The organism is Paraburkholderia heleia NBRC 101817, assembly GCF_000739775.1.
GTDB classification, from domain to species: domain Bacteria; phylum Pseudomonadota; class Gammaproteobacteria; order Burkholderiales; family Burkholderiaceae; genus Paraburkholderia; species Paraburkholderia heleia.
In genome coordinates this window covers 113012-211639 of sequence record NZ_BBJH01000015.1, presented here as the reverse complement: position 1 = coordinate 211639, position 98628 = coordinate 113012, and the positions used below count along the sequence as shown (strand labels likewise).

The following is a 98628-nucleotide window of genomic DNA, read 5'->3' as shown; positions in this document are numbered from 1 at the left end:
GAGCACGAGCGCGTCGCCCGCCTGTACGCGCCCGGCGAATACGGTGCCCGTCACCACCGTCCCCTGGCCCGTCAGCGTAAATACGCGATCCACTGCCAGCCGAAAGAGTCCGTCGTCTCTTCGCGCCCGCCATGTACTCGCGCGCTCGCGCAACCACGCGCCGAGGCGCGCCACGCCTTCGTCATGCGGCTGCGTGGCATGGGTCTCGAATACAGGTGCATCCGCAAGCACCGTGTTGACAAGCCAGGCAGCGATTTCGGCGCGCACGGCGGCAAGCCGCGCCGCCTCCACGCGATCGCACTTGGTCAAGGCGATGGCGCCTTGCTGCACGCCCAGCAGTTGGAGAATGGCAAGATGCTCGCGCGTTTGCGGCATCACGCCGTCGTCGGCAGCAATCACGAGCAATGCGAAGTCGATGCCGCACGCACCCGCCGCCATCGTATGGACGAGCTTTTCGTGGCCGGGCACGTCAATGAAGCCAAGTACGTCGCCGTTGGCGAGCGGCAGGTACGCGTAACCCAGTTCGATCGAAATGCCGCGCGCCTTCTCTTCTTTCAGGCGGTCGGTGTCCACGCCGGTCAACGCGCGGACCAGCGTGGTCTTGCCGTGGTCGATGTGCCCCGCCGTGCCGACGATCACAGACGCAGCTCCGCGAGTTGCGCCGCGAACGCCGCCTCGTCCGCGGGTTCGAGGCAGCGCAGGTCCAGACGCAGCGCGTCGTCGGCAATGCGGCCGATCACGGGCCGCGGCAGTTCGCGCAAGGCCCGTTCGAGCTTGAGCAGCGCGCGGCCGCTGCCGCCCTTGCCCGTATGGCGCACGACCAGCCCGCTGCTCGGCAACACGTCCACGGGCAGCGCGCCGCTGCCGATCTGGCTGAACATCGGCTCGACGCTCGCAGCATACGCTTCGCCTATGGCGCGCTGGAACGCGGGCAGCGCGCGCTCGGCAGCCTCCTGCATCTGCAAGGCCGGCCGTGTGAGAAGGCGCAGCGTAGTGAGCCGCTCCCGCAAGAATTCGGGCGCCTGATAGAGCCGCAACACCGGCTCGAGCGCAGCAAGCGTGAGCTTGCCGACTCGCAACGCGCGTTTGAGCGGGTGCTTCTTGATCTTCGCGATGAATGCCTTGCGCCCGACGATCAGTCCCGCCTGCGGGCCGCCGAGCAGCTTGTCGCCGCTGAAGGTCACGAGGTCCGCGCCCGCTTCCACGGTCGCACGCACCGTGGGCTCGGCCGGCAAGCCCCACTGCGCGAGATCGACGAGCGTCCCGCTGCCCAGATCGACCGCTACGGGCAGACCGTGCTGACGCGCCAGCGGCGCGAGTTCATCGAGTTCGACAGTCTTTGTAAAGCCGCTGATCGCGTAGTTGCTGCAGTGCACTTTCATCAGGAGCGCGGTGCGCGCGTTGATCGCGGCTTCGTAGTCCTTGAGATGCGTCCGGTTCGTCGTGCCGATCTCGCGCAAGCGTGCGCCCGCCCGGCTCATGATGTCGGGAATGCGAAACGCGCCGCCGATCTCGACCAGCTCGCCGCGCGAAACGACGACCTCCTTGCGATTGGCGAGTGCGCTCAACAGCAACAGCACGGCGGCCGCGTTGTTATTCACGACGGTCGCGGCTTCGGCACCCGTCAGTTCGCAGATCAGCGAGTCGATCAGGTCGTCGCGGTCCCCGCGCTTGCCGCTCGCGAGATCGAATTCGAGATTTGCGGGTTGCGTGAGCGCCTGCGCCACGGCTTTGACGGCTTCGTCGGGCAGCAGCGCGCGGCCGAGATTCGTATGCAGCACGGTCCCGGTGAGATTGAAGACCGGACGCAGGCGGTTCTGCGCACGCTCGGACAACCGTTGCGTGGTCGCGGCGATCACGTGCTCGATAGAAAATGGCTCGGCATCCTTCTTTTCATGCGCAAGCGCGCCAGTTAGCACGTCGCGGCGCCAGCCGTCCTGCGTGGCGCGTATCGCGCCGAGCACCTGGGTGCGTCCGTACTGCGCTATCAGCGGCTGCGCTTGCTCCGAGGCAATCACACGCTCGACCGCCGGCATTTTCGCGAGCAGCGCATGAAGGGCGTGCGCGTCGCGCCCCGCTGCTTGACCCACGGTCTCACTCATGGCGTGCGCGGCTCCTTACTGGTCGCCAGGCACTTCGGGCCAGAGCAACGGATTCGGGCTTGCGCGACGGTAGCCCGCATCGCTCATCAGCAGATCGAGCGTGAGGCTCGCGAGGTCGTCGGCCAGCGGCTCGAAATCGAGTTCCTTCTCCTGATAGCCGATCTTGCGGTACGTATGGCATTCGTCGCACGATTCGGCCTTGAGTGCGGCATTGCCTCCTTCGATGCCGTGATACGCAATGCCCTTGGTCGAACTGCAGTTCGTGCACTTCACGCGCACCACGTGCGCCTCGGTACCGCACAGGCCGCATTGTGCAAACCGATAGCCCTGATACACGCCGCCAATGCGCACGATGCTGGCGACGGGCGGCGACCCGCACACGGGGCATATGCCCGGTGCGTCGACATAGGGCACGTCGCGCACGTCGACACGGCTCGCGAGGTCGGTCCACACCACCTGCAGCGCGGCCATGATGAACGGCGCGATGGCGGGCGCGACTTCTGTGTAGCGCTGTGCGAGGAGCGCATCGGCCTGGGCTTCCAGCTGCCCTTCGGTCATGGCGCGCAACTCGCCCAACACTTTGGCGAGCGCAGGCGCGACCGTTCCTGCCGCCTCGACCCGATCGGCGAGGCGCAACAGCACGGCGCGCCATTGCGGATCACGCTCGCCTGATAGCGCGGGCAGTATCGGCATGGCGTGATGCTGCGCGTTCGCAATGGCTTCGCGCGAAGGCATGGACGCGCTGCAATGTTCGAGCGCTTCCTGCTGCGCATCGACGAGCGCCGCCATGAGCCGCACGTAGCCGCCAATGGGATTGTGATCCGCGAGATGCCGCAGGCGCACAGCGCGCGTGCTGAAAAAGGCGACGCGCTCGGGCAGACGAATGCGCGGAATGGCCGAAGGATCGAGCGATTCGATTTGCTGCGGGTCGAGAATGCGTTGCGTCACGACGGGTCTGCTCCAGAACGGCTTCACAAAGGAAAAAACCGCCGTGCCCTCGCGGGCGCCGGCGGTTTGCCGCTCGCGCCGCCACTGCCCTGGCCACACGGCGCGGCAGGCGGCGCGCAGCCTGTGCGTTACTTGATGCTCTCGCGGAACCAGCGCGGATGATGCTTTCTCGCCCAGCCCCAGGTGACGTAACCGCGCGTCATCGCGCCAATCGACCCCTTCACCCATATGGCTGCATAAATATGAATGATGATGCCGCAGATCAGCACGAATGCCGCTATCGCATGCACCAACGAAGCGAGCCGGATAATTTCGATTGGAAAGTAGATCGAAAAATATCGCCGCCAGATCACGACGCCGCTCAAGAGCAACAGCACGAGGCAAACCACCATCACAAAGAATAACAGCTTCTGGCCCGCATTGTAGCGGCCGATCTCGGGCAGTCTGTCTTCGCGGTTGTTGAGCACGTCGCCCATCTGTTTCATCCACTGGATGTCGTCTTTGTCCAGATAGTTGTGATGCCAGAAGCGCAGCGCAAGGATCAGGAACGAGACGAACATCACCACGCCGATGAACGGGTGGAGAATGCGCGTCCACTGGCCGCCGCCGAGCACCGCGTACAAAAATGCCATGGCCGGATGAAACATCGCGAGGCCCGATAGCGCGAGCAGGATGAAGCAGATTGCCGTGATCCAGTGGTTGCTGCGCTCGTTGGGCGTGTAGCGCTCGATCCATTGCGGTTCATCGTCTTTCATCGCCGCGCTCCTCGGGTGGTTCGCCACGCATGCGCCGCACCTCATCGCGCGCCGCGGCTTCGTCTTCAGCCGTCACTTCGTTCGGGCCAACCCGCGTGTAATGGAAGAAGCCGGCCAGTGCGGTGAGCGCCATGATGGCGAGCCCAATCGGCTTGGCCACGCCCTTCCAGAGCCGCACCATCGTACTGATGTGCGGATCCTGGGGCAGTCCGGCATAGAGCTGCGGCCGGTCCGCGTGATGCAGCACGTACATCACGTGTGTGCCGCTCACGCCCGGCGGGTCATAAAGCCCGGCGTTCTCGAAGCCGCGCTCCTTGAGGTCCACGATGCGCTCGGCCGCATGCTGCTTCATGTCTTCCTTGGTACCGAAGACGATCGCACCGGTCGGACAGGTCTTCACGCACGCGGGTTCCTGCCCCACGGCCACGCGGTCAGAGCAGAGCGTGCACTTGTATACGCGGCGCTCGCTCGACATGCGAGGAATATTGAACGGACAGCCGGTAATGCAATTGCCGCAGCCGATGCAGTTTTCCTGGTGGAAGTCGACGATGCCGTTCGTATACTGCACGATCGCGCCCGGCGCGGGACACGCCTTCAGACAGCCCGGGTCTTCGCAATGCATGCAGCCGTCCTTGCGGATCAGCCATTCGAGGTTGCCCTGTTCGTTCTCGTATTCCGTGAAGCGCATCACGGTCCACGAGTGCTCGGTGAGATCGGGCGGATTGTCGTAGACGCCCGTGTTGACACCGATTTCGTCACGCAGATCGTTCCACTCCATGCACGCGGTCTGACACGCCTTGCAGCCGATGCATTTAGACACGTCGATGAGCTTCGCGACCGTGCCCGTAACCGGCTCGCGCACGCCGGGCGGTTCCGAGGTGGTCGCGGAGAGGCGTTTGACGTCAAGTGATTGCCATGCCATGTCGTCGCCCCCCTATGCCTTTTCGACTTTCACGAGGAACGACTTGAACTCGGGCGTCTGCGAATTGCCGTCGCCCACGGGCGGCGTGAGCGTGTTCGTCAGATAGCCCAGGTGCGTGAGTCCCTTGAAGCCCCAGTGCAGTGGAACGCCAACCTGATGCACGGTCTTGCCTTCGATGGTCAGCGGCTTGATGCGCCTGGTGACCACCGCCACCGCCACCAGGTAGCCACGATTGCTCGACACCTTCACGCGCTCGCCCGCCACCACACCCACCTCCTTCGCGAGCGCCTCGCCAATCTCGACGAACTGCTGCGGCTGAATGATCGCGTTCAGCCGGGCATGTTTCGTCCAGAAGTGGAAGTGCTCGGTGAGCCGGTACGTGGTCGCCACATGCGGAAACTGCTGGGCGGTTCCAAACGTCTTGCGGTCGTCGGGGAACACGCGCGCCGCCGGATTGCTCGTGGCGAGCGGGTTGTTCGGATGGAACGGGTTATAGCCGAGCGGATTCTCGAACGGTTCGTAATGCTCAGGGAACGGACCTTCGTTCATGCCGTCGCGGGCGAAGAAACGCGCCACGCCCTCGGGGTTCATGATGAACGGCCCCATGCCCTGATCGGGCGCTTCATCGACCTTGTAGTCGGGTATGTCCGCGCCCGTCCATGCGCTGCCGTTCCATGCAATCAGCTTGCGGGTGGGATCGAAGGGCTTGCCCGCCACGTCGCACGAGGCGCGGTTGTACAGCACGCGCCGGTTCGCGGGCCACGCCCAGGCCCAGTTGAGCGTCTGCCCGATGCCCGTGGGGTCGTCGTTGTCGCGCCGGCCCATCTGGTTGCCCGACTGGGTCCACGCGCCGCAGAAGATCCAGCAGCCGCTCGCGGTCGTGCCATCGTCCTTCAGTTGCGCAAAGCCCGCAAGCTGCTCGCCCTTTTTCACGAGCACCTTGCCGGGATCCCTGGCATCGGTTTGATCGGCGAGCGCCTTTCCGTTGTACTCCCTCGCCAGTTCTTCCGGCGTGGGGCTCGCGGGATCCGAATACGGCCAGTCGAGCTTGACGATCGGATCGGGCAGCTTGCCGCCGTCCTTCTGGTACGCGGCGCGGATGCGCATGAACAGGCCCGACATGATCTCGAGGTCGCTCTTTGCCTCGCCCGGCGGCTCCGCGCCCTTCCAGTGCCACTGCAGCACACGGCTCGAACTCACGAGCGAGCCGTTTTCTTCCGCAAAGCACGTGGTGGGCAAACGGAACACTTCGGTTTGAATCGAAGTCGGATCGACGTCGTTATAGTCGCCATACTTCTTCCAGAACTCGGCAGTCTCGATGGCGAGCGGGTCCATGATCACGAGCCACTTGAGCTTGCTGAGCGCCGAGACGGTCTTGGCCTTGTTCGGGGAGGACGCCATGACGTTGAAGCCCTGGCAGATATAGCCGTTGACCTTGCCCTGATTCATCAGCTCGATGGTCTGCAGCAGGTCGTACGGCTTGTCGAGCTTGGGCAGCCAGTCATAGCCCCAGTTGTTGTCCCTGGTGGCCGCGTCGCCCCACCACGACTTCATGAAGCTCACGAAGAACGCGCCGTAATGCTGCCAGTAGCTGAGCTGGTTCGGCCGCATGGGCTGCGAGGCGCGCTTCTTGATGTATTCGTCGTAGTCCTGCTCCGCCTCGAACGGCAGCGTCATGTAGCCCGTGAGCAGGTTCGACATGAGCCCGAGGTCGGTCAGCCCCTGGATGTTCGAGTGGCCGCGCAGCGCGTTCATGCCGCCGCCCGCAATGCCGATGTTGCCGAGCAGGAGCTGCACCATCGCGCCGGTGCGGATATTCTGCGAACCGATCGAGTGATGGGTCCAGCCGAGCGCATACAGGATCGTGGCCGCGCGGCCCGGCACGGCCGTGCTCGCAAGCATTTCGCACACCTTGAGGAATTTGTCCTTCGGCGTGCCGCATACTTTCTCGACCATCTCGGGCGTGTAGCGCGAGTAATGCTGCTTGAGCAACTGGTACACGCAGCGCGGATTCTGCAACGTGTCGTCGGTCTTCACGAAGCCGTCGTCGCCAAGCTCGTAGTTCCACGACGATTTGTCCGGATACGAATGCTTTTGCGGATCGTAGCCCGAAAAAATGCCGTCGTTGAATGCGAAGTCTTCGCGCACGATGAACGAGAAGTCCGTGTAGTTCTTCACGTACTCGTGCTGGATCTTGTCGTGGGTGAGCAAATAGTTGATCACCGCGCCGAGGAAGGCGATGTCCGTGCCGGTGCGGATCGGCGCGTAGAAGTCCGCGACCGATGCCGTGCGCGTGAAGCGCGGGTCCACCACGATGAGCCGTGCACCACGGTGCGCCTTCGCCTCCGTGACCCACTTGAAGCCGCATGGGTGCGCCTCGGCTGCATTGCCGCCCATCACCAGAATCACGTCCGCATTGCGAATGTCGACCCAATGGTTCGTCATCGCTCCACGGCCAAACGTCGGGGCAAGACCTGCCACCGTCGGGCCGTGTCAGACACGCGCCTGGTTGTCGAATGCGAGCAGGCCCATGCTGCGGGCCACTTTGTGCGTGAGATAGCCGACTTCGTTGCTGCTAGCCGATGCAGCCAGCATGCCCGTGGTCAGCCAGCGGTTCACGGTCTTGCCGTCGGCGGTTTTCTCGACGAAGTTCGCGTCGCGATCTTCCTTCATCAGCTTCGCGATACGGTCGAGCGCCTCATCCCACGACATGCGTTTCCACTCGTTCGAGCCGGCCGCCCGGTACTCGGGGTACTTGAGGCGGCTCTCGCTATGAATGAAGTCGATCAGGCTCGCGCCCTTCGGGCACAGCGTGCCGCGATTGACGGGATGATCGGGATCGCCCTCGATATGGATGATGCTCGTCGTCGCATTCTTCGCGCCATCGCCGAGACCGTACATGAGGATCCCGCAACCAACCGAGCAGTACGGGCAGGTATTGCGGGTTTCAGTGGTGCGCGCCAGTTTGTATTGTCGGACCTCGGCAAGTGCGTTGTCGGGCGCGAAACCCATCAACGCGAGGCTGGATCCCGCCAGCGACGTTGCCGTGATCTTGAGGAACTGACGCCGGGACATCTGCAGCATGATTCGTCCTCGGCCTGGTTGCGGGTTTTTTCAGTATAAGACGTTTTGGGAGACGGATCGCGCTGAATGTTCGCGAGCACAACGCGCGTGCAGCGCGAGGCCGCCCGGGAACCACGCTTGCTAATATTGAATGGCGAATGAGCCATCTGTGTGACGAAAACAAACCACTGAAGCACCACTCCCGCGGGGCACGCCATCATGTCAACGCTTTCCACCGAACGACTGCAGTCCGCCGCGCGCAAGGAAGCTTCGTGGGTGGTGGGCGCGTTGCGCCAGTTCATCGCCAATCGCTGCCCGTCGCTCGCGGCGAGCATCGCGTTCTACTCGGCGTTTTCGCTCGCGCCCACCCTCGTGATGGTGATTGCCGTGGCCGGCTGGTTCTTCGGCGACGATGCCGCGCGCGGCGAGCTCTTCCGCCAGGTCCACAACGTGCTCGGCGACGACGCGGCCGCGGGCATCACCACCATCGTGCAAAACGCGCACCGGGCGGGCGGCAAGGGCGGCGTCGCGGCGATCATCTCGCTCGCCCTGCTCGTAATCGGCGCGTCCGCAACCTTCTCCTCGCTCAATTCCGCGCTGAACATCGTCTGGCCGCCAGACGGGCAGCGTCCCTCCAGTGTGATGGCGCTCGTCCGCGTGCGCCTCATTTCGTTCAGCCTCGTGCTCGGGGTCGCGTTCCTGCTGATCGTCTCGCTCGTGCTCGACACGGCCATTACGTTCGTCGGCCAGTGGCTCTGGGGCAATTCTCCTTATGTGATCATCGGCAACCTGATGCAGCTTGGCGTGGGGCTTGTGGTACTGGCCGTCGCGTTCGGCGCCCTGCTGCGCTTCCTGCCCGACGCCAATGTGCGCTGGCGCGACGCGATGGTGGGCGGCATCGTCGCGGCGGTGCTGTTCTCGGCGGGCAAAAAGCTGTTCGCGCTCTATCTTGCGCACGCAGGTATGGCAACGGCCTTCGGCGCGGCCGGCTCGCTCGCCGTGCTGCTCATGTGGCTCTATTTTTCGGCGGCGGTGCTCCTGCTCGGCGCGGAGTTCTCGGCCGCGCGCGGGCGCATGCACGACCCGCGCGGCGCGTGGGGTTTCCTTGAGGAAACGCCGCCCGGCAGCCGCGCCAAGCTGGCCTCGGTGCTCGCCGCCTCCACCATCGTCGGGCGGCACGACATGAAGCGTGCGGAACGTCCCGCCGCGGCCCTGGCGCCATCGGCCGTGCCGATCGGAAACGGCGGCGCAGCCGCCACAGCAATGCCTGCGGCCCTGGCGGCAGCCGTTGCGGCAGACAGATCGACACTATCGGAAACTCCGCTCGGCGCGATTGGGCGCGCAAGCGCGCATGGCGGCGCGTTCGGGAGGCTGAAATCGGGGTTGCAGATCCGCCGTTCGGTTGTGCGGGTGGAGGACAGCGCCACCTACGCGGCCGCGCTCACTCTGGTCCAAGCGGGCCGCACGGTCGCCGCCGCCGACCGCTATGTGAAGCGCCATCCCTGGCGTTCGGTGCTATTCGTCGCAAGCGCGGCGCTCGCCGTGACGGCCGTCGGCAGGCGTCGTCACCCCAACGCCGCCGCGCCCATTGAAGCTGCTGCCGAAGGTCGCAGCAAGGCGAAGAAATAACGGCTATTTACGGAACTTTTATCAAAAACAACAATAATGCTCGATCAACAATCCAATATTTCCTAAAACGGCATAATGGACGGAGGCCCCGTCTGACAACGGATTCTGGCCGGTGTCAGGTTTTCGCGACAATCTTTATTTTTTCATTTCAGGTCGCCTGGCCTGCTGCGTTATTCTCCAACGCGCAACAACTACACAATCTTTGCGTGGAGAAAACAGAATGAAACGAGTCGCTCTCTCGACCCTCTCGCTGGCCCTGCTGGCCGCAGCCGGCACCGCGCACGCTCAAAGCAGCGTGACCCTCTATGGTGTGATCGACGAATCGATCCAGTGGGCCCATAACACGATGGACGCCAGCGGCAAGAACTCGAATCTGGTCGGCCTCGCCGGCGGCAACCTGTCGGGCAACCGCTGGGGCTTGAAGGGTACGGAAGACCTGGGCGGCGGCCTGAAGGCGATTTTCCAATTGGAAAACGGCTTTAACATCAACAACGGCAAGATGGGCAACTACAACGGCAACACGGCGATCTTCGGCCGTCAAGCATTCGTTGGGCTGACGCACGACCAGTTTGGTACGGTCACGCTCGGCCGCCAGTACGACCCGCTGGTCGATATGGTCCAGCCGCTGACCGCCGACAACTATTTCGGCAGCACGTTTGCGACGCCGGGTGACGTCGACAACAACGACAACAGCTCGCGTACGAACAGCGCCATCAAGTACGTCTCGCCGGTGCTGGAAGGTTTCCAGTTCGAAGGCATGTATGCACTCGGTGGTGTTGCGGGGGCAACCGGCTCGGGTCAGAGCTGGGGTGCGGCCGCCACGTACGGCATCGGCTCGTTCAACGTTGCCGGCGGCTACTTCCGTATGGACAACGCATCGTCGCCGACAGCCCGCGCTGCCAACGGTGGCTGGGCTTCGGGCGCAACGTCGGATGCCATGTTCCAGGACGGCAGCCAGATCAACACCCCGTACGCTTCGGCCAAGTCGGTTGGCATCGCGTCGATTGCTGCGCAATACGTCGCAGGCCCGTTCACGTTCAGCGGCCGCTACAGCAACGTTCAGATGCGTCCGGACGGTTACTCGTCGTTTGCTTCGACGCAGCGTTATAACGTCGCTGCGGGCTTCCTCGGCTATCAGTTGAACCCGGCCCTGCTGCTCGGCCTCGGCTACACCTGGACGCACGGCGCTGGCGACACGTCGAACACCTACAACCAGGTTTCGATCGGCGCGGACTACAACCTGTCGAAGCGCACCGACCTGTATGGCGTCGCAGCATGGCAGCACGCCAACGGCCAGCAACCTGGCGCACCGGCAGGCACGGCAGCCGGCGCATCGATCGGCTCGTACGGCTTCAACTCGGCTTCGAGCTCGCAGACCCTGGTCAGCCTGGGCATCCGCCACAAGTTCTAAGCAACGCTTGACTCCGGGCTTCGGCCCTGCGCCGGAACCGGCTGACGAGCCGTTCCGGCGCAGCGAGCGAGACCACGCAGCTAAAAACTACACGCTGCATAAACCAGCCTCGGGCGCCTGCCCTGGCTGGTTTTTTTTGCCCGTTGGGTTTTAGAAGCAATCCTCCACTGCTGTTCACGCAAGGCCGTGTATGCACACGGCCTTGCGCCTTTACAGGCCTTCTCCACGCGTGAAAAGCTCAGCGCAGCCGCGCCAGTGCGGCTGTTGCATGCCATACGAACGCGTCGCTCAATGCCGTCACCGTGCGCTGCGTGCTGCGCACCACATGGAGCGCGCTCGACAGCGCGGGTGTAAAGCGCTTCACGCTCACCCGCGCGCTCGCGTGCTGGGCGGTCAACGCGTCGACGAGCGCGATGCCCATTCCCGCTTCCACCATCGCCACGACGGATTGCGCGAGCGTCGTTTCGACGCCAGGCTCGCGCGCCACCCCGCATTCGGCAAAGAGCCGGTCGATGGAAAGGCGCATCTCGCTCGCCGGTGCAAACGAAATGAAGCGTTCGCCCCCGCAGTCTTGCGCATGGATCACCCGCTTGCGCGCGAGCCGGTGTCCGCGCGGCACGATGCAACGCAGCGGCCACTCACCCAGATACTCGAGACGCACGCCAGGATGCGCGACGGCCTGCGCCACGAAACCAAGATCGCAGCCTTGTGCCGCCACGCGCCCGGCAATCCCGGCGGCTTCGCCAGTCAGCAGTTCGAAATCGACGCCTTCGTGCTCGCTAGCAAACGCGGCGGCCGCGCGCGGCAGAAAGTCGGCGCAAAGATCCGCTGAAGCAGCGACACGCACGACACCGCGCCGTTGCGCGCGAATCTGCGCGGCCGCCTGAGCCACGCGCTCGAAACCGAAGAACGCGCGCTCGACTTCGTCTTGCAGCGTATGAGCCTCGACAGTGGGCAGCAAACGCCCCTGGCGCCGCTCGAAAAGCGCGAACCCCACCTTCGCTTCGAAATCGGCAAGCAAGCGGCTCACTGCGGGCTGCGAAATGCCGAGCACCTGTGCCGCGCGCGTGGCCGTGCGCCACTGCATCAACGCGCGAAACGCCTCCACCTGGCGCAAACTGAGATCGGCTACCTGCATAACACTTTGCTATGAATATGTGAATTTTTTGGTCTATATCATCCTACATCACGATAATCATTCCGTCTTCTCGCGGGTATCACACTGAATATTACCCATAACATCAGGATATAGCTGAGCAATGCCATAGCGTATTGCTTGCGCCAAATGAAAAATCCCCGAGGGCTCGACGCCAACGGGGATTTTTTGGTACTGACGGATAGCCGCAATCCAAAGGTCGCGGCTTGAAGCACAATCCACGCAATCAGGCTGCTGCTGCGTCCTTCAGCTTCTTCAGCGCGCGCGCCTTGATGCGGACCGATGCGGGCTTCGCCGGGAACCAGCGCTCTTCGCCCGTGAACGGATCCTTGCCGAAGCGCTTCTTCTTCGCCGGCACGGCCTGGACGACGATCTTCAGAAGGCCCGACAGCGTGAATTCGCCAGCGCCCTTCTTGTGGACCGAACCGAGGATCGTGTCTTCCAGCGCGGCGAGCACGGCCTTGGCAGCCTTCGGCTCGACGCCTGCACGCTCAGCGACGTGGGTAGCCAGCGAGGCCTTCGTGAAGGTGTCCTTGATCGGCGTCGGTGCGCCGGACGCCTTCACGGCGACCTTCTTAGCTGCGGCCGTCTTGGTGGCGGGCGCTTTCTTTGCGGCAACCTTCTTGGCCGGGGCAGCTGCCTTTTTTGCGGCCACTTTCTTTGCGGAAGTCGGCATGTTTCTCCTACCAGTGTTGGTCAGTGAATCGAAGAAGCACTGCGGAATGCACGTGCTTCAACGGCGGATTCTACATACGCGCAAGCGTTTTGCGTGAAGCTTTTGCATTGTCGTTACGATTTTGTTGCGCGGCGCTGACTCTCCATCACATTTTGACGCCTGTTTACAGGGGTAAACATGCACCTGACGCGCCCGGATCGATGATGCACGGAGCGCTTCGGCCGTCGCGGCGCACCGGCGCGTTCGTCAGGAAAAACGCCATACGTATGGCGTTTTTGCGTGATTTCGGCTGCCATGCCGGTGCCGCCGCGACGGCAACATGCAGTCAAAGCGTGCGCAGCAGCGTGGCGAGCGACGTCAGCGCGGCGTCGATACGCTCGGCGTCTACCCCGCCGTAACCGAATAGAAAACCGCTCTGCACAGGCGTTTCGAGATGAAACGGCGCGAGCGGATGCAGTCCGATCGACGCACGGCGCGCGGCCTGCGCCACGGCTGCGGCATCGAGCGGCGCGACGAGCCGCGCCGCCAGGTGCAACCCCGCCGTGTTGGGCGTGACAGGTTCGAGCCACGGCGCAAGCGGCCCGCACAGATGCGCGAGCAGGACGTCGCGGCGCTGCGCGTAGGTCTGATGCATGCGCCGCAAATGGCGTGCGAAATGGCCGTTGAGCATGAAGTCGGCGAGCGCCGTCTGCGTGAGCACGCAGCCGTGCGCGTCGCCAATCTGCCGCGCGCGGGCGAGCGGCGCGGCCAGCGCGGCAGGCGGCACCATGTAGCCCACGCGCAGTTCGGGGAACATGGTCTTCGAAAACGTGCCGACATAGGCCACGAGGCCGGCGTTGTCGAGGCTTTTGAGCGGCTCCATCGAGCGGCCCTCGAAGCGGTATTCGCAGTCGTAGTCGTCTTCGATCACGAGCGCGCCGCACGCCTGCGCCCATTCGAGCAGCGCGACGCGCCGCTCGAGACTCAGCGGCATGCCGAGCGGAAACTGGTGCGAGGGCGTCACGTAGACGAGCCGCGCCGCCTTGGGCAGCCGCGCGACGACGAGCCCGTCGCGATCCACCGGTACCGGCACGACCTTCGCGCCCAGCGCGGCAAAGATATCGCGCGCGGGCGGATAGCCCGGGTCCTCCACGACGACGACGTCGCCCAGGGTGAGCGTCACGCGCGCGAGGAGATCGAGCGCCTGCTGTGCGCCCTGCGTGACGATCACGTCCTGCCAGTTGCCCTGCACCGCGCGGTTGAAAGCGAGATAGCGCGACACCGCAAGGCGCAGCTTCTCCTCGCCCGCCGGATCGCGATACATGCCGTAACCGCGCGCCTGCACGCGCAGCGCGTCGTTGATGCAGCGCCGCCAGACGTCGAATGGAAAACGCGACTTGTCGGTGACGCCGCCCGCGAAGTCGCAGGCGAGCCGCGTGTCGAGGCGCGGCAGCGAACCGTGCAGCGCCCCGGCTTGCGCCTGCCACCACGGCGTGGCCCGAGCCGCGCGCGGCGCCTTGCCGGCACGCGCGACGGCGGCGGTAGCCGCGCGTATCTGCGGATTCGGATGACCATGCTCGCGAGCGGGCAGGCGTTCGAGCGTTTCGGCCACGAATGTGCCCGAGCCGCGCCGCGAGTTCAGATAGCCTTCGGCGAGCAGCCGCTCGAATACGTCGAGCGTGGTCTTGCGCGAAACGCCGAGCTGCAGGGCGAGGTCGCGCGTGGACGGCAGGCGGGTGCCGCCGGCCAGGCGGCCATCGACGATGCGGTCGCGCAACTGGCGATAGATCTGGCCCGCGAGGTCGCGACGGCCCGACACGGTGACATGGAGTTCCATGATGACGCTGCAGGTAGCGCTCGACGGGGGTGAAAGTGGTCACCCGAAATATTGCCAGAATGGCTATGTGAACGCGCAGGCGCAACGCCTAAAGTGCCCCTGTGGTTACGCAATTCGCAAGTCCAACGCATCGTTGTCAACCTCGCTGTCGACGACAGCGCCACGAAACTCAACTCGACAGGTGAACGCTCATGCAGGCACGTCTGGATTTCTACAAGGCCAGCCCGGAAGGCACGAAGGCCATGATTGCGCTCGAAGAGCGCGCGAGCAGGAGCTCGATCGAAAAGCCACTCGCGGAACTGGTGCGTCTGCGTGCTTCGCAGATCAATGGCTGCGCCTATTGCGTGGACATGCACACCACGGATGCTCGCAAAGGCGGCGAAACCGATCGCCGGCTCGCCACCGTATCGGTGTGGCGCGAGACGCCGTTCTTCACCGAGCGCGAGCGCGCGGCGCTCGAATGGACCGAATCGGTCACGCTGCTCGCGCAAACGCACGTGCCCGACGAAGTTTGGGAACGCGTGAAGCCGCATTTCAGCGATCAGGAAATCGCGGACCTCACGTTGCTGATCATCGCGATCAACGGCTGGAACCGCATCGCGGTCACGTTCCGCAAGCTGCCGGCCTGAGTTTGAAGCAGCCCATCTGAAGCGGCAAGCGCACGGCTTCAGCTGCCGGAAATTAAGCGGCGGCTGAACGCGGCGCGTGTCCTGATCCACGCATGCTTTCCGATTGCGGCTCGCACATGCGCCGCTGGCAGTTTTTGCGCGGTTTTTGGCATGGTTGCGGACCTCGGCGGGAATACAGTGATTTCCGGATCGTCGGCACACCGTCGGCCCTTTTCGACAGTCCAACCTTGACCGGGAACACCCCATGGCACTGCAGATCGGATTTCTCTCATTTCCCAACGTTCAACAGCTCGACCTGACGGGTCCGTACGACGTACTCGCCTCGATGCCGGACACCCGGGCGCGGCTCATCTGGAAGACGCTCGATCCGGTGCGCTCGAGCACCGGCCTCATGCTCACGCCCGACACGACCTTCGACGACTGCCCGCCGCTCGACGTGATCTGCGTGCCCGGCGGCAGCGGCGTCTCGCAGCTGATTCCCGACGACGAGACGCTCGCATTCCTGCGCCGCCAGGCGAGCACGGCGCGCTACGTCACCTCGGTTTGCACGGGTGCGCTCGTGCTCGGCGCGGCCGGGCTGCTGCGCGGACGCCGCGCGACCACGCACTGGGCCTTCCACGAACTGCTGGAACCGCTCGGCGCGCTGCCTGTGAAAGCGCGCGTGGTGCGCGATGGTAACGTGCTGACCGGCGGCGGCATCACCGCGGGTATCGATTTCGCATTGACGCTCGCCGCCGAGCTGATCGGCGACGAAGCCGCCCAGGCGCTCCAGCTCCAGCTCGAGTACGCACCCGCGCCGCCGTTCGATGCGGGTGACCCCGCCAGCGCGCCGCGTGCGATCGTGGAAAGGTTGCGCGCGCAGACAGCCGCGTCGCTCGCCGAACGCGCGCGGGTAGTGGCGGCGGCGGCCGCGAAGCTCGGCGCCTGAACGCCCGGTGACGCAGCCGGGGTAGCCGCCGCGGTTTCCCGGCAAGCCAGGGTCAGCGCTTGCTACCGTCCTGGGTGGGGATCGATTACATTGAGTGACGGGCGCGCCGCAGCCGTGCGCGCCCGTCCTCCCAGCCCTGGGTAAGTCGGTCAAACCAATCTTTAGGGGAATCAATGCGCTCCACCACCAGCAAGCTGACTCTCGCCGCAGCGTGCGCCGCATTCCTGCTCGGCGTCGCCGCGCCGGCGTTCGCACAAACGGAAGCCAGCGCACCCGCCGCGGCCATGGCCTCGCAGCCGCTCACCAAGGAACAGAAGGCGCAAGCCAAGGCTCAGGCCAAGGCGCAGCGCAAGGCCGAACGCAAGCAGGCCCGCGCGAAGAACAACGCCGAGCTGAAGAAGCTGGAAGACGCGGGCTACAAGCCGGCGTTGAACGACCCGAACTATCCGCAGAGCCTGCAGGACGCACAGAAGAAAGCTAACGCTGCTGCTGGCGCCAGCCAGTAACTCGCGTCAGTGGCTGTTTTAACCGGCTGTCCTGCCGGTTAAAACGCCTCCACCATCAACTTCCCGCGCTGCATGCTGCAGCGCTGCCCTTCCCCCGCCTGCGCGCTCGCCCGCTCCCGCCGCACACACTAAACGCTTCATCAGTCGAATGGCAGTACCATGCGCGAAGCGAATGCGCTGACTCGTTCGCAAGCCGCCACACCGCCGCTTTTCGACGCAGCATGCTGCTCTGCCAGAAGCGTTCGCGAGCCATGCCGCTTGCATGCCCAACATGGAGTCACCGCCATGAACGCACCCCAGCCAGCCGCCAACGCGAGCGCCGCGCCGCAGAAAAAGGGCATCCCTGTGGGCCTGATCGCGGGCGTGATCGCACTCGTCGTCGTGCTGCTTTTGCCCCTGCCCGACAGCCTGCCGCCCGCCGGCCAGCGCATGCTCGCGATTCTCGCGTTCGCCGTGGTCGTGTGGCTCACCGAAGCGGTTTCGTACGAAGCGAGCGCCATCATCATCACCTCGCTCATGGCGTTTCTCGTGGGCACCGCGCCCACCGTCGAAAACCCCGCTGTCGATTACGGCACCAACAAGGCCATCAGCATGGCGCTCGCGGGCTTCTCCAATTCCGCGCTCGCGCTCGTGGCCGGCGCCCTCTTTATCTCCGCGGCGATGACCGTCACCGGGCTCGACCGGCGCATCGCGCTCGTCACGCTCTCGCTGATCGGCACCACCACGCGGCGCATCCTGATCGGCGCGGTCGCCGTGACCATCGTGCTCTCGCTCGTGGTGCCGAGCGCCACCGCGCGCAGTGCCTGCGTCGTGCCGATCATGGTGGGCGTGATCTCGGCGTTCGGCGTGGACAAGCGCTCGAACATCGCGGCAGGCATCATGATCGTGGTCGCGCAAGCCACGAGCATCTGGAACGTCGGCATCCAGACCGCCGCCGCGCAGAATCTGCTGACCGTGGGCTTCATGGACAAGATGCTCGGCGCACGCGTCACGTGGCTCGACTGGCTCATCGCGGGCGCGCCCTGGGCGATCGTGATGTCGGCGGCGCTGCTGTTCATCGTCTTGAAGATGCTGCCGCCGGAGGCCGACGCCATCGCGGGCGGCAAGGAAGCCGTCGAAGCCTCGCTGCGCGAGCTCGGCCCCATGACAGGCCCGCAAAAGCGGCTGCTCGGGGTTTCCATCGGCCTGCTGCTCTTCTGGGCGACCGAAGGCAAGCTGCACCCGTTCGACACCACCTCGGTCACCTACGTCGGGCTCGTGCTGCTGCTGTTGCCGCGCTTCGGCGTGATGGACTGGAAGACCGTGCAAAACCGCATTCCGTGGGGCACGGTGATCGTGTTCGGCGTGGGCATCAGCCTCGGCACGGCGCTGCTCACGACGAAGGCGGGGCAATGGCTCGGCGACCTCGTCGCCCATCACACGGGGCTCGACACCGCCACGCCGTTCATGGCCTTCGCGATTCTCTCGGCGTTCCTCATCCTCATCCACCTCGGTTTTGCGAGCGCAACGGCGCTCACTTCCGCGATGCTGCCGATTCTCGTGTCAGTGCTGCAGTCCATGCAGGGCGACTTCAACCGGCTCGGCCTCACCATGCTGCTCGGCTACGTCGTGAGCTTCGGCTTCATCCTGCCGATCAACGCGCCGCAAAACATGGTGTGCCTCGCCACCGAAACGTTCACGGCGAAGCAGTTCGCACGCGTGGGCATCGTGCTGACCGTCGTCGGCTATGTGTTGTTGCTGCTGTTCGCCGCGACGTGGTGGCGCTGGCTGGGCTGGATCTGAACATTGCACCCGAACGCCGCACGTCCAGCAAGGAGCCGCTCATGGAAGTCAAAATCGACGATGCACGGCGCTTCGCCACGGCCGTGCTCACGAACGTCTCGGTGCCCGAAGACATCGCCGCGGACGTGGCCGACCATCTGATCGAATCCGATCGCGTGGGCTATGCGAGCCACGGACTTTCGATCCTGCCGAACTACAAGCGCGTGCTGGCCGCGGGTTTCGTCGCCGCCGACGGCCGCGCCGAGCGCATCGTGGACCGTGGCAGCCTGATCGGCTACGACGGCCACAGCGGCTTCGGCCAGCACGTCGGCAAGGCCGTGATGGAAGACGCGATCGCTCGCGCGCGCGACCATGGCCAGTGCATCGTGACGCTGCGCCACAGCCATCACCTGGGGCGCATGGGCCACTACGGCGAAATGGTCGCGGCGCAGGGCTACGTCCTGCTCGCGTTCACCAACGTGGTGAACCGCGCGCCGACCGTCGCGCCGTTCGGCGGACGCGAGCCTCGGCTCACGACCAACCCGCTGTGCTTCGCGGGCCCGCTGCCGGGCGGGCGATCGCCCTTCGTCGTGGATATCGCCACGAGCGCCATTGCCGTGAACAAGGCGCGCGTGCTCGCCGAAAACGGCCTGCCGGCGCCCGACGCTTCCGTGATCGACGCGAACGGCCAGCCGACCACCGACCCCAACGTGCTGTTCGCCGATCCGCCAGGCGCGCTGCTGCCGTTCGGCCTGCACAAGGGCTACGCACTGGGGCTCGTGGCGGAACTGCTCGCAGGCGTGCTCTCGGGCGGCGGCACGATCCATCCGGACAACCCGCGCAACGGCGTCGCCACCAACAATCTGTTCGCGCTGGTGCTCGATCCGCAGGTGGATTTCAACACGACGTGGCGCTCGCAGGAGGTCGAATCCTTCCTCGACTATCTGCTCAGCTGCCCGCCGCAGGATCCGGCTCAACCGGTGCAATACCCTGGCCAGTACGAGGCGGAAAATCGCGCGCGGCACATGCAGACGATCACGCTGCCCGACTCCGTGAGAAAACCTTTCGCCGATATCGCAAACGAACTAGGCATCGCGCCGCTCGCGGCAATTTGAAGCTGTCCAACGCGACGCCGTAAACGCACAAAGCCGCGCGAACCCTTCGGAGCCCGCGCGGCCGTTTCGTGCGTTGCGCTTACCTCACACGGCAACTGCGCCCACGTAGTTCTCGGCCATCGCCGTTGCGGCGGCGCGCGACGTGGTGACGTGCTCCAGCTCGGCAACCTGCAGGCGCTGCTCGAACGGCGTGGCGTCGTCGAGGCGGTGCATCATGCGCGTCATCCAGTACGAAAAGTGTTCGGCTCGCCAGATGCGGCGCAGCGCCGTTTCGCTATATCCGTCGAGCAGATCAGTGCGGCCTTCCTTGTAGAACGCCACGAGCGCCGCGGTCAGCACGCGCACGTCCGCCACCGCGAGATTGAGGCCCTTCGCGCCGGTAGGCGGCACGATATGCGCCGCGTCGCCCGCGAGGAAGAGGCGGCCATGCTGCATCGTGGTCGTGACGAAGCTGCGCATGCCCACGATGTTCTTCTGGAAGATCTTGCCTTCCACCACCTGGTGACCTTCGCGCGAATCGACGCGCGCGTGCAACTCGGCCCAGATACGGTCGTCGGACCAGTTATCGACGCTGTCATTCGGATCGCACTGGAAATACATGCGCTGCACGTTCGGCGAGCGCGTGCTGACGAGCGCGAAGCCGCGATCGTGGCGCGCGTAGATCAACTCGTCGGACGTGGGCGGCGCCTCGACAAGAATGCCGAACCAGCCGAACGGGAATACGCGCTCGTAGTCCTCGCGCAGCGCCGCCGGAATCGAGGCGCGCGACACGCCGTGGAAACCGTCGCAGCCGATCACGTAGTCGCAATGCAGCTCGTGCTCCTCGCCTTCGTGCGTGAAGCGGATCGACGGCGTGCTGGTCTCGACGCCGTGGATCGACGTGTTCGAGACGTTGAAGAAGAGCTTGCCGTCCGCAGCCACGCGCGCGGCCACGAGGTCCTTGAGCACTTCGTGCTGCGCGTAGACGGTGATGGCTTTGCCCGTGAGGCCGGTGAGATCGATGCGGCGGCGCTTGCCTTCGAACGCGAGTTCGAAGCCGTGATGCAACGCGCCTTCGGCCTTCATGCGAGCGCCGACTCCCGCTTCGGTGAGCACGTCCATCGTGCCCTGCTCGAGCACGCCGGCGCGAATGGTCGATTCGATCTGCTCGCGGCCGCGCAGCTCCAGCACGACCGAGTCGACGCCACGCAGATGCAGAAGATGGGAAAGAAGCAGGCCCGCTGGCCCGGCGCCGATGATGCCAACCTGAGTGCGCATGAGATGTCTCCTGATGCGGCGTTGCTTGAATTGATTTAGCGCAAGTTTCACCGCTGCACCCGTTATCGCGCAACGCGATATCGAGAATATGGACTATCCCGATTTCGAATAGCGGCGCAGCTGCCACCCGTCTCGCCGGCCCACCGTGCGGAACGGAAATTGCTGGTCGACGCGCTTCGTCTGCGCCCAGGCTGGCGCGCCGGCGCGCTCCTCGCCCATCAAAAACGTCAAGGTCATGTCTTTCCCGTTCCGCTCTCGCACGCCTGCATCCGCCGCCACATCCCGCCCCGTCCCGTTTGCTGCCGCGTTTGCTGCCACGTTTGCCGCCACGCTCGCCGCTGCGTTGTGCCTCGCCTCGCCGCTCGCGCAAAGCGCCCAGGCCGCCGGTGCCGCAGCCTCCGCAAGCGCGCCCGCCAACGCGCAGGAATTACAAACGCCCGCGCCATCGGCAAAGCCGGTTCGCTCTCCAGCGCCGCATGAGGCGGCCAAAGAGAGCCAGCCCGCCACGCCCGCCGATCTCTACGGCCGCCTCTATCACGACGTGCAGCTCGCGCAGATCTTCCCCGACAGCAAGACGTTCGCCGACATGCTGCCCAACGAGCGCCCCAGCCGGATCACGGCGGCCTACGAGCGCTGGCGCCAACGGCACGCAGGGGATCACGACAAGGCCGCGCTCACGCAGTTCGTGAACCAGTACTTCACGGCCCCGGCGCAAACCGAAGACCACTATGTTTCCGATCCGAACCAGGATGTCGTCGGCCACATCGACACGCTGTGGAACGTGCTGAGCCGCCGCCCCGACGCGAAGCCGAATCAGTATTCGTCGCTGCTGCCGCTGCCCTCTGCGTACGTCGTGCCGGGCGGGCGCTTCAACGAGATCTACTACTGGGATTCGTACTTCATCATGCTCGGCCTGGAAGCCAGCGGCCGCCACGAACTCGCGCTCGACGAACTGAACAACTTCGCCGCGCTGATCGACCGCTACGGGCACATCGCGAACGGCAATCGCACCTATTACCTGAGCCGCTCGCAGCCGCCGTTTTTCGCGCAGATGGTGAGCCTCGTCGCGGAAAAAGACGGCGACGCCGTGTACGTCCATTACCTGCCGCAACTGCGCAAGGAGTACGACTACTGGATGGCCGGCGCGCAGACGCTCAAGCCCGGCCACGCCGCGCGCCACCTCGTGCGCCTGCCCGACGGCACGCTGCTCAACCGCTACTGGGACGCGCGCAACCGCCCGCGCGACGAGTCGTACCGCGAAGACATCCTCACCGCGCGGGCCACGCCGCAACGCGACGCCTCGGACCTCTGGCGCAACCTGCGCGCGGGCGCGGAAACGGGCTGGGACTACAGCTCGCGCTGGCTCGCCGACGGCCACACGCTCTCGAGTATCGACGTGACCTCGCTCGTGCCGGTGGACCTCAATTCGCTGATGGCGATGCTCGAACGCACGCTTGCGAAGGCCTACGGCCTGAAGGGCGACGCACGCGAGGCCGACCTGATGACGAGGCGCGCCCGACAACGCGCCGACGCCATCGACCGCGTGCTCTGGGACCCGCAACTGCATGCGTACAGCGACTACGATTTCGTGCACCGCACGCACACGCACCGGCTCACGGCGGCGACTGTCTATCCGCTCTATGCGGGCGTCGCGACGAAAGCCGAGGCGCAGGAAGTGGCCGCCGCGGTGCGCGCCGGCCTGCTGCGCCCCGGCGGCCTCGCCACCACCGAGGTCGCGACCGGCCAGCAATGGGACGAGCCGAACGGCTGGGCACCGCTGCAATATCTCGCAGTCATGGGGCTGCGCCGCTATGGCGAGCAGGACCTGGCGCAGGAAATCGCCGCGCGCTGGATCGCCACGAATCTCGCCTACTACACGCGCACGCACAAGCTCGTCGAGAAGTACGACGTGAGCGCGTCGGCCACGCAGGCATCGTCGGCGGGCGGCGGCGAATATCCGCTGCAGGACGGCTTTGGATGGACCAACGGCGTACTGCGCGCGCTGCTCCAGATGTATCCGCAGACGGGCGCCGTGCAAGGCGCGCCGGCGGCGTCCGGCGCGGCCGCGGCCAGCGCGCCCTGAGGCGACGCCGCACGCCGCGGCGCACGCTAGCGGCGGCCGGCGTACACTTTTCGCGCTACCGCCGCGTAATCATCATGTTGCAGGAGGCGCCACCCATGCGCAACGAAACGGCCTTTTTGTTCGACCTCGACGGCACGCTCGTCGACAGCGTGTATCAGCATGTCCTCGCATGGAAGGAAGCGCTCGACGCGGACGGCATCGAACTTTCGGTGTGGCGCATTCACCGGCGTATCGGCATGAGCGGCGGGCTCTTCATGAACCAGTTGCTGCGCGAGACCCACGAGGCCATCTCGCCCGAGCGCATCGCGCGCCTGCAAAAACTACACGCCGACGCCTACCGCCGCCACGCCGACCAGGTGCGCCCGCTGCCCGGCGCCCGCGCGCTGCTCGACGCCCTCAGCGCCGCGCAGGTGCCCTGGGCGATCGCCACGAGCGGGCGGCTCGCCACGGCGTCCGTGAACTTGCAGGCGCTCGGCGTGGACCCGTCCGTCACGACCGTCATCACGCGCGACGAAGTGCGCCACGCGAAGCCCGACCCGGATCTTTTCGTCGCCGCGGCGCTGCGGCTGAACGTGCCGATCGAGCGCTGCCTCGTGGTCGGCGACAGCGTCTGGGACATGCTCGCGGCCCAGCGCTGCCGCGCGCTCGGCATCGGCCTGCAGTCGGGCGGCTACGGCACCGGGGAGCTGGAGCGCGCGGGCGCGCTGCGCGTGTACGAAGATCCCGCCGATCTGCTCGGTCATCTCGACGAAGTCTGCGCTCGCGATTGAACGGCTGATTGAACGGCTGATTGGTCGGCTGATTGGTCGGCTGATTGGTCGGCTGATTGCGCTGCGGACCGGCCTGATCGCACACGCTGCCGCACGCGGCGCGAAAATTGCGCAGCTCCCGGCTGTGCAGTGCAGCACCGCCGCTGCGCCGCCACGCCGCTGGCGCACGTCATGTACTGCATGTCGCGCGCCATCGGCGTATGCTGACATAGGTCAATTCGACAACTCACCGGCCGGCTCCCGCCGCCTGCTGCGATGAACGACTCCGCCCCTGCCCCCGGAACTCCCAGCGCGCCGCGCGTCACGGTGGTCGTCCTCACGCGCAATCACGTGCGTCAAACCATCGATACCGTCGCGCGCCTCACCGCCCTTCCCGAACACCCCGACGTCATCGTGGCCGACAACGGCTCCACCGATTCCACCGTCTCCCTGCTGGCGTCGCTCTTTCCGCAAGTGCGCATCGTCCAGTCGCTGGGCGACCGCGGCATGGCCGGTTTCAATCGCGCCGTGCTGCTCGCGCGCACCGATTATGTCGCGTGCTGCGACGACAGCACCTGGTTCGCGCCCGGCGCGCTCGCGCGCGCCGCGCAGCGGCTCGACGCCCACACGCAGGTGGCCGTGCTCAACGCGCGCGTGGTGAGCGGCGACGAGCGCGAAATTCACCCTGCCTGCCTGATGCTCGCCGCCACGTCGCCGGGCGCGGAAGGCGAGGCCGGCCCGGCGCTCGCGAACTTCATGGCCGGCGCGTGCGTTTTCCGCGCGGCCGTGTTCCGCGCGCTCGGCGGCTACGAGGAGCGGCTTTCACACGGCGGCGCCGAGGAGCTTGCAGCGCTCGACATGCTGTCGGCCGGCCATCAGATTGTTTATTGCGAGCAGGCGCTCGCGCATCGCGAACCGCTCTACCGCTGGTTCACGCGCGCGCAACAATGCGCGCTCGCGCGCAACACCGCCTGGGTGGCGTGGATGCGCCTGCCCGCGCGCGATGCGATCGCTGCGACCGGCCGCGCGCTCGCCGTGTTCGCGCGCCAGCGCTCGCTCGGGCCCGCTGGCGTAGCGCTGCTGCGCGGCGCGTTCTGGACGTTGCGCGCACGCCGCGTGGTGCCGCCGCATGTCGTGCTGCTCACCCGCCAGGTGCGCCGCGCGGAACGCCACGTGCGCACAGGCATTCCGGCAATGGCCGAAAAGTACGACCGCTCGGGGCAGCGCGCGTGGTAAGCTGCGGCGCCCGCTGCGCGCGGGACGTCCATTCAGGAGGCCAGAGCCTGTCAAACTCGTGAACAGGCCCTATGACAGACCCGAGGACCATGACGACGCCCGACTCCGGCATCGCCCCGCACACCACCGCCGCCGAAAGCCACCACGAACGCCGCTTCGAGGCGCTCGTGGAGCCGATCGAGGACTACGCGATCTTCCTGCTCGACACGCACGGCTACATCGTGAGCTGGAATCGCGGCGCGGCCCGCATCAAGGGCTATGAAGCGCACGAGATCATCGGCCAGCATTTCTCGCGCTTTTACACCGACGAAGCCAACGCGCACCACTGGCCCGATCACGAGCTGGAGCAGGCCGCGCTGCACGGACGCTTCAACGACGAAGGCTGGCGCGTGCGCAAGGACGGCTCGATGTTCTGGGCCAACGTCGTCATCACCGCGATGCGCGAGCGCGACGGCTCGCTCGCCGGCTTCGCCAAGATCACGCGCGACCTCACCGCCGAACGCCGCCAGGTCGAGGCGCTGCGCCTTTCCGAAGAGCGCTTTCGCCTGCTCGTGGAAAGCGCGAGCGACTACGCGATGTTCATGCTCGACCCGCAGGGCCACGTGGTGAGCTGGAACAGCGGCGCGACCAACCTGAAGGGCTACCGTCCGGCCGAGATCATCGGCCAGCATTTTTCCGTGTTCTATCCGCCCGACGAGGTCGCCGCCGGTCAGCCCGAACGCGAACTGAGCCGCGCGAGGGAGTCGGGCCGGGTCGTGACCGAGGGCTGGCGCGTGCGCAAGGACGGCTCGATGTTCTGGGCCAACGTCACGCTCACCGCCGTGCATGACGGCCACGGCCGCCTCACGGGTTTCGCGAAGGTCACACGCGACATGACCGAAAGCCGCCGCACCGACGAACTCGAGCATTCGAGCGAGCAGATGAAGCAGTTCCTCGCCTTGCTCGCGCACGAACTGCGCAACCCGCTCGCGCCGGTGCGCAACGCGGTGGCCACGATGCGCCTCATGGATGCGCCGAGCCCCGACATCGAGCGCGCGCGCGACATGATCGAGCGCCAGATCGTGCACCTCACGCGGCTCGTGGACGACCTGCTGGACGTCGGGCGCATCACGTCGGGCAAGATCGAGTTGCGCGAGGCGCCGCTCGACCTGCGCGAAGTGGTCGCGCACGCCATCGACGCGGCGCAGCCCTTCACCTCGGCGCGCGGCCAGCACGTGGACGTGCAGATGCCCGAGGAGACGCTCACCATGACGGGCGATCACACGCGCCTCGTGCAGGTGCTGCAGAACCTGCTGCACAACGCCTCGAAGTTCTCGCCCGACGGCAGCCGCATCGTCGTGAACGTGCGCGCCGCCGCGCGCGCCGTGCAGATCCAGGTGCACGACGAAGGCCGCGGCCTGCGGCCCGGCACGTACGAATCGATCTTCGGCCTCTTCAGCCAGGATCGCTCGGTGCCGGGGCCCACGGAAAACGGGCTCGGCATCGGCCTCATGCTGTGCCGCTCGCTCGTCGAGCTGCACGGCGGCACCATTTCCGCGAGGAGCGACGGGCCGGGCAAAGGCAGCACGTTCACGATCCGCCTGCCGTTCGCGCGCGAAACCGCGAGTGCCCTGCAGCCGCAGCCGCTCACGCCGGACACGGCGGAGCTTGCGGCCCTGGCCGAAGCCGGCGTGCCGCCGCTGCGCGTGCTCGTGGTGGACGACAACCGCGATTCGGCCGACAGCCTCGCCATGCTGCTCGAACTCAAAGGGCACGACGTGCGCGTGGCCTACAGCGCCGCCCACGCGCGCGAGGAAGTGGACGGCTTCACGCCCGACGCCGTGCTCATCGACATCGCCATGCCCGAGATCGACGGCTATGCGACGCTGCGCGCCTTGCGCGCACTGCCGCCGCTCAAGCACACACTGTTCGCCGCGATGACGGGTTTCGGCCAGGCCGCCGATGTCGAACTCACGCGCGAAGCGGGCTTCGAGAGGCATCTCGTCAAGCCCGTGGACGTCACGCTGTTCGACGAGGTGCTAGCGCTCGCGGCGGCGCGGCAAAGGCGCCGCCGCGCCTGAGACCGGTTTAAGGCGCCTTAAGGTGCAACCGGTACGAACGGCCGGTATTCGACCTTGGGCCCGCGCACGACGACCGCCGTCGATTCCGGCACTTCGGCCCATACCTCGGGCCTGTCGCCGAGCGGCTCGGAGACGAGCAGATACGCGTCGTCGCCGGCCGCGACGATGCGCGGGTCGTCGGGATACAGTTCGCGCAGATGCCGGAACGCCGTAGTGTGAAAGAGCGAGCGCGAGTTGCGTTCGCTCGAATAGCGCGCTGCAACGATCTGCTCGCCGTCGCAAGCACAGACGGTCATGTTGAGCGCCGGTTCGATGCCGTGCTTTTTCGCCGTGGCCTCCACGAAACCCGCCATGCGTTCGAGCGCTGTTACGGGATCGATTTCGAGGCCGAACGTCATGGCCAGATAAAACATCGCTTCGGAATCGGTCGATCCTTCAAGCGCGTTAAAGCGCTCCGGATCGATCGCGACGAGCAGGTCGCGGCGCATGAGCGCATAGCTGCGAATGAGCCCGTTGTGCGCGAAGATCCAGCGCCGGTGGCGAAACGGATGGCAGTTCGTTTCCTGCACCGGCGTGTCGGTGGCCGCGCGAATATGCGCGATGAACATGGGCGCACGCACCGCGCGCGCGAGTTCGCGCAGGTTGCGGTCGTTCCAGGCCGGATGCACGCTGCGGTAGCGATACGGAATGTCGTGCGGGTCCTGAAACCAGCCCATGCCGAAGCCGTCGCCATTCGTGGTGGTGGCGCCTTTGGTCGAATGCAGACTTTGGTCGATCAGCGAATGGCGCGCATGAAACAGCACGGTTTCGAGCTGGACGGGGTTCCCGCTATAAGCGAGCCAGCGGCACATGATGGTCTCCTTCGTTTGAGGACGCTCGTGCGCCGGCCCGTTCGAACGCGCCGCTATTTCGCGGCGCGCAGGTCGGCGATCGGCGTGAGAAAGCCGGTCAGGCCAGTCAGTATGATCTGCACCCCGATGCACAGGAGCAGAAACGACGACACGCGCATGGCCACGCGCGTGCCCTCCACACCCAGGTACTGTGAAAGCCGCGCTGAGCGGCTATATACGTAATAGATCACGAGCATGACGAGCAGGGAAATCACGAGCGACGCGACGCTCGAAAGCAGCCAGGCCGAAAGCTTGTGCGTGCGGTTGGCGTTCAGCGCGATGGCCGTGGCGATCGAACCGGGCCCCGTGGTGAGCGGTATCGTCAGCGGAAAAAAGACCTTGCCCGCAGCCGAACTCGGGCTCACGGGCCTGGGTGGAAGATCGACCGAGGGCGGTTCAGGCTCCGGCGCGTTGAGCATTTGCCAGCCGGCCACGGCCACTGCGAGGCCGCCGCCAATACGCAGCGCCTCCAACGAAATGCCGAAGAAATGCAGGATGGGCGTGCCGACAAAAAACGCCGCGACGAGCACGAAGAACGCATTGACCGCCACGCGTTTGGCAAGCACGCGCCGCCCTTCGTCGGTAAGCGTTGCGGTGCGATCGAGAAAAACAAATGCACCGCTAAAGGGATTGATGATGCTGATGAGTCCGATAAAACCGAACAGGATGTCTGAAATCAGGCTCTCGATCATGGGTCGATCCGTTAAGGGCATGCGCAAAAAGCGCGCCGGGCTGCGGGAAGTGTAGCCGGATCGGCGTTTGGCGTCCCCGCTTGCTGCAAACGCAAGGCCGGCCCGATGTCCCCGATGTCGGAAAAAATGGCGCGTCGCACCAATATCTCCAGCAAGCTCTTCAGTATTTTTGGCAGCTTTACGGGGCGCGTTCACAAGCATAGAGTGGTTTGCCTCGCACTCCGACGCGACGTTTCTTTTCTTCTCATATGAAAGAGGAGTTGCCATGTCACTGCGGTTGCTCGCTGCCTTGCCCTTTATCGGCATCCTGTTAGGGGTGCCGTTCGTCAATCGCACCGAGCCGCTCGTGCTCGGCATGCCGCTCGTGCTCGCGTGGATCGTCATGTGGGTCGTGCTGGCCGCAGTGATCATGGGAATCATCTACCGGCTCGACCCGGTCAACCGGCTTGCGGGCGAAGCGGACGCGGAGGTGCGATCATGAGCGCCCTCATCATCATCGCGGCGATGACCTTCGCCGCGCTCTACCTCGGCATGCGCGCCCGCCGCGGGCACGACATGAATCTCGAGCAGTGGGCCGTGGGCGGCCGCAGCTTCGGCACCGCGTTCGTGTTCCTGCTGATGGCGGGCGAGATCTACACGACCTTCACGTTCCTCGGCGGCAGCGGCTTCGCCTATGGCAAGGGCGCGCCCGTCTACTACATCCTGGCTTACGGCACGCTTGCTTACATCCTCTCGTACTGGATGCTGCCGCCCGTCTGGCGCTTCGCCAAGCAGCACCGACTCGTCTCGCAGCCGCACTTCTTCGCGCGCAAGTATCAGAGCCCCGCGCTGGGCGTGCTGGTGGCGTGCGTGGGCGTGCTCGCGCTCGTGCCGTATCTCGTGCTGCAGCTCAAGGGCCTCGGCATCATCGTGACGACGGCCTCCTATGGCGCGATTTCCTCCACGGCGGCGATCTGGATCGGCGCGGCCGTGGTCACGGCGTACGTGATCGTTTCGGGCGTGCGCGGCTGTGCGTGGAACTCGGTCGTGAAGGACACGATGATTCTCGCCATCGCCGTGTTCCTCGGCATTTACCTGCCGATTCACCACTATGGCAGCCTGAGCGAGATGTTCCGCGCCATCGACGCCGCCAAGCCCGGCTTCCTCACGTTCCCGGCGAGAGGCCAGAGCGTGACGTGGTTCCAGTCCACCGTGCTGCTCACGGCACTGGGCTTCTTCATGTGGCCGCACACCTTCATGTCGGTCTACACCGCGAAGAACGAGCGCATCTTCCGCCGCAACGCGATGATCCTGCCGCTCTATCAGCTCATTTTGCTGTTCGTGTTCTTCTGCGGCTTCGCGGCCGTGCTCAAGGTGCCGGGCCTCAAGGGTTCCGACATCGACCTCTCGCTGTTCCGTCTCGCCCTGCAGACGTTCGATCCGTGGTTCGTGGGCGTGATCGGCGCGGCGGGCGTGCTCACCGCACTCGTGCCGGGCTCGATGATCCTCACCACGGCTTCTACACTGCTCGCCAACGACGTCTATCGCGGCGCGCTCGCGAAGAGCGCGGACGACGCGCAAGTCGCGAGGCTCGCGCGCGTTTTCGTGCCGGTGATCGCGCTCGTGGCGGTCGGCTTCACGCTCAAGGGCGGCGACACCATCGTCGCGCTGCTGCTGATGGGCTACAACTTCGTCACGCAGCTGTTCCCGGCGCTGGTGTGCAGCCTTTCCGCGCGCAATCGCGTGACGAAGCAAGGCGCGTTCTGCGGCATCGTGGCGGGCGTGCTTGTGGTGATCGTCACGACGCTCACGCATGTGAGCGTGGCTCAGCTGGTTCCGTTCGCGCCGGATGCGCTCAAGGACATCAACATCGGCTTCTTTGCGCTGTTCGTGAACGTGATCGTGCTCGTTGTGGTGAGTACGGTGACGCAGCCGCGCACGCACGAGGATCATGAGCACGCGCGCGCGCATTGACATGGCGTAACGCGGTGGCGAGGCGGCCCAATCTGCAGGTTCCGGTTGGGCCGCTTTCCATTTACGCCGCCTTGCGCGCTTCGGCAATGCGCTGCGGCGCTTCGGGACGCGCATACAGACGCTCCAGATACGCCTGCAAACGCGGGAAGCCCTCCAGCAGTTGCACTTCGTTGGCCCAGTCCATCAGATACACCGTCACGCAGTCGGCGACCGAGAGCGTGTTGCCGACGATGAACTCGCGTCCTTCGAGGTGTTTCTCGAGAATGGCGGCCATCGTCCTGAACTCCTCCCGCGCAAGCTCGATATCGGCGGGACTGCGCTTTTCCGGCGGATAAAGGAACGAATGCCGCGTGATTCTCCAGAGCGGCTGTTCCAGTTCGGTGACGGCGAACAGAGTCCAGCGATAGGCCTGCGCCCGCTCGTCGAGATCGGCGGGCAACAGCGCCTTCTGCGGATATTTATCCGCGAGATACAGCACGATTGCGGCCGATTCGGGAATCACGCGGTCGCCGTCGATCAACACAGGCACCTTGCCTGCGGGATTGATGCGCAGATATTCGGGCCGCCTGTGCTCGCCTTCGAGCAGATTGACCGAGATGAATTCGAAATCGGCGTCGACTTCCTTGAGGCCCCACAGCGCGCGTTGCGAACGCGTGCCGGCAAAACCGTAGAGTTTCATGACGCGGCTCCGTTCAGACACCGGGAATCGGCAGAACGGGCATCACTTCGACGCCCTCGCCCGGAAAAATCGAGAAATGCGGGTGCCCTTCGAACAGCTTCGCGGCCTCTTCGTGGGATGCGGCACGCAGCACGGTGTAGCCCGTTAGCGCGTTAGACGTATCCGCGATGCCGTGCTCGCCAATCGACTTGGTCTTGCCGAGCGGGCCGCCCATATCGACGATCGACGCCTTGTGCTTTTCGACCCACGCATGCCAGGCCGCAATGCCCTCCTTTTCCCTGGCATGCCGATCTGCTTCGGAAAGCGCCGCCCAACCCTTCATGCGCGCGTTGTCTTTGGTGCCGAGAAAAACCGCGAGAAACAGTTTCTGATCGCTCATGTGTCCTCCGCCTGCTGGTCTGACTACGGGTCTGAAAAACGGGTCCAAAAACGGGGCAACGGCGCGTCGCCCCATCCGGCCTTGACAGCATAGGTTGATATCAACATAATTGCAACATGGCACACGCAAAGAAACTTCCCTTCGAAACCACGCTATTGGTGCGCGATTGCTGCCTGTGTCTGCATATGCAGCGGGCGGCACGTAATCTCGCACGCATTTTCGACGACGCGCTGCGTCCGCTCGATCTCACGAACGGGCAGTTTTCGCTGCTGATGTCGCTGAACCGGCCGTATCCGCCTGGCATGAAAGATGTGGCGTCGCTGCTGGCCATGGACCGCACCACGCTCACGGCTGCGCTCAAGCCGCTGGAGCGGCGCGGCCTCGTGGTCATCGGGCAGGACCCGCAAGACAAGCGCAGCCGTTTGCTGAGCCTCACTGACGAGGGGCATCGATTGCTCAACGCGGCGTTTCCGGTCTGGCAGGAAACGCATGAGGAAATCGAAAAAGCGTTCGCCAAAGGTGAGGTCGACAAGCTGCGCGCGCACTTGCGTGCGCTTTCGTAGCCCTACCGTTTCGCCGCCCCATAAAGCGTCGAATCCGCAAAGCCTTCCGCCGCGAGCACGCGCCCCACGAGAATGAGCGCCGTACGCTCGATATCCGTGGCCAGCACCTTCTGAGCGATATCCGCGAGCGTGCCCGTCACGCGCTCCTCGTCGGGCCAGCTCGCGCGATAGATCACCGCGACCGGACAGTCCTCGCCGTAGTGCGGCAGCAATTCCTCGACGATGCGCGCAATATGGCGCACGCCCAGGTGAATCGCGAGCGTCGCCTGGTGACGTGCGAGGTCGCCTAGCTGCTCGCCTTCGGGCATCGGCGTTTTCGTCGCGTAGCGCGTGAGAATGAGCGTCTGCGAAATGCCAGGCAGCGTGAGTTCGCTGCCGAGCGCCGCCGCGCACGCAGCGGTCGCGGTCACGCCGGGCACGACTTCATAAGGAATACCGAGCATACGCAGCCGCCGGATCTGCTCGCCGATGGCGCCATAGAGCGACGGGTCGCCCGAATGCACGCGCGCCACGTCGAAGCCCTGGGCATGCGCGCTTTCCAGCAACGCGACGATCTCGTCGAGCGTGAGCGGCGCCGTGTCCACGACCTTGTGCGCGCGGTGGCCTTCGAGCACCGCGGGCGGCACGAGCGAGCCCGCGTAGAGAATGACGGCGCAGCTGCGCACGAGGCGCTGGCCCTTCACGGTGATCAGTTCAGGATCGCCCGGCCCCGCGCCGATGAAGAAAACAGTCATGCGTGGAAACTCCGCTAAATAGGGTGCGCGAGCGCGTCGATTGCTTCTTGCGCCGACGCGAATTCACGTTGCGCGCCGGGCAGCGGCGGCCGCTGCATCATCACCACGGGCAGGCCCATTTCGCGCGCGACGGCGAGCTTCGCTTCGGTCGCGGCGCCGCCGCTGTTCTTGCTGACCACGACGTCGATGCACGCTTCGGTAAAGAGCGCGCGTTCGCCGTCGGCGGTGAACGGCCCGCGCGCGTCGATGATGCGCGCGCGGGCGTGGCCGGGGTGCGCTTCGAGGCAACGGATCGTCCAGAACTGCTGCGGCGGCACGTCGTTCAGATGCGCAAGCGGCTCGCGCCCGAGCGTGAAGAGCGGGCGCGCGAACGGCGCGATCGCCTCGGCTACGCCGCTCCAGCCGCCCACCAGGCGCCAGTCGTCGGCGGGCAGCGCCTGCCACGGCGCACGCCGCAGCGCCCAGTACGGCACGCGGGCCGCCATGCATGCGCGCGCCGCGTTGGCGCTGATCTGCGCGGCATAGGGATGCGTGGCGTCGAAGACGAGTGCGATGTTTGCGTCGCGGAGAAAGCGCGCGAGCCCTTCTGCCCCGCCAAAGCCGCCCACCCGCACCGCGCAGGCAAGATCGGCGGGCACGCGGCCAAGGCCCGCGAGCGAGTACACGTGCTGGGGGCCCAGCGTGCGCGCGATCGCCAGCGCATCGCCCGTGCCGCCGAGCAGCAGGATGCGCGCCGTCATGGCTTGACGGCCTCGTAGAGCGTGACGGGCAAGGCCTGACGCCAGGTGTCGAAGCCGCCCAGCGGCTGCGCCTCGCCGATACCGATGCGCGTGAGCGTGCCGCCGTGCTGCGCGCGCCATGCCACGAGTGCCGCTTCGCTCTGCACCGTCACCGCGTTCGCGACGATCCGCCCGCCGCTCGCGAGCGCCGCCCAGCACGCGTCCAGCACGCCGGGCGCGGTTACGCCGCCGCCGATGAAGACCGCGTCGGGCGCAGCGAGCCCCGCGAGCGCGTCGGGCGCGCGGCCCGCAACGAGTTGCAGACCGGGCACGCCCAACGCCGCGCGATTGTGCTCGATGAAGCGTTGACGCCCGGCGTGCGCCTCGATCGCGATCGCGCGGCAAGCGGCGTGCGAGCGCATCCACTCGATGCCGATCGAGCCGCTGCCCGCGCCCACGTCCCAGAGCAGCGCGCCGGGCGTCGGCGCGAGACGCGCGAGCGTGAGCGCACGCACGTCGCGCTTCGTGATCTGGCCGTCATGGCGATAGGCTTCGTCGGGAAGGCCGGGCGTGAGCGTCCAGCCGCGCGCGAGCGCTTGCGGACTATCGCTTGCGCATTCGAACGCGACGAGATTGAGCGCTGCGGCTTCTTCGACGTGCCACGCATCGGCGCGGCCTTCGATGCGCCGTTCGAGCGGGCCGCCCAGATGCTCGAACACGGCAAGACGCGTGGCGCCGAAGCCCGCTTCGGCGAGCAACGCCGCAAGCGCCGCGGGCGTGCGCCCATCCGCGCTCAGCGCGAGCACACGCGAGCGCGCGTACAGATGACGGCGCAGCGCATCGAGCGGACGGCCGACGAGCGAGACCATCGCCGCATCCTGCAAGGCCCACCCCTTGCGCGCCGCCGCGAGCGAGAGCGACGACGGCGCGGGCAGCACGCGCATTTCACCGGGCGCCACGCGGCGCGCGAGCGTCGCGCCTACGCCGAACAGCATGGGGTCGCCGCTCGCGAGCACGCACACGGGCGCATTCGACTCCCGGTGCGCAAGCAGCGCATCGACGCTGAACGGCTGTGGCCACGCTTCGCGACGCGCGCGCACGCGCGAGGGCAGCATCGCGAGATGGCGTTCGCCGCCTGTCACGATGACCGCGTCGAACAGCGCGCGCCGGGCGGCGCGCCCGAGCCCCGCGTAGCCGTCGTCGCCTATGCCTACCACCGTCAGCCATGCCTGCGCGCCCTGCATTCGCTCTCCCGATGTTGCCTGCGTTATGACCTGATTCTCTATGCCGCCGCGCGCCTGCGACCCGATTGCGGGGCGGCGCGCGCGCGAAAACGGGCATAATACCGTGTCCGCCGGCGCCTTTAGGGCATTTAAGGGAACACAGCAATCTGTGGCCGCCCCCGCGACTGTAAGCAGCGAGACCGCATCCACCCAAGCCACTGGTATTACCGGGAAGGCCGATGCGGTCGACGACCTGCGAGCCAGGAAACCTGCCGGCCGAATGTTCGCGCAAAGCCATATCGGGCGGGGTGTACCGATATCGCTGCCGTTTCCCGCCTGCCGTGCGGGCAGCGCGCCGCGCCAGCGTGATGCTTACCCGGTATTGCCTTGAAACACGAAACGAAGCCCGTCTCGCCCGCTGCTGCACTGGCCGTGCTCCGCCCCTCGGCGTGCCCGGGGCTCGTGCGCGTGGTCCCGGCGCGCGACGGCGGCCTGTGCCGCATCCGTCTGCCTGGCGGCGTGCTGAGCGCCGCGCATGCGCGCGCCCTCGCCAACGCTGCGTCGACGCACGCGAGCGGCGTGCTCGAACTGACCAATCGTGCGAACGTGCAGATTCGCGGCGTGCGCGCCGGCGAGGAAGCGGCGTTGAGCGCCACGCTGATCGGCGCGGGCCTCGGCCCCGCCGGCATCGAAGCCGCGAGCCCGGTCGAGCGCGCCTGCGCCGCCGACGAATTGCGCAACGTGATGCTGAGCCCGCTCGCGGGCCTCGACCCGAACGCCTGGTGTGACACGACGGAAGTCGCCGCCGCGCTCATCGACATGATGCAGCGCGAGCCGCGTTGCGCCGCGCTCTCACCGAAGTTCGCGCTCCAGCTGGATGGCGGCGAGCGCATGGCGATGCTCGAGCATGCGCACGACATCTGGCTCGCCGCGCTGCCGCACGGCGCGCCGATGCGCTTCGCCGTTGGCCTCGCGGGATGCCCCTCGGCGCAGCCAGTCGGCATGCTCGCCGCCGAGGACGTTTGCGCATCGGTGCGGGCGCTGCTGCACGCGTTCCTCGATCTTGCAGGCACGGACGCAACGCGCATGCGCCACGTGCTGGCCGCTCACTCGCTCGATGCGCTGCTACAGCGCGCGCAACAGCATGGCCAACGCGCGCTGATGCGTGACGAGGCCACACTGCGCGCGTGGCGCCGCGCGGCGAGCCCTGCCGACTTGCGCCTCGGCGCGCACACGCTGCACGCCGACGGCAGCGGCTACGTGGGCGCGCAGCCCGCGCTCGGGCGTATCGACGCGCACACACTGCGCGCCCTCGCCGCGCTCGCGGAAGACTCCGGCGATGCAACGTTGCGCGTGACACCATGGCAAGGCGTGCTGCTGCCCGGTGTGGCCGCGCACGCCATGCCCGCCGCGCTCGAACGCCTGAGCGCGCTCGGGCTCGTCGTTTCGCGCACTGATCCGCTCGCGCGCCTCATCGCGTGCACGGGCTCGACGGGATGCGCAAAAAGCCGCGCGGACACGAAAGCCGACGCCCAGCGCCTCGCCGCCCTGCTGCCGCCCGACGCCGAAGCCCACCTCACCGGTTGCGAGCGCTCCTGCGCGGCCGCGCATTGCGCGCCGTTCACGCTGCTAGCAAGCGCCCCAGACCACTACGACCTGTACCGGCGCGACGACACCCAAAGCGGCTTCGGCCAGCGCTTTGGCGAGCCCGTCGCGCGCAACCTGACGATCGAAGCCGCTGCACGAGCACTCACGCAGCGGCCCCGGAGCACCCAAGATGTCTGATTACATCCGCGACGGCCAGGCGATCTATCGCGAGTCGTTCGCGACAATCCGCGCCGAAGCCGACCTTTCGCGCATTCCCGCCGACCTCGAAAAACTCGCCGTGCGCGTGATTCATGCATGCGGCATGGTGGACGTCGTCGCCGACCTCGCGTTTTCCGCCGGCGCGGGCACGGCGGGCCGCAACGCGCTCGCGGGCGGAGCGCCGATCCTCTGCGACGCGAAGATGGTCGCCTATGGCGTCACGCGCGCGCGCCTGCCGGCGAACAACGCCGTGATCTGCACGCTCGACGATCCCACCGTGCCCACGCTCGCCCGCGAACTTGGCAACACGCGCTCGGCGGCCGCGCTCGAACTGTGGCGGCCGCACCTCGCGGGCAGCGTCGTGGCGATCGGCAATGCACCCACTGCGCTCTTTCATCTGCTCGACATGATTGCCGCCGGCGCGCCGCGCCCCGCGCTGATCCTCGGCTTTCCCGTCGGCTTTGTCGGCGCAGCCGAGTCCAAGGCGCAGCTCGCGGCCGAGCGCTACGGCGTGCCATTCGTCGTCGTGCACGGCCGCCGTGGCGGCAGCGCGATGGCCGCCGCCGCCGTCAACGCACTCGCTTCGGAGACCGAATAAATGATCCGCAAAGGACGTCTGCACGGCATTGGCGTCGGCCCGGGCGACCCCGAACTGCTCACGCTCAAGGCGCTGCGCCTGCTCAAGGCCGCGCCCGTGGTCGCGTATTTCGTCGCGAAGGGCAAGAAAGGCAATGCGTTCGGCATTGTCGAAGCCCATCTCGAAGCGCAGCAGGAACGCCTGCCCCTCGTGTATCCCGTGACGACCGAAGCGCTCGAACCGCCGCTCTCGTACGAAGCGATCATCGCCGACTTCTACGACGGCGCGGCGCACATGCTGTCGCGCCATCTCGACGCCGGACGCGACGTGGCCGTGATCTGCGAAGGCGATCCCTTCTTCTATGGCTCGTACATGTATCTGCACGACCGCCTCGCCGCGCGCTACGAGGCCGAAGTCGTGCCGGGCGTGTGCTCGATGCTGGGCGGCGCGGCGGTGCTGGGCGTGCCGCTCGTCTACCGTAACCAGAGCCTCGCCGTGCTTTCGGGCGTGCTGCCCGAGGACGAATTGCGCCGGCGTCTGGCCGATGCGGACGCCGCGGTCATCATGAAACTGGGCCGCAACTTCGACAAGGTGCGCCGCGTGCTGGGCGAACTGGGCCTCGCGCATCGCGCGCTGTACGTCGAGCGCGCAACGATGGCGAACCAGCGCATCGTCCCGCTCGACGACGTCGATCCGATGGCCTCGCCCTACTTCTCGCTGCTCGTCGTGCCGGGGGCGAAATGGCAGTCGTGACGCCGCCCGCCATCGTCATCCTCGGGCCCGGCGCGCTCGCCACGGCGCGGCGCGTGCAGACGCTTTACCCAGGCGCGCAGGTCCATGCGTTGCAGGGCCGCGTGGCCGGCGATGTCGCGTTCAACGAACTTGGCACGCATTTGCGCGAATGCTATACGCGCGGCGTGCCTATCGTCGCGCTGTGCGCGGCGGGCATCGTGATCCGCTGCCTCGCGCCGCTGCTCGCGAACAAGGGCGCGGAGCCGCCTGTGCTCGCACTCGCCGAAGACGGCAGCGCCGTCGTGCCGCTGCTCGGCGGACTGACCGGCGTGAACGTCATGGCGCGCGAAATTGGCGCCGCACTCGCGGTTGCGCCCGCCATTACTACGAGCGGCGAATTGCGCTTCGGCACGTGCCTGCTCAATCCGCCTGCGGGCTATGCGCTTGCGAGCCTCGCGCATGGCAAGCGCTTCGTCTCCGATTTGCTTGCGGGCGCAACGACTCGCGTGGACGGGCAAGCGCCGTGGCTCGAAAACGTCGACCTGCCGCTCGACGCCTCGGCCCGCCATGCCATACGCGTGAGCGCGCAAGCCTGGAACGGCAGCCCCGACGACCTCGTGATTCATCCGCGCAGCATCGTTGCAGCCGTGGGCGCACGGCAGGCAGCGCTTGCCGAAAGCGTGCGCCACGCACTCGACGCGCACGGCCTCGCGCCGCTCGCACTCGCGGCGCTCGTCGCCCCTTCCGCGTACATGCGCGAGGCGTCGCTCGCCCAGGCGGCAACGGAACTCGGCGTGCCGCTGCGCTTCGCCGATAGCGCGGAGAACACACCGCAAGCCACGCTCGCCGCGCTCAACCTTGCGGCAAACGTCGAGCGTTACGCGCCGAACGAAAACGGCGTCGCCCTCGCCTGCGCGGCCACGCCGCTCGACCCGCTCGCGCTGGGCCGCGCGCGCGGCAAGCTCACGGTGCTCGGCCTCGGCCCCGGCCGGGCCGATCTGCTCACGCCCGCCGCGCGCGCCGCGCTCGACAGCGCCACCGACATCGTCGGCTACGCGACCTATGTGGAGATGGCGGGCCCGTTTCGCGCGGACCAGCAGCGCCACGCCACCGACAACCGTGAAGAACTGCAACGCGCGCGCCATGCGTTCGAGATGGCGAGCGAGGGGCGGCGCGTGGCCGTGGTCTCGTCGGGCGACCCCGGTGTGTTCGCCATGGCGGCCGCCGTGCTCGAAGCACTCGAAGGTTCGGACGACGCACGCTGGCATGCCGTCGAGCTGGCGATCGTGCCTGGCGTTTGCGCTGCGCTCGCCACGGCGGCGCGAGTCGGCGCGCCGCTCGGCCACGACTTCTGCATGCTTTCGCTTTCCGACAACCTGAAGCCATGGGCGGTGATCGAAAAGCGCCTGCTGCACGCGGCGCAAGCCGATCTCGTGATGGCGTTCTACAACCCCATCTCTCGCGCGCGGCCATGGCAGCTCGAGCGCGCGCTGGAGATCGTGCGCAGCGTGCGCGCGCCGCACACGCGCGTGGTGCTGGGGCGCGACGTGGGCCGCCCCGGCGAGACGCTGCGCGCCACGACGCTAGGCGAACTGCGCCCGGCGGATGTCGATATGCGCACGATGGTGATCGTCGGATCGTCGGCCACGCGCGGGTTCGCCTGCGCCGACGGCGGCGAGTGGATTTATACGCCGCGCTGGTATCGCGAGGATACCTAAGGAAAACCGCGCTCACGCCTTCAGCGTGGGCAGCGAGTCGCGCGGATCGGGTGGCGCGCCCGCGAATTCGCGCGCCTTCACCTGGTTGCGCCCCGCCTGCTTCGCGGCGTAAAGCTCGGCGTCGGCGGCGCGCAGCAACGCCTGCGCACCCCCGCTCTCGTGCGGCACGCAGGTGGCACAGCCAATGCTCACTGTCAGCGTGCCGTATTCGCTGTGCTCGTGCGCGATTCCCAGCGCCGCCACTTGCTGACGCACCCCTTCCGCGATTTTCACGGCGCCATCGAACGGCGTAGCCGGCAGCACCACGGCGAACTCCTCGCCGCCGTAGCGCGCAACCATGTCCGTTGCGCGCCGGCAGGCCTCGCGTATCGCGCGGGCCACGGCGGCGAGCACCTTATCGCCCTCGGCGTGCCCGTAGAAGTCGTTGAACAGCTTGAACCTGTCGATATCGACGAAGAGCGCCGAGAGCGGTTCGCCGGCCCGTCTCGCATGCTGCCATTCGGTTTCAATGCGCAGATCGAGTGCGCGCCGGTTGTAGAGACTCGTGAGCGCATCGGTCACCGCGAGACGTTCGAATTCTTTTTGTGTGACGAGGCGCTTGCGCATCGAAAATGCCAGCAGCCACGACGAAGCGGCGATCAGCGCGCCGAAAATCAACGCCATTGGCACATAGATCCGCAGGCGGCGGCGCCAGTCGGCGAGCGCGCCGTCCACGGAAGGCGCGACGACCGCGATGAACGACGTATGCGGCACGCGCTTGTACGTATAGATGCGCTCGACCTTGTCCTCCTCGCCGGCGGCGATGAACGAGCCGGCGCTGTTGTTGAGCATCGGCTTGACGTAATCGAGCTCGCCGACCTGCGCACCCACTTCGTAATCCGAATAAGGGCGATGTGCAAGCATGGTCCCGTCGTCGAGCATGATGAACGCGCTGCCCTTGGGGTCCACGTCGATCCGGTCGAACAGCTGCTGAAAATACGCGAGCCGCAGCGTGAGCAGTACGACGCCGCCAAACGAGCCGTCGTATTCGCTCACGCGGCGCGACAGCGCAATCGAATATTGGCCTTCGCGCGCACGCGAGCGAATCGGGTCCGAAATATACATGCCGACCGAGCGCTCGTGCTGCGCCGTGAAATAGTCCCGGTCTGCGAGATTGACGCCGGGATACGCGCGGCCGTCCCGCGATTCGACGACATGGCCGCTCGCGTCGATGTAGAACGCATCGTCGAGATAGGTGCCGCCCGCCACGCGGCCGAACAGCAGCCTGCGGCGGATGTCGGGCGGCAGGCTTTGCGTGCGCGGATCGCGAGCGCTATCGGCGGCGTCGAGCAGCAGCAGATCGTAGATGCCGAAGTTCGCCTCGAGGTCGTTCGACATCAGCGAAACGAGCGCGGCCGAATTGTGCTGCGTGCTGACGATGGCCTGCGTGCGCTGCTGCATCAAGCCCACCAGCACGATGGCCACGATGGCCGCACCGACTAGCGAGCCCAGCGTGCCGACGATGAACGGATGGCTCCCGACCCACTGCATGAGCGCCCGACTCCACCGGCGGGGAATTCGCAAACATCGTTTCCAGAGCTCCATGAGGCGTTTCCTCTTGCTCCGCAGTCAGGTTTGCTGCGCCTGCCGACCGATTACTGGTGGCACGCGGCATTCATCATACTGCCGCTTGCGCAATTGCTTTCGATTGGCGGCACGCCCTTAATTTCCCGGCCACAGCGCCGTAAACCAGGTGAACCCGCGATGTCGATTCGCGACGCGAACGCTCACCGACCACCCTGCGCCGATGACCAACCTGACCACCGAAGCTCAAGCCGAAGCCAGCGGCGGCGCCACCGCAATCGAAGCCGCCCCGCTCACGCCGGCCGCCCTGCCGGTAGGCGAGCCGCTCGCCTGGCCGGTCGTCGATCGCGACGGCGCGTTGCTGCTCGATGCCGGCGCGGTGCTGGTGGGCGAAGCGGAGCGCGACTTTCTGTTTCAGCACTTCGCGCCGCATCGCGGCGACGTGGAAAGGCCCGAGGTTGCCCCGCAGAGTGCCGCGGCCACGATCGATGCCGGCGATCCAGCCGCCACCACGCGCGCCATGCACCTGAACATCGGCACGCTGATGGGCTTGCGCCCGCTGATGGGCGCAAGCGGCGCGCCGATGCAACCGTGCCGCCTGATCGGCTTCGCGCCGAACGAAGCGCTCTTCGTGACGACGCCCTATGTCGACGGCCGACCCATCGCCATCACGCCGGGCGAAAACGTGGAGATCGTCGCACTTGCGAGCCAGGCCGTCTATCGCTTCGTATGCACCGTGCATGCGCACAGTCAGTCGCCCCTCGACTACCTCGTGCTGTCGAAGCCCGCCAACATCCGCCGCCTGCGCGAACGCCGCTCGATTCGCGTGCGCGCGCAATTTCCCGTGCGCTACGGCATCGGCGAGGAAGGCGGGGGTTATGACGGCGTGGCGCTCGCACGCGGGATCAGCGCGCTCGGGCTTTCAGTGAGCGCCGCGTGGGCGCTCGGCAAGCCTGGCGAGCGGCTGCGCGTGGCATTCCAGCTGCGTTCGGCCGACAACATTACGGCGATCGCAACCACGGCGGTCATCCGCAACGTGCAGGCGGAAGCGGGCGCCCCCGAGCAAGCGACGCTCGGTCTCGAACTCGACCGCCTCTCGCCCGCCGAGCAGATGGCGATGAAAGTCTACATATTCGATCGTCAGGACGACGTGCTGTACTGGACCGGCAGCATGCGCTGACGCGCGTTCAGGCGAGCAGCGCCTGAGCGTCCAGGCACTCGCCGGCCCAGGCTCGTGCGAGCGCCTCGCAGCGCCCCAGGCGCAGCGCGCCAAGTTCGCAATCGATCACCGTGACGTGGTCGGCGTAGCGTGGCCGCGCGGGCCACTGCGTCGTGCGGCCGTCGGTGAACAGCCAGAGATGGCGCGCGCGCGCCGGATCGCGGCGCGCAGCGGTTTCGAGCACTTGCGCCGCGCGGCCGATCCCTGCTTCGAGCGGCGTGCCGCCGCCCCCGCCGACCGGCTCGATCCAGCGCTCGTTCCACCAGCGCGGCACCGCGGGACCGAAGCGCGTTTCGGCGCCCGCGCCGCCGAAAGCGACCAGCGCCACTTCCACACGCTCGGCGCGGGCGCGGTCGAACAGCGCGATCAGCAAACCCTTGGCGAGCGCGAGCTGGCCGCGCGCGAGCATCGAAGCCGAGCAGTCCAGCACGAAACAATGGAGTGCGCCGGAACCCGTCTCGCGTATGGCAAAGCGGAAATGTTGCGCCTGCAACGATCCTGCGCGTTTGGCCGCGAGCGTGGGCGGCCACGCGATGCGATCGCCATGCTTCGCCACTTGCGCGGGACCACGCCCCGGGCCTTCTCGCCGTCGAGCGCCGCCCTGTGCGAAGGCGGCGGCCGGTGCTCGACGGGTCAGCGTTTTTTTGCGGGCAGCGCAATCACGCCCTTCACCGCCTTCGCGGCAACAGGCTCGGGCGGCATCTCGCCCCAGTCAGAGTCCGATGTTGCTTCGGTGTGCGTTGCGTCGCGCTTCGGCGCTGATACGGATGGAGGCGGCGGCTCAGAGGCGGGCGGCGCATCCGGGCGCTGCGGCATGGCACGCCGACGATGCGCAAGCACGCAATCCGCGACCTGATCGACGTGATCCGGGCTCACCGATTCCGCGCCTTCAAACGCGGCCAGCGCTCGCGCCGCGCGCAGCATCACGAGATCGGCGCGCAAGCCGTCGACCGCGGCCTCGATGCAGCGCTGCACCGCACGCTCATGCACGGCGTCGCTCCAATCGAGCGTGGCGAGCGCCACGCGCGCCGCCGCGATGCGTGCGCCAAGCGCGCGCTGTTCGCTCTCGCGCGCCGCGCAAAACGCCTGTGGATCGGCGTCGAACGCGAGACGCGCCTTGACGATGCGTTGCCGCTGCGCCGCGTCATAAGGCGTGCCGAGTTCGACCATCAAACCAAAGCGATCGAGCAGTTGCGGACGCAGCTCCCCTTCTTCGGGATTCATCGTGCCCACCAGCACGAAATGCGCGTCGTGCGTATGCGAGACGCCATCGCGCTCCACGGTGTTCACGCCGCTCGCCGCCGCGTCGAGCAGCACGTCGACGAGCGCGTCGGGCAGCAGGTTCACTTCGTCCACGTAAAGCACGCCGCCGTGCGCACGCGCGAGCAAGCCAGGCGCGAAGCGCACCGTGCTCTCGCGCAACGCCGCTTCGAGGTCGAGCGTGCCGATCAGCTTGTCCTCGCTCGCGCCGAGCGGCAGCGTGACGAACGCGCCTTGCGGCAAGAGCGCCGCGAGCGAGCGCGCCGCCGTGGATTTCGCCGTGCCGCGCGGGCCACTCACGAGCACGCCGCCGATCGCGGGGTCGATGGCCGCGAGCAGCAGCGCGCGCTGCAACGGCGCCTGGCCGACCAGCGCGGTAAAGGGGAACGCGGGACGCGTGGCCGCAACGCTCATGGTCATGATCCTTCCAGATGCTGCCCGGCTTCGAGCAGACGGTGTTCGAGTTGTGCGCGATGCTCGCCCGGCTCCTGCCAGAGACCGCGCTGGATCGCTTCGAGCAGGCGCTCGCACACGGCATGCAGCGCGTGCGGATTGTGGCGCCGCATGAATTCGCGCGTGTCGTCGTCGTGCACGTAGGCGTTTGCGACGAGCGCGTACTGATGATCGCCCACCACGCGCGCGGTCGCGTCGTAGCCGAACAGGTAATCCACGGTCGCCGCCATTTCCGCCGCGCCCTTGTAGCCGTGACGCTTCACGCCGTCGATCCATTTCGGGTTCACCACGCGCGAGCGGATCACGCGCGCGATCTCTTCGTGCAGCGGACGAATGCGCGGCGCGGCGGGGTTGCTATGGTCCGCGTGATAAAGCGCGGGCTGCGCCTGCGAGAAGTGCCGCGCCGCCGCCGCCATGCCGCCCTGGAACTGGTAGTAGTCGTTCGAGTCGAGCAGGTCGTGTTCGCGGTTGTCCTGGTTCTGCAGGACCACGTCGAGCGTCGCGAGACGCGCGCGGAACGCATCGCCCGCCTCGTCGCCCGCGCTCTTTTGTGTGTAGGCGTAGCCGCCCCACGCCTGATACGCGTGCGCGAGATCGGCGTCGGTCTGCCACTGGCGCTGGTCGATCATCGACTGCAAGCCCGCGCCGTAGGCGCCGGGGCGCGCGCTGAACACGCGCCAGAGCGCGCGGCGGCGCGCCGCGTCGGCGGCCATGCCGTTCGCCACCAGCGCATCGCGCTCGCGCTGCACGCGTGCGCGCAGCGGGTTCTGGTGCTCCGGCTCGTCGAGATCGGCCACCGCCTGCACGGCGGCGTCGAACAGATGCATCACGTTGGGGAACGCGTCGCGGAAGAAGCCCGATACGCGCAGCGTCACGTCGATGCGCGGCCGGTCCAGCGCCTCGACGGGCATGATCTCGAAGTCGGTCACGCGCTGGCTGCCGGCGGCCCATTTCGGCCGCACGCCGATCAGCGCGAACGCCTGGGCGATGTCGTCTCCGCCCGTGCGCATCGTCGCCGTGCCCCAGACCGAAAGCCCCACGGCCCGCGGGTAGTCGCCATGCTCCTGCAGGTGGCGCTCGATGAGCTGCTGCGCCGATTTCATGCCGAGCGCCCAAGCCGCTTGCGTCGGAATGGCACGCGTATCGACGGAGTAGAAGTTGCGGCCCGTGGGCAGCACGTCGGGGCGGCCGCGCGAGGGCGAACCGCTGGGGCCCGGCGGCACGAAGCGGCCTTCGAAGCCACGGCGCAGCTGGCGCATTTCTTCGGGGCCGCAGGCGTCGAGGCGCGGCAGGACGTCGTCGCGCACGCGCGCGAGCACCTGGGCTGCGGAAGGCAGCGATGCGGTCTCCTTATCGCTTCGTTCGCCTGAGCAAATGCCCGCGATCAGCGTGGCCGCGAGCATTTCCAGGCGCTCGCGCGTGTCGCCCGCGTGACGCCATGGCGTGTCGCTCACAGCGACTAGCTGCGGGGGACGCGGGCCCTGCCACGGCGCAGCCCAATCGACCGTGGCCGGATCGACGAGGTGATCGATACGCAGGTCTCGCGCGAGCGCGTCGATGAGGCCGGCGTTCGCGCCTTGCCCATCGCCGCACGCATAGCGCCCGAGCGCGAGCAGCGTGTCGCGCCGCTGCTGACCTTGCGGCGATTCGCCGAACGTATGCAAGCCATCGCGGATCTGCGCTTCCTTCAACTCGCAAAGGTAGGCGTCGGCGCGTGTGAGCAATTCGTCTTCGCCTGCCTGATCCTGCGGCGCGGCGACGCTCAATTCCTCGTGCAGCCGATGCTCGACGATCGTCGCGAGTATGGTCTTGCGCAGCAGTTTCGCGCGGCGCGGGTCCACCATCAATGCTTCGTAATACTCATCGACCTGACGTTCGAGGTCCTGCAGCGGCCCGTAGTTTTCGGCGCGCGTGAGCGGCGGCATCAGGTGGTCGACGATCACGGCCTGGGCGCGGCGTTTGGCCTGGCTCCCTTCGCCCGGATCGTTGACGATGAACGGGTACAGATGCGGCAGCGGCCCGAGCGCCATGTCGGGCCAGCAGGAGTCGCCGAGCGCCACGCTCTTGCCCGGCAGCCACTCCAGGTTGCCGTGCTTGCCCACGTGCGCGATGGCGTCGATGCCGAACGTGTCGCGCAGCCAGAAATAAAACGCGAGATACGCGTGCGGCGGCACGAGTTCGGCGTCGTGGTAGTTCGCGTACGTGTCGTCGCCGCGCGAGCGCGAAGGCTGGATGCCGACGAACACCCGACCACAGCGCCAGCCCGCAATCATGAAGCGGCCGCGGCGCACCGTGGGGTCGTCCTCCGGCACGCCCCAGCGCGCGACCAGCGCGTTCTGCGCCTCGGCCGGCAGTTGCGAGAAGCGCACACGGTAGTCATCGAGGGAAAGACTCTGCCATGCGGGGCGCAGCGCGCGCGTGTCGGGATCGTTCGTCACGCCCTGCGTGAGAATGCGCATGAGCGCGTCGCCGTCCGCGGGCAAATCGGCCACGCGGTAGCCTTCGTCGCGCAGCATGCGCAAGATGCCCACCACCGAGGCCGGCGTGTCGAGCCCCACGCCGTTGCCGATGCGCCCTTCGCTCATCGGATAGTTCGCGAGCACGAGCGCGAGCTTTTTCTCTTCGTTCGGCAGACTGCGCAACCGGCACCAGCGGCGCGCGAGTTCGGCAACGAACGCCACGCGCTCGAGGTCGGGCTGATAACGCACGACATCGACCTGCGTCTCCTTGCAGTGGTACGCGAGGCCCTTGAAGCTGATCGCGCGCGTAATCACGCGGCCGTCCACTTCGGGCAGTGCGATATGCATGGCGATGTCGCGCGAATTCAGGCCGTGATTGTCCTTGACCCAGTCTTCGCGATTGCCGCCGCTCAGGATCACCTGGAGCACGGGCGCGTCGCCAGCGAGCGCAATCGGTTCGGGGTCGTCCAGCGACGAAGCCGCAAACGCCGTGGTATTCAGCACGAGCGAGACATCGTGCCCGGCCGCCAGTTGATCGAGCACGTCGCGGCTCAAGGTGTCCTTGAGCGACGTGATCGCAAGCGGCAGCGGGTTCATGCCGCGCGCCAGGAGGGCGTCAATGAGCGCATCGAACGCGGCCGTGTTCGCCGCCTGCAAATGCGCCTTGTAAAACAGCAGCGCGACAACCGGCGCGCCGGGTTGCCAGCGCGCGCGCCATTCGTCGATGGTTGCGACGTCGCGCTGCGGGCAATAAAGCGCGGCGGCCGGCAGCGCAACGGGCGGCGCGGGCTCGCTGCCCCAATCGAATGCGCGCCACGCGAGCGCGCGCAGGAACGATTCGGCGTTGGCCGCGCCGCCTTCGCGCAGGTAACGCCAAAGCAGGCGGCAAAACGCGGGCTCGGCGCGGCTCTTCGCGATGAGATTGGGGTCTTCCTGCAAGTCGCCGGAGAACATCGCGAGCAGTTGCCCGCGGCGCTGGGCGAGCGAGACAACCTGTTCGATGCCATATGGCCAGTACGTCTCGCCGCCCAGATGATCGACCACCACCACTCGCGCGTGCTGCAGGACGTCTTCGACGTAGAAGTCCACCGAAGCGGGCTGGCGCAAATACGTGACGTTCGCGAGCCGCACGCCCGGAAAACCGGCGGGCAGGCGCGGCACGACGCTCGCCAGCAGCGCGAGCGTCGTGTCCGCCGAACTGAGCACGACGATCTCGGCGGGCTGCTGGTCGATACGGATCACGCCCTGCGTGTCGTCGACGAATCCACCTGGCGTGGTGCGCAGCAAATGCATGGGACGGCCTCGTCTAGCTCGGCGCGTTCACTTCGCGTCCGCGGTCTGCAGGTTCGCCAATGCGGTATCGAAGGCCGCTTGCAGCGTCGCGCCAGCAAGATCTTCGCCGATCAGCACGAAGCGGCTCGCGAGCGGCTGCGCCGCGCTTTCCTGCGCGTTCCAGCGGCGGTCGAAATAGCTGTCGAAGCGGCGTCCCACGCCTTGGACCACGAGACGCATGGGCGCACCGGGCAGCGCGGCAAAGCCCTTCACGCGATAGATCGTGTGCGCATCGACGAGTTGCTGCAGCGCCTCGATCACGGTCTCGCGCGAAGCGGCATTGCCCGACACCACGACCGAATCGAACTCGTCATGATGATGATCGGGATCGTCGGCGGAACCGTGATGATCGTGCCGCAAATGAATGCTCTCCTCGGAGGCCGCCTCGAGCCCGAGCAGGGTAGGCAGATCGAGCTTGCCGTGCTGCGCGCGCACGATCTTCACCTGCGGCGGCAGTTCCTCGCGCAGCTCGGCGATGAGCGCGTCCTGGCCCGCAACGTCGAGCAGATCGGTCTTGTTGAGAATGACGAGGTCGGCGGCCGAAAGCTGGTCTTCGAACAGCTCATGCAGCGGCGATTCGTGATCGAGATTCGGATCGGCGCGGCGCTGCGCGTCCACGGCCTGCGGGTTTTCGGCAAACTGGCCGCTCGCGGCGGCGGGGCCGTCCACCACGGTCACGACCGCATCGACGGTGAACGCGTTGCGGATCGACGGCCAGTTGAACGCCTGCACGAGCGGCTTGGGCAGCGCGAGACCCGAGGTTTCGATCAGCACGTGATCGACATCGCCGCGGCGCTCGAGCAGTTTCTCCATCACGGGGAAGAATTCTTCCTGCACGGTGCAGCACAGGCACCCGTTCGCGAGTTCGTAGAGCTGGCCTTGCGTTTCGTTGCCGTTTTCGTCGCAGCCAATGCCGCAGCCACGCAGAATTTCGCCGTCGATACCGAGTTCGCCGAACTCGTTGACGATGACCGCGACGCGCAGACCGCCCGCGTGCTGGAGAATGTGACGCAGCAGCGTGGTTTTACCGCTGCCGAGAAAGCCCGTCACGATCGTGACCGGAATCTTGCGCATTTGCATGAAGTGCTCCTTCGGCGCGAGGCCGGATCGAGGGGCATGGTGCGTCGCGCCTGCCGTTCGTGCGGGTGTCGTGTTGCGCTCACGCGCGTAGCCGGGCAGACGCTGCCACACGCAACGATTCAACAACCTGCAGGGGACGAACGGCCGGAAACGCACCCGGGCCTCGCCCGGCTGACGCATGAAAATCACGGACCCGGCACCGCATCCCCGCAGCGCGAATCCCACGTATCTGGCCGGTATCCGGACTGACGAAACACCGCTTCGCCTTCCCGCACGAGCGGCCTTGCGGCCGGCTTGCACAGTGGCTGGACTGCTCAAAGCATGGAAGCGGTTTGCGGCATGCGTGCGAACGCCGCGCTCGTTGTACCGTTGCGGGTGCAGTTCAGGTTGGCCATGCCCGAGGCGGGATGGCTCCCTGATTCCCGTTTAACTGCGCGTGCATTTTGAATCGCGCGCGAGCACCAGAGTGCGTGCGAGTGTAGGCGCGGGGGGCCTGCGCGTCAAGGAAGGCGTGGGAAGCCGCAAAAGCGTGTGCTATCGTAGCGCGCATCCGGCGCAGGCCGGAACGCGACGCTTTTGCTCGTTTTGCCTTTGCGCTCACGCCTTCGATCGACGCTCTCGCCGTGAATCCTGCCGACAGTCGCGCCTCGCGCACAGCCTCATTCGAAACCACGCTGGAACCCGCTCAGCGCGTGCCGCCGCTCGCGCTCGGCATCGGCTGCCAGCGCGGCGCGACGCTCGCGCAAATCGAAGCCGCGGTGCGCGCCGCGCTCGGCGCATGGCCGCTCGACGGCGTAACGGCCGTGGCGACGCTCGACGCCAAAGCTGGCGAGCCCGGCTTGCAAGCATTCTGCGCGGCACATGGGCTGCCGCTGCGCACCTACACGCGGGAGCAGCTTGCCGCGACGCCCGCACTTGCGCCGCCCTCCGCAGCCGCGCAAGCGCAGTTCGGCGTGGACGGCGTGTGCGAGCCCTGCGCGCGTCTTGCGGCGGGCGGCGCTCCGCTCGTGCGCGGCAAGCTGGCGCTCGACGGTGTGACGGTCGCAATCGCGGGCTTGCCGCCAAACCACGCAAACGCGGACGCGAAAGCGCCGCAACCCACCCACTCCCGATGATGAAAACCGATCCCGAATCGCACCAACGCATGACGCAACGCCGCCGCGAGGGCCACGAGAAGAAGCAGGCCGCGGCGACGCACGAAAAAGGCCTGTTGATCGTCAATACCGGCAACGGCAAGGGCAAGAGCACGGCTGCGTTCGGCATGGCGGTGCGCATGCTCGGCCACGGCATGAAGCTCGGCGTCGTGCAGTTCATCAAAGGCGCGCTGCACACGGCCGAGCGCGATTTCCTCGGCAGCGTTGCGCACTGCGATTTCGTGACGATGGGCGACGGCTACACGTGGAACACGCAGAATCGCGACGGCGACATCGCGACCGCGCGCAAGGGCTGGGACGAAGCGAAGCGCATGATCGAAAGCGGCGAGTACGCCATGGTGATCCTCGACGAGCTCAATACGGTGCTCAAATACGAGTACCTGCCACTCGACGAGGTGCTCGGCGTGATCGCCTCGCGCGCGCCGCACGTGCACGTGGTCGTGACGGGCCGCCATGCACCCGACGCGCTGATCGAAGCCGCCGACCTCGTCACGGAAATGCGCCTCGTGAAGCATCCGTATCGCGAGCAAGGCGTCAAAGCGCAAAAGGGCGTGGAGTTTTGAGCGCATGAGCGCAACGGTTGCCTGCCCCGCGCTCTTCATCAGCGCGCCCGCTTCGGGCCAGGGCAAGACCACGCTCACCGCTGGCCTCGCGCGCCTGCACCGTCGCGCGGGCCGGCGCGTGCGCGTGTTCAAGACCGGACCGGATTTTCTCGACCCGATGATCCTCGCCCGCGCGAGCGGCGCGCCCGTGCTCTCGCTCGACCTGTGGATGGTGGGCAACGAAGCGTGCCGCGCCCTGCTCGCACAGGCGGCGCGCGAAGCCGACCTGATCCTCATCGAAGGCGTGATGGGCCTGTTCGACGGCACGCCGAGCAGCGCCGATCTCGCGACCGAGTTCGGCGTGCCGGTGGCCGCCATCGTCAGCGCGAAGTCGATGGCGCAGACCTTCGGCGCGATCGCGTTCGGTCTCGCGCGCTTTCGGCCGGACGTGCCGTTTCATGGCGTGCTGGCGAACCGCGTGGGCTCGGCGCGCCACGCGCAGATGCTGCAGGAGGCGTTGCCCGCCGACGTGCGCTGGCTCGGGCAGGTAGCGAGCGAGGCGACGATGACGCTGCCCGATCGCCATCTCGGCCTGCATCAGGCCGCGGAGATCGACGACCTCGACGCGCGCATCGAGCGCGCCGCCGACGCGCTCGCGCAAACCGCGCTCGCCGAATTGCCGCCTGCCGTAGCGTTCGCCGATCCTTCGCATGACGAAGCAATTTCGCGCCAGCTCGAAGGCCGTCATATCGCCATTGCGCGCGACGCCGCGTTCTCGTTTCTCTATCCGGCGAATATTGCGTTGCTCGAGACGCTTGGCGCGCACGTGAGTGACTTCTCGCCGCTTGCGGACGAACCCGCGCCCGCCGGCGCCGATGCGATCTTTCTGCCCGGTGGCTATCCCGAGCTGCATGCTGGGACGCTCTCGCGCAACACGCAGAGCGCGAATTCGTTGCGCGCGCATGTATTGGCGGGCAAACCGCTCGTCGCCGAATGCGGCGGCATGCTCTATCTGCTCGATGCACTGACCAACGCTGAAGGCACGCGCACGCCGATGCTCGGCCTGCTGCCAGGCGAGGCGGTCATGCAAAAGCGCTTCGCGGCGCTCGGCATGCAGCAGCTCGACGGCGCGCATGGCGCACTGCGCGGACACACGTTTCACTACTCGCGCGTCGCCACGCCGCTTGCGCCCGCGCTCACGGCACGGCACGCCCAAACCGGTACGCCCGGCGAGGCGCTGTATCGGCACGGCTCGATCACGGCCACCTATATGCACGCTTACTGGCCCTCCAACCCGGCTTTTGCGGCCGCACTCTTCCATGGCACAGCCCTTTGACGAAGCCGAACGCGCGGCGGTCTACCGCGCGATTTACGAGCGCCGCGACATGCGGCACTTCGCGCCGGGCCCGATCGATCCCGCGACGCTCGCGCGCCTGCTCGACGCCGCGCATCACGCACCGAGCGTAGGCTTCATGCAGCCGTGGCGCATCGTGCGCATCACGGACGCGTCGTTGCGCGAGCAACTGCACGCGACGGTCGAGCGCGAACGCATCGCGACCGCCGATGCGCTGGGCAAGCGCCGCGACGAGTTCATGAAGCTCAAGGTGGAAGGCATGCGCGATTGCGCCGAAGTGCTCGTGGTCGCGCTGATGGATCGGCGCGAAGCCCATGTCTTCGGCCGCCGCACGCTGCCCGAGATGGACCTCGCCTCCGTGGCGTGCGCGATCCAGAACATGTGGCTCGCGGCGCGCGCCGAAGGGCTCGGCATGGGCTGGGTGTCGATCTTCGACGTCGACGACGTGCGCACCCTGCTCGCCATGCCGCCCGGCGCCAAGCCGGTGGCGATCCTGTGCGTGGGTCAGGTCGACGCGTTCTACCCGCAGCCGATGCTCGAAATGGAGAAATGGGCCGAACGCAGGCCGCTTGGCGAATGCGTGTTCGAAAACCGCTGGCCGCAGGACGACGCGGCCAGCGCGCCGGATGCCACGTCCGGCGCCTGATGCCCGCTCACGCTTCGCGCGCGTAGCAGACGGCCTCGACGTTGTTGCCGTCGGGATCGATCAGGAATGCTGCGTAATAGTCGGGACTGTAGTCGGCACGCACGCCGGGTTCGCCATTGTTTTTCGCGCCTGCGCGCAGGCCCGCTTCATGGAAACCGGCGACCGCCGCGCGGTTCGGCGCCGCAAACGCCACGTGCACGCCGCGCGGCGCCGGCGCGGCGTCGGCGGATACGGCATGCAGCCAGAGTCTGGGCTCGCCCGGCTGGCCGAGCCCCGCGCAGGTGTCGTCGCGCATGCACACCACGACGCCTAGCGGCGCAAGCAGCGCCTCGTAAAAACGCACGCTGCGTGCGAGATCCTGCACGCGCAATCCAATGTGATCGAACATGAGCGGCTCCCGTGACGTCTCTCGCGCAACCGTTGCGCCAGATTCCGGAGCCAGCATAGCGCCTTCGCATGCGGCGCGGCCTGGGAAAAGTTGCCCTGACCTACTGCGGCCTACTGTGCATCGACGGGTGAGACGGAGAGCACTTCCGGCATGCCCGGCGCTCGATCCGCCGTGCCGGCGCCGGCCGGACGCTTCAGCTTGACGCGCCATTGCGGCGCGCCCGCGTACGGCAGCCGCGCCAGTGCGCCCGCCACGAGGTACGGCACCGCCTCGCGCGGGTCGGCGTTGCGGTCGCGCTTCACGGCGCTCACCTTGTACACCTCGCCGCCCTCGGGCAACGCGAAGAAACGCAGCGTCAGCGTATGCACGTAGGGCCGCCCGAACCACGGCAACGACGGCCCCTCGGCCGGCGTGCAGCCGGCGCCGCAGCCGGCGTCCACGACTTTCACCTCGGCCGGATGCGTTTCCCACGCCACCGAGACGAGATAGCGCGCCGCCTCGGGCGCGCCTGCCTTGAAGCCGCGCTGCGCAAGGCCGTCGCTCAGCAACGCCTCGTACGGGAGGATCTCGCCCGCATCGCCCTGGGCGGGCGTTGGCGCAAAACGGTAGGCCACGGGTTGGCTGCTCGCAGCCGCGGCGGGCAACGCGCCCGTGGCCGCGACGTCGGCCGTCACGCCCGCGCATCCGGCAAGGGCGGCGAGCATCGGCAGGAGACAGATCGACAGCAAGGTCTTCACGACACACTCCATCGGGTAGCCGCCGGCGTGCGGCCAGCGGCATTCGGGTTATTCATGCGCAGCCGGAGCGGCCCGGTGCGGCTCAAACCGGCGCGTCGAACGCGGGCAGCGATATCGTCAGGACGGTGCCCGTGCCGGGTTCGCTCTCCAGCTGGACGTCGCCGCCATGGCGCGTCACGACCGTTTTCACGAACGCCATGCCGAGCCCCGCGCCGCTCACCTCGGGCCGCTGTTCCGCGTGAAAGCGCTGGAACGGCTGGAACAGCCGCGCCTGATCTTCGTGCGCGATACCGTAGCCCTGATCGCGAATCGAGCAGACCACGCGCGGCGGAACATGGTCGTCCAGCGCGACGGTGCAGACGATGTGCGTATTCGCAGGACTGTACTTCACTGCGTTGTTCAGCACGTTCACGAGCGCACGCGTCATGAGCGAGCGGTCGGCGTTGATCCAGCCCATCTGCTCGCCTTCGAACACGGTGTCGATCTGGATGCGTTTCGCGTGCGCCTGCGGCCACACTTCGTCGCTCGCGTCGATCACCAGCTCCGCGAGGCTCGTGGGCTCGAGCGCATACGCCTGCGACTCGGCGCGCGCGAGCTGCACGAAGTCGTCGGCGAGCTTGAGCGAGCGGCGCGCGTAGCGCTCGATGCGCTCCATCACGCCACGCACGGGCTCGGAGCCGAGCGTGCCGCGCTCGCGCTCCGTCTCGACGAGCGCGACGATCGAGGCCTGTGGCGAGCGCATGTCGTGCGACAAGAGGCGCAGCGCGTCCTCGCGCTGGCGTTCGGCGTCGTGCAGCGCCGTCACGTCGACGAGACCCGCGATCCAGCCCACCGCCTGCCCCTGCGCGTTCGTACAGCGCGCGTAGCGCAGCAGGTAGTCGCTGCCGTCGCGCGCGCGCACTTCCACACCGCGCTCCATCAACTCCGCGAACTCGTCGCGCGCCGGGTCGAGCGGCGCGGGCCAATGTGCGTGCGCGAACGCCATCGCGTCGGGCGCCGGGTCGATCGGCTTGACGAACGCGAGGTCGCCGAACACGTCCTGCATCCGGCGCCCTTGCGCGGCGCTCACCGCAAGGCGTTCGAGACAGGCACGCGAAGCGTGATTGGCGATCAGCACGACACCGTGCAGATCGGCCACGAAAATCGGCTCCGGCACGGCATCGAGGCTGTCCCACACGAAACGGCGCATGTCCTGCAGCCGCTGCGCGGCCTGCGCCATGAGCGCCATTTGCTGGGCGAGCGCGTCGCCGGCGAATTCGCGGCGCGGCGTGGGCGCCTCGGGCAGCAGGTAGGGTTCGTCGGCAAGCTGGCGCAGTTCCTTGCGCAGATAAGCCATCGTCATCTCGAGGCGGCGCCAGCTCCACGCCGGATAGACGATGAGCAGCGCGACGATCGCGGGCACCGGCGGCAGCCAGAGGCGCGCGTGCAGCATGCCCGCGCTCGCACCGAGCGACACGGCGATCAGGAGCGCGAGCAGCAGCAGCGTACGCAGCGGCGAGAGCACGAGAAAGCCCGCCAGCAGCAGCACGAGCGGCACAAGCGAGGCAAGCACGACCATGATCGGCGCCACGGGCTGGATGGCGCTGGCGTTGAGCAGCGCGTCGAGCACGATGGCGTGGATGTATAAGCCGGGCAGCGGCCCGAGCGCACCCGATAGCGGCGTGGCGAAGCGGTCGTAGAGCCCCGAGGCCGTGACGCCGACGATCGCCACGCGCCCGCGCAACTGCTCGGGCGGCACGCGGCCATCGAGCACGTCGGCGAACGAGACCTTGTGGAAGGTCTGCGAATTCGCGCCGAACGGAATCAGGAAGCGCGCCTCGCTGCCCGGCGCCGCCGCATGCAGCACATCATCGCGCTGCGCGGCGGCGGGCGTGCCGTGCGCGAGCTTCACGACGCCGTTGCGCACCGCCCGCCAGACCGGCACCATCAGCTGCGGCCAGCGCTGCTGCGCGTCGCCTTCGAAGAGCGCGACGCTGCGCACGATGCCGTCGTTATCGACTTCGAGGTTGATATGGCCCATGCCGGCGACCGCCTGCGCGAGCGGCGCGACCGGACGCACGGCCTCGCGGCGACCGGTGTCGTCGGCGGGGGTCAGCAGGATCGGGAGGAACGCCGGGCGCGCGCGCAGCGCCTGCGCAAAGTGCGCGTCGTCGCGCGACGATTCGGTGAACAGCACGTCGTAGACGACGGCCGCCGCGCCCGCTTTCGCGAGCTGATCGACGAGCCGGGCATGCAGCTCGCGCGGCCATGGCCAGCGCCCGAGCGCGGCGACGCTCGCATTGTCGATTTCCACGAGCACGATGTCGGGCGACACCGGCAGCGTGCGCGCGGAGAGCAAGCGGTCATAGACCAGATGGTCTGCGCCGCTCGTCAGCCGCCAAAGCACGCAGAGCACGACCACGCCCACGCCCGCGCAGCCCACTGCGGCCCATTCGAACAGGAAGCGTCGCCCGACGGAGCGGCCAAGGCGCGCGGGCGGCCTCACGCTCATGCGCGCCTGCGTCACCAGTCGAGCCTGAACGACTGGACCGGGCTCGCCTTCTGATAATAGTGGCCGTTGGCGAACTGCTCGGCGATCACCGTCCAGTAGTAGACGCCCTTCGGCAGGTCGCGCACGACCGCGTCGCCCGCCGTGATATCGGTACGGTCGATGAGCGGCGCACGCAGATCGGACGTCGTGCCGAGCACGAAGCGAAAGCGCGTGTTCGGCGCGTTGCGGTCGATGAACCAGCGGAACGCGAAGTCGCGCGAGCCTTCAATGGGGCCGGCGCTCGTGCCGAGCGCGACGCGCCGGCGCTCGAACGCATACGACGCCGGCATGCCTTCGAGACCGCGCGCGTCGATGGCGGAGATGCGTACGAAGTAGGTGCCGTCGTCGAGGTTGGCGAACGACACGTGCGGGTCGACGCTGCGCTTGTCGCGAATCATGTCGAGCAGACCCGCGTCCCGGCCGATTTGCACGCGCCAGGCGCTTGCACCCGTCAACGGCGCGATTTCGAAGGCGACGTCTTCGTCGTCCTGCACTTTGGACGGATGCCGCAACTCGGGCGCGTCGAGCAGCGCGACGGGCGCGCCCGCCGGCTGGCCCGTGAGCGTGAGGTTGCCGTGGTGCGCGGCGACGAGTTGCTCCGAGGCGGCGAGCGGCGTACCCGGTGCCGGCGGCCGTACTCGCGCGCCGTGGCGGTTGCGGGCCGGCGAGTCGGCGTCCACGCCCACCGCGCCGTCCAGCACCTCCACGGCAGTCGCGCCCTTGTCGCCGTCGTAGCTCACGCGAAACTGCGTGCCGCGCACGCCGGCCACCACGGAAGGCGAGCGGATCTGGAAGCGATCGTCCTTCTTCGTGGCATGCGTGACCTCGCTGTTCACCTCGCCATGACGGAGATCGACGATGCGGTCGGTCGCGCCCGTGAGCGCCGTTTGACGCAGCGTGGCAAGGTCGAGCGAGGTATCGGGCGGCAGCGCGATATGCGAGCCGTCGGCCAGTTCGAGCGTGGCGAAACCGTTGGGGCCGGTCTGCACGCGGTCGCCTTCAACGAGGCTCGAGCCGACCGTGAGCGGCAGAAGCGGGCCGCCGCGGAACGCATGCTGCACGGGACCGTTCGCGGCAACTACCTTCGCGCTCAGGCCATCCTGGCGCAGCAGCGCGACCGGCACCCGCAGCGCCGTGCCCGGCCGAAGGTGGCGCGGCTCGCTCACATGATTGAGGCTCGCGAGCTTCTTCCAGTCGGCGGGATTGCGCAGGTAACGCGTGGCGATGTCGTAGAGCGAGTCGCCGGGGCGCGTGACGTAGGCGGTCATCTCGGGCGGCTGAGCCGCAGCGTCCTCGCGCGCCTCGACGCTGTGAGGTAGTGCCAGGAACCCAAGCGCGACGGCGAGGAACGGCGCCGCGGTGGCGCGCACCGCATGCGCGCCCCTCACGCGTTGTCCCCCTCGATGCGCTCGAGCCGGTAACCGTAGCCGTAGATCGGCGTGAGGCGGTAGCCGTTTTCGGGACGCAGGCCGAGCTTCGAGCGCAGCATGGAAACGTGCGTGTCCATCGTGCGCGAAGGAATGTCGTCGGACTGCTTCCAGATCACGTCGAGAATGTGCGCGCGCGACAGCGGGCGGCTCAGATGCTGAAACAGCAGCAGCGCGAGATCGAACTCCTTCTGCGTGAGCGCGACGCTGCGACCGCTCACCGAAGCCTGGCGCGACTTCAGGTCGAACTCGTACTCGCCGAAAATTTCCTTGAACGCCGGCGTGTGCATCTGATAGGCGCGGCGCAACAGCGAATTGACGCGGGCGATCAGCACCGGCGCCGAGACGGGCTTGACGACATAGTCGTCGGCGCCGGCGTTGAGCATTTGCGCGATGTCGGCCTCACGGCTGCGGCTCGTCATGAAGAGCACCGGCAGGCGCGTGGAGAGGCTCCGCCGCACCCAGTGCAGCACTTCGTCCCCCGCCATGTCGGGCACGTTCCAGTCGAGCACGAGCAGATCGAACGTCTGCCGCCGAAGCTGCCTGACGAGCTCGCCGCCCTTGGCGAACGCGTGGCAAGCGTGACCCGCCGCGCTCAAGGCCTGGCAGACGAACTCTGTCTGCGCTGCATCGTCATCCAGTACTGCAACTCTCATAGCGCCCCGCAACCAGGTTTGTTCTTCATTGTCTCAGGATGGACCGCCTGCCTGCCCCACCGCACGGCTACCGGCACCATCATCGGGCGGGCTCTGGCGCGCGCGCCGGCGCCGGGTCGCCGGCCGTCCACCTCGGCCCTGGCGGCACGCGCAACCCGCCGTGCACCAAAGCCCGCTACTCTCGCCACGTCTCGAAAAAAACGGGAGCGCGAGGCCGCGCTGGACTTCGGTGAACAGATCGCTCTCATGTTAAGCGCTCATGGTAGTCGAAATTGTCTTCGTTCGAACCGGCCCCGGCCGCCTCGCCCGCGGCGGACGGCGAATCCGAAAGCAGCGCGGCCAGCTGGGAGCGCACGTGCTCCCATGCCGCGTGGGCATAGTCGGGCTGCAAGGCCGCACGCGACTGCGCCGTCACGAACACGCGCAACACTGTGGACGAACACTGTGTCAGGCGCTCGGCCGTGCCGAAACGCGAAAGGTGCAGCGCTTCGCTGAGCCACGGGAGTTCGGTCGCGCAGGAATCCGCGTAGGCTTCCATGGCGGCGCGCGCATGGCGGTCGCGCGCGAGGTCGAGCTCGACGCGGTCGAACTCGCGGCCACTGTCGGGGCCGTCCACGCGCGAGCCCGGTGGAAAACGCATACGGCCGGATCGGAAAAACATGTAGCCCCCATGAAGACAAGCAGGCAGAACAGCCGAAGGGTGAAGCGGCCAGGCGATTTTTCGCGGACGCAACAACGCCGAGCCGCTAGCCATGCGCAAAGCGGCAAAAAGAATGCGTTCAGAAGTGTGGAAAAAAATGTGGCGACGGCCGCGTGCTGCGCACTGCGTGGTCTCTGGATTCCGCCCCCGGAGTCGGACCGCCAGCGCAGTCATCGTCGTACGCGGCGCGAGCCCCGCTGCCAGCGTCACCGCCCGACGCTATCAGCGGGCCGCAGCCGCCTCCCTGCACGACGAGGCACGTGCCGCCATCGCCACGTCCACCTCAAAGCACTGGTTTTCCCAGCGTTATCCGGCGAACTCGGGTTCGCTCTGACTTCCTCTTGCTGACTGCGTCGCCAGGTCCCGAGCGAGCCAGCCCCCGTAGCAGAAATCCGTTGCCGGCGGCTCATGCGCGAAACTCGCATGGCGCTGGCGGCGCGCGGCCATGCTTGCACTTGCCGCGACGACGTATTCTCACCTGGGCGCCACGAATTGACTGTCAGGGATTGTTAAATCTGTCAGGCCCGGCGATAAGCGCGGATGAACCAGGCGGATGGCATGCCTTGGGCGCCGCCTCCAGCGAACCAGCGTAACGCGGCGCAGGACCCTCAAGCGCCTTCATTGCTGTGCAATCCTAAGTCATTGCCGGAAGACAGCAGCGGCGGGATTCCCGCCATGGAGATCCCGCCGCGGCAGCGAAGCACCGCGGTCTGCGTCAGTGTTCGGTTTGCCGCTCGCCGCCCCGTTCGCCCCCCTGGCTGGGAGCATGGCCGCCCTGACCACCCTGAGGCGGCGCGGCCGGCCGCCCCTGCGGCTGTTGAGGTGCGGACCCCGGCGCACGCATGCCGCCCTGCGGCTGGGGCGCCGGCGGACGGGCATAACCCTGCACGGGCGGGCCCGCCGGCGGACGGCCGCCGAACGGCTGCTGCTCGGGCGGATGCCCCGCCTCGTGAGGGCGCATGGTGCCCGGCTGCTCCCCATTGCCTGGCGGGCGTGGCGGTTCTGCATTGCCGGGCGGCCGTCCGGCGCCCTGCGGCGGCATGTAGCCCGGCGCACGCGGCGCTTCGGGGTTGCCAGGCGGGCGTTGCGCTCCGGGCGGCGGTGCGCCGCGCATCGGCTCATTCGGCCCCGGCGGGCGCTCGCCGCCACCAGGCGCGATCGCGGGCGGACGGCCCGGCGCGCCATGCCACGCCGGCGCTGCGGGCGGGCGGCCGCGTTCAGGCGGCGGCACGTGCTCCCAGCGCCGCTGTTCGCCATACCATGGCCGGTCGCGATAGAAGCTGCCCCAGTAGGCGCCAAGCGAGAACGTCACGATCGGCAGTCCGATCGCCGCGCCATAGTTGGTCAGCGGCACGTAGGCGCCCTGATACGGATAACTCAGATAACCGCCGTAGACCCAGCCGCGCAGACCGGGCACGGTGACGTCGCACCACGAATAGTCGCTCACGCAGCCCATCACGGTGACGGGCTGGCCAGGTCCGAGTTCGGCAACCACGGGATAGTCGCCCGAAGGCCCGGCGTACAGATCCACCGGTTCGCTCGTGTAGGCCGCGGATTGCGCACTGGCGCCGGACGACGCGAGCGCGAGGCCGGTTGCGAAGCACGCGCTGGCGAGCGCAGGCACGAGCGCGCGCAGGCGCGTGTTGAGGCGCTTGAACATCGTTTTTTCCTGTTCCTGCTGGTTTGCCTTGCGCGGCGCAATTGCCGTGCCCGGCCCCCCCCAGACTCACACATCCGGGGCAAATACTAAACAGGATTGGCTCGCTGTAACAAACCCGGCATCGCCCGATACGGTTTTTCGTGCTGACGGATCGGGAATGTTGCTAATTTGCAACGTTCGATGGCCATGTCCCGGCCAGATACTGACCAGGCGATTGCGGTATCGACATCAGTCGAAATATCCGCTTTCGATCGCGCGCAACCATATTGGACCAATGACGCGTACCTGCCGATTAACAATGCTGTGATTGAAACCTTCGATGCGAATGAGCACGTGCTTGCCGACGTATGGCCGCATCATGTCGCGCGCGGCCTGCATGGTCGGCACCGAATAGACTTCGTCGAAAGTGCCATTCATGTCCCACACGGGAAGGCCGCGCAGCGCTGGGCCCGGCATCGTGGTCGCGAGGATGTCGGTGAAAATCTTGTTGAAACCGGCGGCTTTCACGTCGGCCGGCACGAAATCGGCGGTATAGAGACGCATCGCGTCTTCGGTCAGCGCGCCTGTGTTGGCAAACATGGTCGGATCTTCGACACCCTTGAAGCGCGGTTCGCGCAGATCGCGTTGCCACCGTTCGTCCTTCGTTGCCGGATCGGCACGCTTGTTATAGAACTCGAAGTCGGAGCGGCCCCGCCCGCGCACACGCAGCGCCGAGTGTTCATAAGGCCAGTCCCAACGTCCACCGAGCGCGGAACCGTAGTAATAGACAACGCCCGGCGGCGACGAACCCCAATTCAGATAGCCGTCAGGACGGATGCGCTCGGCGAGCGGCCACATCAGTGCGCCACCAGTCGAAAAACCCCAGTAAAGAAGCAGCGACCGTTTACGCTCGGCATCAGGCAATGCATGTCGCAAGCCCGTCTCGAGCCCATCGACCATGGCGACCGGCGTGCACGCGACCATGTCGTCGTACAGTTCCGTGCCGGGCTTTGGAAAGCGAACGTATTCGCTACCGCTCGAACTCGAGGTCTTGCCCGCGGGCTGGAGCACATAGTCGTCTTTCGACCAGTAAGCCTTTTGATGCTGCGAGAAGATCGGCATGCGCTCGTCGAGCGGAATGGTCTCCCAGGTTCCGCTCCGGTTCGGCGCAAAGAAATTCCAGCGCCCGACACGGTTCAACGCGATGAACGTCACGCCCCGTTTGGCCAGCCAAACGCCAATGCCCTCCTTGCCTTCGTCGGTTTCGACGAAACCGTTTGCGCTCGAACTGCCCTCTTCGGTGGCCGCCAGCACAACCTTGCGACCGCCATGCATCAACGGAGTGTCCGGATCGAGTCGCATCACGACCTGTGTGAACGTCCTACCATTCGCCTGATAGTCGATGTAATCGACGTGCCGTGTAAAACCGGTCGTTTCAGGGTAATCCTTGCCACCGAGAATCTGCTCGACTTCGGCTTCTGGCACCGTGGTGTTGTCAGCGGGCAGGTCCCACGCCGCGGCATGTGCCGAAAGACCGATGCCGATAACCAGCAGACAGCTCTTCGCCACACTGGATTGACGCATGATTCGGATGACGAACTGTCCAATTCTCATTGTCGATGACCTTTTGGATTTTTTACTGCTGCCGCGCAAAGGCGTGGAGTGCGACTGGAACGCGTTGCCGCGATAGTAGACGGCCTGTTTTCCGGACACAAACAACGAAAATATCCTGATTGATCGATGCAGATTATCAATTGCGGAAACGGGAATAGTCATTCACGTGGCGCCTGCTGCAGGCGCCACCCGCTCACTTCAGTCTGAAAACCGCAACCGCCTCACGCAGCGCCGCTGCCTGATCGTCGAGCGAGACTGCGGCAGCAGCAGCCTGCTCGACCAGTGCCGCGTTCTGCTGCGATACCTGGTCCATCTGCGACACCGCCACTCCGACCTGTTCGATGCCATCGCGCTGCTCATCCGATGCGTGTGCGATCTCGCGCATGATGGTCGCTACCCGCGTGATCGACTCGCTGATTTCCCGCATCGTCTCGCCTGCGGCCTGAACCTGCCTTGCACCCGATGCCACCCGCCCCACCGAATCGTCGATCAGGGTCTTGATCTCCTTCGCGGCGGCACCGGCGCGCTGTGCCAGAGAGCGCACCTCGCCGGCGACCACTGCGAAGCCGCGTCCCTGATCGCCCGCCCGGGCAGCTTCAACCGCCGCGTTCAGGGCGAGGATGTTGGTCTGGAACGCGATGCCCTCGATCACGCCCGTGATGTCGGCAATCTTCCGCGAGCTGCGGTCGATCTCCCCCATCGTCTGCACGACCTCGGCGACGACCTGTGAACCGCGCGTCGTGACGTCCTGCGCGGATTCCGTCAGGCCCTGTGCCGTGCGGGCATTGTCCGCGTTCTGCCTCACCGTCGCTGTGAGCTCTTCCATGCTGGCGGCGGTCTCCTGCAGCGACGCTGCCTGCTCCTCAGTTCGCTGTGACAGATCGCTGTTGCCCGCTGCAATCTGCCTCGTCGCCGCCGCGATAGCCTCGGAACTTCGCGTCACCTGCCTCACGGTTCCATCCAGCCCACCCTGCATCGTCTGGAGTCCTTCGACGAGGCTGCCCATCTCGTCCCGGGAACGAACCTCGAGTGCCGCGGTCAGATCGCCACCCGCGATGCGCCGAAGCGCCGCCAGCACGTCTGCGAGGGGAATCGCAATCGAACGGCGCAGCCCATACGCGCAGCCGCCACAGACCATCAGTCCGACCACGATCAGCAGCACACCGGCAAGACTCAGCCGCCTGTAGAACTGCTGCGCCTCGCCAAACTCCTGCCGGCCGTGTTCGTCCTGCCAGCGGTCCAGCGCACCGGTACTGTCCGTCAACGCAAGCGAGAGCGGCGACATCGTCTTCATGGCGATCCGGTCGGCCGTGTCGCGATCGCCACGCTTCAACGCATCCGCCATCGGCACGATGCCCTGCTGCACCAGTGCCGTGCGAGCCGCATCCACACGGTCGGCCAGAACCTGTTCATCGTGCTCGTGAGGCAGTGCCCGATAGGCAAGCCAGGCATGGTTGGAATCGTCGAGGTGTCCAAGCGCCTTGGCAATGGCAGCCGGCAGGCCGGACTCTTCCGGATGCATCAGCGTCCGGTCCAGGCCGACGCGCGCGATCGTCAACGCCAGGTTCGAACTTCCTAACTGAATCGATGCAGCCAGCTGGTTCGAATAGGCGTAATTCAGCGCATCATTCGCGCGCTTCATTCCGACCTGCCCGAGCGCGCCAACCGCCACGATCAGCAGGCCAAGCACCCCGACGGTCGCCCATAACCGGGTGGAGATCGAAAGACGAGAGAACATGGCACCCCTTGATTCATTTAGTTAGCGAAACTAACAAGTCGAGGACCCGAAACATGCACAGGGCTGTCTCACGACGCCTCGCGGGCGTCGGCCCCCGAGGCTCATGAGTCGAATTTCGCCCGGATCACGGCAATTCGGGCCCGGTAGTGGTATTCACGACGATGTGCTCCACCGAGCTGTAAAGACGCGAGCGGTCAACCGGTGGCAACGGCGACGCTGCCAGAAGCGCCTCCCATTGCGCACAGTCTTGTGCCGTATTCCAGGCCGTCACGCTGACAATGCTGGAAGGATCGCTGGATTCCCTCCCTACGTGGCGAAAACAGAAGCCGGGTTGCACACGGATTCGCTGCGTCAACGCATTGATGCGTGCGAGCGCCAGTTCCTCGGTACCGGGCATGAGGCGATGCCTGATGATGACTATTTTCATGGTGACGACTCCACAAAGGAACGGCTGCCTCACGGGCAGCCGTTCCTCATGTTTCGTTGCGACGTCCCGATGCCCCTTAACGGCAGGCCGCTACGGCAACGATCTCCACCCGGCAGTTCGGATCGTTGAGTTCCACCTTGCCGCAGCAGCGCGTCGGCGTCTGGCCCGGTGTCACCCACGCGTCCCACACCGCATTCATCGCGGCGAAGTCGTCCATCGTTTTCAGCCAGATCTGCGTACTGAGCAGCCGCTCCTTCGACGTGCCCGCCTCGGCAAGCAGCCCGTCGATCTTCGCGAGCACCTGACGCGTCTGATCCGTAACGTCGCCACTGCGGTCGTCGGGCACCTGGCCGGAGAGGTAAATGAGCCCGTTGTGAACAAGTGCACGGCTACGACGGGCGTTCTGGTCAATCCGGACAATATCGGTCATACGTTTTCCTTTTATTTTCGAGAAATACAGGTTCGCGCTGGCTGCGGCTCACGCAGGCGGCCCGTATGCGCCACCACCTGCCGTTTCCATCAGCACGCGGTCGCCGCCGTTCAGCACGCGAGGTTCGGTCGGGTCGACCACCACGCCATTGATGAGTAGCTGGCCGGGCTTGCCTGCGCCTCCCCCTGCCAGTCCGGGCGGCGACGATTTGAGCTGCGTCATCAGGAACGATGCACTCACATTGGACGCATCGGGCAGCAACTCATATTCGAAGCTGATCCCGCAACCGCCCGGATGCCTGCCTGCGCCACCGCTGCCGCGGCGGACCTCACGCCGCAAAACCTTGATCGGTGCAAGCGACTCCATCATTTCGACCGGCGTATTGCCGAGGTTGGCCGGAAAGCTCATCGCGGAGAAGCCGTCGCGACGTGCATTCGCGCCCTGACCCGCGTTGACGAAATTGACCACCGCGAAACGCCGTCCCTGATACTCGCCGGACATCGTCATCGACGAATTGGGCGAGCCGCCGGCCCACACCTTTTCCGGCAGCACATCACCCAGCGCACGGAACACGCACGCCGGCAGCAGATGGCCGATCGCACTACGGCCACCCGACGCCGCCGGATAGGTCGGGTTCAGCAGCGAGCCGAGCGGCGCCGTGGTCGTGATCGGCACGAAACTGCCTTCGTTGTTGGGAATGTCCGGGCACAGCAGGGTCTTGATGCCGTAGACCGTGTACGCGAACGTGTAGATGGGCACCACGTTGACCGCGCGCGCCAGTTGGGCGCTGCTGCCCGCATAGTCGATATCGATCCGGTCCCCCGTCACGGTGAGCTTGCATTTCAGCTCGATCGGCTTCTCGAAGCCGTCGTGCAACACCGTGGATTCATAGATCCCGTCGGGAATCTTCGAGATCGCATCGCGCATTGCCTGCTCGGAACGGCGGCGCACCTCGGCGCCAAGCGCTTCGAGATCGACGGTGTCGAGCAGCCCCTGCAGGCGCTCGCCCATCTTCCGGCAGGCCGACACCTGCGCCCAGATATCGCCCATGCCCTGCTCGGGCGCGCGCACGTTCTGCATGATCATCTCGATCAGCACCTCGTTGGGCTCGCCCGCATCGAGTAGCTTCATCATCGGGATCTGCAGGCCTTCCTCGTAGATCTCGCGGCTGCTGTTGCTGCGCAGCTTCCCGCCGATGTCGACCAGGTGCGAAACCACCGCCGCGAACGCGACCACCTTGCCGTCCCGAAAGATCGGCGTGACGGTCGTCACGTCGTGGATGTGCCCCGAGCCCTTCCACGGGTCGTTGGTGATGAAGACGTCACCTTCCTGCATCGTCGGCGCCGGATATTTGTCCAGCACATGCCGCACCGTAGCCGGCAGGCAGCCGATGAAGCCGGGCAGGCTCATGGTCGACTGGGCGAGCGAGCGTCCCTGTGCATCGGTCAGCACGATCGCAAAATCGTTGCCATCGCGCACGAGCGTGGAAAAGCAGGTGCGCACGAAAGCGGCCGAGGCCTCGTCGACCACGCTGATCAACCGCTTCCAGAGGATTTCCAGCTCGATCGGGTCGAACGTGGTGGCCCGCTTCTGGGGCGTCGTGGACGGCGCAGTGGAGAGCAGAGTCATTTATTCGAACTCCTTGATAGTAACGGAAGTGGTGAGGTCGGGCAGCACCGTGACGTCCGACTTCACTGCGACGACGATGGTCGACTCACGCTCTTCGAGAATCAGCGGCCCCTGCAGCGTCTGTCCGGGTTGCACCGAATAGCGGTCGTACACGGGCACGTCGGCGTACTCGCCGCGCAGCGGCAGGTAGACCGGGCGCTTGCCGCGCAGCGCGTCGGTCGCCTTCACCCGGTTGTCGCCCCATTCGAAGTGCTGGCCGGAGGTACGCTCGCGTCCCGTGAGCCGCCACGTCACGACCTGCGGGCGCGCATTCGGCACAAGTCTGCCGTAAAGCTTTTCGTACTGTGCCTCGAACGACGCCAGCACCTTCGCGCCGGTCGCGTCGGTCACAGCTTCGTAGGGGATCGAGACCGACACGTCCGCGCCCTGCCCGAAATAGCGCATCTCGGCGCCGATGCGCCATTCGACGTCGGCCGCGCCGGCCGACTCCAGTTCGGCCTCGCCTTCGCGCTTGAGTGCCTCGAGACGGGTGGCCACCTGTGCCCAGTCCGTATCCGCGAGCAGTTGCGGGCTCGAGAACGAACGGTCGACGCGCGCCGGTGCGGCCAGCATGCCCAGGCACGAACCGGCGCCCGCTGCGATCGGAATCAGGACACGCGGAATGCGCAGCTTGCGCGCCACCTCGACGGCATGGACGGGGCCCGCGCCGCCCGTTGCCACCATCGCGAACTCACGCGGATCGTGGCCGTTCTCGGCGATATGGATACGCGCGGCACTCGCCATGTTCTCGTTGACCATGTTGTAGATGCCCCATGCAACATCGGTCGTGGCCATGCCCAGCTGCTTCGCGAGCCGCTCCATCGCGGCAGTCGCAAGGCCGGTGTCGAGTTCCATTTCGCCGCCGAGGAAGTTCGACGGATTCAGGTAGCCCAGCAACAGATCCGCATCGGTGACGGTCGCGTCGGTGCCGCCGCGTGCATAGCAGGCCGGGCCCGGTACGGAGCCCGACGATTCAGGTCCGATGTTGAGAAGACCGAGGCGATTGCAATACGCAATGGAGCCACCGCCCGCGCCGATCTCGATCAGCTCGATGCTCGGAATGAGGATCGGCAGACCCGAGCCGCGCTTGAAGCGTTCGACGCGCGCGCACTCGAAACTGTGCGCCACCGGCGGCTCGCCGTCGACGGCCACGCAGGCCTTCGCCGTGGTGCCCCCCATGTCGAATGCGAGCACGCGCTTGACGTCGTTCTGATAGGCCGTATTGAGCGCCGACAGCACGCCGGCGGCCGGCCCCGACTCGAGCAGCAGGATCGGTGATTCCGCGCCCGCCTTCGCTGACGTGAAACCGCCGCTCGACACCATCACGCGCAGCGGTATGCCTTCCTGGATGCGTGCGATCCGGTTCTCGAGTTCGTGCAGGTATTTCGCGACGATCGGCTTCACATAGGCATTCGCCACCGTTGTCGAGGTGCGCTCGAACTCCTTGATCTCCCGCGCGAGATCCGACGATACCGACACCGATAGATTCGGGAGGGCCTGCCGCAGGCGCGCCTCGATACGCTTCTCGTGTGCATCGTTGAGGTACGAATGCAGCAACGATACCGCCACCGACTCGACCCCGGCCGCGCCGAGCTTGCTGATCACTCCGTCGATCAGCCGGTCCAGTTGCGCGTCCGTGAGCGGCGTCAGTACCTCGCCGCGCGCATCGAGCCTCTCGTCCACCTCCAGGCGCAACGCAGGCGGCACCAGCGGCGCAGGTATCACGATGTCGAGATCGTAGATGTCGTAGCGCCATTCGCGACCGATGTCGAGCATGTCGCGCATGCCCTGTGTGGTGATCAGCCCGGTCTTTACGCCCTTGCGCTCGATTAGCGTATTCGTGATCAGGGTCGTGCCGTGCACCACCTCCGCGAGCTTCGGGGCCGACGGTCCCATCGAGTCCGCAACCTGCTTCAGCAGGTTGAGCGCGACGGTAGAAACCGCTTCGCCGGGATCGTCCGGCGTGGTTGGGGTCTTGCCGACCCAGATGCGCCCCGACGGCGAGAGCGTTGCCACGCCGTCGGTGAAGGTTCCGCCGATGTCCACGGCAATGCGCAGTACATGGTTCGTCGAAAGGGATGTTTCCAAGATAGTGGTTCCGTTCAGTCAGTCAGATGGCTCGCAGACGGCTCATGCATCGCGTCAGTACGCGACGGTGATGAGACGCTCCTCGGTCATTTCACGAATTGACCAGGCCGGACCCTCGCGGCCAAAGCCGCTGTCTTTCACGCCGCCAAAGGGCATGGCGTCGATGCGGGCACTGGATGCCTCGTTGATATGCACCCCGCCGAATGCAAGCTGCTGTGCGGTGCGCAGCGCCGTCTTCAGGTCCGACGTGAAGAGGCCAGCCGCGAGGCCGAAGTCGCTGGCGTTGGCGCCCGCCACCGCTTCCTCGATGCGGTCGAACTCGATGATCGACACGACCGGCGCGAAGATTTCCTGGCACACGACTTTCATGCTGTCGCGAACACCATGCAGCACCGTGGGCTCGAACACCGTGCCCTCGCGTTTGCCACCCGTCAGCACCCGTGCGCCGTTTTCCACCGCCTCGCGCACCCACGATTCGGCACGCTCCGCATGCTGCAGCGAGATCATTGGTCCGATGACGGTTTTGGGATCGGCGGGATCGCCGCACGGAGTTGCCTTTACCGCTTCGACGAACTTCGAAATGAACGTATCGGCAATGCCGCGCGCCACGAACAGCCGCTGTACCGAAGTGCAAACCTGGCCTGCCTTGCGGAACCCGGCGTTGACGATCTTCGGAATTGCCATGTCGACGTCGGCATCCGCACAGACGATCGTGCTGGCGATACTGCCCAGTTCCAGCTGCATGCCGCGCAGGCCCGCGGCCTGCTGGATCTCGCGGCCCACCTGCGTGCTGCCGGTGAACGCGTAGAACGCGATGCGCGGATCGGCGAGCAACTGACGCCCGATGGCGCTGCCCGAACCGTGGACCAACGCCAGCAGGTTCGCAGGCAGGCCCGCATCGATGAGCGCCTTGCATAGCTCCACGGCAGACAACGGTGTCACGTTCGATGGCTTGATGACCACCGCGTTGCCGCCCGCAATGGCGGGTCCGACCTTGTGCGCGAGCGTATTCAGCGGCGAATTGAACGGCGTGATCGCGCACACGACGCCGCGCGGCACACGAATCGTGTACCCGAGCCGGTTCTTCACGCCGGCGGCGGCCTGCATCGGCACCAGTTCGCCGGCCAGATGCTTGCCCTCCTCGGCCGAAAGCTCGAGCGTCTGCACGCAGCGGCGTACTTCGTTATCGCCGTCCGCGTGTGTGAAACCGGCTTCGTCGCGCATCAGTCCGATCAGCCTGTCGCGGCGGCTTTCGACCACGCGCGCCGCCTCCAGCAGGATCCGGTACCGTTCGTATGGCGAAAGCGTGGATGCGCGCAATCCCGCGAGGGCGCCATCCACCGCCTGGTTGACCTGCTCCGGCGACGCAACGGCCATGCGTGCGTATTCCCTGCCGTGATACTTGTCCGTGAGCGACTGGGCTGACTCGCCGTCAACCCATTTGCCGCCAATCAGCAGTTGTGACATCGGATGTTCCTCAAATGCGTGCGCTTGCTGCGCACGCAGGTTACGCGGCGATACCTTCCATGAAGCGCTGGCGGATCTTCGCGGGGTCGCGCTCGGTCACGCCCGCCGGCTTCGCATCATCGGTGCGCACGGCGATGAACGCGGGCTCGTCGCCGGCCAGCCCGCTTTCGACGAGGGCGTCGAAGTGCGCCTCGTCAGCGGCCCACGCGCTCTGCCGCAGGCCCGCGCCACGCGCGATCGCCACGAGATCGACGGTGCCCGAAGTCAGCGTCTTCTGCGAACCGGTGATCTGGTAGACACCGTTATCCCAGACCACGATCAGCAGGTTCTTCTGCGCGCGGGTGGCGACCGTGCCGAGTGCGCCCAGTTGCATGAGCAGCGAGCCGTCACCTTCGAGGGCCACCACCTGGCGCCCGGGCTGCGCGATGGCGACGCCGAGCGCGATGGGGATCGCGAGACCCATGCTGCCGAGCATGTAGAAGTTCTGCGGGCGTTGGCCGCTCGCCCACAGGTCGAAGTTGGTGTTGCCGATGCCGCCGATCACGGCTTCGTTCGACCTGAGTCTGGCAACGAGCCTGCGCGTGAGCGCGGAGCGGTTCATCACCCTGGCGGCGCTGCGGGCCACCGTACTGTTTTCGGTTGCGGTCATGGGTAATCGCCTTCAGTGGGACGTGTTGCTCTTTTTCGTGAGCAGCGGAGAGAGGATGATCGCGGCCGGCTCCTGCGTCGAAAACGCCTGCTTGATCATGCGGTCGACCACGAACTCGACGTCGTCAAGCCGCTCGATGGCGAAGTGCTCGATGCCGAGCGACGTGAGCACGGGGCGCATCGTGCGGCATACAACCGCCTGCCCGAGCTGGAAATCGCCCAGCGTGCCGCGCTCGGAGATCAGCATCACGAGCGGCAGCTGGTAAGGGCGCACGAGCGAAGCCAGCGCGTTGGGCAAGGTCGCGAAGCCACTCGTCTGCATCAGCGTGATGCCGCGCATGCCGGCCATGTAGGCGCCGACCGTAATCCCGGCAGCCTCCTCTTCGCGCGCCGGGCAGATCACAGTGAAATACGGATCGGCTTCTACGGCTTCGATCAGCGGTCGCAGCACGTTGTCGGGCACGTAGGTCACGAGCCGCACTTCGTTGGATTTCAATACCTGGACGACAATCTCGGCCCAGGTCCCGGCGGGTGGTTGAACGGACATGCGGTTTCCTATTCTGGATGCCTCGTATTGCACGGCAACGGCTGCCAGTGCGGTACACGCATGCTAAGTCCGCCATTTAATGGGCACAAACAAGTAGTTTTTGCCCATTAATCGGTGTACACGATAAGTTCATGAAGAAACCGGCGACGCCTCGCCCGCCGTGCGAGCGGCTGCGCGAGCCCGGAACCGGCCCTTCGCCGCGCAGTGCACCGCATGCGACACTAGCCGCTTCCAGGAATGAGGCCGCAGGGAAACCGCTCATGGAATTGAGGCAGTTGCGTTATTTCATCAAGGTCGTCGAGCACGGTGGACTCGACCGCGCGGCCGCCGAACTCGGCATGGTCACCTCGGCGCTCAGCCAGCAGATCAGCCGTCTCGAAAGCGAACTCGCCACCCGCCTTCTCACCCGTACCGCAACGGGTGTTGTTCCGACCGATGCGGGGATCGACGACTTCCTGCATCGCCCCAACCTGCTGGCGAGCCTGTCCGACGACGAGCTTTCTCCGGCAGCGCTCGCGGTGCGCGTGCTGCTCGCACAGGTGGCTGCCGACCTTGTTACGGACGGACACTGGCCGGGGCCACCCTTCACAAATCGTGAAGCCCCCTTGCATGTCGCCCGATGGCTCGGCCCGGGGAGGGTGTCTACAGTGTGACACTGGCAACGACGACAACTCTCCCCATGATCGACGTACTGGTAATCGGCGGCGGCAATGCCGCCCTGTGTGCGGCATTGACCGCACGCGAAGCAGGCGCAAGCGTCCTGCTCCTCGAAGCGTCGCCGCGCGAGTGGCGCGGCGGCAACTCGCAGCACACCCGCAACCTGCGATGCATGCACGACGAGCCGCAGGACGTGCTGCTCGATGCCTATCCTGAAGAGGAATTCTGGCAGGACCTGCTCAAGGTCACGGGCGGCATCACCAACGAGCATCTGGCGAGGCTCGTCATCCGCCACTCGTCATCCTGCCGCGGCTGGATGCGCCGTCACGGCGTGAATTTCCAGCCGCCGCTGTCGGGCACCCTGCACCTCTCGCGTACCAACGCGTTTTTCATGGGGGGCGGGAAGGCACTCGTCAACGCCTATTATCGAAGCGCCGAGCAACTGGGCGTCGCGATCCGCTACGAGAGTCCGGTCGCCTCGCTGGAACTGGGCGACGGCGGGCGTTTCATCGCCGCGTACTGCAAAGGCGAACGTATCGAGGCGCGCAGTTGCGTTCTGGCCTGCGGCGGTTTCGAATCGAACCGCGAATGGCTTCGCGAAGCGTGGGGACAGAATGAGCGCGGCGAGTGGCCCGGTGAGCAGATCCTGATTCGCGGCACGCGCTTCAATCAGGGGGTGCTGCTGAAGTTCATGATGAACGCGGGTGCGGACATCATCGGCGATCCGTCGCAGGGGCATTGCGTGGCCATCGATGCACGCGCGCCGCTCTATGACGGCGGCATCTGCACGCGCATCGACTGCGTGTCGCTCGGCATCGTCGTCAATCGCGACGCGCAGCGCTTCTATGACGAAGGCGAAGACTTCTGGCCCAAGCGCTACGCGATCTGGGGCCGTCTGACTGCGATGCAGCCCGGCCAGGTCGCCTATTCGATCATCGACGCGAAGGCCGTCGGCCGCTTCATGCCGCCGGTCTTTCCCGGCATCCAGTCAGACACCCTCTCCGGGCTCGCGCGCGAGATCGGCCTGGACGAAACCCGCTTCCTGCAGACCGTCGGCGAATACAACGCCGCGTGTCGTAGCGGCACGTTCGATCATACGGTACTCGACGATTGCCACACCGAGGGGCTCAATCCGGCCAAGACTCACTGGGCCCGTCCGATCGATACCGCACCGTTCTACGCGTATGCGGTCCGTCCCGGCATCACCTTCACCTACCTGGGCCTGAAGGTCGACGAAACCGCTGCCGTACGCTTTAACGACCGCCCGAGCGAGAATTCGCGGTCAACGTGCCGCAGGCCATGGCGAAGGTGCGGCTCGACACCTACACCGACTTCGCCTGGCCGCCGGCATGGGTGGCGGCCTGCTGCGTGGCCCGCTCGCGGGCAACTTCTACGCGGTATTCCCCCACGACCTGCTCGCGTGGCTGTTCGGTGTCGTGTTCCTGTACGCCCTACTGGCGCTGGGAATCGGTGTGACCCGCTTCTGGCGCGGCGTCACACCGGGCGCTGCTACCCGTGCCGCAGTGGCGGAAGCGGCCCACGACGCGCTGCGCCTGCGCTATCTGGGCGGTGGCCACGGCAAGGGCTGCAATAACGAGGACGATGCATTCTCGCTCGCGCGCCGGCGCTTCCACCATCTGACCTTTTACGGGTTCATGCTGTGCTTTGCGGCAACCTGCGTCGGCACGATCTACGACTATCTGCTCAGCTATCCGGCTCCGTATCCGCTTCTGAGCCTGCCCGTCATGCTTGGGGCACTCGGTGGCCTGGGATTGCTCGCAGGTCCCGCCGGGCTACTCTGGCTGAACCTGCGACGCGATCCATGCCAGGGCGATCCGGCCCAGCGCCCCATGGACCGCGGCTTCATCGCCTTGCTGCTGCTCGCGGCGGCAACGGGCCTCCTGCTGCTCGCGCTGCGCGACAGTGCCGCGATGAGCCTGCTGCTCGCAGTCCACCTGGGTGTTGTGACGGGACTGTTCCTGACGCTGCCCTACGGCAAGTTCGCGCACGGCGTCTTCCGGGCGGCCGCCCTGCTCAAGTATTCGATCGAGAAGCGTCAGCCCGGCAATCTTCAGCTCAAGCCGGATTGACCGGCCGCAGGCCCGAGGCATGCTAAAGGCCGTCCCGGGCCGACCCGCCAGGCAACTGCACGCGTCGACATGCATGACGCCTGCAGCCGCCGCATGCTTTTATTGCGGCCGATGCGCAACCCATCGACCCAAAGCGTTATCGCATCTTCAGGATAATCACCTGATCGCTGCTCATGTCAGTCGACGCGCGCAGCTTTGCCACATCGGACTGGGTAACGGCGCCGGCATGATTGCCCCACGCCTGCCGCACCCAGGTCGCCAGGTCCGCAATCTCCTCGTCGCTCAACTGAAGCCTGAACGGAGCCATCCGGTAGCTGTCCGGCACACCGTGGCGCACGACGCGCTGCGAGCCGTTGAGAATCAGGTCGACGACCGACGACGGATCCGCCGCCAGGACGTTCGGATTGCCCGCGAGCGATGGCAGACGCCGTCCCAGCCCTTTCCCGTCGATGCCATGACAGCTTGCGCACTGCGTGCGGAACGTTTCGGCGCCCGGCATCCTGAGGTCGCCCTGTTTCAGCGTCCGCGCGGCGGTATCGTCGTAGGTCCAGGTCTGCCCGGGATGCCGCGGAGGCAGCGATTTGAGATAGGTCGCAATCGCATCCAGGTCGTCGTCCGTGAGGAACTGCGAGCTGTTGTTGTAGACGTCGATCATGGAACCGAACACGGATGCGTGCGCGTTGCCGCCGTCCTTCAGGAACGCGACGATGTCGGCCTTGCTCCAGCGGCCGAGACCCGTCGCCTGATCGCCGCGGAGATCACTCGCCGTCCAGCCATCGAGCGTTGCCCCGCCCAGGAACGCACTGTCGTTGCCCCCAGTCGTCTCCTCCTCGAAGGCTACGCCGCGAGGCGTGTGGCACGCTCCGCAGTGGCCCAGGCTCTGCACCAGATACGCACCGCGATTCCACTGCGCATCGTGCGCCGGATCGGCCCGATACGGATGAGAATCGACAAAGAGCCGGTTCCAGACGGCAAGCGGCCATCGCACGTTCAGCGGCCACCGGATCTCGCTCGCCCGGTTCTGCTGGTGGACAGGCGTCACTTCATGCATGAAGTAGCCATAGAGCGCGGCGAGATCGGCGTCGCTGATCCTGGCATACGACGGATAAGGCATCGCCGGATACAGCTGGTGCCCGTCCTTCGCCACGCCCTGACGCACGGCGCGATCGAAATCGGCAAGGCTGTAGCTGCCGATTCCCGTCTGCGCGTCCGGGGTGATGTTGGTGCTGAAAATGTTGCCGAGCGGGGTGCCCATCTTCAGCCCGCCAGCAAACGGCCTGCCCCCCGGAGCCGAATGGCAGGCCACACAGTCCGCAGCCCGCGCGAGGTACGCACCCCGCGGTTCTCCGCCGAGCTGTGCGGCCGGCTGTACGGATAACTGCCCGGCTGCAAGGCCAGGGTTCATGGCAAGGATCATCGCCGCGCCCAGCGCGGCCGCATACATCAGTCTCAGGGGTTTCATGCCTGCCTTTGCGGGTTCTTGTAATCGGGCAACCAATGCATACGCGCCTTGCCACCCGGTCTGCAGCCGAGGCGATCCGGTACCGGATCTGCGCGTGCGCTCAGGTCTCGGCGAACGCCGCCTTGATCTTCTCCGGCGTCATCGGCAGCTCATGAATGCGTACGCCCGTCGCCGCAAAAACCGCGTTGCCGATGGCGCCGGCGGGCGTCACGTTGGGCACCTCGCCCGCGCCGAGCGGCGGGTTATCCGTGTCGATGAGCACGACCTCGAGCGTCTCTGGTACGTCGCTGAACTGCAGGACCGGGTAGGTCAGCCAGTCTGCCGAAGCCACCGCGCCGCCGCGAAACAGCACCTGCTCCTTCAGCGCCCGGCTGATGCCCATGATCGTGCCGCCTTCGGCCTGCGCGCGCAGCCCATCCGGATTGGCGATACGGCCCGCATCGATGGCAACGAATGCACGCTTCACGCGGATCATGCCCGTGCGCCGGTCCAGCACGATGTCGACGACCGTCGCAAGATTGCCCCAGGCACCGTGGTTCTCGAGCTTACCGTCGCCCGCGCACAGCGCCGCGATGCCGCGGCTCTCGATCAGGTCGCCATTCACGACTGGCTTCTGCGACGGCTTCCAGCCTGCCTTCTGTGCCACCGTCTCGATCACCTTTCTCGATCGGGCATTCTTCGTGTGGCGCAGCCGGAACTCGACCGGGTCGATACCCGCCTTCGCGGCGAGATCGTCCATATGGCTTTCGATCGCGAACGTGTTCTGGATGCCTGCCACCGAGCGCATGTAGATCGCCCGCACGATCTCGTCGGTGTAGCGGGTGACGACGTGCAGATTGGGAATGTCATAGCTCGGGTTATCGGCGCCGCCACTGAGGCGATCATGTCCCGGATTGGTCCCGAGCGCGCGCCAGGCGAGGATGTTGCCACGCTCGGCAGTGGAATGGCCCGGTGTGCGGTTCTCGAACTGCCACGCGACGATATTGCCGTGCGCGTCCAGCCCGCCCTTCACGTCGATCACGGCAGCCGGACAGAACGGGGACCACTGGTTCTCGTCGGCGCGTTGCCACTGAACGCGCACCGGCCGGCCCACCGCCTGGGAGAGCAGCGCGGCGTCCCCCGCCGCGTCGTCGACACCCAGACGGCCGTACGAGCCCGAGCCCTGGACCCAGATCAGGTGCACCTCGTCGACCGGCAGCCCGAGCATCGCGGCCACGTCGCGGCGCGTGCCGTCCGGCCATTGCGTGCCGGACCAGATCGTGAGTGCGCCGTCGCGGAAGTCCGCAACGGCGCACGAAGGCCCCATCATGCCGTGCGAATTGACCGGCAGCAGATAAGTCCCTTCGACCACACTCGTTGCACCGGCAAAGGCAGATTTCACATCGCCGACGTTGCCCTCTACGTGTTGCTTGATGATCCGCGTCTGTCGAACCGCAGCGTACATGTCGTCGTAATTCTCGTGCGTGACCGGCGCCCATGTCACGCGCAGCGAGTTGCGCGCGCGCACCGCCGCCTGCTCGGTCTGCGCGACGATGCCGACAAAATTGCCCCGCGTCACCACCTTCACCACACCCGGTACCGGCTGCGGAAATCCGTCCACGGAAACGAGCTTCATGCCGCGTGCCGGCGGCAACACGACCGTGCCGTGCAGCATGCCGTCAACGACCACATCATGGACGTACTGCCATTCGCCGCGTACCTTGGCAGGGATATCCACCCGTGGGACCGGTTTGCCCAGCACCCTGAAGTCCTGCGGTTTTTTCAGCGGCGCTCGACCGATCAGTTTCGTCTGGTTGCCGGTCCCCTTGACGCCGAGGGTCACATTGAACCGGCCACCGCCGATCAATTCCCCGTAACCGATACTGCGGGTGCTGCCGCGCACGCTGATGACACCGTCCCGGGCGGTCAGCGTCCCGGCAGGGACGCCGAATTTCGCCGAGGCCAGTTCGAACAGTCGCATCCTGGCTTCCGCTGCAGCCTGACGTAACGGCGGCAGATTGCGCGCGATGTTGTTGCTCGCGGTGGATTTGCCCTGCTCCGGCGTGCGTGCGGTATCCCCGAGAATGAAGGTCACGGCGCTCACGGGGACATCCAGTTCCTCCGCCACCGCCTGGACGAACACTGTCTGCACCCCCGTGCCCATGTCGATGCGTCCCGTGAAGGCCGTCACAGAGCCGTCCTGGGCGATCGCAAGCCACGAGTCAAGCTGCTCCGGAGGCACTTTCGGAAACGTCTCGCCCGTCTCTGCACACGAGCCGGGCAGCGGCAGGCAGAAAGCGACCACGAGTGCACCGCCGGCCTTGAGGAATCCTCGACGCCTGAGCGAAGCGACAGGGTCCGGCGAGGCGTGAAGTTCGTTCATGGCCATGGCTTATCCCTCCCTGCCCATCTGCCCGGCAGCCTGCTCGATGGCCGCGATGATACGCATATGGGTGCCGCACCGGCAGATGTGCCCCTGCATGGCCGCCACGATGTCAGCGCGTGCGGGTCGCGGGTTGGTATTGAGCAGGCTCACAGCCTGGATCATCATCCCGCTCTGGCAATATCCGCACTGGGGCACCTGAAGGTCGATCCACGCCTGCTGAACCGGGTGAAGATTGCCATCGGCAGCGCCGTTCGCCGGTGTGGCCGCAGATGTCTTCTTTCGCTGTGCCCAGACGTCACCGAGGCCTTCGAGCGTGGTGATCTCATGCCCGACCGCCATCCCGACCGGCATGATGCACGAGCGAATTTCCTGTCCGTCCAGCAGGACCGAGCACACGCCGCATTGCGCTACCCCGCAGCCGAACTTCGTCCCGTGCAGGCCTATCTCGTTGCGCAGCACATAGACGAGCGGCGTCTCGGCGTCCGCCTGCACCTCATGCTGTCTGCCGTTCACGGTAATGGTCATCCCCGCAGCCATATTTTGGACTCCAGATTATTTGCCAGCACCGGCCGACGACATCCGACCGGTAGAGATCGCATAGCCGGATCGCACCGCATATTCTGGTTTCGTCCGAATGCGCCCGACGTGTTCCACGCATCCATCAAAATTTCGCGCAGCACTCGAAGCAGACAGCCGCCCGCTAGTCGGCGGCATGCAGTCCGATCTGCTGCACCAGCGGCTTGTAACGTGCGATGTCGCGCTCCTGCAATGCACCGAACTCCTGTGGCGATGTCAGAAACGGCTGTGCACCCAGGTTCGCGAGGCTGTGGATCATTGCGGGGGACGCCATCGCTGCGCGCAGCGCCGCATTGAGTTTTTGCACGACCTCAGCGGGCATGCCGGAAGGCCCTTCGACGCCCATCCAGAACTGCATCGTGGCGGACGGATAACCCTCTTCACCCGCAGTGGGCACATCAGGCAGGAGCGGCGAGCGCCGGTCCGACATCACAACGATCGGTCGAACCTGTTTCGCACGGATGAACCCCAGTGTCGACGGGATCGAATCGAACATGAACGATACCCGCCCCGCAATGACGTCCGGAAAACCGAGCGCGGACGATCGGTAGGGAATGGGCGTCATGTCGATACCGGCAGTCCGGTTGAGGATCTGTCCCGAAAGATCACCCGTGCTGCCCGTCCCGCCTGAGGCAAAGCTCACATCGTTCTTGCCCGGCCCCCTCGCGTAAGCGACCAGATCGGCCAGGCTATGAACCGGCAGCGACGGGTTGGCGACGAGGATGTTCGGCGTCGTCACGAACGTACCGACCGGCGTAAAGTCCTTCCTCGGGTTGTAATAGAGGCCGGGGATCAGCAGGGGGGCCACCGCAATCATCGGCGGGCTGGTCAGCAGGAGCGTATAGCCATCGGGCGCAGCCTTGGCGACCAGCGTCGCGCCGATCGTACCGCCGCCGCCGCCGCGGTTATCCACGTACACCGACTGGCCGAGTGCCTGCGTGAGCCCCGCAGCAATCACACGGCCGATATTGTCCGCGACACCGCCTACGCCATATGCCACGACCAGCCGGATCGGCTTGTCGGGGTAGCCTGTCGCATCGGCAGCGAGTGCCCGGGAAACCGGCATCCAGCCCGCACACGCGAGCAGTGCGGCACCGAACCAGCGCAGACTCCGCCCGCGCCGCATGCATACGCGACTGATGCCTTCGGGACGGGTCTCACGCCCGGTGCTGCCCGGGCTCAGCATACCTGCCATCGCGACTGCCTCCTTGCTCATCGGTAATTCAACCTGTGCAACGGACTTCGATGCATCGACTGCCTCCGGGCTATTGCGCAGCGCCTGCTGGCGCCCCGCAAAAACGGCGGCCTCATATACGCGATTCCATCGCGCCATGCCCGCCCGAAAGGTGTGGTAAGCCCCGTTGAACAGGTAGTCGGCTCGCGTTGAAATCGATTATAGGTTCGGCGTTGAACGAGAAAAAAACACAATTAATTTTTGCCCATTGTTATAGTTTTTCGATGAATGGGTCTGAAATCATTTCAGCAGCGGGCCCGGCTGAGCGACACACGAAACTGCGGGTTCGCCAGGGATTTCCCTCATCTCCCCGCCCCGTTGCGCCCTCGTCCATTGTCTCCACGCCCGGACGGCAGCAACTCATCGACACGAAGTATCAATCGCGTTTTTTTGATCACTTGCGGCCATAAAAAACACCGCATATCCTGGTGCCAGGAAGACAGGCGTATCTCCACGATCCGCTGCAGATTTGCCGCGTCGCTTCAGTAGTGAAATGAGGCAGAGCGTCGTGCAGCGCTGGGCCGGCGCGGGTGTGGAGCGAGCAATCACGCAAGGCCTGCCTGCGGCGGGGCCACCTGCCATGCGGGCGGTTCAAGGCGCCCCATTCAGACGAGGTATCCGAACCCATGGCAACGAGAAAAATATCGCTTCGTCACCTTCGATGTTTTGTCGCGGTGGCTGATACCGGATCATTCACGCTAGCCGCGGCCAGGCTATACCAGACGCAGTCCTCGTTGACTGCCACCATCCAGCAGTTCGAGGAGGAAGTCGGGCTGAAGCTCTTCGACCGTACGACGCGCCGGGTCGTCATGACTGCCGATGCGGCCCGGTTCAAGCCGGTGGCAGACCGTGTCCTCCAGGACTTCGATACGGCGGTGGGCGATCTGCAGGCAATCTCGCTGAGCCACCGCGGCCATGCGCGTATTGCAGCCGTGCCGTCGATGGTCGAGCACGTCCTCACCCCCGCATTGGCTGCCTTTCAGCGTTCGTACCCGGACATCACGATTTCTGTCAGCGACGGAAGCTCCGACAAAGTGGAACGCGCAGTACTGTCGGGAGAAGTGGATTTCGGCATTGCGAGCCGTCTGAACAATTTCCCCGATCTTGCCTACCTGCCCATCGTCGGCGACCGCTTTGGCGTACTGTTCCCCGCAGATCATCCGCTGGGGAGCATCGACCGCTCCCTGCGCTGGTCAGATCTCGCGGAATTCAAGACCATTTCGCTGGCTAATGACACCGGCATCGGTGCGTTCCTCGACGCCCATCCGGCATTGGGGATGCACCACCATGCCAGCCTGACGGACCGTGCATCGAGCACGACCTCGCTCTTCGCAATGCTCACCCTTGGTGGACGTATCTCGGTGTTGCCCGAACTCGCGATGCAGTCCGGGCCTCTCAAGAAGTTCCTGTTTCGGGAGCTCACCGACCCCGTGGTCACGCGTGAAGTGTGTCTCATCACACGGCAGTTGCGGTCGTTTTCGCCCAATACACAGAGGCTTGTCGACGCGCTGATCGAGACCATTCCGTGTGACTATCGCTGGGAAGGCATCCGGGACGAGCACAACCAGGCCGCCTGAGGCGCGCGCGAGCTGTGCGCGACCGGCGAAGGTGTCTCAGAATCGATGCCGCATGCCAAGGCGGAAAAGCGCCTGGCGATTGTTCGATGAGTCGCCAACGAGCGAGATGTTGGCAACCGCAGGCGCACCCGTGGAGTTCGTACCGCTCGCGATCTGATAAGTCGCAGTCAGATAGACATCCGTACGTTTGGATAGCGTGTAATCGGCCATGGCCGAAAGTTGATGGTATGTCTGGTCGCCGATATCTCCGCGCACGGCGTTGCCCTTGAGATAGTTGTACGCCAGTGACAAAAAGACGGCGGGATTGACCTGGTACATCCCGTTGACCTCGACGTCGTTGAATGTCGCCGATGCGCCGCTGTAGCGCCCTATGTTGCCGTAGCGGACATTGGTCCATGCGCCGGCGAGCGTGACCTGACCGAAGTTATACGAGCCCGCCGCGCCGATAACCTGCCATGAAGTGGCCGGATTGGCACCCGCCAGATAACCCGAATTAAGTGAGCCGAACGCGGAAGTGCTCGACGGCGCCACGGCATTCGCGTTGCTGTTAAGAATCGCCCCGGCGTTCGACGGATTCCTGAAAAGCTCGTATACCAGACCAAGTGAAAGAGGTCCTCCGCGGTATCCGATCCCTCCGGAAAAGCCACTATTCTGCGACAGGGAACCCGCAACGCCGCCAACCGTCACCGTGCCGCCGAATGAAAGACCGCTGAAGTTCGGTGAAATGTACTTGATCGTGTTGTTCGCGCGAGATTCATGCGTCGTGTTGTCGATATCGCCCGGATGCGCCAGCCCGCTGCCATACCCCGCAAGACCAAAAGTCATGTAACCGATATAGTCGTTCACGCTGTCGTATTGCCGGCCGAGCAGGACACTCCCCCATTGCTGGCTGCTCAACCCAACGAATGCCTGACGGCCGAATGCCGTGCCACCCTGCCCGAAATTGCCGGAATTCAGGTTGATACCGGACTCGAGTGTAAATACCGCTTTCACGCCGCCGCCGAGATCCTCAGCCCCTTTCATGCCCCAGCGGCTGCCGGATGGACCTGCAAGTGAATCGAGATTCCAGAGCCGGCCACCGACATTGTGTCCACCGACAACGTTCTTGTTATTCGTATTGAACTGGAGGCCTTCATCGATAACGCCGTACAACGTCACCGTGCTCTGGGCATATACCGGCATGACAGCCGCACTGCCTAATGCGGCAATTGCAAGGACGCGCTTTTTCATCTGCTATTTTCCTTATTCCAATATTCGCGTGCGGGCCACCGATATATCGGTTCGACATGCATGCGCATTCGTTTATTTAGTTGTACATAGATTAGTGCGCGAAGCTGCCAGCCCATAACAGCGATGACTGTCTGGATTGGTCTGCGGGCCGTCCAGGTACGAGCCGATTATAGGTTCAGCATTCGCTGGAAAATAAACACAACCAATATCGGTCCATTATTATATTTTTTCGATTGATGAGATCGTCCCGCTGACCAGGCTCATCGTTCCATGCGATAACGCGCGAACCTGGACAGGCGCAGACAATCAGAGACAATCAGGTCCGGAATGTGCCCCGCTTCGTTCCCTCCGAGAGATCGAGAAATAACTCGTTCATGGGGATCATGCGTCGAATCAATCCCTGTTCATGCGAATAGCCCATCAGCGTCTCGATGTTCTTCACATTCGCGGCACTCAGTCCATATTCCCAGGGATCATCGCCGAGCAGCGCGTCCTGTTCTTCGAGTGCCTCCTGATACCAGGCGAGCGGCGCGACGCGAGGATTGCGCATACGCTTCATCCCGATCGCCTTGGCCTGTTCGAAAGCCTTGGCGAGGCTTCGCGGCACCCAGGGATGGCGCTCCACCAGTTCCTGCTTCAGTCCGACAAAATGCATGATCGGGAAAATACCGGTGCGCTGGTAGTACTCGATCTCAGCGGCCTTCGGATTCTCGAAGAGCCGGCCCACACGCGGATCCTTTCTCACGATCGGCTCGATGATGTCCGGGTGCAGCAAGGCATCGAGCTCGCCTTCGGCCAGCATCGTCTCGACGGACTGGTCATCGCGCACGCGCGTGAGCCTCACGCCTTCGGGCGGCCGGAAATCAAGGTCTTCGTCCAGATCGGAATACCAGTCGATCGAACGGTGCGGCACCCCATACTCGTGCTCGAGCATGCCGCGCAGCCACAGCACGGCGGTGACCTGGTAAGCCTTCACGCCGATCTTCTTGCCGATCAGGTCGGCAGGCTTTTCGATTCCCTTGTTACGGTTGATATAGATAAAGCCGTGCCGGAAGCGGCGATGAGGAAATACGGGAATCGCGCGGAACGGCAGGTCGCGGTCACGCGAGACGATGTAGGACGAAGCGGAAATCTCCGCAGCGTCGAACTCGTTGTTGCGCAGAAAACGCCAATGCCGCGTAATCGAGTCCATTCCGGTCAGCACAGTCAAATCGATGCCTTCGGCCTGCACGGTGCCGTCCCTCAGCGGGCGCGTAATCTCGTAATCGCCGACGGCCAGTGTCAACTGTATTTTTTTCATGCTTGATGCCTCTTGTTTTTCATACACGGAATGCAGTTACATCAGGCAACGTTGCAAGCCGTTCATCTGCCTGCAATTTCGCAGCTGTGATGCATGTCCCGGCGCCGCAGCGGCGCACGGGTCTCTCTGCTGAAGGAACTTCACGAGCGACAACGGCCTGCGTCATCGTGCGTTCAGATAGCGGTTGCCGTCATCCTGGACTGGGTCGTCGTCGTGCGCATGGGAAGAAGCGGGTGTGGAGGCCGGCGGCAAGGGTGCGGACGAATCGCGCTTTCCTCTGCGGCGTGCGATGGTCGCGAAATACACCTGCGCAAGCACGAGAATGGTGCTCGCGGCGAGAAACGCGGCGCTGACGGGATGCAGCACGAAGACGGAGAGCTGGCCGTGGGAGAGCAGCAGCGCCCGGCGGAAGTTTTCTTCCAGCATTGGCCCAAGCACATAGCCGAGGAGAATCGGGGCGACAGGGAACTTCAGCGCGAGCAGCACCGCACCGAAGAGGCCGAAGAACAGCACCTCGCCAACCTCGAACAGGCTGTTGTTGGTGGAATATACGCCCACCGCGATGAACAGCAGCGCTGCCGGATAAAGAAAGCGGTACGGCACCTGCAGCACCTTGACCCATATCTGGATCAGCGGCACGTTGAGCAGCACGAGCAGCACATTGCCGATCCAGAAGCTGGCCACCAGTCCCCAGAAAATGTCAGCGTGCTGGCTGATGAGCAGCGGGCCCGGCTGCACCCCATGAATGAGGAGCGCACCCAGCAGCAATGCCATGATGGGATCGCCCGGAATACCGAGGCTCATCGTCGGGATGAAGTCAACCTGGGTCTTCGAATGCGATGAAGCTTCAGGAGCCGCCACGCCCTCAAGCGCGCCGGTGCCAAACCGCTCGGGCGACCTGGAGATCCGCTTTTCCAGTGCGTAGGCGATGAACGTCGTGATCGTCGGTCCCGTGCCGGGCATCGCACCGAAAGCGGTGCCCACCGCCGTTCCCCGGATCATCGGCCAAAACGCCTGTTTCATCTCGCCACGCGTCGGTCGCATGTCCCGCAGCCGCACCTTCATACCGGACCCGACAACGTGCATGCGGTTCACGTTGCGCAGGAACTCCGCCACGCCGAACAGTCCCAACGCAAGCGCAACAAGCTGGACGCCATCGGCCAGTTCCGGAAACCCGAACGTAAAGCGGATCGTTCCGGAATTGATATCGATACCCGCCGCGCCGATCAGCAGGCCCAGCACGGTCATCGCGACGCCCTTGACAGGCGAGCCGGTCGACATCGTACCTCCGGCGAGCAGCCCCAGCAGCATGATGGAGAACAGCTCACTCGGGCCAAAGCTGAACGCAAGCCGCACCAGCAGTGGCGACAGGAAAATCATCACCACGATGCCCACAGTCGCGGCAAAGAACGACGACATCATGGTGATGCCGAGCGCCGCCCCACCTCTGCCCTTGCGTGTCATCGGGTAACCGTCCAGGCACGTGACGGCGTGCGGCGGGTGGCACGGCAGGTTCAGCAGGATCGCGCCGATTGCGCCACCATACTGCGAGCCGTAGAACACGCCGGCCAGCATCAGGATGGCCGCAACGGGGTGCATCGAATAGGTCAGCGGAAGCAGCAGCGAAATCGCCGACAATGGCCCCATACCCGGCAACACTCCGATCAGGTTGCCGATGACGACGCCGAAGAACGACCACATGAAGTTGTGCCATTCGAATGCGACACCGAACCCATGCCACAGGTCGGTCAGAGATTGCAAAGCCATCGGTTTAGCCCCAGCTGAATAACGGGAACGGGAGTTTCAGCGCCCACCAGAACAACACCACGCTGATCAGGCAGATAGCAATGGCGAGCAGGAACGCCGACCACACGGTGTTGTCGCGATCTCCCAGCGCGGAAATAAAGACGATCGCGAAAGTCGCCGGCACGAGCCCTCCGTAACGCCCCAGGACCAGGAACACCAGGATGCCCAGCGTGATGCAGATCCAGCCGCGCCATTCCGGCGGGAGGACTTCCTCTTCGGTTGCTGCCGCGTTCCTCCGCGCGCCTGCTGCAATGACCAGCCCGAGGAAGGCAAGAACACAGCCCAGTGCCACCGGGAAAAAGCCGCTCTGCATGTGCGTCAGCGTGCCGACGCCGTACCGCATTCCCTGCACGACCGCGCCGAGGCCGATCAGCAACATCAACGCGCCGCCGTAATAGTCGCGCGTGTACTCCGTCACGAAACGTCTGTCCCCGTTGTCTGGCATGGGTCACCTCGATAGTGTGGGAGGAAGGAGCCCGTCCACCGGAAACCGGGTTCCTGCCCGTGCATCAGTCCCCTTTCGGCGCAGTAATGTAAGCGCCGCGACCGCTGGCCACGATGCGCTGGCCATCATCGAAAACCTGAGCCTCGCACACCGAAAATTGCTTGCCCAGCTTGATCACGCGCCCTTTCACGACGAGGTCGCACTGTTTCGTCAGGCGGTGGTAATCCACACGCATGTCGATCGTCGGCACCGGACGCCCGATACTGCCGAGCAGCGCGAAGTCCGCAGCGAAATCGATGAGCGCAGCAAGAATGCCGCCGTGGGTCTGGCCAAGTACGGGGTTGGCCACCCATTCCTCGCGCCAGCTCGCCTTCGCCGCAATGGTGTCGGGTCCCAGTTCCAGCACCTGCAGACCGAGCCAGCGCAGGTAGGGGCCGCGCGACACGAGCGCCTGGGCTTCTTCGAGGGTCATGCTCCCTCCGCGCGTACTTCTGCACCGGACTGCGCGTTGCGCTCGGTACGATTGAATTCGAGCGCCTGCGCCGTGATCGTCTTGCGATCGATCTTGCCCACACCGTTGAGCAGCAGCTGCTCGACGAAGATTACCCGGCGCGGGTACTGGTACGGTGGCGCGTTCTTCAGCGCGTGGTCTTTCACATCCTTCTCGGAGAGGGTCGCCCCTTTGCGTTTCACCACATACGCATAGGGAATCTGGTGCTTGACCTCGTCCGGCACCGGCACCACCACCGCCTGATCAATGTCGGGATGGCGCTCGAGCATCAACTCGACCTCGGCCGGATAGATGTTGTTCCCGCTGCACACGAACATGTCGTCCGAGCGGCCGACGAAGTAATACCATCCGTCGGCGTCGCGCCGCAGCACGTCACCGGTGTTGAACCAGCCATCTTTTAGCCGGCGCTCCATCTCCGCCGGGTTGTTGTGATAGCCGTTCATCATCCCCGGCCCGCGCACGTGCAACACGCCGAAGTTCTCGTCGGGACCGCCGACGAGCCTGAACTCGTTGCCCGCAATCGGGAAACCGATCGAGTGTCGCGGCCGGAGCCGCTTCTGCGGATGCGAGCCGAAGAGCGCGGCGCTCGTTTCCGTAATGCCGAAGATGCAGATGATCCCGGCATTCGGCAACAGCCTGGCTACCGCATCGATCAGTTCGTCCGATGCCGGTGCGCCACCCAGCGTCGCAAGACGGACGAACGAGAAGTCCTTGCCTTCGAGCAGATCGCGTTGCTGGAGGATCATCGCGAAAATGGTCGGCACGCCCGAGAGGACTGATACCTGGTAACGGCTCACCGCCTCCAGGTAGGCGCGTGGCTCGAACTTCTTCATCAGCACGACCGTCGAGCCGCCGACTAACACCGACTTGATCGCGTTCATCGCATGCTTGTGGTAAAGCGGCGCCGCCACGATCATGCGATCGTTCGGGCTGAAGCCGCGGTCACGCGAAATCGTCTCGGCAACCCACACATGCGCGCGGTGCGACAGCACCACGCCTTTGGGACGGCCGGTCGAGCCCGACGTATAGGGCTGGAATGCAACGTCATCGCCCTGCGGCACGATGGCCTCGAACGGCCCCGGATCCTTGAACGCCGCATAGTCCGCGCTTTCAACCACGATACGCGGCGTATCGTCGGGAAGCTTCGTGCTCAGGTCAGCGTCGCAGAATACGAGCTTGAGTGCTGCGTCGTTCACGATCCATTCAATCGTGTCCTTCGGCAGGAGGATGCCCATCGGCACGGGAATGACGCCCGCGCGCATCGCGCCATAGAACGTCTCCAGAAACTCGAGACGGTTCGAGCAGAAGATGCCGACCCGGTCACCCTTCACGAACCCGTGCGCGACGAAGCCGCGGGCGATCGCGTCACAGGACGCATGAAACGTCGGATAGTCGATCTCGCGCGGATTCTCGCTGTCCCACAGATCGATGATGGCGGGCCGGGCCTCGTTGCGGTACGCGTCGCCGATGCTGCCCAGATTTTTCAGGACCTGACTCATGGCTTGACAATCACCTTTCCAAAAATGCGTCGATCTTCGAGCAGCCGGATCCCTTCCCCGGCCTGCTCCAGCGGGAACTTCGACTCGATCACCGGCTGCAGTTTCCTCGCAGCGACGAAATCGAGGCAGGCCCGGATGTCGTCGGGCACATAGGCACGCGATCCGATGATGTCGACCTCCCGATGCCAGACATAGCGCACATCGATTTCGCTGATGTGCCCGATCGTCGAACCGCACGTGAGAATCCGACCACCGGTCGCCATGCAGCGCTGCGTCGCAATCCACGTATCGCCGCCCGTGAAATTGACCGCGACGTCGACACCTTTCTTGCCGCTCGCCGCCCAGACGGCCTTGGAGAAGTCCGGGTTTTGCGCATAGTTGATCGTGTGATCGGCACCGAGCTCACGCAGCTTTCGAGCCTTTTCTTCAGTGCTCGTGCAGACGAACACCTCCGCGCCCGTGAGTTTCGCGAACTGCAGGCAGGCCACACCCACCCCGCCGCTGGCGCCGAGAATGAGGATCTTTTCGCCGGCCTTGAGCTTACCGCGGGTGAACAGCATGCGGTGCGCCGTGCCGTAAGCGATAGGCAACGCGGCCGCGTCGTCGAAACCGACTCCATCCGGAATCTCGATCAGTTGCCGCTCATCCGCGGCAATGAATTCACAAAGCCCGCCATTGCCGTTTTCGCCCAGCACGCCGCCCTCCGGAAAGCGAGGGAAGAGCACGACCCGCTTGCCGATCCATTCCTTCGAGACTTCGGCGCCCACCTCCCGGACCACGCCTGAGATATCGCCGCCGGGAATGCGCGGCATCTGCGTCTTGACATCCGGCATGCCGTGCATGACAAAGACGTCCATGTAGTTCAGCCCACAGGCCTCTACCTCGACCAAAGCCTGATTGGCGGTCGGAACCGGGATGGGCCAGGTGTCGTGCTGAAGCTTTTCAATCCCGCCATGCTCCTGAAGGGCCATGACCTTCATCGTCGAACTCACAAATTCCTCCGCTATTACGTTGGGTCGGGTTAAACGATGTTATGCGACTGATTTTTTTATGACAAACAAGGAAATAACGATGATTGATCGCCTGCATCGATAAATAAGCAAGCGCTCAACAACCGGTCCAGTCAGGCAGTCGCGTGGCGTGGCTCACGCGCGAGATAGAAGAGCGGGCCGCAGACTGCTCCGGAAATTTCATTTGGATACCTAATCGTCGCCGGCAGCGGAAGAAAACAGAAACGCTACCTGGGCCTGCTCCAAGCGTCGGCGCACCACGACTTCCGCACCGCCGACGAGGGGTACACGCAGGCCTGCAGGCGCAGTCCCGGATGCTTCACAGGTCATATGCTCGCCGCTCGACAGCAGGGCGGCGACACATGCATCAAAGCGCGTTCCGCCCTCCGGCGCAGGATTTCCGGAGAGAAGAACACACGGCGCAGGTATCCGCTACTCGTTTTCGTCGAGTAGTGACGCAGCCTTTCAAAGCGGTATTCCGGCTGCAAACCTACGCCGGATTACATCCTAACTCTTTGGTAAATTAGTGTCGCTTTTGAGCAACAAGGGAAGCGAAAACGCCGACGACGCCTCTGCGTCGGCAGTCGCCCGATTACTCATAGGTCAGAAATATAGGCGACAGACGGATGCCTGAAAAACGAGCGTACGAGATCCGGGTTTTGCTGAACCTGGGCAAGTTGCTCGTGAATCTTCGGAGCGAGCTTTTCACCTTTGCGCAATGGATTTCGGGCGACGCCTGTAGGCTTCACGTGGCTCCAAACTAACTCATCCGGATTGAGGTCCGGCGCATAGCCGAAAGTGCAGAGTCAGTTTGCCGTTAGTGCTGGCAACATAGTCCTTCACAACGGCCTTTTTGTGCGCGGGTAGTCCGTCAACTACCAAATGAACCGGTCTCTTGCGATGGAACATCAACTTCTTGAGCAGCACGACGAACAACTCGCCGCTAAGGCCTCCTTCATACGTCGCAAACCAGAAGGCCCCCTTCGAGTTGACGGCAGACGCCGCGCTCATACTCTGTCGCTGACCGGGGCGCTCTACGACGGGGGTTTCGCCGCTTGGCGCCCATGTCTTGCCATGTACCGAGTCGGCCCGAAAATCCGATTCGTCCCAGAAGAAAATGTCCGCCTTCTGCTCACGAGCCCGTCTGGCGATGGACGGATACGTGTCATGTTGCCAGCGCTCGATCGCCTCCGGATCGCGCTGGTAGGCGCGCTGAAGTGGCTTTTGTGGCGTCAGGTCCAGGCGAGCCAGCATTGTACCGATCGAAGCCAGGCTGAGCATGATCCCGAATTTATGCTGCACCAGCTCGCGTACCAGATTACGTGTCCAAAGCCCGAAGTCAAATCCATACTGCATCGGGTTCTTGCCATTGATCCACCGCAACACCTGCTGCTCCTGAGCAGCGGTGAGCTTGCGCGGGCGGCCTGTTGCCAGAGTCGAGCGCAACGCACGCGCACCTCGTCCTCGACCCCGAGCCTTCGCCCGCAGCTTGTACGCCCACGAACGATGCATCCCAAACGACGCCGAAACCGCATCGGGATGTTCCCCATCATTCATCCGTTGAAGCGCGAGCATGCGCATCTCTTCGAGGATGTTGTGTGCCAAACTTCTTCCGTCTCGTTTCACGTCCGTGGCTCCGTCGAGTGACACGACTCGATAGATCGCCATTCGACGAATTTGCTCCCTAACTTACTGACCTATTAGTAAGCTGATCTTCGTTCATCGCGGACGGTCTCAAACGACATTCGAACTGTGCAGTTCTGCGATTGCGGTCGCACTGAAGCCAAGCTCCCGAAGGATCACATCGGTGTGTTCTCCGAGTTCCGGCGCCGGGGACGAAATCTTCGCCGGCGTACGCTCAAGTGTCACCGGCTGCGCGATCATAGGTACGACCTGCCCGTCCGCCGTGACGGCCTCCTGCACGACACCAAGATGCTGTACCTGCTTGTCCTCGAAGATCTGCGGCACGCTGTAGATCGGCCCAGCCGGGATGCTTGCGTCGTTGAGCAGGGTGACCCAATGTTCAACCGTCTTCGTTTCGAAGATCGATTGAAGTGCTGCGTTCAATTGAAGGCGGTTCTGAACGCGCGCACGGTTGCTTTCAAAGCGTGGATCGGTCAGCCATTCCGCTCTCTCTAACGTGCGACAAAGCGCTTCCCACTGCCCGGCTCCAGACACGCCGAGGTTAAACGCCCCGTCGGCCGCTTCGTATGCGCCCATCGGCGCAGCAGTTGGATGATCATTGCCTGCCGGGGCAGGAATGTCGCCTTCGACAAGATAGCGCGCAACCTGAAAGTCCAGCATGGCAATCTGCGAATGCAGCAGACTCGTGTGCACCCATTGCCCTTTCCCGCTGCGCTCGCGCTCAAAAAGGGCGGTGAGAATGCCGATTGCAGCATACAAGCCAGTGCTCGAATCCGCGACGGCAATACCCGCGCGCGTGGGTCCGCTTTCCCGTGTGCCGGTGAGCGACATCAACCCACCCATGCCTTGAATGATCTGATCGAAGCCTGGGCGCTTCGCATACGGACCATCCTGGCCAAAGCCGGAAATGCTCGCGAGAATCACCCGCTGATTGAGCCGGCTCAGCGTCTCGTAGTCCATCCCTAGTCGTGCCTTGACGTCAGGCCGCCAGTTTTCGACGACAACGTCTGCCGTTTTGACCAGACGATGGAGGATCTCGATGCCCTCGGGCGTCTTCAGGTTCAGTGTGAGGCCGCGCTTGTTGCGGTTCAGGTTCTGAAAGTCCCCTCCCTTGCGGTGGTCGGCAAACATGGAGTCATTCGCGTCGACTCCGCGTGGTGGCTCGATCCTGATCACGTCTGCGCCAAAATCGGCCAGCATCCGCACGCATGTCGGGCCCGCGCGGACTCGCGACAGATCCAGCACGCGCAACCCGGTAAGTGCGCCTTGTGGCGAGAAGTCTTGCATGAAACCTGCCTCCTATTGTCCCGTGAAGTTCGGGCGGCGCTTCTCCGCCCACGCGCGCGCGCCCTCCGCCAGGTCAGAAGACGCGGCTGCGCGGCGGATATCCGCACTCAGCGCTTCGACATCAAGGGTATTTCGCGCGATCGCGTTGAGGTGGCGCTTCATTCCTAAAAGGGGAATGGGCGCCATTGCAGCCAGATGTTCACTGAGCGCGGACACGCGGGCGTCAAGATCTTCCCGCGCAACACACTCGGACAGGAAGCCACATGCGACCAATTGTTTGGCGTCGAACTCATCACAGGTCAGAAACATCCGTTTGGCCATATCCAGACCGAGTCGCGACACGTAGCGCTCCAAGCCTCGCCTATAAAAGTGCAGCCCGAGCCGCGCAGCAGGCATGAACATGCGTGTAGCGTCGATGCCAATGCGGAAATCGCAGGCCAGCGCCAGGTCGGTCGCCCCGCCGTACACACCACCATTGATCGCGGCGATTGTGACCGGGCGGCAGTCTTCGAGCGCATTGACCACGTCTTCGAACGCCGACTTCTCGGTACGAGTCCCGAACTGTCCCAAGTCAAACCCGCTGCAGAAGTGCTTACCGCTGCCGGCAAACTGGAGCACCAGCGCGTCGGTGCCATTGACCGCAGCGATATGCGCCGACAGCACGGCGAGATCGTCCGCCCCGAGACGGTTTGCCTGCGCGGGGCGATTGAGCGTTATCCGGGCTATGAGCCCTGTCACTGTGAGCGTCGGCGCACCATCAGGTGTTTGTTCCACATGCATCCCCATCAATGTATTCGTATCTAATATTTACGTATACTTACCGCTAACAACATCCCGGTTTTCCCCAGGAGAAACTGCGTTTCTGAGGATAGGACGCGTATGATGCATGCATCAAAGGAAGCGGGGGAAGAACATGCAAGGGCAGAAACAGAATTTGACGGATACGATCAGGCGAGAGCTGAGCGATGAAATCCTCAGCGGCGCGCTACCTGGCGGTACACAGATCGACGAGCAACTGCTGGTCCGCCGCTTCGGGGTATCGCGCACGCCTGCTCGGGAGGCGCTGCTACAACTGGCTGCGACTGGCCTTGTGACCTTGATTCCGCGTCAGGGTGCGGTGGTGTCGTCCATTTCGTTGCGAGAATACGTTGGACTCAACGAAGTGCTTACTTCGCTGGAAGCCCTGGCCGCTGGACTTGCTGCCCGCCGTATCACCAACGAGGAGACCGCCGCCCTGCGTGAAAGCTATGAAGAGTGCAACGCAGCTGCCTTGCAGAACGACGCGGCTGCTTATCGTGCAGCTAACACCCGGTTCCACACCACCATCTACGATGCATGCCGCAATAACTATCTGAACCAGCAGTTGCGAACGCTGAGGGCCCGGATGCGGGGCATCATCGATATCCGCTTCGACCGTCCCGCACGTATGCGGGCCTCGCTGAAGGAGCACCACGACGTCCTAGACGCCATCCTGGCGGGTGACGAAGATGCAGCGGCCAAAGCCATGTCGAGTCACATCTCTGCTGGTGCGAACAACTTTGCTGACATGCTCGCGGCCTTCCCCAATGAACAATCGGCGCTCGCTGGGGCGACACTGTAGACCTTTAATGTATTCTCAAAATATTGCAGGGTATACGTTAAATGACGAAAAAACCGCGCTCCGGCATTCTGCGCAGATGCAGAGGGTAACGCACTCTTGATGATTCATTGTCCTCTGCCTGAAATTAAAGGGGACACATGGAACAGGAGTTCGTCACATCGGCCGAAACCGACGCATCCGCTTCAGCGGATCACGGCATCGAGCAGGTTTATCAAAAAGTCATTCGCAGGCTGTTACCGGTGCTGTTCGTCGGCTACGTTTTGTGCACCCTGGATCGACTCAATATCGGTTATGCGCACCTGCAAATGCGCTCTGATCTTGGGCTCTCGGACGCTGCATACGGTCTTGGCGCAGGTCTGTTCTTTCTTACGTACATGGCTTTCGAGGTACCTGCCAGCCTCTTGCTTCACCGCATCGGCATGCGCAAGACTATCTTCCGCATCATGTTCGGTTGGGGGGCCGTTTCTGCCGCAACGATGCTCGTGAAGTCGCCGCTCCAGTTCTACATTGCACGACTCCTGCTGGGAATGTGCGAAGCTGGCTTCTTCCCCGCGATCATCTATTACTTCGGCTGCTGGCTGCCTACACACCGGCGAGCACGAATCATTGCTGGTTTCATGATGGCGATTGTCGCGGCGAGTGTGTTCGGTGGCCCGCTTTCGGGGCTCATCATGGATCATATGGACGGCATGCGTGGGCTGCGCGGCTGGCAGTGGCTCTTTCTCATCGAGGGTCTGCCGAGTTGTGTTATTGCCTTTATCGCGTATTTCCGGCTGAGTGAGAGTCCTATAACCGCACACTTTCTTACTAACGAGGAACGGCAGGCGTTGCTGCGTGCGCTTTCCAATGATCGTGAAAGCGAGTCCACCGGTCGCCCGGCTCAGTCCTTTGCCAGTGTACTTCGCGACTGGCGCATCTATGGTCTCGCCTTTGTTTTCTATTGCACCACGTCCACAGCCTACGGGCTTGCTTTCTGGGGGCCCGCGGTCGTGAGGTCGTTTGGGGTTCAGTCGGCTTTTGATGTCGGACTTCTCATCGGTGGTCCCAGCATTCTCGCCGGTGCGGCGATGTGGCTTAATGGCGCTCATTCGGATCGGACAATGGAGCGTCGCTGGCATTTTGCTCTCCCAGCTATTGTCAGCGCCATATCTCTTGTGGCGCTTACCGTCCCGAACCTCTCCCTGCCCTCTTCCGTAATCCTGTTGTCGTTCGCCACAATAGGCATTCAGGCAGCGGTTCCGATCTTCTGGAGCGTTCCGTCCGGATATCTGGCGGCACCGGTTGCCGCCACCGGAATTGCGTTTATCAACACGATTGCCGTCTTCTCTGGTTTCGTCACACCATGGATACTCGGACTGCTCCGAGAGAAATCCGGAAACTTCGGTAGTGGCTTGTTTGTAATGTCAGTTTTTGCAGCCGCTGCGGCTGCGGCAATGCTGCTGTTCGCTCCGCGGAGCCTGAAGACGTAGCAGCCGGTCGACCACATCTCAAAAAGTCACAATTCATGCGCATAGTTTTCAGTAATACGAATTAAAGTGCGAAGACATGTCAATCCAAATACGCTGCTTTGCTCATAATTTTTCGGACTATATGCTTTGATACCCCGACAAGGCGGCATGGTTTCGTCAACTTAGTTGTGTACGAACTGCCGCTGCAATGAAGCACTTACCACGGGCCATGATCGGCAGCGCATTCCAACGTCATTTTTGGTAGGCAAACCGTGGTGATTTCGACAATAGACATTTGATTTTACTGCTCTCAGTCGACACGCGCATTCTATTTTGATGACAGTCCAATAAGAGAGAGAGGAGACACATGCGGTTAGGCAAGCATAAAGTTTGCGGCGTAGCGATTGCAATGATCGCAGGTAACGCAGCAGCAGCTGATTCCAGCGTCACGCTGTACGGTGTGGCCGATACGTATTTGCAATACCTAGACAACGGCGGGGTACATACAATCGCCCAAAAGAGCGGAGGCTCGACTGGTTCCCTGTTCGGACTGAAGGGCACAGAGGATCTCGGTGGCGGCACGACAGCCCAATTTAACGTTGAAACTGGGTTCAATCTCAACAATGGCAGTCTGTATGCCGACACAACCACTCTTTTCTACCGTCGGGCGTGGGTCGGCCTTAACGATGAAAAATACGGGTCGCTGACACTGGGCCGCCAATACGACGTCGCCTTCCGGGTGATCTATCCAACCGACCCGTTCGCATTGAACGAATCGCTATCGCCATTTTCGGCGATGGTGCTCGCCGCCGATCGCAACACACTTTCTACCCAATACGATCCGGGGCGCCTCAGCAACAGTGTGCTATACCAGACGCCGAAGATCGGAGGTGTGACGCTGTATGCCCAGTATGCATTCTCCGCAACAGTCACGCAGCCAGTACCGGCCACCTCGGGCAACTCGCTCAGTGTCGGCTTTAACTATACGGGCGCGGGTCTTTATGCCGGGTTCGCGTATGTAAACCAGCATCCGGGCACCGAGACGATCTCCACCCTCCCGGCGCCGGTTCCGCTACTCAGCACCGAGCACTTCATCGGTGCATTGGGGTACCACTTCGGTATTGTTAATGTGACGTTCAACTATACATATGAGCGTGCAAGTGACCCAGCAGCGCACTCGTTGGCCGCACTGCTTGGTACGGCGCACTCGGCTAGCCTCGCGGAGCTCGGTGCCACGATCCAGGCCACGTCAGCCGATGCTGTGACGCTGGCCGCCCTCTATCGCAACGTGCGCGGCGCCCACGACAACACTCCCGGCTTCCAGATCGGCATCGATCACTGGATCTCGAAACGTACGAGCTTCTACACCCGCGTCGGCTATCTGAAGAACAACGGGACAGCGACTGTTAGCTGGCCCGGTATTTCGGTGACTGAACCCGCTACCAATCAGTTCATGGCGGCAGTCGGTATGACGCATCGCTTCTGATCGGTCCGCAGGCGGCCCGCCGCCAAACGGTACGCGCAGCGGACACGCGGCGTGCCCGGTTGATCCTGATGCTTGACGACGGCGAAACACGTGAGGCGATCATGCAGCGGCTGCGCTGTGACTCCCGCTTCATTAGCCGTTGGTCGAGCCGGTTTCTGGCCGAACGGCTGGCAGGCCCTTACGCGCGCCATCCGGGGCGAGCTCCGGTGCATCCGCCCGAAAAGCTGGAGATTCCAGCAGATCGAAAGCTTGGGCGCGCGTTATGGAAGCCGCACGCATATCCGCGATAAGACCTAACATTGCTTTGAATATGCGTGCGACCTCGACTGCACCTTTCGTCTTTCGATTGACTTCTACATAACCCTGGAGATAATCGCGGCACAGCTGTCTGACGCTGTAAGTGTCCGGAGATGGACGAGTAGTCGCTGTTTCCGGCTTTCGTCGCAGTGCCGAAAGCTCGGCGCCCGAATCCCTTTCGACGCGGCTCTTCTCCCACGCAGTAATAGCTCCAGCAAACGACATTGCTGGCCATTCACCGAGCTTCACTTACCGCATTCGGCTATCGACTGGTGACTTATAGCGATACGTCCACGATTTGCGGCTCGTAGAAGCTTGCATGCGCAGCCCGGGAAATCCCTCAAAGGTCATGTGAGCGCCGCTCGGCAGCTTGGCTGCGGCACGTGCATCGAAGTGCATTCTTCCCTCGGCGTAGGTTTTTCTGCGGGAAGAATATCCGGCGTAGGTTCCGTTGACAACGCCGAAAAAACCTACGCCGAGATCACGAGCTTAGACGTATGGAGACAAGCGTCGTTGTGCCGCCCCGGATGGCCAACGTCGACAGTTTTCATTTTACCTTCAACTACTTGCGGATTATTTTAGCTCTCTCTGGAAGACCACAGACAGATCGGAAATTCTCACTATTCGTTTTCTTCGAAGTAATGCCCGAACTTAACCTGCTTGGTGCGGATATAACGTTCGTTTTCCTCGCGCATCGGGATCGCGAGCGCCACGCGCTCGATCACCGGGAGGCCGTGCTGCCTGAGCGTATCGAACTTCTTCGGATTGTTGCTCATCAGCCGCACCGACGACACTTTCAACAGCCGCAGGATCGCCGCCGCCGAATCGTATTCGCGCGCGTCGTCGGGCAGACCGAGATCGAGATTCGCCTCGACGGTATCGCGGCCCTGCTGTTGCAACTGGTATGCGCGGATCTTGTTCGACAGGCCGATGCCCCGGCCTTCGTGGCCACGCAGGTAAAGCAGCACGCCACGGCCTTCGGCCGCGATGTAGCGCAGCGCAAGGTCGAGCTGCTCGCCGCAGTCACAGCGGTAGGAACCGAACACGTCGCCGGTCAGGCATTCGGAGTGGAGCCGCGTCAGCGTGGGCTCGCCGCTGCCGACGTCGCCCATGACGAGCGCGAGATGCTCGGCGCCGCCGTCCTTCACCCGGTAGACATAGGACTCGAACGTGCCGTAGCGGGTCGGCAGCGTGGCGATCGCGTCAAGCACGACGCATTCGTTGGCGTTGTCGCCGTCCGCACAGGACGACTCAGGAAGCGTAGGCATGATTCTCGAGCAAAATACTGGCAAAACCGGCAAGGGACCGGGTTGAGGTTCGGAACCGGAGTTTACCGCCATTTGCTCTGCCCCGCCGCCCAGCCCCGTAGGCGTCGGCGGCGCCCGCGCCGCATGCCCCTGGCATAAATGGTGCGACCCCGCGCATACCCCAACGCCGCACAGCACGCCAGCCGCCTATACTGAAGTGGCTTTCCAATGGCTTGACGGGCGATACGCCCGGCTTGCCGCGCCACGCAATGACTGGACAACCAGAAGGACGAAGAGGGGTCGCCCTATGACAAGCGTTGCACAGGTACTCAAATCGAAGCCGGAACAGGTGGTGTACACGATCGAAGCCTCCGATTCCGTCTACAACGCAATCCGCCTCATGGCCGATAAGCAGATCGGCGCGCTGCTCGTGACCGATGGTCCAACGATCGCCGGCATCGTCACGGAGCGCGACTACGCGCGCAAGATCGTGCTGATGGACCGGTCTTCGAAAACGACCGCCGTGCGCGAGATCATGAGCGCGCACGTGCGCTTCGTCCAACCGGAGCAGACCACCTACGACTGCATGGCGCTCATGACCGAGCGGCGCATGCGTCACCTGCC

The 98628-nt window shown here is 65.0% G+C and carries 84 protein-coding genes, 3 pseudogenes and 2 riboswitches (1 of these 89 running past the window's edge); of the genes and pseudogenes, 32 read left to right on the top strand and 55 right to left on the bottom strand.

Going from position 1 to position 98628, the window contains the following annotated elements; all coding sequences use genetic code 11:
- The 6 genes from selB to fdnG form a co-directional block, all read right to left on the bottom strand.
- A partial coding sequence (gene selB / locus BHE01S_RS15085; protein ID WP_042265301.1) for a selenocysteine-specific translation elongation factor occupies positions 1–639 on the bottom strand: 639 nt, incomplete at its 3' end.
- Complete coding sequence (selA, locus tag BHE01S_RS15080; RefSeq protein ID WP_042265299.1) at positions 636–2102, bottom strand: L-seryl-tRNA(Sec) selenium transferase; 1467 nt, start codon at positions 2100–2102, stop codon at positions 636–638. The genes selB and selA, both read right to left, overlap by 4 nt.
- Before the next feature lie 15 nt (positions 2103–2117).
- Positions 2118–3050, bottom strand: coding sequence for a formate dehydrogenase accessory protein FdhE (gene fdhE / locus BHE01S_RS15075; protein WP_042265363.1), 933 nt, complete (start codon positions 3048–3050; stop codon positions 2118–2120).
- Positions 3051–3178: 128 nt separating this feature from the next.
- The gene (locus BHE01S_RS15070) at positions 3179–3805 is read right to left on the bottom strand and encodes a formate dehydrogenase subunit gamma (RefSeq protein WP_042265296.1); all 627 of its coding nucleotides are present in this window, start codon (positions 3803–3805) and stop codon (positions 3179–3181) included.
- Entirely contained in the window at positions 3792–4727 is a 936-nt protein-coding gene (gene fdxH, locus BHE01S_RS15065; protein ID WP_042265294.1) for a formate dehydrogenase subunit beta, read from the bottom strand. The genes BHE01S_RS15070 and fdxH overlap by 14 nt, the downstream gene beginning before the upstream one ends.
- A gap of 12 nt (positions 4728–4739) precedes the next feature.
- Positions 4740–7811, bottom strand: coding sequence for a formate dehydrogenase-N subunit alpha (gene fdnG, locus BHE01S_RS15060; RefSeq protein ID WP_157025398.1), 3072 nt, complete (start codon positions 7809–7811; stop codon positions 4740–4742).
- 198 nt (positions 7812–8009) lie between these two features.
- On the opposite strand from fdnG, the gene BHE01S_RS15050 reads away from it, so the two are divergent.
- Positions 8010–9419 (top strand): YihY/virulence factor BrkB family protein, encoded by a 1410-nt coding sequence (locus BHE01S_RS15050; RefSeq protein ID WP_042265290.1) that lies wholly within the window; start codon positions 8010–8012, stop codon positions 9417–9419.
- Between the two features lie 220 nt (positions 9420–9639).
- Positions 9640–10830, top strand: coding sequence for a porin (locus BHE01S_RS15045; RefSeq protein ID WP_042265288.1), 1191 nt, complete (start codon positions 9640–9642; stop codon positions 10828–10830).
- 238 nt (positions 10831–11068) lie between these two features.
- On the opposite strand, the gene BHE01S_RS15040 is transcribed toward BHE01S_RS15045, so the two are convergent.
- The 3 genes from BHE01S_RS15040 to pdxR all read right to left on the bottom strand — a co-directional run bounded on the left by BHE01S_RS15040 (position 11069) and on the right by pdxR (position 14478).
- Positions 11069–11968, bottom strand: a complete 900-nt coding sequence (locus BHE01S_RS15040; RefSeq protein ID WP_042265286.1) for a LysR substrate-binding domain-containing protein — start codon at positions 11966–11968, stop codon at positions 11069–11071.
- Positions 11969–12212: 244 nt separating this feature from the next.
- A complete protein-coding gene (locus BHE01S_RS15035) occupies positions 12213–12662 on the bottom strand; it encodes an HU family DNA-binding protein (RefSeq protein ID WP_028205533.1) in 450 nt (149 codons plus the stop codon).
- A gap of 325 nt (positions 12663–12987) precedes the next feature.
- Positions 12988–14478 (bottom strand): MocR-like pyridoxine biosynthesis transcription factor PdxR, encoded by a 1491-nt coding sequence (pdxR, locus tag BHE01S_RS15030; RefSeq protein ID WP_042265282.1) that lies wholly within the window; start codon positions 14476–14478, stop codon positions 12988–12990.
- 191 nt (positions 14479–14669) lie between these two features.
- Here pdxR and BHE01S_RS15025 point away from each other — a divergent pair, with 191 nt between their 5' ends.
- The 5 genes from BHE01S_RS15025 to BHE01S_RS15005 all read left to right on the top strand — a co-directional run bounded on the left by BHE01S_RS15025 (position 14670) and on the right by BHE01S_RS15005 (position 19417).
- Complete coding sequence (locus BHE01S_RS15025; protein ID WP_042265279.1) at positions 14670–15107, top strand: carboxymuconolactone decarboxylase family protein; 438 nt, start codon at positions 14670–14672, stop codon at positions 15105–15107.
- Positions 15108–15351: 244 nt separating this feature from the next.
- Positions 15352–16035, top strand: coding sequence for a DJ-1/PfpI family protein (locus tag BHE01S_RS15020; RefSeq protein ID WP_042265278.1), 684 nt, complete (start codon positions 15352–15354; stop codon positions 16033–16035).
- Positions 16036–16208: 173 nt separating this feature from the next.
- The gene (locus BHE01S_RS15015) at positions 16209–16541 is read left to right on the top strand and encodes a hypothetical protein (protein WP_042265275.1); all 333 of its coding nucleotides are present in this window, start codon (positions 16209–16211) and stop codon (positions 16539–16541) included.
- Between the two features lie 285 nt (positions 16542–16826).
- Complete coding sequence (locus tag BHE01S_RS15010; protein WP_042265273.1) at positions 16827–18323, top strand: DASS family sodium-coupled anion symporter; 1497 nt, start codon at positions 16827–16829, stop codon at positions 18321–18323.
- A gap of 41 nt (positions 18324–18364) precedes the next feature.
- Entirely contained in the window at positions 18365–19417 is a 1053-nt protein-coding gene (locus BHE01S_RS15005) for an Ldh family oxidoreductase (RefSeq protein WP_042265362.1), read from the top strand.
- Positions 19418–19501: 84 nt separating this feature from the next.
- Here BHE01S_RS15005 and BHE01S_RS15000 read toward each other — a convergent pair whose 3' ends face one another.
- Positions 19502–20674, bottom strand: a complete 1173-nt coding sequence (locus tag BHE01S_RS15000; RefSeq protein ID WP_042265271.1) for a 4-hydroxybenzoate 3-monooxygenase — start codon at positions 20672–20674, stop codon at positions 19502–19504.
- A gap of 93 nt (positions 20675–20767) precedes the next feature.
- On the bottom strand, positions 20768–20911 hold the full coding sequence (locus BHE01S_RS37810) for a hypothetical protein (RefSeq protein ID WP_157025396.1): 144 nt from the start codon (positions 20909–20911) through the stop codon (positions 20768–20770).
- Here BHE01S_RS37810 and treF point away from each other — a divergent pair.
- The 4 genes from treF to BHE01S_RS14980 all read left to right on the top strand — a co-directional run bounded on the left by treF (position 20910) and on the right by BHE01S_RS14980 (position 26802).
- Positions 20910–22757, top strand: a complete 1848-nt coding sequence (treF, locus tag BHE01S_RS14995; protein WP_084068876.1) for an alpha,alpha-trehalase TreF — start codon at positions 20910–20912, stop codon at positions 22755–22757. The two genes, BHE01S_RS37810 and treF, sit on opposite strands and share 2 nt — an antisense overlap.
- Positions 22758–22852: 95 nt before the next feature.
- Positions 22853–23527, top strand: coding sequence for an HAD family hydrolase (locus BHE01S_RS14990; protein ID WP_042265358.1), 675 nt, complete (start codon positions 22853–22855; stop codon positions 23525–23527).
- Between the two features lie 255 nt (positions 23528–23782).
- A complete protein-coding gene (locus BHE01S_RS14985; RefSeq protein WP_042265270.1) occupies positions 23783–24742 on the top strand; it encodes a glycosyltransferase family 2 protein in 960 nt (319 codons plus the stop codon).
- A gap of 71 nt (positions 24743–24813) precedes the next feature.
- Complete coding sequence (locus tag BHE01S_RS14980) at positions 24814–26802, top strand: PAS domain-containing hybrid sensor histidine kinase/response regulator (RefSeq protein WP_425572741.1); 1989 nt, start codon at positions 24814–24816, stop codon at positions 26800–26802.
- 17 nt (positions 26803–26819) lie between these two features.
- Here BHE01S_RS14980 and BHE01S_RS14975 read toward each other — a convergent pair whose 3' ends face one another.
- On the bottom strand, positions 26820–27653 hold the full coding sequence (locus tag BHE01S_RS14975; RefSeq protein ID WP_042265268.1) for a class II glutamine amidotransferase: 834 nt from the start codon (positions 27651–27653) through the stop codon (positions 26820–26822).
- A 53-nt stretch (positions 27654–27706) separates the two neighbouring features.
- A complete protein-coding gene (locus BHE01S_RS14970) occupies positions 27707–28384 on the bottom strand; it encodes a MarC family protein (RefSeq protein ID WP_042265266.1) in 678 nt (225 codons plus the stop codon).
- 265 nt (positions 28385–28649) lie between these two features.
- Here BHE01S_RS14970 and BHE01S_RS14965 point away from each other — a divergent pair, with 265 nt between their 5' ends.
- Both BHE01S_RS14965 and BHE01S_RS14960 read left to right on the top strand, forming a co-directional pair.
- On the top strand, positions 28650–28865 hold the full coding sequence (locus BHE01S_RS14965; RefSeq protein WP_042265264.1) for a DUF3311 domain-containing protein: 216 nt from the start codon (positions 28650–28652) through the stop codon (positions 28863–28865).
- On the top strand, positions 28862–30337 hold the full coding sequence (locus BHE01S_RS14960) for a sodium:solute symporter family protein (protein ID WP_042265262.1): 1476 nt from the start codon (positions 28862–28864) through the stop codon (positions 30335–30337). The genes BHE01S_RS14965 and BHE01S_RS14960 overlap by 4 nt, the downstream gene beginning before the upstream one ends.
- Before the next feature lie 61 nt (positions 30338–30398).
- On the opposite strand, the gene BHE01S_RS14955 is transcribed toward BHE01S_RS14960, so the two are convergent.
- Together BHE01S_RS14955 and BHE01S_RS14950 are read right to left on the bottom strand one after the other, a co-directional pair.
- Positions 30399–31016 (bottom strand): glutathione S-transferase family protein, encoded by a 618-nt coding sequence (locus tag BHE01S_RS14955; protein WP_042265260.1) that lies wholly within the window; start codon positions 31014–31016, stop codon positions 30399–30401.
- Positions 31017–31029: 13 nt separating this feature from the next.
- Positions 31030–31395, bottom strand: a complete 366-nt coding sequence (locus tag BHE01S_RS14950; protein ID WP_042265259.1) for a YciI family protein — start codon at positions 31393–31395, stop codon at positions 31030–31032.
- Between the two features lie 116 nt (positions 31396–31511).
- Here BHE01S_RS14950 and BHE01S_RS14945 point away from each other — a divergent pair, with 116 nt between their 5' ends.
- Entirely contained in the window at positions 31512–31958 is a 447-nt protein-coding gene (locus tag BHE01S_RS14945; RefSeq protein WP_042265258.1) for a MarR family winged helix-turn-helix transcriptional regulator, read from the top strand.
- A gap of 2 nt (positions 31959–31960) precedes the next feature.
- Here the strand turns inward: BHE01S_RS14945 and cobM are convergent, their stop codons facing one another.
- From cobM to BHE01S_RS14930, 3 genes are read right to left on the bottom strand one after another with little or no spacing between them, the layout of a single operon-like run.
- Positions 31961–32692 (bottom strand): precorrin-4 C(11)-methyltransferase, encoded by a 732-nt coding sequence (gene cobM, locus BHE01S_RS14940; RefSeq protein WP_042265257.1) that lies wholly within the window; start codon positions 32690–32692, stop codon positions 31961–31963.
- Between the two features lie 14 nt (positions 32693–32706).
- Positions 32707–33432 (bottom strand): cobalt-precorrin-6A reductase, encoded by a 726-nt coding sequence (locus BHE01S_RS14935; protein ID WP_042265256.1) that lies wholly within the window; start codon positions 33430–33432, stop codon positions 32707–32709.
- Positions 33429–34655, bottom strand: a complete 1227-nt coding sequence (locus BHE01S_RS14930) for a bifunctional cobalt-precorrin-7 (C(5))-methyltransferase/cobalt-precorrin-6B (C(15))-methyltransferase (protein ID WP_042265255.1) — start codon at positions 34653–34655, stop codon at positions 33429–33431. The genes BHE01S_RS14935 and BHE01S_RS14930 overlap by 4 nt, the downstream gene beginning before the upstream one ends.
- 94 nt (positions 34656–34749) lie before the next feature.
- A riboswitch (cobalamin riboswitch) is annotated at positions 34750–34924 on the top strand.
- Between the two features lie 97 nt (positions 34925–35021).
- Here BHE01S_RS14930 and cobG point away from each other — a divergent pair.
- From cobG to cobJ, 4 genes are read left to right on the top strand one after another with little or no spacing between them, the layout of a single operon-like run.
- Positions 35022–36419: a precorrin-3B synthase gene (cobG, locus tag BHE01S_RS14925; RefSeq protein ID WP_042265253.1), complete on the top strand. Its 1398-nt coding sequence runs from the start codon at positions 35022–35024 to the stop codon at positions 36417–36419.
- Entirely contained in the window at positions 36412–37038 is a 627-nt protein-coding gene (locus BHE01S_RS14920; RefSeq protein ID WP_042265252.1) for a precorrin-8X methylmutase, read from the top strand. Before cobG ends, BHE01S_RS14920 begins: the two co-directional genes overlap by 8 nt.
- Positions 37039–37770 carry a precorrin-2 C(20)-methyltransferase gene (locus BHE01S_RS14915; RefSeq protein WP_042265251.1) on the top strand — a complete coding sequence of 244 codons (732 nt, stop codon included), beginning with the start codon at positions 37039–37041 and terminating at the stop codon, positions 37768–37770.
- Positions 37758–39467 carry a precorrin-3B C(17)-methyltransferase gene (cobJ, locus tag BHE01S_RS14910; RefSeq protein ID WP_042265250.1) on the top strand — a complete coding sequence of 570 codons (1710 nt, stop codon included), beginning with the start codon at positions 37758–37760 and terminating at the stop codon, positions 39465–39467. Before BHE01S_RS14915 ends, cobJ begins: the two co-directional genes overlap by 13 nt.
- Before the next feature lie 12 nt (positions 39468–39479).
- On the opposite strand, the gene BHE01S_RS14905 is transcribed toward cobJ, so the two are convergent.
- On the bottom strand, positions 39480–40997 hold the full coding sequence (locus BHE01S_RS14905) for a sensor domain-containing diguanylate cyclase (protein ID WP_052405942.1): 1518 nt from the start codon (positions 40995–40997) through the stop codon (positions 39480–39482).
- A gap of 256 nt (positions 40998–41253) precedes the next feature.
- On the opposite strand from BHE01S_RS14905, the gene BHE01S_RS14900 reads away from it, so the two are divergent.
- Entirely contained in the window at positions 41254–42210 is a 957-nt protein-coding gene (locus BHE01S_RS14900) for a flagellar brake protein (protein WP_042265248.1), read from the top strand.
- A 7-nt stretch (positions 42211–42217) separates the two neighbouring features.
- On the opposite strand, the gene BHE01S_RS14895 is transcribed toward BHE01S_RS14900, so the two are convergent.
- The 4 genes from BHE01S_RS14895 to cobW form a co-directional block, all read right to left on the bottom strand.
- A complete protein-coding gene (locus BHE01S_RS14895; RefSeq protein ID WP_042265247.1) occupies positions 42218–42805 on the bottom strand; it encodes a vWA domain-containing protein in 588 nt (195 codons plus the stop codon).
- 77 nt (positions 42806–42882) lie between these two features.
- On the bottom strand, positions 42883–43923 hold the full coding sequence (locus BHE01S_RS14890; protein WP_042265246.1) for an ATP-binding protein: 1041 nt from the start codon (positions 43921–43923) through the stop codon (positions 42883–42885).
- Between the two features lie 2 nt (positions 43924–43925).
- Entirely contained in the window at positions 43926–47714 is a 3789-nt protein-coding gene (gene cobN, locus BHE01S_RS14885) for a cobaltochelatase subunit CobN (protein ID WP_042265245.1), read from the bottom strand.
- A gap of 27 nt (positions 47715–47741) precedes the next feature.
- Entirely contained in the window at positions 47742–48827 is a 1086-nt protein-coding gene (gene cobW, locus BHE01S_RS14880) for a cobalamin biosynthesis protein CobW (protein WP_281177756.1), read from the bottom strand.
- A gap of 221 nt (positions 48828–49048) precedes the next feature.
- Positions 49049–49314: riboswitch (cobalamin riboswitch) on the bottom strand.
- A 211-nt stretch (positions 49315–49525) separates the two neighbouring features.
- Here cobW and BHE01S_RS14875 point away from each other — a divergent pair.
- The 4 genes from BHE01S_RS14875 to bluB are packed head-to-tail and all read left to right on the top strand — an operon-like array spanning position 49526 to position 52529.
- Positions 49526–49948, top strand: coding sequence for a cobalamin biosynthesis protein (locus BHE01S_RS14875; RefSeq protein WP_042265353.1), 423 nt, complete (start codon positions 49526–49528; stop codon positions 49946–49948).
- Positions 49948–50550 carry a cob(I)yrinic acid a,c-diamide adenosyltransferase gene (gene cobO / locus BHE01S_RS14870; RefSeq protein ID WP_028205563.1) on the top strand — a complete coding sequence of 201 codons (603 nt, stop codon included), beginning with the start codon at positions 49948–49950 and terminating at the stop codon, positions 50548–50550. The genes BHE01S_RS14875 and cobO overlap by 1 nt, the downstream gene beginning before the upstream one ends.
- 4 nt (positions 50551–50554) lie before the next feature.
- Positions 50555–51865, top strand: a complete 1311-nt coding sequence (locus tag BHE01S_RS14865; RefSeq protein WP_042265244.1) for a cobyrinate a,c-diamide synthase — start codon at positions 50555–50557, stop codon at positions 51863–51865.
- The gene (gene bluB / locus BHE01S_RS14860; protein WP_042265243.1) at positions 51849–52529 is read left to right on the top strand and encodes a 5,6-dimethylbenzimidazole synthase; all 681 of its coding nucleotides are present in this window, start codon (positions 51849–51851) and stop codon (positions 52527–52529) included. Before BHE01S_RS14865 ends, bluB begins: the two co-directional genes overlap by 17 nt.
- A gap of 7 nt (positions 52530–52536) precedes the next feature.
- Here the strand turns inward: bluB and BHE01S_RS14855 are convergent, their stop codons facing one another.
- From BHE01S_RS14855 to BHE01S_RS14785, 16 genes are all read right to left on the bottom strand, one after another.
- A complete protein-coding gene (locus BHE01S_RS14855) occupies positions 52537–52917 on the bottom strand; it encodes a VOC family protein (RefSeq protein ID WP_042265242.1) in 381 nt (126 codons plus the stop codon).
- A 110-nt stretch (positions 52918–53027) separates the two neighbouring features.
- Entirely contained in the window at positions 53028–53654 is a 627-nt protein-coding gene (locus BHE01S_RS14850) for a DUF4136 domain-containing protein (protein ID WP_167337688.1), read from the bottom strand.
- 82 nt (positions 53655–53736) lie between these two features.
- The gene (locus tag BHE01S_RS14845) at positions 53737–56145 is read right to left on the bottom strand and encodes a CHASE2 domain-containing protein (RefSeq protein WP_042265351.1); all 2409 of its coding nucleotides are present in this window, start codon (positions 56143–56145) and stop codon (positions 53737–53739) included.
- 11 nt (positions 56146–56156) lie between these two features.
- Complete coding sequence (locus tag BHE01S_RS14840) at positions 56157–57572, bottom strand: FecR domain-containing protein (RefSeq protein ID WP_052405940.1); 1416 nt, start codon at positions 57570–57572, stop codon at positions 56157–56159.
- A complete protein-coding gene (locus BHE01S_RS14835) occupies positions 57569–58267 on the bottom strand; it encodes a response regulator transcription factor (RefSeq protein WP_042265240.1) in 699 nt (232 codons plus the stop codon). The genes BHE01S_RS14840 and BHE01S_RS14835 overlap by 4 nt, the downstream gene beginning before the upstream one ends.
- 244 nt (positions 58268–58511) lie before the next feature.
- Positions 58512–58907, bottom strand: coding sequence for a hypothetical protein (locus tag BHE01S_RS14830; protein WP_245639748.1), 396 nt, complete (start codon positions 58905–58907; stop codon positions 58512–58514).
- Positions 58908–59682: 775 nt separating this feature from the next.
- Entirely contained in the window at positions 59683–60627 is a 945-nt protein-coding gene (locus BHE01S_RS14825; protein ID WP_042265238.1) for an SH3 domain-containing protein, read from the bottom strand.
- A gap of 228 nt (positions 60628–60855) precedes the next feature.
- Complete coding sequence (locus BHE01S_RS14820; protein ID WP_157025394.1) at positions 60856–62220, bottom strand: hypothetical protein; 1365 nt, start codon at positions 62218–62220, stop codon at positions 60856–60858.
- 193 nt (positions 62221–62413) lie between these two features.
- Positions 62414–63958 carry a methyl-accepting chemotaxis protein gene (locus BHE01S_RS14815; protein ID WP_042265236.1) on the bottom strand — a complete coding sequence of 515 codons (1545 nt, stop codon included), beginning with the start codon at positions 63956–63958 and terminating at the stop codon, positions 62414–62416.
- A 124-nt stretch (positions 63959–64082) separates the two neighbouring features.
- Positions 64083–64385 carry an antibiotic biosynthesis monooxygenase family protein gene (locus tag BHE01S_RS36790; protein ID WP_084068873.1) on the bottom strand — a complete coding sequence of 101 codons (303 nt, stop codon included), beginning with the start codon at positions 64383–64385 and terminating at the stop codon, positions 64083–64085.
- A gap of 76 nt (positions 64386–64461) precedes the next feature.
- Positions 64462–64815: a RidA family protein gene (locus BHE01S_RS14810; RefSeq protein WP_042265234.1), complete on the bottom strand. Its 354-nt coding sequence runs from the start codon at positions 64813–64815 to the stop codon at positions 64462–64464.
- Between the two features lie 48 nt (positions 64816–64863).
- A complete protein-coding gene (locus BHE01S_RS14805) occupies positions 64864–66444 on the bottom strand; it encodes a hydantoinase B/oxoprolinase family protein (RefSeq protein ID WP_042265233.1) in 1581 nt (526 codons plus the stop codon).
- On the bottom strand, positions 66445–68571 hold the full coding sequence (locus BHE01S_RS14800) for a hydantoinase/oxoprolinase family protein (RefSeq protein WP_052405937.1): 2127 nt from the start codon (positions 68569–68571) through the stop codon (positions 66445–66447).
- A 54-nt stretch (positions 68572–68625) separates the two neighbouring features.
- The gene (locus BHE01S_RS14795) at positions 68626–70038 is read right to left on the bottom strand and encodes an aldehyde dehydrogenase family protein (protein ID WP_042265232.1); all 1413 of its coding nucleotides are present in this window, start codon (positions 70036–70038) and stop codon (positions 68626–68628) included.
- A gap of 40 nt (positions 70039–70078) precedes the next feature.
- Positions 70079–70687: a thiamine pyrophosphate-dependent enzyme gene (locus BHE01S_RS14790; RefSeq protein ID WP_042265231.1), complete on the bottom strand. Its 609-nt coding sequence runs from the start codon at positions 70685–70687 to the stop codon at positions 70079–70081.
- Between the two features lie 12 nt (positions 70688–70699).
- The gene (locus BHE01S_RS14785; protein WP_042265229.1) at positions 70700–71233 is read right to left on the bottom strand and encodes a thiamine pyrophosphate-binding protein; all 534 of its coding nucleotides are present in this window, start codon (positions 71231–71233) and stop codon (positions 70700–70702) included.
- Positions 71234–71493: 260 nt separating this feature from the next.
- Between BHE01S_RS14785 and BHE01S_RS36785 the strand changes: the two are divergent.
- From BHE01S_RS36785 to BHE01S_RS14770, 3 genes and pseudogenes are all read left to right on the top strand, one after another.
- Positions 71494–71683, top strand: a pseudogene (locus BHE01S_RS36785) (LysR family transcriptional regulator); the annotation flags it as partial.
- A 229-nt stretch (positions 71684–71912) separates the two neighbouring features.
- On the top strand, positions 71913–73484 hold the full coding sequence (gene tcuA / locus BHE01S_RS14775; protein ID WP_281177755.1) for an FAD-dependent tricarballylate dehydrogenase TcuA: 1572 nt from the start codon (positions 71913–71915) through the stop codon (positions 73482–73484).
- Positions 73414–73980, top strand: a complete 567-nt coding sequence (locus BHE01S_RS14770) for a hypothetical protein (protein WP_052405935.1) — start codon at positions 73414–73416, stop codon at positions 73978–73980. The genes tcuA and BHE01S_RS14770 overlap by 71 nt, the downstream gene beginning before the upstream one ends.
- A 136-nt stretch (positions 73981–74116) precedes the next feature.
- On the opposite strand, the gene BHE01S_RS14765 is transcribed toward BHE01S_RS14770, so the two are convergent.
- The 4 genes from BHE01S_RS14765 to BHE01S_RS14750 all read right to left on the bottom strand — a co-directional run bounded on the left by BHE01S_RS14765 (position 74117) and on the right by BHE01S_RS14750 (position 79578).
- Positions 74117–75442 carry a c-type cytochrome gene (locus tag BHE01S_RS14765; RefSeq protein WP_052405933.1) on the bottom strand — a complete coding sequence of 442 codons (1326 nt, stop codon included), beginning with the start codon at positions 75440–75442 and terminating at the stop codon, positions 74117–74119.
- Positions 75443–75542: 100 nt separating this feature from the next.
- A complete protein-coding gene (locus BHE01S_RS14760; RefSeq protein ID WP_167337687.1) occupies positions 75543–77726 on the bottom strand; it encodes a xanthine dehydrogenase family protein molybdopterin-binding subunit in 2184 nt (727 codons plus the stop codon).
- Between the two features lie 87 nt (positions 77727–77813).
- The gene (locus tag BHE01S_RS14755; protein WP_042265339.1) at positions 77814–78332 is read right to left on the bottom strand and encodes a (2Fe-2S)-binding protein; all 519 of its coding nucleotides are present in this window, start codon (positions 78330–78332) and stop codon (positions 77814–77816) included.
- 175 nt (positions 78333–78507) lie between these two features.
- Positions 78508–79578 carry a Bug family tripartite tricarboxylate transporter substrate binding protein gene (locus BHE01S_RS14750; protein WP_167337686.1) on the bottom strand — a complete coding sequence of 357 codons (1071 nt, stop codon included), beginning with the start codon at positions 79576–79578 and terminating at the stop codon, positions 78508–78510.
- Between the two features lie 665 nt (positions 79579–80243).
- Here BHE01S_RS14750 and BHE01S_RS14745 point away from each other — a divergent pair.
- Positions 80244–81194, top strand: coding sequence for a LysR family transcriptional regulator (locus tag BHE01S_RS14745; RefSeq protein ID WP_042265226.1), 951 nt, complete (start codon positions 80244–80246; stop codon positions 81192–81194).
- Positions 81195–81230: 36 nt separating this feature from the next.
- On the opposite strand, the gene BHE01S_RS14740 is transcribed toward BHE01S_RS14745, so the two are convergent.
- The 10 genes and pseudogenes from BHE01S_RS14740 to BHE01S_RS14695 all read right to left on the bottom strand — a co-directional run bounded on the left by BHE01S_RS14740 (position 81231) and on the right by BHE01S_RS14695 (position 92700).
- Positions 81231–82424 carry a porin gene (locus BHE01S_RS14740; RefSeq protein WP_042265224.1) on the bottom strand — a complete coding sequence of 398 codons (1194 nt, stop codon included), beginning with the start codon at positions 82422–82424 and terminating at the stop codon, positions 81231–81233.
- Positions 82425–82740: 316 nt separating this feature from the next.
- Positions 82741–83724 (bottom strand): ABC transporter substrate-binding protein, encoded by a 984-nt coding sequence (locus BHE01S_RS14735; protein WP_042265223.1) that lies wholly within the window; start codon positions 83722–83724, stop codon positions 82741–82743.
- A 162-nt stretch (positions 83725–83886) separates the two neighbouring features.
- Positions 83887–85491 carry a tripartite tricarboxylate transporter permease gene (locus BHE01S_RS14730; RefSeq protein WP_042265222.1) on the bottom strand — a complete coding sequence of 535 codons (1605 nt, stop codon included), beginning with the start codon at positions 85489–85491 and terminating at the stop codon, positions 83887–83889.
- Positions 85492–85495: 4 nt separating this feature from the next.
- The gene (locus tag BHE01S_RS14725) at positions 85496–85975 is read right to left on the bottom strand and encodes a tripartite tricarboxylate transporter TctB family protein (RefSeq protein ID WP_042265220.1); all 480 of its coding nucleotides are present in this window, start codon (positions 85973–85975) and stop codon (positions 85496–85498) included.
- 64 nt (positions 85976–86039) lie between these two features.
- Entirely contained in the window at positions 86040–86447 is a 408-nt protein-coding gene (locus BHE01S_RS14720) for a PaaI family thioesterase (protein WP_042265219.1), read from the bottom strand.
- Positions 86444–87985 (bottom strand): class I adenylate-forming enzyme family protein, encoded by a 1542-nt coding sequence (locus tag BHE01S_RS14715; RefSeq protein WP_042265218.1) that lies wholly within the window; start codon positions 87983–87985, stop codon positions 86444–86446. The genes BHE01S_RS14720 and BHE01S_RS14715 overlap by 4 nt, the downstream gene beginning before the upstream one ends.
- Positions 87982–88977, bottom strand: coding sequence for a quinone oxidoreductase family protein (locus tag BHE01S_RS14710; protein ID WP_245639747.1), 996 nt, complete (start codon positions 88975–88977; stop codon positions 87982–87984). Before BHE01S_RS14710 ends, BHE01S_RS14715 begins: the two co-directional genes overlap by 4 nt.
- 614 nt (positions 88978–89591) lie before the next feature.
- Positions 89592–90663: pseudogene (locus BHE01S_RS14705) on the bottom strand (IS630 family transposase).
- Between the two features lie 66 nt (positions 90664–90729).
- Complete coding sequence (locus tag BHE01S_RS14700) at positions 90730–91926, bottom strand: CaiB/BaiF CoA transferase family protein (protein WP_042265216.1); 1197 nt, start codon at positions 91924–91926, stop codon at positions 90730–90732.
- 12 nt (positions 91927–91938) lie between these two features.
- Positions 91939–92700 (bottom strand): enoyl-CoA hydratase/isomerase family protein, encoded by a 762-nt coding sequence (locus BHE01S_RS14695; RefSeq protein WP_245639746.1) that lies wholly within the window; start codon positions 92698–92700, stop codon positions 91939–91941.
- Positions 92701–92839: 139 nt separating this feature from the next.
- Here BHE01S_RS14695 and BHE01S_RS14690 point away from each other — a divergent pair, with 139 nt between their 5' ends.
- The 4 genes and pseudogenes from BHE01S_RS14690 to BHE01S_RS36780 all read left to right on the top strand — a co-directional run.
- Positions 92840–93526, top strand: a complete 687-nt coding sequence (locus tag BHE01S_RS14690) for a GntR family transcriptional regulator (protein WP_042265215.1) — start codon at positions 92840–92842, stop codon at positions 93524–93526.
- A 137-nt stretch (positions 93527–93663) separates the two neighbouring features.
- Positions 93664–94995, top strand: coding sequence for an MFS transporter (locus BHE01S_RS14685; RefSeq protein ID WP_042265214.1), 1332 nt, complete (start codon positions 93664–93666; stop codon positions 94993–94995).
- Between the two features lie 346 nt (positions 94996–95341).
- The gene (locus BHE01S_RS14680; RefSeq protein ID WP_042265212.1) at positions 95342–96460 is read left to right on the top strand and encodes a porin; all 1119 of its coding nucleotides are present in this window, start codon (positions 95342–95344) and stop codon (positions 96458–96460) included.
- Positions 96457–96690, top strand: a pseudogene (locus BHE01S_RS36780) (helix-turn-helix domain-containing protein); the annotation flags it as partial. The gene BHE01S_RS14680 and the pseudogene BHE01S_RS36780, both read left to right, overlap by 4 nt.
- Here BHE01S_RS36780 and BHE01S_RS36775 read toward each other — a convergent pair.
- Together BHE01S_RS36775 and ribA are read right to left on the bottom strand one after the other, a co-directional pair.
- On the bottom strand, positions 96593–97006 hold the full coding sequence (locus tag BHE01S_RS36775; protein ID WP_245639745.1) for a hypothetical protein: 414 nt from the start codon (positions 97004–97006) through the stop codon (positions 96593–96595). The pseudogene BHE01S_RS36780 and the gene BHE01S_RS36775 sit on opposite strands and share 98 nt — an antisense overlap.
- A 371-nt stretch (positions 97007–97377) precedes the next feature.
- Positions 97378–98025 (bottom strand): GTP cyclohydrolase II, encoded by a 648-nt coding sequence (ribA, locus tag BHE01S_RS14675; protein WP_042265211.1) that lies wholly within the window; start codon positions 98023–98025, stop codon positions 97378–97380.
- 286 nt (positions 98026–98311) lie between these two features.
- On the opposite strand from ribA, the gene BHE01S_RS14670 reads away from it, so the two are divergent.
- Positions 98312–98628 carry the 5' portion of a CBS domain-containing protein gene (locus BHE01S_RS14670; protein WP_042265210.1) on the top strand. 127 nt of this gene lie beyond the right edge of the window, so only the first 317 of its 444 coding nucleotides appear in the window; its start codon is at positions 98312–98314; its stop codon lies beyond the right edge, outside the window.

What these genes read in the sequence shown, in the direction of transcription:
- BHE01S_RS14740 (WP_042265224.1), bottom strand. Translation starts at nt 82,424, where the DNA reads ATGAAAAAGCGCGTCCTTGCAATTGCCGCATTAGGCAGTGCGGCTGTC.
- cobM (WP_042265257.1), bottom strand. Translation starts at nt 32,692, where the DNA reads ATGACTGTTTTCTTCATCGGCGCGGGGCCGGGCGATCCTGAACTGATC.
- BHE01S_RS15000 (WP_042265271.1), bottom strand. Translation starts at nt 20,674, where the DNA reads ATGCGCACTCAGGTTGGCATCATCGGCGCCGGGCCAGCGGGCCTGCTT.
- treF (WP_084068876.1), top strand. Translation starts at nt 20,910, where the DNA reads ATGTCTTTCCCGTTCCGCTCTCGCACGCCTGCATCCGCCGCCACATCC.
- BHE01S_RS14680 (WP_042265212.1), top strand. Translation starts at nt 95,342, where the DNA reads ATGCGGTTAGGCAAGCATAAAGTTTGCGGCGTAGCGATTGCAATGATC.
- BHE01S_RS15010 (WP_042265273.1), top strand. Translation starts at nt 16,827, where the DNA reads ATGAACGCACCCCAGCCAGCCGCCAACGCGAGCGCCGCGCCGCAGAAA.
- BHE01S_RS15005 (WP_042265362.1), top strand. Translation starts at nt 18,365, where the DNA reads ATGGAAGTCAAAATCGACGATGCACGGCGCTTCGCCACGGCCGTGCTC.
- BHE01S_RS14890 (WP_042265246.1), bottom strand. Translation starts at nt 43,923, where the DNA reads ATGAGCGTTGCGGCCACGCGTCCCGCGTTCCCCTTTACCGCGCTGGTC.
- BHE01S_RS14805 (WP_042265233.1), bottom strand. Translation starts at nt 66,444, where the DNA reads ATGACTCTGCTCTCCACTGCGCCGTCCACGACGCCCCAGAAGCGGGCC.
- selA (WP_042265299.1), bottom strand. Translation starts at nt 2,102, where the DNA reads ATGAGTGAGACCGTGGGTCAAGCAGCGGGGCGCGACGCGCACGCCCTT.
- cobW (WP_281177756.1), bottom strand. Translation starts at nt 48,827, where the DNA reads ATGCGCAAGATTCCGGTCACGATCGTGACGGGCTTTCTCGGCAGCGGT.
- cobJ (WP_042265250.1), top strand. Translation starts at nt 37,758, where the DNA reads ATGGCAGTCGTGACGCCGCCCGCCATCGTCATCCTCGGGCCCGGCGCG.
- cobO (WP_028205563.1), top strand. Translation starts at nt 49,948, where the DNA reads ATGAAAACCGATCCCGAATCGCACCAACGCATGACGCAACGCCGCCGC.
- BHE01S_RS14980 (WP_425572741.1), top strand. Translation starts at nt 24,814, where the DNA reads ATGACAGACCCGAGGACCATGACGACGCCCGACTCCGGCATCGCCCCG.
- BHE01S_RS14955 (WP_042265260.1), bottom strand. Translation starts at nt 31,016, where the DNA reads ATGAAACTCTACGGTTTTGCCGGCACGCGTTCGCAACGCGCGCTGTGG.
- BHE01S_RS36790 (WP_084068873.1), bottom strand. Translation starts at nt 64,385, where the DNA reads ATGAAAATAGTCATCATCAGGCATCGCCTCATGCCCGGTACCGAGGAA.
- BHE01S_RS14725 (WP_042265220.1), bottom strand. Translation starts at nt 85,975, where the DNA reads ATGCCAGACAACGGGGACAGACGTTTCGTGACGGAGTACACGCGCGAC.
- BHE01S_RS14755 (WP_042265339.1), bottom strand. Translation starts at nt 78,332, where the DNA reads ATGACCATTACCGTGAACGGCAGACAGCATGAGGTGCAGGCGGACGCC.
- BHE01S_RS15040 (WP_042265286.1), bottom strand. Translation starts at nt 11,968, where the DNA reads ATGCAGGTAGCCGATCTCAGTTTGCGCCAGGTGGAGGCGTTTCGCGCG.
- cobN (WP_042265245.1), bottom strand. Translation starts at nt 47,714, where the DNA reads ATGCATTTGCTGCGCACCACGCCAGGTGGATTCGTCGACGACACGCAG.
- BHE01S_RS14865 (WP_042265244.1), top strand. Translation starts at nt 50,555, where the DNA reads ATGAGCGCAACGGTTGCCTGCCCCGCGCTCTTCATCAGCGCGCCCGCT.
- pdxR (WP_042265282.1), bottom strand. Translation starts at nt 14,478, where the DNA reads ATGGAACTCCATGTCACCGTGTCGGGCCGTCGCGACCTCGCGGGCCAG.
- BHE01S_RS14945 (WP_042265258.1), top strand. Translation starts at nt 31,512, where the DNA reads ATGGCACACGCAAAGAAACTTCCCTTCGAAACCACGCTATTGGTGCGC.
- BHE01S_RS14855 (WP_042265242.1), bottom strand. Translation starts at nt 52,917, where the DNA reads ATGTTCGATCACATTGGATTGCGCGTGCAGGATCTCGCACGCAGCGTG.
- BHE01S_RS14900 (WP_042265248.1), top strand. Translation starts at nt 41,254, where the DNA reads ATGACCAACCTGACCACCGAAGCTCAAGCCGAAGCCAGCGGCGGCGCC.
- BHE01S_RS14950 (WP_042265259.1), bottom strand. Translation starts at nt 31,395, where the DNA reads ATGAGCGATCAGAAACTGTTTCTCGCGGTTTTTCTCGGCACCAAAGAC.
- fdxH (WP_042265294.1), bottom strand. Translation starts at nt 4,727, where the DNA reads ATGGCATGGCAATCACTTGACGTCAAACGCCTCTCCGCGACCACCTCG.
- BHE01S_RS14715 (WP_042265218.1), bottom strand. Translation starts at nt 87,985, where the DNA reads ATGAGTCAGGTCCTGAAAAATCTGGGCAGCATCGGCGACGCGTACCGC.
- BHE01S_RS14930 (WP_042265255.1), bottom strand. Translation starts at nt 34,655, where the DNA reads ATGCAGGGCGCGCAGGCATGGCTGACGGTGGTAGGCATAGGCGACGAC.
- BHE01S_RS14815 (WP_042265236.1), bottom strand. Translation starts at nt 63,958, where the DNA reads ATGTTCTCTCGTCTTTCGATCTCCACCCGGTTATGGGCGACCGTCGGG.
- BHE01S_RS15025 (WP_042265279.1), top strand. Translation starts at nt 14,670, where the DNA reads ATGCAGGCACGTCTGGATTTCTACAAGGCCAGCCCGGAAGGCACGAAG.
- BHE01S_RS14790 (WP_042265231.1), bottom strand. Translation starts at nt 70,687, where the DNA reads ATGACCGCAACCGAAAACAGTACGGTGGCCCGCAGCGCCGCCAGGGTG.
- BHE01S_RS14975 (WP_042265268.1), bottom strand. Translation starts at nt 27,653, where the DNA reads ATGTGCCGCTGGCTCGCTTATAGCGGGAACCCCGTCCAGCTCGAAACC.
- BHE01S_RS15070 (WP_042265296.1), bottom strand. Translation starts at nt 3,805, where the DNA reads ATGAAAGACGATGAACCGCAATGGATCGAGCGCTACACGCCCAACGAG.
- BHE01S_RS14690 (WP_042265215.1), top strand. Translation starts at nt 92,840, where the DNA reads ATGCAAGGGCAGAAACAGAATTTGACGGATACGATCAGGCGAGAGCTG.
- BHE01S_RS14970 (WP_042265266.1), bottom strand. Translation starts at nt 28,384, where the DNA reads ATGATCGAGAGCCTGATTTCAGACATCCTGTTCGGTTTTATCGGACTC.
- BHE01S_RS14960 (WP_042265262.1), top strand. Translation starts at nt 28,862, where the DNA reads ATGAGCGCCCTCATCATCATCGCGGCGATGACCTTCGCCGCGCTCTAC.
- BHE01S_RS15045 (WP_042265288.1), top strand. Translation starts at nt 9,640, where the DNA reads ATGAAACGAGTCGCTCTCTCGACCCTCTCGCTGGCCCTGCTGGCCGCA.
- BHE01S_RS15050 (WP_042265290.1), top strand. Translation starts at nt 8,010, where the DNA reads ATGTCAACGCTTTCCACCGAACGACTGCAGTCCGCCGCGCGCAAGGAA.
- BHE01S_RS14750 (WP_167337686.1), bottom strand. Translation starts at nt 79,578, where the DNA reads ATGGCAGGTATGCTGAGCCCGGGCAGCACCGGGCGTGAGACCCGTCCC.
- BHE01S_RS15020 (WP_042265278.1), top strand. Translation starts at nt 15,352, where the DNA reads ATGGCACTGCAGATCGGATTTCTCTCATTTCCCAACGTTCAACAGCTC.
- BHE01S_RS14905 (WP_052405942.1), bottom strand. Translation starts at nt 40,997, where the DNA reads ATGCAGTGGGTCGGGAGCCATCCGTTCATCGTCGGCACGCTGGGCTCG.
- BHE01S_RS14935 (WP_042265256.1), bottom strand. Translation starts at nt 33,432, where the DNA reads ATGACGGCGCGCATCCTGCTGCTCGGCGGCACGGGCGATGCGCTGGCG.
- BHE01S_RS14820 (WP_157025394.1), bottom strand. Translation starts at nt 62,220, where the DNA reads ATGAGAATTGGACAGTTCGTCATCCGAATCATGCGTCAATCCAGTGTG.
- BHE01S_RS14920 (WP_042265252.1), top strand. Translation starts at nt 36,412, where the DNA reads ATGTCTGATTACATCCGCGACGGCCAGGCGATCTATCGCGAGTCGTTC.
- BHE01S_RS14985 (WP_042265270.1), top strand. Translation starts at nt 23,783, where the DNA reads ATGAACGACTCCGCCCCTGCCCCCGGAACTCCCAGCGCGCCGCGCGTC.
- BHE01S_RS14965 (WP_042265264.1), top strand. Translation starts at nt 28,650, where the DNA reads ATGTCACTGCGGTTGCTCGCTGCCTTGCCCTTTATCGGCATCCTGTTA.
- BHE01S_RS14730 (WP_042265222.1), bottom strand. Translation starts at nt 85,491, where the DNA reads ATGGCTTTGCAATCTCTGACCGACCTGTGGCATGGGTTCGGTGTCGCA.
- BHE01S_RS14765 (WP_052405933.1), bottom strand. Translation starts at nt 75,442, where the DNA reads ATGAAACCCCTGAGACTGATGTATGCGGCCGCGCTGGGCGCGGCGATG.
- BHE01S_RS14685 (WP_042265214.1), top strand. Translation starts at nt 93,664, where the DNA reads ATGGAACAGGAGTTCGTCACATCGGCCGAAACCGACGCATCCGCTTCA.
- bluB (WP_042265243.1), top strand. Translation starts at nt 51,849, where the DNA reads ATGGCACAGCCCTTTGACGAAGCCGAACGCGCGGCGGTCTACCGCGCG.
- BHE01S_RS14825 (WP_042265238.1), bottom strand. Translation starts at nt 60,627, where the DNA reads ATGTTCAAGCGCCTCAACACGCGCCTGCGCGCGCTCGTGCCTGCGCTC.
- BHE01S_RS14700 (WP_042265216.1), bottom strand. Translation starts at nt 91,926, where the DNA reads ATGCAAGACTTCTCGCCACAAGGCGCACTTACCGGGTTGCGCGTGCTG.
- BHE01S_RS37810 (WP_157025396.1), bottom strand. Translation starts at nt 20,911, where the DNA reads ATGACCTTGACGTTTTTGATGGGCGAGGAGCGCGCCGGCGCGCCAGCC.
- BHE01S_RS14735 (WP_042265223.1), bottom strand. Translation starts at nt 83,724, where the DNA reads ATGAAAAAAATACAGTTGACACTGGCCGTCGGCGATTACGAGATTACG.
- BHE01S_RS14720 (WP_042265219.1), bottom strand. Translation starts at nt 86,447, where the DNA reads ATGACCCTCGAAGAAGCCCAGGCGCTCGTGTCGCGCGGCCCCTACCTG.
- tcuA (WP_281177755.1), top strand. Translation starts at nt 71,913, where the DNA reads ATGATCGACGTACTGGTAATCGGCGGCGGCAATGCCGCCCTGTGTGCG.
- BHE01S_RS14915 (WP_042265251.1), top strand. Translation starts at nt 37,039, where the DNA reads ATGATCCGCAAAGGACGTCTGCACGGCATTGGCGTCGGCCCGGGCGAC.
- BHE01S_RS14745 (WP_042265226.1), top strand. Translation starts at nt 80,244, where the DNA reads ATGGCAACGAGAAAAATATCGCTTCGTCACCTTCGATGTTTTGTCGCG.
- BHE01S_RS14830 (WP_245639748.1), bottom strand. Translation starts at nt 58,907, where the DNA reads ATGCGTTTTCCACCGGGCTCGCGCGTGGACGGCCCCGACAGTGGCCGC.
- BHE01S_RS14795 (WP_042265232.1), bottom strand. Translation starts at nt 70,038, where the DNA reads ATGTCACAACTGCTGATTGGCGGCAAATGGGTTGACGGCGAGTCAGCC.
- BHE01S_RS14845 (WP_042265351.1), bottom strand. Translation starts at nt 56,145, where the DNA reads ATGAGCGTGAGGCCGCCCGCGCGCCTTGGCCGCTCCGTCGGGCGACGC.
- BHE01S_RS15015 (WP_042265275.1), top strand. Translation starts at nt 16,209, where the DNA reads ATGCGCTCCACCACCAGCAAGCTGACTCTCGCCGCAGCGTGCGCCGCA.
- BHE01S_RS14835 (WP_042265240.1), bottom strand. Translation starts at nt 58,267, where the DNA reads ATGAGAGTTGCAGTACTGGATGACGATGCAGCGCAGACAGAGTTCGTC.
- BHE01S_RS14810 (WP_042265234.1), bottom strand. Translation starts at nt 64,815, where the DNA reads ATGACCGATATTGTCCGGATTGACCAGAACGCCCGTCGTAGCCGTGCA.
- ribA (WP_042265211.1), bottom strand. Translation starts at nt 98,025, where the DNA reads ATGCCTACGCTTCCTGAGTCGTCCTGTGCGGACGGCGACAACGCCAAC.
- BHE01S_RS14785 (WP_042265229.1), bottom strand. Translation starts at nt 71,233, where the DNA reads ATGTCCGTTCAACCACCCGCCGGGACCTGGGCCGAGATTGTCGTCCAG.
- BHE01S_RS14990 (WP_042265358.1), top strand. Translation starts at nt 22,853, where the DNA reads ATGCGCAACGAAACGGCCTTTTTGTTCGACCTCGACGGCACGCTCGTC.
- BHE01S_RS15035 (WP_028205533.1), bottom strand. Translation starts at nt 12,662, where the DNA reads ATGCCGACTTCCGCAAAGAAAGTGGCCGCAAAAAAGGCAGCTGCCCCG.